Annotated in this window: 103 protein-coding genes, 2 pseudogenes and 1 riboswitch (1 of these 106 running past the window's edge); of the genes and pseudogenes, 63 read left to right on the plus strand and 42 right to left on the minus strand. The window is 66.7% G+C overall.

Translation table 11 applies throughout. From position 1 onward, the window contains the following. A pseudogene (locus G154_RS26740) lies at positions 1-303 on the plus strand (HNH endonuclease); the annotation flags it as partial. A 16-nt stretch (positions 304-319) separates the two neighbouring features. Here G154_RS26740 and G154_RS07495 read toward each other — a convergent pair. Further along, on the minus strand, positions 320-1078 hold the full coding sequence (locus G154_RS07495) for a DeoR/GlpR family DNA-binding transcription regulator (protein WP_023985370.1): 759 nt from the start codon (positions 1076-1078) through the stop codon (positions 320-322). A 22-nt stretch (positions 1079-1100) separates the two neighbouring features. Further along, complete coding sequence (locus G154_RS07500; protein ID WP_031601360.1) at positions 1101-3080, minus strand: PTS mannitol transporter subunit IICBA; 1980 nt, start codon at positions 3078-3080, stop codon at positions 1101-1103. A gap of 205 nt (positions 3081-3285) precedes the next feature. Between G154_RS07500 and G154_RS07505 the strand changes: the two genes are divergently transcribed. After that, complete coding sequence (locus G154_RS07505; RefSeq protein WP_019510222.1) at positions 3286-4347, plus strand: zinc-dependent dehydrogenase; 1062 nt, start codon at positions 3286-3288, stop codon at positions 4345-4347. 13 nt (positions 4348-4360) lie between these two features. Here G154_RS07505 and G154_RS07510 read toward each other — a convergent pair whose 3' ends face one another. Further along, positions 4361-4723, minus strand: a complete 363-nt coding sequence (locus tag G154_RS07510; protein WP_023985372.1) for a hypothetical protein — start codon at positions 4721-4723, stop codon at positions 4361-4363. Between the two features lie 86 nt (positions 4724-4809). Between G154_RS07510 and G154_RS07515 the strand changes: the two genes are divergently transcribed. From G154_RS07515 to G154_RS07555, 9 genes are all read left to right on the plus strand, one after another. Beyond that, positions 4810-6228 carry an NAD(P)H-hydrate dehydratase gene (locus tag G154_RS07515; RefSeq protein ID WP_019510220.1) on the plus strand — a complete coding sequence of 473 codons (1419 nt, stop codon included), beginning with the start codon at positions 4810-4812 and terminating at the stop codon, positions 6226-6228. A 10-nt stretch (positions 6229-6238) separates the two neighbouring features. Further along, entirely contained in the window at positions 6239-7642 is a 1404-nt protein-coding gene (locus G154_RS07520; RefSeq protein WP_019510219.1) for a glutamate decarboxylase, read from the plus strand. Positions 7643-7667: 25 nt separating this feature from the next. After that, positions 7668-8816, plus strand: a complete 1149-nt coding sequence (gene alr, locus G154_RS07525) for an alanine racemase (protein ID WP_019510218.1) — start codon at positions 7668-7670, stop codon at positions 8814-8816. Next, positions 8813-9898: an alpha/beta fold hydrolase gene (locus G154_RS07530; protein ID WP_019510217.1), complete on the plus strand. Its 1086-nt coding sequence runs from the start codon at positions 8813-8815 to the stop codon at positions 9896-9898. The genes alr and G154_RS07530 overlap by 4 nt, the downstream gene beginning before the upstream one ends. Then, entirely contained in the window at positions 9891-10355 is a 465-nt protein-coding gene (gene tsaE, locus G154_RS07535; protein WP_019510216.1) for a tRNA (adenosine(37)-N6)-threonylcarbamoyltransferase complex ATPase subunit type 1 TsaE, read from the plus strand. The genes G154_RS07530 and tsaE overlap by 8 nt, the downstream gene beginning before the upstream one ends. Further along, positions 10352-11017: a tRNA (adenosine(37)-N6)-threonylcarbamoyltransferase complex dimerization subunit type 1 TsaB gene (gene tsaB / locus G154_RS26745; protein ID WP_045546446.1), complete on the plus strand. Its 666-nt coding sequence runs from the start codon at positions 10352-10354 to the stop codon at positions 11015-11017. Before tsaE ends, tsaB begins: the two co-directional genes overlap by 4 nt. Then, positions 11014-11478, plus strand: a complete 465-nt coding sequence (gene rimI / locus G154_RS26750) for a ribosomal protein S18-alanine N-acetyltransferase (RefSeq protein ID WP_019510214.1) — start codon at positions 11014-11016, stop codon at positions 11476-11478. Before tsaB ends, rimI begins: the two co-directional genes overlap by 4 nt. Beyond that, on the plus strand, positions 11475-12494 hold the full coding sequence (gene tsaD, locus G154_RS07550; protein ID WP_019510213.1) for a tRNA (adenosine(37)-N6)-threonylcarbamoyltransferase complex transferase subunit TsaD: 1020 nt from the start codon (positions 11475-11477) through the stop codon (positions 12492-12494). Before rimI ends, tsaD begins: the two co-directional genes overlap by 4 nt. 85 nt (positions 12495-12579) lie before the next feature. Beyond that, complete coding sequence (locus G154_RS07555; RefSeq protein ID WP_019510212.1) at positions 12580-13008, plus strand: nuclear transport factor 2 family protein; 429 nt, start codon at positions 12580-12582, stop codon at positions 13006-13008. Here the strand turns inward: G154_RS07555 and G154_RS07560 are convergent. Further along, a complete protein-coding gene (locus G154_RS07560) occupies positions 12997-14043 on the minus strand; it encodes a PucR family transcriptional regulator ligand-binding domain-containing protein (protein WP_019510211.1) in 1047 nt (348 codons plus the stop codon). The genes G154_RS07555 and G154_RS07560 overlap by 12 nt on opposite strands. Before the next feature lie 94 nt (positions 14044-14137). Beyond that, positions 14138-15571, minus strand: a complete 1434-nt coding sequence (locus tag G154_RS07565; protein ID WP_019510210.1) for an APC family permease — start codon at positions 15569-15571, stop codon at positions 14138-14140. Between the two features lie 246 nt (positions 15572-15817). On the opposite strand from G154_RS07565, the gene G154_RS07570 reads away from it, so the two are divergent. The 5 genes from G154_RS07570 to groL all read left to right on the plus strand — a co-directional run bounded on the left by G154_RS07570 (position 15818) and on the right by groL (position 22219). After that, positions 15818-18094, plus strand: a complete 2277-nt coding sequence (locus G154_RS07570) for a propanediol/glycerol family dehydratase large subunit (protein ID WP_019510209.1) — start codon at positions 15818-15820, stop codon at positions 18092-18094. Next, positions 18091-18450, plus strand: a complete 360-nt coding sequence (locus G154_RS07575; RefSeq protein WP_019510208.1) for a diol dehydratase small subunit — start codon at positions 18091-18093, stop codon at positions 18448-18450. The genes G154_RS07570 and G154_RS07575 overlap by 4 nt, the downstream gene beginning before the upstream one ends. Beyond that, positions 18447-20030: a diol dehydratase reactivase ATPase-like domain-containing protein gene (locus G154_RS07580; RefSeq protein WP_019510207.1), complete on the plus strand. Its 1584-nt coding sequence runs from the start codon at positions 18447-18449 to the stop codon at positions 20028-20030. Before G154_RS07575 ends, G154_RS07580 begins: the two co-directional genes overlap by 4 nt. 178 nt (positions 20031-20208) lie before the next feature. Beyond that, complete coding sequence (gene groES / locus G154_RS07585) at positions 20209-20511, plus strand: co-chaperone GroES (protein WP_023985374.1); 303 nt, start codon at positions 20209-20211, stop codon at positions 20509-20511. A gap of 85 nt (positions 20512-20596) precedes the next feature. Further along, entirely contained in the window at positions 20597-22219 is a 1623-nt protein-coding gene (gene groL, locus G154_RS07590; RefSeq protein ID WP_019510205.1) for a chaperonin GroEL, read from the plus strand. Positions 22220-22374: 155 nt separating this feature from the next. On the opposite strand, the gene G154_RS07595 is transcribed toward groL, so the two are convergent. Beyond that, positions 22375-22869 carry a hypothetical protein gene (locus G154_RS07595; protein ID WP_019510204.1) on the minus strand — a complete coding sequence of 165 codons (495 nt, stop codon included), beginning with the start codon at positions 22867-22869 and terminating at the stop codon, positions 22375-22377. A 34-nt stretch (positions 22870-22903) separates the two neighbouring features. After that, a complete protein-coding gene (locus G154_RS07600; protein WP_019510203.1) occupies positions 22904-23380 on the minus strand; it encodes a nuclear transport factor 2 family protein in 477 nt (158 codons plus the stop codon). Positions 23381-23494: 114 nt separating this feature from the next. Between G154_RS07600 and G154_RS07605 the strand changes: the two genes are divergently transcribed. Further along, complete coding sequence (locus G154_RS07605; protein ID WP_019510202.1) at positions 23495-23893, plus strand: VOC family protein; 399 nt, start codon at positions 23495-23497, stop codon at positions 23891-23893. Between the two features lie 6 nt (positions 23894-23899). Here the strand turns inward: G154_RS07605 and G154_RS07610 are convergent, their stop codons facing one another. Next, positions 23900-24190: a WhiB family transcriptional regulator gene (locus G154_RS07610; RefSeq protein WP_019510201.1), complete on the minus strand. Its 291-nt coding sequence runs from the start codon at positions 24188-24190 to the stop codon at positions 23900-23902. Between the two features lie 388 nt (positions 24191-24578). Here G154_RS07610 and G154_RS07615 point away from each other — a divergent pair, with 388 nt between their 5' ends. The 3 genes from G154_RS07615 to G154_RS26925 all read left to right on the plus strand — a co-directional run bounded on the left by G154_RS07615 (position 24579) and on the right by G154_RS26925 (position 27241). Further along, a complete protein-coding gene (locus G154_RS07615; protein WP_019510200.1) occupies positions 24579-25373 on the plus strand; it encodes a hypothetical protein in 795 nt (264 codons plus the stop codon). A gap of 88 nt (positions 25374-25461) precedes the next feature. Beyond that, positions 25462-26040, plus strand: coding sequence for a sigma-70 family RNA polymerase sigma factor (locus tag G154_RS07620; RefSeq protein WP_023985375.1), 579 nt, complete (start codon positions 25462-25464; stop codon positions 26038-26040). After that, positions 26033-27241: an anti-sigma-D factor RsdA gene (locus G154_RS26925; protein ID WP_019510198.1), complete on the plus strand. Its 1209-nt coding sequence runs from the start codon at positions 26033-26035 to the stop codon at positions 27239-27241. Before G154_RS07620 ends, G154_RS26925 begins: the two co-directional genes overlap by 8 nt. Positions 27242-27248: 7 nt before the next feature. On the opposite strand, the gene G154_RS07630 is transcribed toward G154_RS26925, so the two are convergent. Then, positions 27249-27653 carry a DUF5319 domain-containing protein gene (locus G154_RS07630; protein ID WP_023985376.1) on the minus strand — a complete coding sequence of 135 codons (405 nt, stop codon included), beginning with the start codon at positions 27651-27653 and terminating at the stop codon, positions 27249-27251. A 134-nt stretch (positions 27654-27787) separates the two neighbouring features. On the opposite strand from G154_RS07630, the gene guaB reads away from it, so the two are divergent. The 3 genes from guaB to G154_RS07645 all read left to right on the plus strand — a co-directional run bounded on the left by guaB (position 27788) and on the right by G154_RS07645 (position 32359). Next, complete coding sequence (gene guaB, locus G154_RS07635; protein ID WP_019510195.1) at positions 27788-29329, plus strand: IMP dehydrogenase; 1542 nt, start codon at positions 27788-27790, stop codon at positions 29327-29329. Positions 29330-29371: 42 nt separating this feature from the next. After that, complete coding sequence (locus tag G154_RS07640) at positions 29372-30511, plus strand: GuaB3 family IMP dehydrogenase-related protein (RefSeq protein WP_192817330.1); 1140 nt, start codon at positions 29372-29374, stop codon at positions 30509-30511. A gap of 102 nt (positions 30512-30613) precedes the next feature. Then, complete coding sequence (locus G154_RS07645; RefSeq protein WP_019510193.1) at positions 30614-32359, plus strand: FAD-dependent oxidoreductase; 1746 nt, start codon at positions 30614-30616, stop codon at positions 32357-32359. Between the two features lie 80 nt (positions 32360-32439). Here the strand turns inward: G154_RS07645 and G154_RS07650 are convergent, their stop codons facing one another. Further along, on the minus strand, positions 32440-33885 hold the full coding sequence (locus G154_RS07650; RefSeq protein WP_023985377.1) for a catalase: 1446 nt from the start codon (positions 33883-33885) through the stop codon (positions 32440-32442). A 203-nt stretch (positions 33886-34088) separates the two neighbouring features. Here G154_RS07650 and G154_RS07655 point away from each other — a divergent pair, with 203 nt between their 5' ends. The 5 genes from G154_RS07655 to G154_RS07675 are packed head-to-tail and all read left to right on the plus strand — an operon-like array spanning position 34089 to position 39623. After that, positions 34089-35339, plus strand: a complete 1251-nt coding sequence (locus tag G154_RS07655; RefSeq protein ID WP_031601362.1) for a GTP cyclohydrolase II — start codon at positions 34089-34091, stop codon at positions 35337-35339. Then, the gene (locus G154_RS07660) at positions 35336-36532 is read left to right on the plus strand and encodes a URC4/urg3 family protein (RefSeq protein ID WP_019510190.1); all 1197 of its coding nucleotides are present in this window, start codon (positions 35336-35338) and stop codon (positions 36530-36532) included. The genes G154_RS07655 and G154_RS07660 overlap by 4 nt, the downstream gene beginning before the upstream one ends. Positions 36533-36550: 18 nt before the next feature. Then, the gene (upp, locus tag G154_RS07665; RefSeq protein ID WP_019510189.1) at positions 36551-37186 is read left to right on the plus strand and encodes a uracil phosphoribosyltransferase; all 636 of its coding nucleotides are present in this window, start codon (positions 36551-36553) and stop codon (positions 37184-37186) included. 16 nt (positions 37187-37202) lie between these two features. Beyond that, entirely contained in the window at positions 37203-38762 is a 1560-nt protein-coding gene (gene guaA, locus G154_RS07670; RefSeq protein ID WP_023985380.1) for a glutamine-hydrolyzing GMP synthase, read from the plus strand. A 57-nt stretch (positions 38763-38819) separates the two neighbouring features. Continuing rightward, positions 38820-39623 carry a hypothetical protein gene (locus tag G154_RS07675; RefSeq protein ID WP_131701297.1) on the plus strand — a complete coding sequence of 268 codons (804 nt, stop codon included), beginning with the start codon at positions 38820-38822 and terminating at the stop codon, positions 39621-39623. A 1-nt stretch (position 39624) separates the two neighbouring features. Here the strand turns inward: G154_RS07675 and G154_RS07680 are convergent, their stop codons facing one another. The 5 genes from G154_RS07680 to G154_RS07700 all read right to left on the minus strand — a co-directional run bounded on the left by G154_RS07680 (position 39625) and on the right by G154_RS07700 (position 45568). Then, on the minus strand, positions 39625-40557 hold the full coding sequence (locus G154_RS07680) for a MerR family transcriptional regulator (RefSeq protein ID WP_019510187.1): 933 nt from the start codon (positions 40555-40557) through the stop codon (positions 39625-39627). 54 nt (positions 40558-40611) lie between these two features. Further along, a complete protein-coding gene (locus tag G154_RS07685) occupies positions 40612-41595 on the minus strand; it encodes an alpha/beta hydrolase (protein WP_023985382.1) in 984 nt (327 codons plus the stop codon). An 82-nt stretch (positions 41596-41677) separates the two neighbouring features. Then, positions 41678-43609 (minus strand): hypothetical protein, encoded by a 1932-nt coding sequence (locus G154_RS07690; protein WP_023985383.1) that lies wholly within the window; start codon positions 43607-43609, stop codon positions 41678-41680. Then, positions 43609-45234, minus strand: coding sequence for a S53 family peptidase (locus G154_RS07695; RefSeq protein WP_019510184.1), 1626 nt, complete (start codon positions 45232-45234; stop codon positions 43609-43611). Before G154_RS07695 ends, G154_RS07690 begins: the two co-directional genes overlap by 1 nt. Before the next feature lie 85 nt (positions 45235-45319). Next, entirely contained in the window at positions 45320-45568 is a 249-nt protein-coding gene (locus tag G154_RS07700) for a hypothetical protein (protein WP_023985384.1), read from the minus strand. A 302-nt stretch (positions 45569-45870) separates the two neighbouring features. On the opposite strand from G154_RS07700, the gene G154_RS07705 reads away from it, so the two are divergent. Beyond that, on the plus strand, positions 45871-46572 hold the full coding sequence (locus G154_RS07705; protein WP_031601363.1) for a hypothetical protein: 702 nt from the start codon (positions 45871-45873) through the stop codon (positions 46570-46572). Then, positions 46565-48133, plus strand: a complete 1569-nt coding sequence (locus G154_RS07710) for a DNA polymerase Y family protein (RefSeq protein ID WP_031601364.1) — start codon at positions 46565-46567, stop codon at positions 48131-48133. Before G154_RS07705 ends, G154_RS07710 begins: the two co-directional genes overlap by 8 nt. Here the strand turns inward: G154_RS07710 and G154_RS07715 are convergent. Together G154_RS07715 and G154_RS07720 are read right to left on the minus strand one after the other, a co-directional pair. Next, complete coding sequence (locus G154_RS07715; protein WP_023985386.1) at positions 48124-49176, minus strand: nucleoside hydrolase; 1053 nt, start codon at positions 49174-49176, stop codon at positions 48124-48126. The genes G154_RS07710 and G154_RS07715 overlap by 10 nt on opposite strands. 23 nt (positions 49177-49199) lie before the next feature. Next, positions 49200-51194: an SDR family oxidoreductase gene (locus G154_RS07720; protein WP_023985387.1), complete on the minus strand. Its 1995-nt coding sequence runs from the start codon at positions 51192-51194 to the stop codon at positions 49200-49202. A 227-nt stretch (positions 51195-51421) separates the two neighbouring features. On the opposite strand from G154_RS07720, the gene G154_RS07725 reads away from it, so the two are divergent. The 3 genes from G154_RS07725 (at position 51422) to G154_RS07730 (ending at position 53978) form a co-directional block, all read left to right on the plus strand. Further along, positions 51422-52036, plus strand: coding sequence for a LysE family translocator (locus G154_RS07725; protein WP_019510177.1), 615 nt, complete (start codon positions 51422-51424; stop codon positions 52034-52036). 435 nt (positions 52037-52471) lie between these two features. Beyond that, complete coding sequence (locus tag G154_RS25885) at positions 52472-52948, plus strand: putative immunity protein (RefSeq protein WP_081649950.1); 477 nt, start codon at positions 52472-52474, stop codon at positions 52946-52948. 274 nt (positions 52949-53222) lie between these two features. Further along, positions 53223-53978: an alpha/beta fold hydrolase gene (locus tag G154_RS07730; RefSeq protein WP_019510175.1), complete on the plus strand. Its 756-nt coding sequence runs from the start codon at positions 53223-53225 to the stop codon at positions 53976-53978. A 203-nt stretch (positions 53979-54181) separates the two neighbouring features. Here G154_RS07730 and G154_RS07735 read toward each other — a convergent pair whose 3' ends face one another. Together G154_RS07735 and G154_RS07740 are read right to left on the minus strand one after the other, a co-directional pair. Beyond that, positions 54182-54886, minus strand: a complete 705-nt coding sequence (locus tag G154_RS07735; RefSeq protein ID WP_019510174.1) for a class I SAM-dependent methyltransferase — start codon at positions 54884-54886, stop codon at positions 54182-54184. Positions 54887-55369: 483 nt separating this feature from the next. Then, positions 55370-56131 (minus strand): MerR family transcriptional regulator, encoded by a 762-nt coding sequence (locus G154_RS07740; protein ID WP_023985390.1) that lies wholly within the window; start codon positions 56129-56131, stop codon positions 55370-55372. Between the two features lie 179 nt (positions 56132-56310). Between G154_RS07740 and G154_RS07745 the strand changes: the two genes are divergently transcribed. The 4 genes from G154_RS07745 to G154_RS07760 all read left to right on the plus strand — a co-directional run bounded on the left by G154_RS07745 (position 56311) and on the right by G154_RS07760 (position 60441). Beyond that, positions 56311-57357, plus strand: a complete 1047-nt coding sequence (locus G154_RS07745) for an ABC transporter substrate-binding protein (RefSeq protein WP_019510172.1) — start codon at positions 56311-56313, stop codon at positions 57355-57357. 77 nt (positions 57358-57434) lie between these two features. Next, complete coding sequence (locus G154_RS07750; protein WP_234713057.1) at positions 57435-58412, plus strand: iron ABC transporter permease; 978 nt, start codon at positions 57435-57437, stop codon at positions 58410-58412. Beyond that, on the plus strand, positions 58409-59185 hold the full coding sequence (locus G154_RS07755; RefSeq protein WP_019510170.1) for an ABC transporter ATP-binding protein: 777 nt from the start codon (positions 58409-58411) through the stop codon (positions 59183-59185). The genes G154_RS07750 and G154_RS07755 overlap by 4 nt, the downstream gene beginning before the upstream one ends. Then, complete coding sequence (locus G154_RS07760; protein WP_019510169.1) at positions 59182-60441, plus strand: MFS transporter; 1260 nt, start codon at positions 59182-59184, stop codon at positions 60439-60441. Before G154_RS07755 ends, G154_RS07760 begins: the two co-directional genes overlap by 4 nt. A 107-nt stretch (positions 60442-60548) precedes the next feature. Here G154_RS07760 and G154_RS07765 read toward each other — a convergent pair whose 3' ends face one another. Then, positions 60549-61019, minus strand: a complete 471-nt coding sequence (locus G154_RS07765) for a nuclear transport factor 2 family protein (RefSeq protein WP_023985392.1) — start codon at positions 61017-61019, stop codon at positions 60549-60551. A gap of 126 nt (positions 61020-61145) precedes the next feature. Between G154_RS07765 and G154_RS07770 the strand changes: the two genes are divergently transcribed. The 3 genes from G154_RS07770 (at position 61146) to G154_RS07780 (ending at position 63584) form a co-directional block, all read left to right on the plus strand. Next, a complete protein-coding gene (locus G154_RS07770) occupies positions 61146-61736 on the plus strand; it encodes a TetR/AcrR family transcriptional regulator (protein WP_019510167.1) in 591 nt (196 codons plus the stop codon). A gap of 232 nt (positions 61737-61968) precedes the next feature. Beyond that, the gene (locus G154_RS07775; RefSeq protein WP_019510166.1) at positions 61969-63063 is read left to right on the plus strand and encodes a catalase family peroxidase; all 1095 of its coding nucleotides are present in this window, start codon (positions 61969-61971) and stop codon (positions 63061-63063) included. 8 nt (positions 63064-63071) lie between these two features. Continuing rightward, positions 63072-63584 (plus strand): cytochrome b, encoded by a 513-nt coding sequence (locus G154_RS07780; protein WP_031601366.1) that lies wholly within the window; start codon positions 63072-63074, stop codon positions 63582-63584. 25 nt (positions 63585-63609) lie between these two features. On the opposite strand, the gene G154_RS07785 is transcribed toward G154_RS07780, so the two are convergent. Beyond that, a complete protein-coding gene (locus tag G154_RS07785) occupies positions 63610-64227 on the minus strand; it encodes a TetR/AcrR family transcriptional regulator (protein ID WP_019510164.1) in 618 nt (205 codons plus the stop codon). 80 nt (positions 64228-64307) lie between these two features. Here G154_RS07785 and G154_RS07790 point away from each other — a divergent pair, with 80 nt between their 5' ends. The 5 genes from G154_RS07790 to G154_RS07810 are packed head-to-tail and all read left to right on the plus strand — an operon-like array spanning position 64308 to position 72390. Continuing rightward, positions 64308-66464, plus strand: coding sequence for a molybdopterin-dependent oxidoreductase (locus tag G154_RS07790; RefSeq protein WP_023985396.1), 2157 nt, complete (start codon positions 64308-64310; stop codon positions 66462-66464). Further along, positions 66464-68131, plus strand: coding sequence for a 4Fe-4S binding protein (locus tag G154_RS07795; protein WP_019510162.1), 1668 nt, complete (start codon positions 66464-66466; stop codon positions 68129-68131). The genes G154_RS07790 and G154_RS07795 overlap by 1 nt, the downstream gene beginning before the upstream one ends. Beyond that, positions 68128-68892, plus strand: a complete 765-nt coding sequence (locus tag G154_RS07800; RefSeq protein ID WP_019510161.1) for an acetoacetate decarboxylase family protein — start codon at positions 68128-68130, stop codon at positions 68890-68892. The genes G154_RS07795 and G154_RS07800 overlap by 4 nt, the downstream gene beginning before the upstream one ends. Further along, complete coding sequence (locus G154_RS07805) at positions 68892-70655, plus strand: acyl-CoA dehydrogenase (protein ID WP_019510160.1); 1764 nt, start codon at positions 68892-68894, stop codon at positions 70653-70655. Before G154_RS07800 ends, G154_RS07805 begins: the two co-directional genes overlap by 1 nt. A gap of 16 nt (positions 70656-70671) precedes the next feature. Next, entirely contained in the window at positions 70672-72390 is a 1719-nt protein-coding gene (locus G154_RS07810) for a thiamine pyrophosphate-binding protein (protein ID WP_019510159.1), read from the plus strand. 60 nt (positions 72391-72450) lie between these two features. Here the strand turns inward: G154_RS07810 and G154_RS07815 are convergent, their stop codons facing one another. The 8 genes from G154_RS07815 to G154_RS07850 all read right to left on the minus strand — a co-directional run bounded on the left by G154_RS07815 (position 72451) and on the right by G154_RS07850 (position 81334). After that, entirely contained in the window at positions 72451-74253 is a 1803-nt protein-coding gene (locus tag G154_RS07815; RefSeq protein WP_019510158.1) for an FAD-dependent monooxygenase, read from the minus strand. A 3-nt stretch (positions 74254-74256) separates the two neighbouring features. Beyond that, positions 74257-74946 carry a VOC family protein gene (locus G154_RS07820; RefSeq protein WP_031601367.1) on the minus strand — a complete coding sequence of 230 codons (690 nt, stop codon included), beginning with the start codon at positions 74944-74946 and terminating at the stop codon, positions 74257-74259. Between the two features lie 14 nt (positions 74947-74960). After that, the gene (locus G154_RS07825) at positions 74961-75920 is read right to left on the minus strand and encodes a fumarylacetoacetate hydrolase family protein (RefSeq protein WP_023985400.1); all 960 of its coding nucleotides are present in this window, start codon (positions 75918-75920) and stop codon (positions 74961-74963) included. 119 nt (positions 75921-76039) lie between these two features. Continuing rightward, positions 76040-77353, minus strand: a complete 1314-nt coding sequence (locus G154_RS07830) for a CdaR family transcriptional regulator (RefSeq protein WP_019510155.1) — start codon at positions 77351-77353, stop codon at positions 76040-76042. 86 nt (positions 77354-77439) lie between these two features. Beyond that, a complete protein-coding gene (locus G154_RS07835) occupies positions 77440-78222 on the minus strand; it encodes a sulfite exporter TauE/SafE family protein (protein ID WP_019510154.1) in 783 nt (260 codons plus the stop codon). 66 nt (positions 78223-78288) lie between these two features. Beyond that, on the minus strand, positions 78289-79482 hold the full coding sequence (locus tag G154_RS07840) for an FAD/NAD(P)-binding oxidoreductase (RefSeq protein ID WP_019510153.1): 1194 nt from the start codon (positions 79480-79482) through the stop codon (positions 78289-78291). Between the two features lie 21 nt (positions 79483-79503). Beyond that, positions 79504-80883 carry an MBL fold metallo-hydrolase gene (locus G154_RS07845; protein ID WP_019510152.1) on the minus strand — a complete coding sequence of 460 codons (1380 nt, stop codon included), beginning with the start codon at positions 80881-80883 and terminating at the stop codon, positions 79504-79506. A 112-nt stretch (positions 80884-80995) separates the two neighbouring features. Then, complete coding sequence (locus G154_RS07850; protein WP_019510151.1) at positions 80996-81334, minus strand: rhodanese-like domain-containing protein; 339 nt, start codon at positions 81332-81334, stop codon at positions 80996-80998. A 372-nt stretch (positions 81335-81706) separates the two neighbouring features. Here G154_RS07850 and G154_RS07855 point away from each other — a divergent pair, with 372 nt between their 5' ends. Next, positions 81707-82930, plus strand: coding sequence for a YeeE/YedE thiosulfate transporter family protein (locus G154_RS07855; protein WP_019510150.1), 1224 nt, complete (start codon positions 81707-81709; stop codon positions 82928-82930). Positions 82931-82936: 6 nt separating this feature from the next. Here G154_RS07855 and G154_RS07860 read toward each other — a convergent pair whose 3' ends face one another. The 3 genes from G154_RS07860 to G154_RS07870 are packed head-to-tail and all read right to left on the minus strand — an operon-like array spanning position 82937 to position 86483. Further along, positions 82937-83206, minus strand: a complete 270-nt coding sequence (locus G154_RS07860) for a metal-sensitive transcriptional regulator (protein WP_019510149.1) — start codon at positions 83204-83206, stop codon at positions 82937-82939. A 17-nt stretch (positions 83207-83223) separates the two neighbouring features. Continuing rightward, positions 83224-86031, minus strand: coding sequence for an RND family transporter (locus tag G154_RS07865; RefSeq protein WP_162181540.1), 2808 nt, complete (start codon positions 86029-86031; stop codon positions 83224-83226). Positions 86032-86060: 29 nt separating this feature from the next. Then, complete coding sequence (locus G154_RS07870) at positions 86061-86483, minus strand: MmpS family transport accessory protein (RefSeq protein ID WP_031601368.1); 423 nt, start codon at positions 86481-86483, stop codon at positions 86061-86063. A gap of 252 nt (positions 86484-86735) precedes the next feature. Between G154_RS07870 and G154_RS07875 the strand changes: the two genes are divergently transcribed. From G154_RS07875 to G154_RS07885, 3 genes are read left to right on the plus strand one after another with little or no spacing between them, the layout of a single operon-like run. Further along, complete coding sequence (locus G154_RS07875; protein WP_019510146.1) at positions 86736-87605, plus strand: MaoC/PaaZ C-terminal domain-containing protein; 870 nt, start codon at positions 86736-86738, stop codon at positions 87603-87605. Between the two features lie 54 nt (positions 87606-87659). Continuing rightward, a complete protein-coding gene (locus G154_RS07880; RefSeq protein ID WP_023985402.1) occupies positions 87660-88541 on the plus strand; it encodes a universal stress protein in 882 nt (293 codons plus the stop codon). Next, the gene (locus G154_RS07885; RefSeq protein ID WP_019510144.1) at positions 88538-90061 is read left to right on the plus strand and encodes an APC family permease; all 1524 of its coding nucleotides are present in this window, start codon (positions 88538-88540) and stop codon (positions 90059-90061) included. Before G154_RS07880 ends, G154_RS07885 begins: the two co-directional genes overlap by 4 nt. Positions 90062-90155: 94 nt before the next feature. Here G154_RS07885 and G154_RS07890 read toward each other — a convergent pair whose 3' ends face one another. Next, complete coding sequence (locus G154_RS07890; RefSeq protein ID WP_019510143.1) at positions 90156-90539, minus strand: hypothetical protein; 384 nt, start codon at positions 90537-90539, stop codon at positions 90156-90158. A 182-nt stretch (positions 90540-90721) separates the two neighbouring features. Between G154_RS07890 and G154_RS07895 the strand changes: the two genes are divergently transcribed. Then, entirely contained in the window at positions 90722-94018 is a 3297-nt protein-coding gene (locus G154_RS07895; RefSeq protein ID WP_019510142.1) for an error-prone DNA polymerase, read from the plus strand. A gap of 3 nt (positions 94019-94021) precedes the next feature. On the opposite strand, the gene G154_RS07900 is transcribed toward G154_RS07895, so the two are convergent. After that, on the minus strand, positions 94022-94432 hold the full coding sequence (locus G154_RS07900) for a TIGR03667 family PPOX class F420-dependent oxidoreductase (RefSeq protein WP_019510141.1): 411 nt from the start codon (positions 94430-94432) through the stop codon (positions 94022-94024). A 23-nt stretch (positions 94433-94455) separates the two neighbouring features. Here G154_RS07900 and G154_RS07905 point away from each other — a divergent pair, with 23 nt between their 5' ends. Next, a complete protein-coding gene (locus tag G154_RS07905) occupies positions 94456-95097 on the plus strand; it encodes a nitroreductase family protein (RefSeq protein ID WP_019510140.1) in 642 nt (213 codons plus the stop codon). Here G154_RS07905 and G154_RS07910 read toward each other — a convergent pair whose 3' ends face one another. Beyond that, positions 95098-95562 carry a tRNA (cytidine(34)-2'-O)-methyltransferase gene (locus G154_RS07910; protein ID WP_023985403.1) on the minus strand — a complete coding sequence of 155 codons (465 nt, stop codon included), beginning with the start codon at positions 95560-95562 and terminating at the stop codon, positions 95098-95100. It abuts the gene before it with no gap. A 31-nt stretch (positions 95563-95593) separates the two neighbouring features. Here G154_RS07910 and G154_RS07915 point away from each other — a divergent pair, with 31 nt between their 5' ends. The 6 genes and pseudogenes from G154_RS07915 (at position 95594) to G154_RS07940 (ending at position 99887) form a co-directional block, all read left to right on the plus strand. Further along, complete coding sequence (locus tag G154_RS07915; protein WP_019510138.1) at positions 95594-96199, plus strand: bifunctional 2-polyprenyl-6-hydroxyphenol methylase/3-demethylubiquinol 3-O-methyltransferase UbiG; 606 nt, start codon at positions 95594-95596, stop codon at positions 96197-96199. A gap of 381 nt (positions 96200-96580) precedes the next feature. Beyond that, a pseudogene (locus G154_RS07920) lies at positions 96581-98038 on the plus strand (ATP-binding protein); the annotation flags it as partial. Beyond that, positions 98035-98433 (plus strand): roadblock/LC7 domain-containing protein, encoded by a 399-nt coding sequence (locus G154_RS07925; protein ID WP_019510136.1) that lies wholly within the window; start codon positions 98035-98037, stop codon positions 98431-98433. The pseudogene G154_RS07920 and the gene G154_RS07925, both read left to right, overlap by 4 nt. Next, positions 98430-98783, plus strand: a complete 354-nt coding sequence (locus G154_RS07930) for a DUF742 domain-containing protein (protein WP_019510135.1) — start codon at positions 98430-98432, stop codon at positions 98781-98783. Before G154_RS07925 ends, G154_RS07930 begins: the two co-directional genes overlap by 4 nt. Continuing rightward, positions 98764-99330, plus strand: coding sequence for an ATP/GTP-binding protein (locus G154_RS07935; protein ID WP_019510134.1), 567 nt, complete (start codon positions 98764-98766; stop codon positions 99328-99330). Before G154_RS07930 ends, G154_RS07935 begins: the two co-directional genes overlap by 20 nt. A gap of 11 nt (positions 99331-99341) precedes the next feature. Then, complete coding sequence (locus G154_RS07940; protein ID WP_234713058.1) at positions 99342-99887, plus strand: pentapeptide repeat-containing protein; 546 nt, start codon at positions 99342-99344, stop codon at positions 99885-99887. A gap of 63 nt (positions 99888-99950) precedes the next feature. Here G154_RS07940 and G154_RS07945 read toward each other — a convergent pair whose 3' ends face one another. Then, entirely contained in the window at positions 99951-102587 is a 2637-nt protein-coding gene (locus tag G154_RS07945; protein ID WP_019510132.1) for an FHA domain-containing protein, read from the minus strand. Positions 102588-102717: 130 nt separating this feature from the next. Beyond that, on the minus strand, positions 102718-103932 hold the full coding sequence (locus G154_RS07950) for an NADH:flavin oxidoreductase (RefSeq protein WP_019510131.1): 1215 nt from the start codon (positions 103930-103932) through the stop codon (positions 102718-102720). 38 nt (positions 103933-103970) lie between these two features. On the opposite strand from G154_RS07950, the gene G154_RS07955 reads away from it, so the two are divergent. Together G154_RS07955 and G154_RS07960 are read left to right on the plus strand one after the other, a co-directional pair. Next, positions 103971-104813, plus strand: coding sequence for a bifunctional methylenetetrahydrofolate dehydrogenase/methenyltetrahydrofolate cyclohydrolase (locus G154_RS07955; protein ID WP_023985407.1), 843 nt, complete (start codon positions 103971-103973; stop codon positions 104811-104813). A 31-nt stretch (positions 104814-104844) separates the two neighbouring features. Then, a complete protein-coding gene (locus tag G154_RS07960; protein ID WP_023985408.1) occupies positions 104845-105138 on the plus strand; it encodes a DUF3017 domain-containing protein in 294 nt (97 codons plus the stop codon). On the opposite strand, the gene G154_RS07965 is transcribed toward G154_RS07960, so the two are convergent. Genes G154_RS07965 through G154_RS07975 form a run of 3 tightly spaced genes read right to left on the minus strand, consistent with a single transcriptional unit; the run spans position 105135 to position 108322 of the window. Then, positions 105135-105863 (minus strand): class I SAM-dependent methyltransferase, encoded by a 729-nt coding sequence (locus tag G154_RS07965; RefSeq protein ID WP_019510128.1) that lies wholly within the window; start codon positions 105861-105863, stop codon positions 105135-105137. The genes G154_RS07960 and G154_RS07965 overlap by 4 nt on opposite strands. After that, positions 105860-106990, minus strand: coding sequence for a homoserine O-acetyltransferase (locus G154_RS07970; protein ID WP_019510127.1), 1131 nt, complete (start codon positions 106988-106990; stop codon positions 105860-105862). Before G154_RS07970 ends, G154_RS07965 begins: the two co-directional genes overlap by 4 nt. Before the next feature lie 6 nt (positions 106991-106996). Next, the gene (locus G154_RS07975; RefSeq protein WP_019510126.1) at positions 106997-108322 is read right to left on the minus strand and encodes a bifunctional o-acetylhomoserine/o-acetylserine sulfhydrylase; all 1326 of its coding nucleotides are present in this window, start codon (positions 108320-108322) and stop codon (positions 106997-106999) included. A gap of 42 nt (positions 108323-108364) precedes the next feature. Then, positions 108365-108501: riboswitch (SAM riboswitch) on the minus strand. 256 nt (positions 108502-108757) lie between these two features. Here G154_RS07975 and G154_RS07980 point away from each other — a divergent pair. Then, complete coding sequence (locus G154_RS07980) at positions 108758-110995, plus strand: NADP-dependent isocitrate dehydrogenase (protein WP_019510125.1); 2238 nt, start codon at positions 108758-108760, stop codon at positions 110993-110995. 106 nt (positions 110996-111101) lie between these two features. Here G154_RS07980 and G154_RS07985 read toward each other — a convergent pair whose 3' ends face one another. Beyond that, positions 111102-111941: an alpha/beta fold hydrolase gene (locus G154_RS07985; RefSeq protein WP_023985409.1), complete on the minus strand. Its 840-nt coding sequence runs from the start codon at positions 111939-111941 to the stop codon at positions 111102-111104. Between the two features lie 101 nt (positions 111942-112042). Between G154_RS07985 and G154_RS07990 the strand changes: the two genes are divergently transcribed. Then, positions 112043-112855 carry an exodeoxyribonuclease III gene (locus G154_RS07990; protein ID WP_019510123.1) on the plus strand — a complete coding sequence of 271 codons (813 nt, stop codon included), beginning with the start codon at positions 112043-112045 and terminating at the stop codon, positions 112853-112855. Here the strand turns inward: G154_RS07990 and G154_RS07995 are convergent. Further along, positions 112848-113855: a triacylglycerol lipase gene (locus G154_RS07995; protein WP_234713039.1), complete on the minus strand. Its 1008-nt coding sequence runs from the start codon at positions 113853-113855 to the stop codon at positions 112848-112850. The two genes, G154_RS07990 and G154_RS07995, sit on opposite strands and share 8 nt — an antisense overlap. Before the next feature lie 124 nt (positions 113856-113979). On the opposite strand from G154_RS07995, the gene trpS reads away from it, so the two are divergent. Continuing rightward, positions 113980-115005 (plus strand): tryptophan--tRNA ligase, encoded by a 1026-nt coding sequence (gene trpS, locus G154_RS08000; protein ID WP_031601369.1) that lies wholly within the window; start codon positions 113980-113982, stop codon positions 115003-115005. 76 nt (positions 115006-115081) lie between these two features. Further along, a protein-coding gene (gene yhjD / locus G154_RS08005) for an inner membrane protein YhjD (protein WP_234713040.1) crosses the window boundary here: on the plus strand, positions 115082-115343 show its 5' portion. Its footprint extends 731 nt past the window's final position; only the first 262 of its 993 coding nucleotides appear in the window; the start codon lies at positions 115082-115084; the stop codon falls past the right edge of the window.

Genomic DNA, 115343 nt, shown 5'->3' on the forward strand with positions numbered 1-115343 from the left:
ATCAAGACATTTCACTGCGGGCCCGGCGGCTGGACCGACCAGCAGCATCTCGATGGCACCCTCACACTCACCGCCCCCAACGGCCGGACATACACCACGAAACCCGACGGAGCGGTGTTCTTTCCTCGGCTAGCGGTGCCCACGGCAGAACTGGGTCCGATCACCGTGCCACCGCCGGCACCAGGCCGAGAACGGGCCGCCCCCAAACGATCCCGCACCCGCACCCAGAACCGGGCCTACCGAATAGCCCACGAACGCGCACACAACCGCGCGGCCATCGAGGCCGATCCGCCGCCCTTCTGACCGGCAGCGCGGGGAGTCACACCCGGATGACGTTGGGGCCCAATAACTCGTAGCGATGCGCTTCGTGTGCCGGCAGTTCGGTGCCGGTGATGATCGTCTGGAAATCGGCGATATCGGCGAATCGGCAGAAGTGCGATTCACCGAACTTCGAGTGCGCCGCCACCAACACGCGTCGGCTCGACACCTGGACGGCCGTCTTCTTCACCGCTGCCACCGCCGGATCCGGCGTGGTGATGCCGTGTTCGGTCGAGATTCCGTTGGTGCCCATATAGGCCACATCGATGACCAGACTGCGTAACCGCTCCAATGCCCACTCGTCGACACACGCCAGCGTTCGCCCGCGCATCCGCCCACCCAGCAGCAGCACCGTGACCGTCTCGCTGTGTGCCAGGGCCTCCGCCGCCAGCAACGACGCCGTCACCACCGTGAGTTGTCGGTCGGCGAGCAGCTGTGCGATCAACCGCGGGGTGAACCCCTCATCGACATAGACGGTTTCGGCGCCGTGCAATTGTTCGGCCGCCGCTCCCGCGATCCGATGCTTCTGCGCCAGATCGACCTGGCTGCGGAACTCGACACCGGATTCGAACGCCGCCGTCTCCAACGGCACGGCACCGCCGTGCACCCGTTTGAGCAGTCGCCGACCCGCGAGCACCTTCAGGTCGCGACGGATGGTCTCCGTCGCGACCTGAAGTTCTGCAGCCAAGGCCGGCACCTCGACCCGCCCGCGGCTACGGGCGAACTCGACGATCTGACGCTGGCGAGTGTCCGAATCCACGGTGGACATTCTCCACCGACAACTAGTCGCCGGCCGTCAGCACGGCACGGATCTCCTCGGCGCTGGTCGCGGCGCGTAGCCGGGCAACCTGGTCCTTGTCCAGGAACACGTGCGCGATCTTGGTCAGCAACGCCATGTGGTCGTTACCCGCCCCCGCGATACCGACCACGAACTCCGCGGGCTTGCCGTTCCAATCGATCGGTTCGGCGTAGCGCACAAAGGAGATCCCGGTCTTGCGGATCGCGGTCTTCGCGTCGTTGGTCCCGTGCGGGATGGCCAGGCCGTTGCCCATATAGGTCGACACCGACTTCTCCCGCTCGTGCATGGCGGTGACGTAGCCGGGCTCGACCGCGCCGGCGGTCACCAGCAGCCCGCCGGCCTCGTCGATGGCCGCCGACGCCGTGCTGCCGGTACCGCCCAGCACGATCGAGGACAGTGGCAGCACATCGTCACCGGGCGAGTCCGATGCGGGCGCGGCAGCCTCCTCGACCGGAGCCGCCCCGGCGTCGCCGTTGGTCTTGCGCAGCAGCTCGACGATCTCGTCGTAGGCGGGGGTACTCATGAAGTCCTCCACCGAGACATGCACCGCCGAACCGGTTCTCTGCTTGGCCCGGTCGGTCAGGTCGCGGTGGGTGACGACCAGTCCGTAGCTGTCGGTGAGGTTGGCGATGGATTGATTGGTCACCTTCACATCACCGAACCCGGCGGCGTTGACCTTCTTGCGCAACACCGAGGCACCCATCGCCGAGGAGCCCATCCCCGCATCGCAGGCGAAGACGATGTTCTGGATGCGCCCGCCACCGGTCAGCATGCCGGACACGCTGGACTTCTTGCCCTTCATCGACTCCATGGACGCGGTGGCCGCGGTGAGATCGCCGTCGTCGGTGGCCTTGCCGGTCTTCAGCAGGAAGGCCGCCACGACGAAGGAGACCGCGGCAGCGCCGAGCACCGACAGGGTGACACCGAGGAAGCTCCCGCTGGCGGTCTGGGCGTAGATCGCGATGATCGACCCGGGTGCGGCCGGGGCGCGCAGGCCGGAGCCGAACAGCACGTTGATGAACACACCGGTCATGCCGCCGAGGATGGTGGCGATGATCAGCTTGGGCTTCATCAGCACGTACGGGAAGTAGATCTCGTGAATGCCGCCGAAGAATTGGATGATCGCCGCACCGGGGGCCGATGCGCGGGCAGCGCCCTTGCCGAAGAACATGAACGCCAACAGCAATCCCAGCCCGGGGCCCGGATTGGCCTCGAGCAGGAACAGGATGGATTTTCCGGTCTCCAGTGCCTGAGTGGTGCCCAGTGGCGTCAGCACGCCGTGGTTGATGGCGTTGTTGAGGAACAGCACCTTGGCCGGTTCGATGAGAATCGAGGTCAGCGGCAGCAGGTTGTTGCTGACCAGGAAGTCCACGGCGCTGCCGGCGCCGCGGGTGAAACCGGAGACGATCGGTCCGATCCCGAAGAACCCGAAGATGGCCAGCAGCATGCCGAGGATGCCCGCGGAGAAATTGTCCACCAGCATCTCGAAGCCGGGCCGGATCTTGCCTTCCCACAGCGCATCCAGCTTCTTCATGCACCAGCCGCCCAGCGGGCCCATGATCATCGCACCCATGAACATCGGCACGTCCGCTCCGGCGACGACGCCCATGGTCGCGATGGCGCCGACCACCGCGCCGCGGTTGCCGTGCACCATCCGGCCGCCGGTGAATCCGATCAGCAACGGCAGCAGGTATGTGATCATCGGGCCGACGATCCCCGCGCCGTCATAGCTGCCCCAGCCGCCGATCTTGGCGACCCAGCCGTCGGGATCCTGCAGGCTGGTGAAGAGAGCCTGCAGCCAGCCCTGCTCGATGAACAGCGCCGTGATCAGGCCCCAGGCGATGAACGCGCCGATATTGGGCATGACCATGTTGGACAGGGCGGTGCCGAGTTTCTGCACGCGTACCCGAGCTCCGGTCCGCGGGGCGGGGGACCCATCCACTGGTGCGTTGGCGAGGGACATTCGATGACCTCCGGTTCACTGCAGTTCCGAACCGGACGCTTCGGTGACGCCGGTCACATGCATATCTAGTAATACGCATACCTGGGCAGCAATGCAAGAGATTCGGGCAAAAACGGGCGAACAATTCTGTGGTTTTATGACCGAATTGGAGTTAGGCTCCCAGTCAACACATCGCTGCGAAGGTCGACAACCGAAAGGACCGCGCATGTTAGCCCTGCGTTTCTATGCCCCCGAGGACGTTCGCCTGGAAGACGTGCCCGAGCCGGAATGCGGTCCCGGCGAGGTGAAGCTGCGGGTGCGCAACTGCTCCACCTGCGGCACCGACGTCAAGATCTTCCACAACGGGCACCAGAACCTCACCCCGCCGCGCACCATCGGCCACGAGATCGCGGGCGAGATCGTCGAGGTCGGCGCCGACGTCAATGCGACCTACGCCAGCGACTGGGCGGTCGGCGATCGCGTCCAGGTGATCGCCGCGGTGCCGTGCGGGGAATGCCACGAGTGTCGCAAGGGCTGGATGGCCGTGTGCCAGAACCAGACGTCGATGGGCTACCAGTACGACGGTGGTTTCGCCGAATACATGATCGTGCCCCGGCAGGTTCTCAAAGTCGATGGGCTGAACAAGATTCCGGACAATGTCGGATTCGACGAGGCCTCGGCGGCCGAACCCTTCGCCTGCGCCATCAACGCCCAGGAACTGCTCGGCATCGAAGAGGGCGACACCGTCGTGGTGTTCGGTGCGGGGCCGATCGGATGCATGCACATCCGTATCGCGCGTGGCGTGCACAAGTGCGGGCCGATCTACCTCGTCGACGTCAACGACGCCCGACTCAAGATGTCCGCCGACGCGGTCAACCCGGACGGTGTCATCAACGCCGCCGAGGTCGACGTCGTCGAGAAGGTCATGGAGCTCACCGGCGGTCGCGGCGCCGATGTCGTGATCACGGCGACGGCCGCCAACATCGCCCAGGAGCAGGCCATCTCGATGGCCGCCCGCAACGGCCGGATCTCCTTCTTCGGCGGACTGCCCAAGACCGATCCGACCATCACGTGCGACTCCAATATCGTGCATTACCGCCAGTTGCACATCCACGGCGCCAACGGTTCGGCCCCCGAGCACAACAAGCGCGCCCTGCAGTACATCTCCACCGGACAGGTTCCGGTCAAGGATCTGATCACCCGGCACATCCCGCTGGAGAACGTGCTGGATGCCTTCGACATCGTCAAGAACGGCGAGGCCATCAAGGTCACGGTCGAACCGTCCTGACCGGTCGGCCGGGTCAGCCGCCCACCGCGATGATGTAGCCGGCGATCCCCGCCACGCAGGCACCGCAGCACAGGACCAGGGTGCCTATCGCGAACGGCCAGGCCCTGCTCCGTCGCACCAATCTGACGATGGTGAACACGGTGCCCGCAACCCACAACACACCGGCGGTGATGAACCCCGCGAACATCGCGCTGACTCCGGCGTCGATATGGCAGGTGGCAGGCGGGCAGTAGTCGGTGAACGCCATGAAGAAGATGCCGAAAAACGCTGCCACCGCGCCGCCGGCGACGGCCAGCAACAGGGCCGTGATCGAGATCGCGATATCGATGCCCGACACTGGAGGTTTCGGCGGCGGGTACCCGTACGGGTAGGTCATGACGCCCGATCGTATGGCCTGACCACGTGTGGTGACGTTGAACGCGTAACGTGTTGGCGCGCGGGCACGAGAGGGGACGGCTGCCGATGCGGAACTACTACAGCGCGGATGCGATCCGCGCCGCCGAGGCGCCCCTGCTCGCATTGCAGCCCGAGGGGACCCTGATGCGTCGGGCCGCGTACGGTCTGGCGGGCGTCGTCGCCGCAGAATTGCGCCGCCGCACCGGCGGCATCGCCGGACGCACGATCTGTGCCGTGGTCGGTTCCGGTGACAACGGCGGTGACGCGCTCTGGGCGGCGACTTTTCTGCGGCGTCGCGGTGTCCATGCTTCGGCAGTGCTGCTCGCGCCCGATCGCACCCACCGCCGGGCGCTCGCCGCGTTCCGCAAGGCCGGTGGTCGCATTGGCGAGACCATCCCGGCGACAACAGATCTGGTCATCGACGGGGTGGTCGGGATATCCGGCCGCGGCGCGCTGCGTCCCCATGCCGCCGCGGTCTTCGCCGCCGCCGGTGCACCCGTCGTCGCCGTGGATCTGCCCAGCGGTATCGACGTGCACACCGGCGCGGCCGAGGGTGCGCACGTGACGGCCGCGGTCACCGTCACCTTCGGCGGCCTCAAACCCGTTCACGCACTCGCCGATTGCGGCCGGGTCGAACTCGTCGACATCGGGCTGGACCTACCGACCTCGGACATCATCGGACTCGACGCCGCCGATATCGCGGACTGCTGGCCGGTTCCGGGCCCGCACGATGACAAGTACAGCCAGGGCGTGACCGGGGTGATGGCCGGCTCGGCGACCTATCCGGGCGCGGCGATCTTGTGCACGGGAGCGGCTGTCGCGGCCACCTCCGGAATGGTGCGTTACGCGGGAACCGCGGCCGCAGAAGTGGTTTCGCATTGGCCCGAGGTCATTGCGACGTCCGATCGCGAGTCCGCGGGCCGGGTGCAGGCCTGGGTGGTGGGTCCGGGCCTGGGCACCGACGAATCGGCTGCCGAGGCGCTGCGCTGGGCGCTGCAGACCGATCTTCCGGTGCTTGTCGACGCCGACGCGCTCACCCTGCTGGCCGCCGCGCCCGAGCTGGTGGCAGACCGCCACGCGCCCACGGTGCTCACCCCGCACGCCGGTGAATTCGCCCGGCTGGCCGGTGCGCCGCCCGGCACCGACCGGGTGGCGGACACCCGCGGCCTCGCCGACCGTCTCGGTGTCACCGTCCTGCTCAAGGGCAATGTCACGGTGATCGCCGACTCCGGCTCGAACACGGTCTACCTCAACCCCGCGGGGCAATCCTGGGCTGCCACGGCGGGTTCCGGTGACGTGCTGTCCGGTGTGATCGGCGCACTGCTGGCCGCGGGCGTGCCTGCCGGCCTCGCCGCGGCGGCCGGCGCGTTCGTGCATGCCCGCGCGGCCCACGCCGCCGCCGAAGATCCCGGCCCGGCCCCCGCGCCGACATCGGCCGCGCCGATTCTGGCCCATCTGCGTGCCGCGTTGGGCTCCGTCCTCTAGAAAGGAACACATGCCCAACGTCTCCCGTCATTCCTCGCTGAGCCCCGCCTACACCGGACGGCTGTCGACCAGCCCGATCCCGGCCTTGCGGTTGCCGGACGAGTCGATGGAGCCCGAGCAGACCTATCGCTTCATCCACGACGAGCTCATGCTCGACGGTAGTTCGCGGCTGAACCTCGCGACGTTCGTCACCACCTGGATGGATCCCGAGGCCGACCGGCTGATGTCGGAGACGTTCGACAAGAACATGATCGACAAGGACGAGTATCCGGTCACCGCGGCCATCGAGCAGCGCTGTGTGTGCATGGTTGCCGACCTGTTCCACGCCGAAGATCTGCGCGACGACGATCCGTCGACGGCGGTCGGGGTGTCGACCGTCGGCTCGAGCGAGGCGGTCATGCTGGCCGGTCTGGCGATGAAATGGCGCTGGCGCGCCAAGATCGGTGGCGCCAAGGGCGACGGGTGGAAGGGCCGCACCCCGAACCTGGTGATGGGCTCCAACGTCCAGGTGGTCTGGGAGAAGTTCTGCCGCTACTTCGACGTCGAGGCCCGGTACCTGCCGATGGCCGACGGACGCTACGTCATCACCCCCGAGCAGGTGCTCGACGCCGTGGACGAGGACACCATCGGCGTGGTCGGCATCCTGGGCACCACCTACACCGGCGAGTTGGAGCCCATCGGTGAGATCTGCGCCGCCCTCGACCGCCTGGCCAAGGACAAGGGACTCGACATCCCGGTCCACGTCGACGCGGCCAGCGGCGGTTTCGTCGTCCCGTTCCTGCATCCGGACGTGGTGTGGGATTTCCGGTTGCCGCGCGTGGTTTCGATCAACGTCAGCGGCCACAAGTACGGGCTGACCTACCCGGGCATCGGCTTCGTGGTGTGGCGCAACAAGGAGTACCTGCCCGAGGAACTGGTCTTCCGGGTCAACTACCTCGGCGGCGACATGCCGACATTCACGCTGAACTTCTCCCGCCCGGGCAACCAGGTGGTCGGCCAGTACTACAACTTCCTGCGCCTGGGCAGGGAGGGCTATCTGCAGGTGATGCGCTGCCTGTCGGAGACCGCGCAATGGCTGGCCAGGGAACTCGCCGCGATGACGGTCGACCACAAGCAGTTGTTCGAGGTCATCACCGACGGATCGGCCATCCCGGTGGTCGCGTTCAAGCTGGCCACCGACACCCCCTACACGGTGTTCGACATCTCGGCGATGTTGCGAAGCTACGGCTGGCAGCTGCCGGCCTACACCATGCCCGACGATGCCACCGACGTCGCGGTCCTGCGGATCGTCGTGCGTGAGGGTTTCTCGGCGAACCTGGCCCGCGCACTGCGCGACGATCTGGTCGAGGTGCTGGGCAAACTGTCCAAGGTCGGCATCGGCGGCTTCGCCGACGAGGAGCATTTCGCCCACTGATCCGAGGTTTGGGACAATCGGAGCAGTGATCACCACCGAGAACGTCCCGCGTGCGATCGTCGACCTCGACGCCATCGCCCATAACGTCACCGAACTGCGCGAACATGCCGGTTCGGCCGCCGTGATGGCCGTGGTCAAGGCGGACGGATACGGCCATGGCGCGGTCCGCGTCGCGCAGGCGGCGTTGGCCGCAGGTGCCGCCGAGCTGGGCGTGGCGACCGTCGCCGAAGCCGCCGCGCTGCAGTCGGGCGGCGTGACCGCGCCGCTGCTGGCCTGGCTGCACGCGCCGGACACCGATTTCGCTCCCGCCGTGCGGACCGGGGTGCAGCTGGCGGTGTCCTCGGCCGCCGAGCTCTCAGGCGTGCTCGACGCGGTGCGGCGTACCGGCGACACCGCCACGGTCACCGTGAAGGCCGACACCGGGCTCAGCCGCAACGGTGTGTCGCCCGCCGAGTTCGACGAGGTACTGGCGGCGCTGGCCACCGCCCAGGCCGACGGTTCGGTACGGGTGCGTGGCCTGATGTCGCACCTGGCACACGGGGACACCCCAGATCATCCGTTCAACGGCATCCAGGGCGACCGGCTGCGTGAGTTCGCGGCCCGGGCCCGGCGCCACGGTATCCACTTCGAGCTGCTGCACCTGGCCAATTCGCCGGCCGCGCTGACCCGACCCGATCTGGCGTTCGACATGGTGCGCCCAGGAATAGCGGTGTATGGACAGACCCCGATCCCCGAGCGCGGCGCGATGGGGCTGCGACCGGCGATGACGGTGGCCTGCCCGGTGGCCAAGATCCGGGCACTGCGGGCAGGCGACGGCGTTTCCTACGGTCACACCTGGGTTGCCGACCGCGACACCACGGTGGCGTTGATCCCGGCCGGCTACGCCGACGGCGTTTTCCGCTCGCTGAGCAACCGGCTGGAGGTGGCCATCAACGGCCGTCGGTATCCCGCCGTGGGCCGGGTCTGCATGGATCAGTTCGTGGTGGATCTGGGTCCCGACGGGGCCGGGGTGAACGTGGGGGACGCGGCGATCCTGTTCGGGCCGGGCGACCGTGGCGAACCGACCGCGCAGGACTGGGCCGATCTGTTGGGCACCATCAACTACGAGGTGGTGACCAGTCCGCGCGGGCGCATCGTGCGCAGTTACACCGGTGGTCCGGAGGGCACCCCGTGAGCGGGTTGGCGCGCTGGCTGGCCGGAGCGGCCGGGCTGACCGCGGTCGGATCGCTGGCCGGCGTGACCGTCGCGCGGTCGCTGACGCGCCGGGTCAGCGACGACGATCCCTATGCCGGTGAGGATTTCACCCTGCTGTACGCCGATCGCAGCGTCGTGGTGACCACCACCGACGGGGTTCCGCTGGCGGTGCGCGAATGTGGACCGCCCGACGCACCGCTGACCGTGGTGTTCGCGCACGGCTTCTGTCTTCGCATGGGCGCCTTCCACTTCCAGCGCGACCGGCTGGCGCGGCAGTGGGGTGACCAGGTCCGGATGGTGTTCTACGACCAGCGCGGCCACGGTCTGTCCGGGGACGCCTCACCGGACACCTTCACCGTGCCGCAGCTGGGGCAGGACCTGGAATCGGTGCTGGCCGTGTTGGCGCCCAAGGGGCCGGTGGTGCTGGTCGGCCACTCGATGGGTGGCATGACGGTGCTCTCGCACGCCCGCCAGTTCCCGGAGCGTTACCGCACGCGCATTGTCGGCGCCGCCCTCATCTCCTCTGCTGCAGAGGGTGTTTCGCGATCACCCTTGGGTGAGATCCTGCGCAATCCAGCCCTGGAGGCGGCCCGGTTCAGCGTGCGTTACGCGCCGGGGCTGTTGCATCGGGGGCGCGGGGTGGTGCGCTCGGTGATCGGACCTGTCCTGCGTGCGGCGTCCTATGGGCGCGAGGACATCAGCCCGTCGGTGGTGGCCTTCAGCGAGTCCATGATGCACGACACCCCGGTGCACACGCTGGTGGGTTTCCTGCACGCTCTCGAGGTACACGACGAAACCGAGGCCCTGCCGGTGCTGGCGAAGATTCCCACCCTGATCGCCTGTGGCGACCGGGATCTGCTGACACCGCTGGAGTATTCGCAGGAGATGGCGGCGCAGTTGCCGAAGTCCGAGCTCGTCGTGGTCGAGGGCGCCGGACATCTCGTGCAGCTGGAACAGCCCGACATCATCGACGATGCGCTGGTGCGACTGGTCGAGCGGGCCACCCCGTCGAAACTCGTGGCGCTGACCCGCCGGCTGCGGGACCGGGCGCGTCATGGCTGAGCGCACCGGCGGAACCGCGATACTTCCCACCGCGGAGGACACCGTGGCGCTGGGGGCAGCGCTCGGTGCGGACCTGCGGGCCGGTGACGTGGTGGTGCTGTCCGGGCCGCTCGGTGCCGGAAAGACGATGCTGACCAAGGGAATTGCCCGCGGCATGGACGTCGAAGGCCCGGTGACCTCACCCACCTACGTGTTGGCCCGGGTGCACCCGCCACGACGTGCCGGGGCGCCCGCCCTGGTCCACGTCGACATCTACCGGCTGCTCGACCACGGCGGGGACCTGCTCGCCGAACTCGACTCGCTGGACCTGGACACCGATCTCGACGATGCCGTGGTCGTCGTCGAGTGGGGTGAGGGTCTGGCCGAACGACTCTCCGCCCATCATCTCGACATCCGTCTCGACCGCGATGCCGACTCCGAGGAACGCACGGTGACCTGGCAGTGGAGCACATCATGAGTCCCCGTCACTTCGTCGGCCCGAAGGACGCGACCCTCGTGCTGGCCATCGACACCGCGACCCCCGCGGTCACCGCGGGCATCGTGCGGGTCGCCGACGACATCACCACGCTGGCCGAGCGCACCATCGTCGACCACCGTGCACATGCCGAGCGGCTGACCCCGAATGTGGTTGCCGCGCTGACCGACTGCGGTGCGTCGATGGCCGATCTGGACGCGGTGGTGGTCGGATGCGGACCCGGACCCTTCACCGGGCTGCGGGTCGGGATGGCGACTGCGGCGGCCTATGGGCAGGCGTTGGGCATCCCGGTGTTCGGGGTGTGCACGCTGGACGCCATCGGCGGCGCGACCGACGGCGAGGTCCTCGTCGTCACCGATGCGCGCCGCCGCGAGGTGTACTGGGCGCGCTACCGCGACGGGGTGCGCACCGGCGGACCGGAGGTCGGTCCTGCCGCGGACGTGGACACCGCCGGCGTACAGAGCGTGGCCGGATCACCCTCGCATGCCGGGCTGTTCGGTCTGCCGGTGATCGGCCCGGAGATTCCGTCGGCCGCCGGACTGGCCGCCGCCGTTGCCGATTGGACCGTCGAGCCCGAACCGCTGATCCCGCTGTACCTGCGTCGACCGGACGCCAAGACGCTGGCCGAACGAGGACTGGCGTGACCGAACCGAGCACGGTGAGAATCGACGCGCTGACCAAGGCGGACGCGGTGCGGTGTGCGGAACTGGAGGCCCAGCTGTTCGCCGGTGACGATCCGTGGCCACCGGCGGCCTTCGTGCACGGTATCGCCGGGAAACACAACCACTACATCGCCGCGCGCGACGACGGCAGACTGGTCGGCTACGCCGGGATCTCCCGGCTGGGCCGCATCCCACCCTACGAATACGAGGTGCACACCATCGGCGTCGACCCGGCCTGGCAGGGCCGCGGTATCGGCCGCGCACTACTGGATGATCTGCTCGCCTTCGCCAAGAAGGGCGAGGTGTTCCTGGAGGTCCGCACCGACAACGAGCCGGCAATCGCGCTCTACACCAGTGCGGGTTTCGTGACGGTCGGGGTGCGTAAGCGGTACTACAAGGTCAGCGGCGCCGATGCCTACACCATGAAACGGGACGCGACATGATCATCCTGGCCATCGAGAGCTCCTGCGACGAGACCGGAGTCGGGATCGCCCGGTTGCAGGACGGCACCGTCACGCTGTTGGCCGATGAGGTCGCCTCGAGCGTCGACGAGCACTCCCGTTACGGCGGGGTGGTCCCCGAGATCGCCTCCCGGGCGCATCTGGAGGCGTTGGGGCCCACCATGAAACGCGCACTGGACGCCGCGGGCGTGCAGCGTCCGGATGTGGTGGCCGCGACCATCGGCCCCGGCCTGGCCGGCGCCCTGCTGGTGGGGGTGGCCGCGGCCAAGGCGTATGCCGCGGCGTGGGAGGTGCCGTTCTACGCTGTCAACCACTTGGGCGGGCACCTGGCCGCCGACGTCTACGACCACGGGCCGCTGCCAGAGTGCGTCGGGTTGCTGGTGTCCGGCGGGCACACCGAATTGCTGCATGTGCGCTCGCTCGGCGAACCGATCGTCGAACTCGGCAGCACCGTGGATGATGCGGCGGGGGAGGCGTATGACAAGGTCGCACGCCTGCTGGGGCTCGGTTATCCCGGCGGGAAGCCGCTCGACGACCTGGCCCGCACGGGTGACCGGCGCGCCATCGTGTTCCCACGCGGCATGACCGGCCCGCGCGATGTCCCCTACGCGTTCAGCTTCTCGGGTCTGAAGACCGCCGTGGCCCGCCATCTCGAGAAGAACCCGGATGCCGCGCCCGCCGATGTGGCCGCCGGCTTCCAGGAGGCGGTCGCCGATGTGCTGACCGCCAAGGCGGTGCGCGCCGCGACCGACCTCGGCGTCTCGACACTGCTGATCGCCGGCGGGGTGGCGGCCAACTCCCGGGTGCGCGAGCTTGCCGAGGAGCGTTGTGCCGCAGCCGGCCTCACACTTCGGGTGCCCCGACTCCGGTTGTGTACCGACAACGGCGCGATGATCGCCTCGTTCGCCGCGCACCTTATCGACGCCGGTGCACCGCCGTCGGGATTGGGCGCCGCGAGCAATCCGGGGTTGCCGGTGATCCAGGGGCAGGTGGTATGAGCGCCCAACACGCCGAGAGTGCATCCAGATCGAGAAAACGGCCGGTGGGTCGATCTGAGCGCACCGTCGACGGAATCAGGCGGCGATGAGTAGGGACCAGATCACCGAATTGCTCTACCGATACGCCGAACTCATCGACGCCGGTGACTTCGACGGCGTCGGCGCCTTGCTCGGCCGAGGCAACTTCATGGGTGTCGCCGGCACCGAGGCCATCGCCAAGCTGTTCGCGGCCACGACGCGCCGGTTCCCCGAACATGGCAACCGCCCCCGCACCCGGCATCTGGTGCTCAACCCGATCGTCGACATCGATGGTGATTCGGCAAGGGCGCGTTCGACCTTCGTCGTCGTGCAGCAGACCGACACCGTCGCACTGCAACCCATCGTCGTCGGCCGTTACGCCGACACCTTCACCAGGGACGCCCAGGGCTGGTACTTCACCAGTCGCCACGTCGATATCGAGATGCTCGGTGATGTCTCCGATCACCTGATGATCGATCCACGGTCATTCGGGTAGCCGGGAACCGACGCGCGCCTCGTTGATCTGGTGCACGCGCACACTGACTTCCAACTGGAAACGGTCGGCCGGGTTCTTCAGTGACAATCCGGTGAGATCCTCGATCAGCTTGATCCGGTACAGCAGCGAATGTCGATTCAAGAACAATGCCCGCGCCGCGGCGCTGGTGTTGATGGCCTCGTTGAGCAGGATCTCCAGTGTGTGGACGAGCTGGCCGCGGCGGGTCGTGTCGTAATCGATCAGCGGCTGCAGGGTTTTCAGGATGGTGGCCATGCTGCGCGGGTGTTGGCGCAGCACCTCGGCGAACTGCAGCGGTCCGATCGGCGCGTCGGGCACCGAGGCCGTGGCGACGGTCACCGAGTGACCGTGCCCAGGCGGCAGCAACACCCAGCTGATCAAGCCGTCCGGCAGACCACTTGCCTGCCAAGCGGTTTCGACCAATGCCGAACCGGTCGAGGCCGGCAACACTGCCGAGAAGTGACTCATCACCAGATCGTCGGTCACCGACGTCTTGGACGTGACCCCGGCGGCGCGCGCCGATCGGGCCAGTGTGTCGGCGAACGTATGCGCGTGCTCGGGCCAGCGCGGGTCGTCGTCCTCGCGCCTGCCGATGACCATCTGGATGGGCCGGTCGTCCGGGGCGGGTGTGACCAGGGGGAGGAGCTGGCGCTGGATGTCGGCGAAGGGCACCTCCCACGGCAGCATCACCAGCGGGAACTCGTGCTTGTCGGCCAGCGGTACCAGCGTGGCCAGCAGCTCCCGGGTATCGATGTCCGGTGGCCCGCCGAGCGCCACCCCGGCGGCCGGCGAGGACATCAGGAAGGTGAGGAAATCGCGGACCCCGGGCTGGCGGATGTCGGTACCGGTCGTCAGGACGAAGTCGCCGGGCCGGACGAAGTCTTCGGCGGGCGCGTGCATGATGTCGACCCAGAGCACCTCGCGGATCAGACCGCGGTGCCCGCCGAGCACCGAGCCCTGATCCAGCGGCGGGATAGTCAACGCCGCTGCCACGGTCAGTGGCGCACCCGCAGACATGTCGCCCGTTTCCTCTCGAACTCGGCGGGCCGCTGATACCGCCGGATTTCGACGGTATCAGCGACCCGCGACGCGCTGAGGGGACTCCCTGCGATCAGGACTTCGGAATCGACAGGTCGTCGGGTGCCCGTCCGCTCAGCGCGGCGCCGATGCCGAGGAACACCACCGGTGCGATACCGAAGATGATCGCCAGCGTCGTCGACCCGCCGACCACCAGGGTCAGGTTGGCGACGATCAGAGCCACCGCGGCGGCGAGTGCGATCGTCCCGACGACCGCCAGCACGATGATGTTCACGGGACCGCCGCGGCGCTTGAAGAACAGGCCCACCGAGATCGTCGTCAGCAACCAGAGGATGGACAGGCCCCAGATGCCCAGGCCGCCGAGCGGTCCGAAGATCTGCAGCACCGGGTCGAGGCCGAGCAGGACGAACACGCCCATGATCACCATGGACACCACGGTCACCAGGACCGAGGCATTGGCCGGTGATCCCAGCTTCGGGTGCACTTCACCGAGCTTGCGGGGCAGCACGTTGTCGCGGCCGAGCACGAAGGTGTACCGCGAGCAGATGTTGTGGAAGGCCAGCGCGCAGGCGAACACGCTGACAAACCAGAACAGTGTGGTCAAGTCCTTGCCGAGCATGCCGAGGTACTTCTCGGCGGTGTTGACCATGAAGTTGTCCGGGTCGTCCTTGGCCACCTGGATGGCGTCGTTACCACCGTTGCCCTCGACCAATGCCCAGCTGGAGAACGCGTAGAAGCTGGCGACGATGCCGACGGCCCAGTAGGTGGCACGCGGCACCGTGCGGTCGGGGTCGCGTGCCTCGTCGCGGAACACGGCCGTGGCCTCGACTCCGACGAAGCCCCACAGTGCGTAGAGCAGCGCGATGCCGAACGCGCCGGAGATGCCCGACGGGGTGAACGAGTCACCGGTGATGCCCTTCTCGCCGCCCTGGATGACGATGACGAAGTCCAGCACCACCAGGATCGCGACCTCGGACACTAGGAAGATGCCGAGCACCTTGGCGCTGAGTTCGATATCGCGGTAGCCGAGGAAGGCGATGATCAGCAGCACCAGGCCCGTCAGCACCCACCACGGCACCGCCGGTGCACCGATGATCTCCAGCAGGCCGGCCAGGATGACGCCGTCGTAGGCAGCCACTGCCAGCAGGGTCGCCATGTACGCGGGCAGCGCGAGTACCGCCGCTCCGGTACCGGCTGCCTTGCCGAGGCCCTTCTGGATATAGGCGTAGAAGGCGCCGGTATCGGTGACGTACTTCGACATCGCCACGAAGCTCGCGGCGAACAGCAAAAAGATCACACCCGCGACAAGAAACGCCACCGGGATGCCGGTCGAGTCACCGAGCACCATCGCGATCGGGACGTTGCCGCCCACCGTCGACAACGGGGCCGCCGCCGCCACCACCATGAGCACGATGGCGGGCACACCCAGGTTGCCGCGCAGCCGACCGCGGCTGTCCGGTGGCGTTGCGCCGCCGGGTTTGTCGCCCGTATTGAGCACTTCGGACATGTAAGGAACCTCCTCTGCGCACGGAGCAGGCGTTCGTCGGCTCCGAGTCCGGGGAAAGTGTGCGACCCGCACGGGGTGTCTGCCAGAGGTCTGCATCACTTTCCAACATCTTGTTGTAATCCAGTCACAGCTGCCGCGCCGGTGGTGTGTTCTTCTCACACAGGTTGTTGGAAGCTCTCCGCGTCCCGTTGTACGTCCCGCACCGCTGGCCGATGCTGTATCCACCCCGCGACGAGAGAGGTCATCGTGAACAGCCCCGAACCGGAGCCGGACCACCGGCTCGGACGCATCCGTCTGCTCGATGAGCAGCGCGTCAACCTCGACGGCTTTGCCGAACCCGATCCCGCGCTCGGCATGATCTCGCATCTGTCGCCCAACGACCCGGAACCGTCTTGGATTGTCGCCGACGACGGCACCGTGCTGGAGATGGACTCCACCCCCGCCGCCGATTTCGACGCCATCGACGAGTTCGTCGTGCGCTATGCCATCGACCACACCCAGGCGCCGGTGTCGATGGCGATGTCGGAGGTCGAACTCGCCCGCCTCATCGTCGATTCCAGCGTGCCGCGCGCCGACGTGCTCACGGTGTGCTCGGGGCTGACGCCGGCCAAGATGGCCCGGGTGGTGGCCGGGTTGCATCCGGTCGAGATCCAGATGGCCATGATGAAGATGCGCGCCCGACGCACCCCGGCCAACCAGGCGCATGTCACCAATCGGCTCGATGATCCGCTGCTGATCGCCGCCGACGCGGCGACCGCGGTGGTGTACGGCTTCCGCGAGCTGGAGGCCACCGTCCCCGTCCTCGACGACGCGCCCGCGGTGGCCGTCGGGTTGCTGATCGGCTCGCAGGTGCCCGCCCCCGGTGCGTTGACCCAGTGCTCGGTCGAAGAGGCCCGCGAGCTGGAACTCGGTGTGCGCGGGCTCGTTTCGTATGCCGAAACCGTCTCGGTCTACGGCACCGAGCAGGTGTTCACCGATGGTGACGACACCCCGTGGTCCAAGGCGTTCCTGACGTCGTCCTACGCCTCGCGCGGTATCAAGATGCGGTTGTCCAGCGGCGCGGGCTCGGAGGTGCTGATGGGGGCGGCCGAGGGCAAGTCGATGAACTATCTGGAGTCCCGCTGTGTCGCGTTGGCCAAGGGGATCGGCGCCCAGGGTGTCCAGAACGGTGGCGTGGACGGCGCGGCGATCACCGCATCGGTGCCCGGTGGGGTCAAGGAGTTGCACGCCGAGAACCTGATGGTCATGTTGCGCGGGCTGGAATCGTGCAGCGGTAACGACTCGCTGATGAGCGAGTCGACCATGCGCCGGACCAGTCGCACGCTGCCGACCCTGTTGTCCGGATCGGATTTCATCTTCTCCGGGTTCGGCTCGATCGTGTCCTACGACAACATGTTCGGCCCATCCAACTTCAACGCCGACGACCTCGACGACTACCTGGTGATGCAACGCGACTGGGGCGTGGACGGCGGCCTGCGATCGTGCGACCCGACGACGCTGGAGGCCATGCGCCGCCAGGCCGCCGAGGCCACCCGCGCGGTGTTCGAGTATCTGGGACTTGCCGATTTCGACGATGATCACGTCGAAGCCGTTGTCGCCGCGGCAGGTTCGAAGAACCTCCCGCAGACCGACGGGGTGCAGGTGCTCAGTGCCGCCCGGATGATCGACCAGTCGGGTCTGACGGTGCTCGACATCGTCACCGCGCTCGCCGAGACCGGATTCACCGAGTTGGCCGACCGGGTGCTGGGCATGGCAAAGGCCCGGGTCAACGGTGACTATCTGCAGACCGCCGCGATCTTCGACGAGCAGATGAATGTGCTTTCCGCACTGGAAGATCCGAACGATTACCGCGGCCCCGGCACGGGCTACCGGCCGACCCCGGAACGACAGGCGCAGATCGACGCGGTGCGTCAGGCCCGGTCGGTGACCGACCTGGTGCGTGAGCAGGCGACCTTCGCCGAGCCCGACCGGCTGCGGATCCTCGGACCGGCGGACTTCGGCACCGATCCGCGCGAGGTGGTGGTCGGTGTGTCACCGGCGTTCGGCACAAAGCTGTTCTGCACGCTGTCCGGGATGACGATCTATGAGGCCCTCGAACAGATCCTGGCCGGGCTGGAAGAGGAGAAGTGCGTGCCGCGGGTGGTGCGCATCGCCGACAGCATCGACCTCGGGATGATCGGCAAGTCGGCGGCCGGCCTGTCCGGATCGGGTATCGGGGTGGGGTTACAGGCCAAGGGCACCACGCTGATCCACCGTCGCGACCTGCCGCCGCTGGCCAATCTGGAACTGCTCAGCGTGGCCCCGCTGATCTCACCGGAGATGTACCGGATCATCGGTATCAACGCGGGCAGACATGCCAAGGGCGCGACACCGTCACCGATGCGCAACGCCTACACCGACGAGGCCATCACCGCGCGCTACCACACCAAGGTGGTGTCGATGGTCGCCATCGAGCGGGCCGAGAGCCTGGCCCTCGACGGCGGCGAACGTCGCCGCAACATCGACATGGAGTTCACCCGATGACCGCACTTTCGCACTCCGGGCGCAGCATCGACGATGTCACCGTCGAGGCCGCCTGCAACGGTGAACTCGTCCTCGACGACATCCGGATCAGCCGGGACACCCTGTTGCGCCAGGCCGAGAACGCCGAACACAGCGGATCGCTGCAACTCGGGCTCAACCTGCGTCGGGCCGCGGAGATGACCGCGCTCACCGCCGAGGACATGCTGGCCTCCTATGAGGCGCTGCGCCCGGGGCGGTCGTCGTTCGAGGAACTCGAGGAGCTGGCGGCCCGGTTGGCCGCCCAGGATGCCCCGACGTGCGCCGCGCTGGTGCGCGAGGCTGCCGTCGTCTACCGGCGGCGCGGCCTGTTGCGATGACGGTGTGGGCCGGTGTCGACATCGGCAACGCCACCACCGAGGTGGTGCTGTGTCGTGATCGCGACGTGGTGGCCAGTGGGCGGACGCCGACCCGCGGCGGGAAGGGTTCTCCGCGGGCGATTCAGGGTGCGGCGCAACTGATCCGGCGACTGGCCGACAAGCACGGGCTGACCGTCGAACGGGCCGCGTTCGCGCCGACACCGCCGGTGCATTCGACCGTGGAACGGGTTCGACTGCAGGCCCGGCGCACGGGCCGGCTGGCCATCGTGTTGCGGTCGGCGGCCACCACCGCCGGTGACGCCGCGGGCGTGGGTGTGCCGGTCCCGGTCGATCGGCTGGCCTCGGTGGATTCGGGTGAATCTGTCATTGCCTGTGCCGCAGCAGAATTCGGGTATGCCGAGGTGGCTGCCCTGGTGAATGACGCAGTGGCTGCGGGCTGCGATATCGCCGCGGTGCTGACGGCCAACGACGAGGCCGTGCTGATCTCCAACCGGCTGAACAAGGCACTTCCGGTGGTCGATGACGTCGACGTGCAGCAGGTGCTCGCATCGACGCTGGTCGCGGTCGAGGTGCGGGAGGGCATGTCCCCGCTGCAGCGCCTCACCGACCCGTTCTGGCTGGCCGATGCCTTCGCCCTCGGCGATGACGAGCGCGCCGATGCCCGCACCGTGGCCGACCAGCTGTTCGACAGCGTATGCGCGGTGGTCACGCTGGATGCCCAGGCCGATGCCGACGAGCCCCTCTCCGAGCCGGAGCTGCCCGACGGGCTGGTGCACATCGTGCAACTGGCCGATATCGCCGCAGCGGCCAATGTCCGCCGCGGCGCGGTCGCCGTCGACAGCCTGGTGATGGCGACGATGGGCGGCGACGATGTCTCGCCTGCCGATGCCGACGCGCTGGCCGCCGCGCTGGGGGTGCCGGTCACCCGGATCGACTCCGAGGCCGCCGCCGCGCGGGCGGGTGCGCTGACCACGCCGGGACTGCCTGCCGATGTGGTGGTCGTCGACGTCGGTGGCGGCACCGTCGATGTGGTGGCCGCCGGTGACCGGGTGGTGCTGCCGGGGGCCGGGCAATTGTTGACCGCGGCGACCGCCGCCGCGCTGGACATCTCGACGAGCGCGGCCGAGTACGCCAAGCGCGCCGAGGCGGTGACCGCGGTGACGGTGCAGCTCGTCGAGGACGAGCACGGACGCCGCCGGTTCCTGGACACCCCGATCGACGGACGCTCCACCGGATGGCTGTTGACGGCGGCACCCAGCGGGTTGCTGCCCTTCACCGCGGCGATGGCGGCCGCGGAGTGGCGCAGCTGGCGGTTGGCGGCCAAGCGGCTGGTCATCGGGGGAAATGTCACGCGCGGCGTACAGGACGTCGGGGCAGACGCGACAGCGGTGCTGCTGGTCGGCGGCGGAGCCGGTGATGACGAGCTGGTCCGGGCGCTGGCCGAACGGCTCGGCCACGATGTCTCGGTGGGCCGCGGGAACGTCGCGGGTGAGCTGGGGCACCGATTCGCGGTGGCGTACGGGCTCGTCGTCCTCGCGATGGCCGGGACCGCGCAAGCTGGAGAGGCCGCTGCGGGGTAGCGCCTGCACATCCCACCCTTGAGTGCTAGCACTCGCGTGTATAGAGTGCTAGGTGGCACGCGGCCACACCCGGCGCCGGCACCCGCGACGACGGTGCGAGGGCTCGGACGCATGCCGAACACCTAAAAATCATGGACCCGGAACATTCCCGGTCTCCGATACCTAGTGGAGGGCTCCAATCGTGGCAGTCAACATCAAGCCACTCGAGGACAAGATCCTCGTTCAGGCCAACGAGGCCGAGACCACGACCGCTTCCGGTCTGGTCATCCCGGACACCGCCAAGGAAAAGCCGCAGGAAGGCACCGTCGTCGCAGTTGGCCCCGGCCGCTGGGATGAGGACGGCGAGAAGCGGATCCCCCTGGACGTTTCCGAGGGTGACACCGTCATCTACAGCAAGTACGGCGGCACCGAGATCAAGTACGGCGGCGAGGAGTACCTGATCCTCTCCGCGCGTGACGTCCTGGCTGTCGTCAACAAGTAAGCAGCTGTGTACCGCCCCGGAAGTCCCCGTCGATGGGTGACGTCCGGGGCGGTCGGCTTTGCCCCCGGCACATCAAAGGACATTTATGAGCAAGCAGATTGAATTCAACGAAACTGCGCGCCGCGCCCTGGAGGCCGGCGTGGACAAGCTCGCCGATGCCGTCCGCGTCACCCTCGGCCCGCGCGGCCGGCACGTGGTGCTGGCCAAGGCGTTCGGCGGACCGGTCGTGACCAACGACGGTGTCACCATCGCCCGCGAGATCGACCTGGAGGACCCGTTCGAGAACCTGGGTGCCCAGCTGGTCAAGTCGGTGGCCACCAAGACCAACGACGTCGCCGGTGACGGCACCACCACCGCGACCGTGCTCGCCCAGGCCATCGTCAAGGCCGGCCTGCGCAACGTCGCCGCCGGTGCCAACCCCATCGCGCTCGGCGCCGGGATCGGTAAGGCCGCCGACGCGGTGTCCGAGGCTCTGCTGGCCGCGGCGACGCCGGTCAGCGACAAGACCGCGATCGCCCAGGTCGCCACCGTGTCCTCGCGCGACGAGCTGGTCGGTGACCTGGTCGGCGAGGCCATGACGACCGTCGGTGCCGATGGTGTGGTCACCGTCGAGGAGTCCTCCACCCTGGAGACGCTGCTCGAGGTCACCGAGGGTGTCGGGTTCGACAAGGGCTTCATCTCGGCCTACTTCATCACCGACTTCGACGCACAGGAAGCGGTGCTCGAGGACGCGCTGGTGCTGCTGCACCGCGACAAGATCAGCTCGCTGCCCGATCTGCTGCCGCTGCTGGAGAAGGTGGCCGAGGCCGGCAAGCCGCTGCTGATCATCGCCGAGGATGTCGAGGGGGAGGCGCTGTCGACGCTGGTCGTCAACTCCATCCGCAAGACGCTCAAGGCCGTCGCCGTGAAGGCGCCGTTCTTCGGTGATCGCCGCAAGGCGTTCCTGGAGGATCTGGCCGTCGTCACCTCCGCGCAGGTGGTCAACCCCGATGTGGGTCTGACGCTGCGCGAGGCCGGCCTGGACGTGCTGGGTTCGGCCCGTCGCGTCGTGGTGACCAAGGACAGCACCGTGATCGTCGACGGTGCAGGCACCCAGGACGCCATCGAGGGCCGCAAGGCCCAGCTGCGCAGCGAGATCGAGGCCACCGATTCGGACTGGGATCGCGAGAAGCTCGAAGAGCGCCTCGCCAAGCTGTCCGGCGGCGTCGCGGTCATCAAGGTCGGTGCGGCCACCGAGACCGACCTGAAGAAGCGCAAGGAAGCCGTCGAGGACGCAGTGTCGGCGGCCAAGGCCGCCGTCGAAGAGGGCATTGTCACCGGTGGTGGCAGCGCGTTGGTGCAGGCACGTAAGGCACTGGACGGCCTGCGCGGCTCGCTGACCGGTGACGAGTTGCTCGGCCTGGAGGTCTTCTCCTCCGCGTTGTCGGCCCCGCTGTACTGGATCGCCACCAACGCCGGGCTCGACGGCTCGGTCGTGGTGAACAAGGTCAGCGAACTGCCCGTCGGGCAGGGCTTCAACGCCGCGTCGCTGACCTACGGTGATCTGCTCGCCGAGGGCATCGTCGACCCGGTCAAGGTGACCCGCTCCGCGGTGCTCAACGCGGCGTCGGTCGGCCGGATGGTGCTGACCACCGAGACCGCGGTCGTCGAGAAGCCGGCCGAGGAAGAGGATCACGCCGGACACGGACATCACGGCCACTCGCACTAGGTTCTCCCGAGCAGTCCAAAACTGCCCCAAATCTTCGGATTTGGGGCAGTTTTGCTGGGGGCACCTCCCGCTTGCGGGGGACGGTTCAGCGAAGGCCACGTCGACTCTGCGTCCACGGCGCGTTCGTGCGAGTAGTCGGCGCCCAGATCGCAGAGTCAACGATCGAAATGCGGATCGCCTACCCGCAGCGTCGGCTGGATAGACACCAGCTGATAGGGCGCGTCACCGTCGCCGGAGGTGAAGGACACCACGAGGGTGTCGGGTGGGAACCCGGTGGCCAGGTCGTTGAGCGTGCGGGGCAGGAACACCTTGGCCTTGGCATTGCCGTACCAGTTGGGGTCCGACGGCGAGACGTCGAGCGGACGCACCTGATCGATGGTGCTGTCCCAGGTGCGCACGGCCGAGGGCGCGTCGACGAATCCGGTGGACTTCAGGTAGACCTCGCCCGGACCGGTGAGGGTGATCGCGGGACCGCCCCCGACGGGTGCGCCAGTGATGGTGCCGTCCACGGCGTCGGCGGTCACCGACGCCAGGCGGACGGTGCAGACGTGGTCGGACGCAGGAACGCAGAACTCCGGCAGCGGGAGCGCGTGCGCCGGGGCGGCGCCGGCCAGGGCCAGGGCGGCGAGGACGGGCAGGCTGCGAAGCATCACGAATCGTTTATCGGTGCGTCCGGCGACGGAGTTACACCGCCACCCGTCGGATCAGGTCGTCGAGCGCCACCAGGTCCAGATAGGCCACCACCCGGGCGATCTCTCCGCCACGCATCGTCATCGACCAGGCGTACTCGTTGACATAGGGCTTTCCGTCCACCGCGGTGGCGGTACCGCGCCACAACGCCACCACGCGATCGCCGTCGGTCACCAGATCGTGCACGGACGCCTGGATGGGACCGGTGAGCCGGTCCAGAACGGGTCGGGCGCCGCGGTCGAGGAACTCCTGCCGCGAGGTGTAGACCGACGGGTTCTGCGCCCTGGCAACGGTCCAGTGCACATCCTCGGCCAGCAGCGCGTAGAAACTCTCCGGCCCGCCGACACCGCGCGCGAACGCGTCGCGGATCCGCTGTTCGGCATCCGGTGGTTCGGCATGTGCCGAACCCGTGCTCGCCAACATGGAGAACAGGATCGCCACCAGCACAGTCGTTTTGGCGAGAACGTTCATGATGTCAACGTATGCACGCTGAACGACGGGTGACAGGGTGTGTTGCACCCACCGAGATCTGACCGGAGTCGGAGCGGTTGACCTCAAGTATTGTTGGGGTTGCACACTGTGGGCATGTCCGTGCCCATCGCTCAGATTCGATTCGCCCGTCCCACCGACCGACTCGCCGAGGTCGAGCAGTTCTATGCCGAACATCTCGGTCTGCCCGTGCTGTATCGGTTCGAGAATCACACCGGCTACGACGGCGTCATGGTGGGTCTACCGGGAACCGATCAGCATCTCGAGTTCACCGCGCATGTCGATGGAAGCCCTTGTCCGGCACCGACAACGGACAACCTGCTGGTGCTGTACTTCCATTCCGAGGTGGAGATGTACGACATCGTGGAACGGTTGGGCGTCAACGGTCATGAAACCGTGGAGCCGGAGAACCCGTATTGGACAGGTGTGGGGGCACTGACCTTCGCCGACCCGGACGGGTGGCGGGTGGTCCTGGTGCCGCGGCCGGTCTTCTGAGCCGGCTCAGGCCGACCGGCGCATCCCGCGCTTGAGCAGAAGCTCCCGCTCGGACTCGGACAGACCGCCCCAGATGCCATAGGGCTCGCCGACGGCCAGTGCGTGGGTGCGGCACTGTGTGATCACCGGGCATGTCCGGCACAGTTCCTTGGCCCGCATCTCACGCTGCGCGCGGGCTCGGCCGCGTTCGCCGTCGGGATGGAAGAACATCGAGGAATCGACGCCTCGGCAGTGGCCCTTCATCTGCCAATCCCAGATGTCGGCGTTGGGTCCGGGCAGTTGCTGCGGCTGTGGCATGTCAAAACCTCTCTCTTCGAACCCATTTCGCGAGACCACGCGAGTGCGTGATCCGCGGAACTGAACCGAGTCCGTGTCGCCGATGACTGCTCGTGAACACAAGGTAGAAGCGCGGGAGAAAAATCGTCAATAGGCGACCTCACCGCGCAAACGCATAACTGCAGGGTGCGAATTTACGTCACGTTCATCATGTTCACTTGCGAGAAATCCGAAGAGTGCTTTGCGTCCGGTTGTCTCGCGCCCACCGCCACGGTTTTCCCTGCTCGCGTCAATTCGGCCGGTTTGCCACCTCGCGCCCGGTTGATCTGTTCGTAACGTGGCGACCATCAAGTGTTAACCAAGGTCGAATTGGTCACGTTTTTGCCCGCATTGATAGCGTCCGAAGGCGATGGCGACCCCGACGATCACCCCTTCCGCCCTGCTGACGGACGCAGCCTTCGGTGCCCAACCGCAGCTCTGGCCGCTTCCGCAAGCGCACGATCCACAGCAGCGATGGCTGCGCGCGGTCGCCGCCGGCGGCCAGGGTCACTATGGGACCGCATTCGCCGAACTCGACGAGATCATCCGGCAGCGCTGCGACGGGCCGACCACCGCATTGGCCTACAGCACGAGGGCGTCCTTCCTGCGACAGCTCGGGGGGCATCGCACGGCGCGCCGGTGGGACGGTCACGCGCTGGTGTCGGCCGGAACCGACCCGCAGGCGCGCGCCGACGCGCTCGTCGGGCTGGCGGCCGATGCGCTCGGAATCGGCAGGTTGGCCGCCGCTGCCCGGCTGCTGCAGCGCGCCCCCGGCGACTCCGGCGAACCCCGGCAATCCGTGCGCAGGCACTGGGTATCCGCCGAGTTGGCGATGGCGTGCGCCGACGGGCCGGCGGCGATCGGTCATGCCGAACAGGCGGTGCAGGAGGCCGACACGCTCGGGTCGGTGCGACACCGCGCCAAATCGCAGGTGGTGCTGGCCGCCGCCCTGTGCTGCACCGGCGACCTGAACGCGGCGCGTCGCGTCGCGGACGCCGCCTACACACTCACTGCCGAGTTCGGGCTGGTCCCGCTGCATTGGGCGGTCAGTTGCCTGCTCGCCGATATCGACAGCGCTGTCGGATCGGCAGCCGCCATCGCGGCCGCGCGGGACCTGGCCGCCGAGACCATCCGAAACCGCGGCGGCGTGTGGGCGGGCCACTGAACCGTTCCACCCGGTTGCGATCGTTAATGTTTGTGTGGCGCACCCGCCCGGTTGCGTCCCGTCCGTAACGCTGGAGAGATCACCCACGATGACCATTTCGGGAGAACGTCTCGATGAAGTCGTCGCTGATGCTGTGGCGGGGGACAGGGACGCTCTCAGGGTGGTCTTGGAGACCATCCGCCCGATCATCGTCCGGTACTGCCGGGCCCGGATCGGGTCCGCTGAACGAAGTGGTCTGTCCGCAGACGACATTGCGCAGGAGGTGTGCTTGGCCGCCATCACGGCGTTGCCGCGTTACAGAGATCAGGGACGACCGTTCCTGGCCTTTGTGTACGGCATTGCTGCGCACAAGCTCGCCGACGCGCACCGGGCGTCGGCACGCAATCGCGCCGAGCCGACCGACAACGTGCCGGAGCGACTCTCCGGTGAGGCCGGGCCCGAACAGCTCGCACTCGATGCCGACGCATCGGCTCGGATGGAGAAGCTGTTGGCCATCCTGCCCGAGAAACAGCGCGAGATCCTGATCCTGCGTGTGGTGGTCGGGATGAGCGCGGAGGAGACTGCCGAGGCGGTCGGGTCCACACCCGGTGCGGTGCGGGTCGCCCAGCACCGCGCACTGGCCAAACTCAAGACACAGATTGCGGGAGGAGGGGAAGAATATGCCTGATTTCGGTCGCTGGACCGCCAACGGCGGTGACCCCTCACTCAACGACATCAACCGCGCCGATCGGTTCCTGGACGCGCTCGCGGGCGAACAACCCGTGTACTCCACCGACCGCGGCGACGCCGAACTGGCCGCCCTGCTGTCCGGCTGGCGCGACGAGGTCCGGCACGTCCCGATGGACCATGTCGTCTCGCCCTCGCAGGCCACTGCCGCACTGGTCGACGCCACCAACCGCCCGACGACCCGAAACCGCTTCGGGCTGGCCGTCGTCGGATCCGCGGCCGCCGCCGTGCTCTGTCTCGGCGGGTTCGGCACCGCGGTGTTCGCCGCAGGCCCCGGCGACGGGCTGTACGGCATCCGCACCATGATCTTCGGCGAAGAGCGCGCCACCCGCGACGATGCCGTGGTGCTGGCCGCCCAGACCGAGCTGGCGCAAGTGCAGCAGCTCGTCGACAACGGCCAGTGGGACCAGGCCCAGGAGAAGCTCGCCGCGCTGTCGTCGACGGTGCAGAGTGTGGGCCCGGTCGAACAGAAGCAGGATCTGATCCAGCAGTGGAATGCGTTGACCTACAAGGTCGTCGAGCAGAATCCGGCCGCGACGCTGCCGCCCCCCGGTGAGCCGATGCCGGTCCTGCCACCGTCCCCGCTGACCCTGCTTCCGGTGCCGGTGATCGAGGAGAGCCGCACCGCTACCACCACGCCGGGTCCCGAGGTGCCAGCCACGACGACAACCACTGAGACCACCGGGCCGACCACCGGGCCGACCACCGAGACCAGCCCGTCCGGCACCAGCTCCACCGAGACGAGCCCGGCCACCACGAGTCCGTCCGAGGGGAGCACGTCCGAGCCCGCGACCAGCGCGCCGGACGCCGCCACCACGTCGCCGGCACCGTCGAGTGCGCCGACCACCACCGCGCCGGCCACGTCCTCGACGACGTCCGCGCCTGCTGCGACGACGACCACTGCACCGTCGGCGGCTACCACGACGACCACGGTGGCACCGACCACAAGCACCAGGACGACGGTCACCACCACCAGCACCACGGTGGCACCGCCGGCGACGAGCGCCGCACCGGAGCCACAGCAGGAAGCGCCCGCTCAGGCGCCGGCGACCACGGAACCGGCGGTTACCACGGAACTCGAGCAGTCAACCTCGACGGTCGTGACGACCACCACAACTGTGCCGGTCGGCGAGGGCGGATAACCGCCTTTCAGCGGAAGCCGTCGTGCTCCGTCGTCGCCTCGTTCAGCGAAGCGTCGGCGTAGCCGCGGCAGTAATCCCAGGTGACGTAGGCGTCGGGCTCGGGATCATAGGCAGGCTCGTGCGGGCGGACGGTGCCGTCGACCAGCAGCTGCAGCAGGTTGGCCCGCAGCATGTCCCAGTCGTGATAGTGATCCTGCTGGCAATCGTCGCAGCAGACGACCAGACCGCGAATGCCCTTGTGCGCCAACAGCGCTTCATATACCGCAAGATCGGCCAGATCGGCTTCTACGGCGCTGCGCTCCTGCGGGTCGAGTGGGAGACCGGGCTCGATCGCATCAAGAGCCGCCGAAGGATCGGACGGGTCATCGGCGAACGGGTCAGGTGGCAGGCCCGGCGGGAGGTCATCACGCACGGATCTAGCCTACGCAGCCGCGCTGGCTTCGCGCCACCGGTTGCGCGGCGTGCCGCGCCCGGGCCGAGTCTCCAGGTCATTGCCGATAGGATGGCCTCTTAGATTCACGACTGTTGCTAGTGGAGGCTCCACCCATGTCGATCGCTGAAAGCAGCGTCCCGCTCGCCTTACCGGTCCCTACCGGCGGTGACGATCCGACCAAGATCGCCATGCTGGGCCTCACCTTCGATGACGTGCTGCTGTTACCGGCCGCGTCCGATGTCGTGCCCGCCAATGTCGACACGTCCAGTCAGCTCACCAAGCGCATCCGGTTGCGGGTGCCGCTGGTCAGCTCGGCAATGGACACCGTCACCGAGTCGCGGATGGCCATCGCGATGGCGCGCGCCGGCGGTATGGGCGTGTTGCATCGCAATCTGTCGATCGCCGAGCAGGCCGGACAGGTCGAGACCGTCAAACGGTCCGAGGCAGGCATGGTCACCGACCCGGTGACCTGCTCGCCGGACAACACCCTCGCCGAGGTCGACGCCATGTGCGCGCGCTTCCGCATCTCCGGTCTGCCCGTGGTCGATTCGGCGGGCGCACTGGTCGGGATCATCACCAACCGGGACATGCGCTTCGAGGTGGACCAGTCCAAGCCCGTCTCGGAGGTGATGACCAAGGCGCCGCTGATCACCGCCCACGCCGGGGTCTCGGCCGAGGCCGCGCTGGGGCTGCTGCGCAGGCACAAGATCGAGAAGCTGCCGATCGTCGACGGCAACGGCAAGCTGACCGGACTGATCACGGTCAAGGATTTCGTCAAGACCGAGCAGTTCCCGCTCTCGACCAAGGACAGCGACGGGCGGCTGCTCGTCGGCGCCGCCGTCGGTATCGGCGACGACGCCTGGACACGCGCCATGACTCTGGCCGACGCCGGTGTCGATGTGCTGATCGTCGACACCGCGCACGCACACAACAGGCTGGTGCTCGACATGGTGAGCCGGCTCAAGGCTGCCGTCGGTGAGCGGGTCGATGTGGTCGGCGGCAACGTCGCGACACGCGCCGCCGCGGCCGCGTTGTGCGATGCGGGCGCCGACGCGGTCAAGGTCGGCGTCGGCCCCGGCTCGATCTGCACCACGCGCGTCGTCGCCGGCGTCGGGGCGCCCCAGATCACCGCCATCCTGGAAGCCGTCGCCGCCTGCTCGCGCAAGGGTGTGCCCGTCATCGCCGACGGTGGCCTGCAGTACTCCGGCGATATCGCCAAGGCGCTGGCCGCCGGCGCCTCCACCGCCATGCTCGGATCCCTGCTCGCCGGCACGGCGGAATCCCCGGGCGATCTGATCTTCGTCAACGGCAAACAGTTCAAGAGCTACCGCGGGATGGGCTCGCTGGGTGCCATGCAGACCCGCGGACCGCAGAAGAGCTTCTCCAAGGACCGCTACTTCCAGGACGATGTGCTCTCCGAGGACAAGCTGGTGCCCGAGGGCATCGAGGGCCGGGTGCCGTTCCGCGGACCGCTGTCCACGGTGATCCATCAGCTGACCGGCGGGTTGCGCGCCGCGATGGGCTACACGGGTTCGGACACCATCGAGCATCTCCAGCAGGCGCAGTTCGTGCAGATCACCGCGGCCGGGCTCAAGGAGAGCCACCCGCATGACATCACGATGACTGTCGAAGCTCCGAACTACTACGCCCGATAAGGCTCCCGATCAGGCCCGAAAGGGGCTTTCCACATGCGTGACATGGTCGAAATCGGCATGGGCAGAACCGCCCGCCGCACCTACGAACTCGACGACATCAACATCGTCCCGTCCCGGCGCACCAGGTCGTCCAAGGACGTCTCGACGGGCTGGCAACTCGATGCCTACCGTTTCGAGATCCCGGTCGTCGCGCACCCCACCGACGCGCTGGTGTCGGTCGAATTCGCCATCGAGATGGGCAAGCAGGGCGGTCTCGGCGTGCTCAACGGTGAGGGCCTGATCGGTCGGCACGCCGACGTCGAGGCCAAGATCGCCCAGGTCACCGATGTTGCGGCTGGGGCGTCCGATGAATCCGCCGCGATCCGCCTGCTGCAGGAACTGCACGCCGCACCGTTGAACCCCGAACTGTTGGGGGCCGCGGTCGCGCGTATTCGGGAGTCCGGAGTGACCACCGCAGTACGGGTCAGTCCGCAGAACGCCGCCGCGCTGACGCCGTCGCTGGTGGCGGCCGGTCTGGACCTGCTCGTCATCCAGGGCACCATCATCTCGGCCGAGCGCGTCGCCAAGGATCACGACGGCGCCGGCGAGCCGCTCAACCTCAAGACCTTCATCTCCGAGCTCGACGTGCCGGTGGTGGCCGGTGGCGTACTCGATCACCGCACCGCACTGCACCTGATGCGCACCGGAGCCGCCGGCGTCATCGTCGGGTACGGGTCCACCTCGGGGGTCACCACCTCCGACGAGGTGCTGGGCATCAGCGTGCCGATGGCCACCGCGATCGCGGATGCCGCGGCAGCCCGGCGCGAGTATCTCGACGAGACCGGCGGGCGCTATGTGCACGTGCTGGCCGACGGCGATATCCACACCTCCGGCGACCTGGCCAAGGCGATCGCCTGCGGCGCCGACGCGGTGGTGCTGGGCACGCCGTTGGCGGTGGCCGAGGAGGCCCAGGGCGGTGGCTGGTTCTGGCCTTCGGCCGCGGCGCATCCGTCCTTGCCGCGCGGCGCACTCCTGCAGGTCGGGCTGGGGGAGCGCCCGCCGTTGTCGAAGGTGCTCAACGGTCCCTCGGATGATCCGTTCGGTTCGCTGAACCTCGTCGGCGGGCTCCGCCGCTCGATGGCCAAGGCGGGCTACTGCGATCTCAAGGAATTCCAGAAGGTTGGTCTGACCGTCGACGCGTAGTCGATCGGGCGGCCGGCGGACGGGATCGCGCAACCACGAGGTCTTTACAAGTTAGGCCTCCCTGTCTAGCTAGTTACCCGTCGGTAGTCCCATAATGGTCGGATGAAGCCTGACTATGACGTCTTGATCATCGGTTCGGGATTCGGCGGCAGCGTCAGCGCGCTGCGCCTCACCGAAAAGGGCTATCGGGTCGGCGTACTCGAAGCCGGCCGGCGATTCGCCGATGAGGACTTCGCGAAGACCTCGTGGAACCTGCGCAAATTCCTGTGGGCGCCGCAGTTCGGTATGTACGGCATCCAACGCATCCACCTGCTGCGCAACGTCATGATCCTGGCGGGTGCGGGTGTCGGCGGCGGATCGCTGAACTACGCCAACACTCTCTATGTCCCGCCTGCACCGTTCTTCAACGATCCGCAGTGGAAGGACATCACCGACTGGCAGGCCGAGTTGATGCCGCACTACGACCAGGCCAAGCGGATGCTCGGCGTGGTCACCAACCCGACCTTCACCGACGCCGACCGGATCATGAAGGAGGTCGCCGAGGACATGGGCGTCGGGCACACCTTCGTGCCCACCCCAGTCGGGGTGTTCTTCGGTCCGGACGGTGAGAAGACGCCCGGCAAGACCGTCCCCGACCCGTACTTCGGTGGGGTCGGCCCGGCCCGCACCGGCTGCATCGAGTGCGGCGAGTGCATGACGGGCTGTCGGCACGGCGCCAAGAACACCCTGCTCAAGAACTATCTCGGACTGGCCGAGCGAGCCGGCGCGCAGGTGCACCCCCTCACCTCGGTCCGGGAGTTCTCCCAGCGGCCCGACGGCGTCTGGGAGGTGCACACCGTGCGCACCGGCGGCAAGCTGCGCCGACGGAAGAAGACCTTCACCGCCAACCACCTGATCCTCGCGGCAGGCACCTACGGCACCCAGAAGCTGCTGTTCCGGATGAAGGACCGGGGCAAGCTGCCCCGCTTGTCCGATCGGCTCGGCGTGCTCACCCGCACCAACTCCGAATCCATCGTCGGCGCCGGGCGACTCACCGTCGGTGACGACCTGAACCTCACCCACGGGGTGGCGATCACCTCGTCGATCCACCCGACGGCCGACACGCACGTCGAACCCTGCCGATACGGCAAGGGCTCGAACGCGATGGGTCTGCTGCAGACGCTGATGACCGATGGCACCGGGCCGGAGGGCACCGACGTGCCGCGCTGGAAGCAACTGCTGGAAACCGCGCGCAACGACCGTCGCGGCACCCTGCGCCTGCTCAACCCGCGCAGGTGGAGCGAACGCACCATGATCGCGCTGGTCATGCAGCACCTGGACAACTCCATCACCACGTTCAGCCGCAAGACCTGGTTCGGCTACCGCATGCTCGACAGCAAGCAGGGCCATGGTCTACCCAATCCGACCTGGATCCCGGCAGGTAACGAGGTGACCCGACGGATCGCCGAGAAGATCGACGGGGTCGCAGGCGGCACCTGGGGCGAGCTGTTCAACATTCCGCTGACCGCCCACTTCCTCGGTGGTGCAGCCATCGGCGACAGCCCGGAGCACGGCGTCATCGACCCCTACCAACGGGTCTACAACTATCCGACGCTCTACGTCGCCGACGGCGCGGCCATCTCGGCGAACCTCGGGGTCAACCCGTCACTGTCGATCACCGCGCAGGCGGAGCGGGCCGCCGCGTTGTGGCCCAACAAGGGTGAGGCCGACCTGCGGCCCGCCCAGGGCGAGCCCTACCGGCGGCTGGACCCCATCGAGCCGGTCAAGCCCGTCGTCCCGGTGGAGGCGCCCGCCGGACTGCGCCGGCTGCCCATCGAACCGGTGTCCAAGCTGTCGCCCTCGGCGTAAGCGGTGCGCCACGGTGCGCTCAGATCGACATCCTTGCGGGTTTCTCGACCTGAGCGCACCGTCGCGGCTGTGTGCGGTGGCTACTTGACGGCCGCCTCGACGCGGTCGCCGAGGTCCCTGTCGACATTGCGCCAGTATTCGAATGCGCGCTGCAGCACCGGCTCGGACACGCCGTCGGACAGATGCCCGGCGATGTTGGACACCAGACGATTCCGGGCCGCGTCATCGAGCACATCGCGCACGAGCGTCCCGGCCTGGCCCCAGTCGTCGTCCTCGGCGTGCAGGCTGTACGCCGCCCGCACCATATCGCCGTCGGCATGCCAGAGCGCTTCGGCCGTGCGGGCCGGATCGGCCGCCGGACCACCGTAGGAGTTCGGTGCGTACACCGGGTCGGTGATGTTGGTGACCCGCATCGCGCCGTCCTTGGAGTAGCTGTGCACCGCGGTCTTCGGCGAGTTGACCGGGATCTGCTTGTAGTTCACCCCGAGCCGATGCCGGTGGGCATCGGCATAGGCGAAGTCCCGCGCGAGCAGCATCTTGTCCGGGCTCAGTCCGGTGCCCGGCACCGCATTGTTGGGCTCGAAGGCCGCCTGCTCGATCTCCGTGTGATAGTCGGTGACGTTACGGTTGAGCGAGAGCTTTCCGACGTCGATCAAGGGATAGTCGGCGTGCGGCCACACCTTGGTCAGGTCGAACGGGTTGAACCGATAGTCCTTGGCATCCTCGAACGGCATGATTTGCACCTTGAGAGTCCAACTGGGGAACTCGCCGCGCTCGATCGCGTCGAAGAGGTCGCGTTGGTGGACATCGCCGTCCTTGCCCGCCATCTCGTCGCCCTCGTCCTGGGTGTAGAACTCGATGCCCTGATCGGACTTGAAGTGGTACTTGACCCAGGAGATCTCGCCGTCGGCGTTGATCCAGCTATACGTGTGGCTGGAGTACCCGTTCATGTGTCGCCAGGTGCGCGGAATACCCCGATCGCCCATCAGCCAGGTCACCTGATGCGCGGATTCCGGTGACAGGGTCCAGAAATCCCACTGCATGTCGTGATCGCGCAGATTGTTGGCGGCGCGACGCTTCTGCGACCGGATGAAGTGCTGGAACTTGAGCGGGTCGCGGATGAAGAACACCGGGGTGTTGTTCCCGACCATGTCGAAGTTGCCGTCTTGGGTGTAGAACTTCACGGCGAACCCGCGCGGGTCGCGCCAGGTGTCCGGGCTGCCGCGCTCGCCCGCGACGGTCGAGAACCGGGCCAGCGTCTCGGTCTTCACACCGGGTTGCAGGAACGCGGCCTTGGTGTAGGCGCTGACATCGTTGGTGACCTCGAAATGGCCGAACGCGCCGCCGCCCTTGGCATGGGGCTGGCGCTCCGGGATGCGTTCGCGGTTGAAGTTGGCCATCTGCTCGATCAGGTAGTGGTCCTGGAGCAGGATCGGTCCATCTCTGCCGATGGTCAGCGAATGCTCGTCGCTGGGTACGGGAATTCCGGCATCGGTGGTCGTGGGCTTGGGCTGGGTGTTGGTCACCGGGCTGTTCCTTTCGCGCATGGCTGCAGGCGTCAGGGTCGGGTACCCCACCCCGACGGAATTGACACCGGCGTTCGTGGTTCGTCGAATACCGTTCTCGGACTGAGATATTCGCGTACCCTGTGCGTCTTCCATCGCGCTGATACGATGCGAGGGACAAAGCAGTCTCTGGTTGCGCGATGGTGTTCTGCGAAGGAGTCGACGTGGGAACGGATCGCACCGACGCGCGCCACATCCGGTTGACATCGCACAGCGGTGGACCGCTGGCGCCACCCATCAGGTGGGGGGCGCCCACGGCTGCCGAACGCGGACCGATCGTCGGCACCACCGGTAACCGCGCACATCGCAACGTGATCGGCACCCACAGTGGCTCCTACGGCGTCTACCGTGCGCTTGCGGTGGCCGCCGGGGCGCTGTCACCGCAACACCGCGCCGACCTCACCAACACCATGCCGACCGATGTCATCGGTCCCCACCCGCAGTGGCAGAACCCGGAGGCGATCGTCAGCCTCGATCCCTGGGGTGCGGCGGTGGCCGACGTGTTCGCCGACCAACTGGCCGCCGATCACGACATCCGGCCGACGATCGCTGTCACCAAGGCCCACGTGATGCTGCCCGAGGTCGCCGAGGCGATGCAGAAGGGCAGGCTCGTCCCGGACGGGACGGTGCTGCTCGACGGGGGTGCCGCGGTGGTGACGAAGGTGGCCGTCGAACCGGTCTGGTATCTGCCGGGGGTTGCCGCCCGGTTCGGGTGCACCGAGGCCGCGCTGCGGCGGGCGTTGTTCGAGGAGACCGGCGGGATGTATCCCGAACTGGTCACCCGTGGCGACCTGGAGGTGTTCCTTCCCCCGATCGGCGGTCAGACGGTCTACATCTTCGGCGACCCGCGACACCTCGCCGATCCGGCGGTCGAGCTGACCGCCCGGGTACACGACGAATGCAACGGTTCCGACGTGTTCGGCTCGGATATCTGCACATGTCGGCCCTACCTCACCCACGCCATCGAGGAGTGCATCGCGGGAACGCAGCGCGGCGGCGTCGGGTTGGTCGCCTACTCGCGCAAGGAAGGCCGCGCCCTCGGTGAGGTCACCAAGTTCCTGGTCTACAACGCTCGCAAACGTCAGGAAGGCGGCGACACCGCAGACCAGTACTTTGCGCGCACCGAATGCGTTGCGGGCGTGCAGGATATGCGCTTCCAGGAGCTGATGCCCGATGTCCTGCACTGGCTGGGCGTCACGCGCATCCACCGCCTGGTCTCGATGAGCAACATGAAGTACGACGCGATCACCGGATCGGGGATCAGTGTGGGGGAGCGGGTCAACATCCCCGACGAGCTGATCCCGGCCGACGCCCGCGTCGAGATCGACGCCAAGATGGCCGCCGGCTACTTCACCCCCGGCCCGGTGCCCGATGCCGACGACCTGAAGAGGACGATCGGTCGGGGGTTGGTGTGAATCCGGCGCAGACCCTGCGCAGCACCACCGAGATCCGCGCCAGGGCCCACCATCTGCTGGCCCGCGCCCGCGCCGGTGACTCCGCGTGGTTCACCGTGCACGACGAGGCGCTGCCCGGCGCGGCCGCCGAAGTCGCCGATCTGACCCTGCGCCGCTTTCCCGACCTGGACATCCCGTTCCACAGCCGGTGGCGGCACTTCGAGGCCGGCGGAGTGCGGCGCACCCTGGATCTCGACGGCCTCGACGCGGCCGGACGCGCCCGCGCGATGATCGATCTGGCGGTGGTCAGCGTCCTGCTCGACGCCGGGGCAGGCCCCGACTGGCGTTATCGGGAGGACGGCCGGGAGTTCAGCCGGTCCGAGGGGCTGGGCGTCGCCAGCTGGCACGCCTTCACCGCCGGGGTGTTCTCCTCGGACGCGCACCGGCCGCTACAGGCCGACGCGGCAGGTCTGCTCGGCCTGGACACCGTGGAACTGGCCACCGCCATGCAGGTGGGCCTGACCAATCCGCTGGTCGGCTTCGACGGCAGGGTCGACGTGCTGCGCCGCCTCGGTGCGGCCCTGGCCGAGAGGCCCGACGCGTTCGGCGAACCCGGTCGCCCCGGCGGACTGTACGACCTGTTGATCACCGATCCGACGGCACCGACGATCGCCGCGCACGACATCCTGACCGTACTGCTGACCACGCTGTCGCGAATCTGGCCGGCCGACAACACCATCGAGGGTGAGCCGCTCGGGGACTGTTGGCGCCACAGGGCGGTCCCCGGCCTCGGGGCGACCGCCGGCTGGATGCCGTTCCACAAGCTCTCCCAATGGCTGACCTACTCGCTGCTGGAACCGTTCACCTGGGCGGGTGTGCAGGTGACCGGCATCGACGCGCTGACCGGGCTGCCGGAGTACCGCAACGGCGGCCTGCTGCTCGACACCGGTGTGTTGACGCTGCGCGATGCGGACTGGGCATCGCAGACCTGGGCACCGGCCGACGAGTTGGTGGTCGAATGGCGGGCCCTGACCGTCGCGCTGCTCGACGAGGTGGCCGACCTGGTGCGCGCCCGGCTGGGACTCGGGGCGGACCGGCTACCGCTGGCGTGCGTACTGGAGGGCGGAACCTGGGCCGCCGGACGCGAGCTGGCGCAACGGTTGCGCGGCGGACTGCCTCCGTTGACCGTCAGCAGTGACGGCACCGTCTTCTGAAAACGCGAAGGAGCGTCGATGACCCTGCCCTCCCAGGTGCATGTGATCGACCACCCGCTGGTCACCCACAAACTGAACACCCTGCGCCAGAAGGACGTTTCCACCAACAGTTTCCGACGGTTGGTCAGCGAGGTCTCGGCGCTGATGGCTTACGAGGTGTTGCGCGACATCCCGCTGCACACCGAGCAGATCGAGACGCCGCTGGAGACCATGACCGCGAGCGTGATCGACGGCAAGAAGCTGGTGTTCGTCTCCATCCTGCGTGCCGGCGGCGGAATCCTCGACGGCATGCTGAGCCTGGTGCCGAGTGCCCGGGTCGGCCATATCGGCCTCTACCGCGATCCGAAGACCCACGTCGCCGTCGAGTATTACTTCAAGGTCCCCGACGACCTGCGCGAACGCGATGTCGTGGTGGTCGATCCGATGCTGGCCACCGGGCACACCGCGATCGCCGCGATCGACCGGCTCAAGGAGCACAGCCCGCGTTCGGTCAAGTTCGTGTGCCTGCTCACCTGCCCGGAAGGGCTGGCCGCCCTGCACGGAGCGCACCCCGACATCCCCGTCTACACCGCGGCCATCGACCGGCAGCTCGACGAACACGGCTATATCGTTCCGGGCCTCGGCGATGCCGGGGACCGGCTGTTCGGCACCTGAGCACTAGACTGTCCGGGTGGAATCAGCTTCAGTACGTCCGGTGCTCGTCATCGACTTCGGTGCGCAGTACGCCCAGCTGATCGCGCGACGCGTCCGCGAGGCGCGGGTGTTCTCCGAGGTGATCCCGCATACCGCGACCGTCGAGGAGATCAAGGCGCGCAACCCGCAGGCGATCGTGCTCTCCGGCGGGCCTGCCAGCGTCTATGCCGAGGGCGCGCCGCGGCTGGACCCCGCGCTGTTCGATCTCGACCTGCCGGTCTTCGGCATCTGCTACGGCTTCCAGGCCATGGCCCAGGCGCTCGGCGGCACGGTGGCCCACACCGGCACCAGCGAGTACGGCCGCACGGAGCTCAAAGTCACTGGCGGGGAACTGCATTCCGAACTCCCCGGGATCCAGCCGGTCTGGATGAGCCACGGTGACGCCGTCACCGAGGCGCCAGAGGGATTCGACGTGGTGGCGGCCAGCTCGGGAGCACCGGTCGCGGCCTTCGAGAACCGGGCACGGCGACTGGCCGGCGTCCAGTACCACCCCGAGGTGCTGCATTCGCCGCACGGACAGCAGGTCCTGAGCCGGTTCCTGCACGAGTTCGCCGGTATCGGGGCCAGCTGGACCCCGGCCAATATCGCCGATCAGCTCGTGGCGCAGGTGCGCGAGCAGGTCGGCGAGGGCCGCGCCATCTGTGGTCTGTCCGGCGGGGTGGACTCCGCCGTCGCCGCCGCGCTGGTGCAGCGGGCCATCGGTGACCGCTTGACCTGTGTGTTCGTCGATCACGGATTGCTGCGTTCCGGGGAGCGGGCACAGGTGCAGCGTGATTTCGTGGCGGCCACCGGCGCCAAGCTGGTCACCGTCGACGTCGCCGACCGGTTCCTGGAGGCTTTGAGCGGGGTGACCAACCCCGAGGGCAAGCGCAAGATCATCGGCCGCGAATTCATCAGGGCGTTCGAGGGTGCGGTCCGCGATGCGGTCGACGTATCCGGCGGCGAGGTCGACTTCCTGGTGCAGGGCACGCTGTATCCCGATGTCGTCGAGTCCGGCGGCGGTTCGGGCACCGCGAACATCAAGAGCCACCACAATGTCGGCGGCCTGCCCGACGACCTGAAGTTCACCCTCGTCGAGCCACTGCGGCTGCTGTTCAAGGATGAGGTGCGCGCGGTCGGTCGTGAGCTGGGTCTGCCCGAGGATATCGTTGCGCGGCAACCGTTCCCGGGGCCGGGACTCGGAATCCGCATCGTCGGTGAGGTGACCGCCGAGCGGCTGGACACTTTGCGACGGGCCGATGCCATCGCCCGCGAGGAGCTGACCTCGGCCGGACTGGATCACCAGATCTGGCAGTGCCCGGTGGTGCTGCTCGCCGACGTCCGATCGGTCGGGGTGCAGGGTGACGGACGCACCTACGGTCACCCGATCGTGCTGCGTCCGGTCTCCAGCGAGGACGCCATGACCGCCGATTGGACGCGGGTGCCCTACGAAGTGCTGGAACGCATTTCGACGCGGATCACCAACGAGGTGCCCGAGGTCAACCGGGTGGTGCTCGACGTCACGAGCAAGCCACCGGGCACCATCGAGTGGGAGTGATCGCGCTGCGCTCCTGAAACGTCCCGGCCGACGAACGGCATCTGCTAATTTGCCGTCATGGTCAATAAGTCGGTTCGTCGAGGTGTGCTCGCCCTTGCCGTGTTGGCACTGCTCGGGGCCGGTTGCTCGAAGAAGGCCGATGAGCCGACGGCTGCGCCTGCTGGTTCTGTTGCGGCGGAATCACATTCGGGCTGCAGTACGCGCGCCACGCGTCCGGTGCAGGTGCGTGTCAAGCAACAGGAGCAGGCGCCGGAACCGGAGGTCAAACCCGAACCGCCGGACGGTGTCTACGGAGACCCGGAGGCCGCGAGCCGCTACTGGGTCCAACAGTCCCAGGGCGATTGTGGGCTGATGGCCACCCGGATGGTGATCGGCGAGGTCAACGGCAACCCACCCTCGGAGCGGGAGATGATCGACCTCGCGGCGGCCACGCCCAGTGAGTGCAGTCCCGGCGAGCCCGTCTACGACGAGAGTTTCGATCCGAGCGACGGCGGCATCGGGCACGGCACCTGCACGACCGACCTGCTGCTTCTGCTCGATCACTTCGGGATCGAGGCCGACTACACCAACGATTCGGTTGCTTCCGAGGGCGGACTGGACACCGGGATGGACGCGCTGCTGGATTATCTGAACGACGACCGGCAGGCGATCGTGTGCGTGAACTCGAAGATCATCTGGGACACCGAGGGGGATCGGACCGGTTGTGGTCACCTGATCACCGTTGCGGCAGTGGATGTTCCGAACGATATCGTCTATCTGGGCGACAGTGGCGGTGATGACACGCGTGGCGAGCAGGTCAGCACTGACGTGTTCGAACAGGCGTGGAGCGCAGGCGACCACGAGCTGTTGGTCACCGGCTGAGCTAGTCGGATTGCTGCTCGGCCTCTTTGTCGATCAGGTCACCGAGGATCTGGCCGACCGCCGACTCGATCGTCGACTCGATGGAGAACGAGAGCGTCGAGGAGACCGCGGAGACGGCCTGGGTGCGAAACCGCACCAGCGTCGTCAGCAGTTCGGCGATCTCGGTGTCCGGCGGCAGCGCCGCACCGGGGTTGATGCGGTGCAGCACCTCCTCGATCCCCGCCTGAACCAGGATCGCGCTGATCTGGTCCACCAGCGGGGCGATCTGCTCGTGCAGACCGATGAGCTTCTCTGGTGCCACGCCGTACTGGCGCAGCTCGTTGAAAGTCTCGATCAGCTTGGGGCGCACGATGATCGCCGCTTCATCGTCCTGCCCGGGGTCGGCATCCTCGACCTTGATGATCCCGAGGTCGACCATGCGGGTGAACCCGGCATCGTCGTCGACGAGTTCACGCGCATCCGACAGGCTCATCCGTTCCGGCTTCTCGGCGGCCCAGCTGCCGGCGATCGCCGATTCCAGCCCGAGCAGGTCACCCACACCCTTGCCCTGTTCCCACGCGGAGAGCATCTCGTGCACATGGGCGATGTTGTAGCCGCGATCCAGCAGCGAGGTGATCAGTCGCAACCGGGTCAGATGGGTGTCGTTGAACAGGGCGATCCGGCCCACCCGCAGCGGCGGGTGGAGCAGCCCGCGGTCACGGTATACCCGGATGTTGCGGGTGGTGGTACCGGCCAGCTGAGCCAGCTCTTCGATGCGGTACTCGCCCGAGGCGGCAACGCCGTGCGGCTGTACGGCGGCATCGAAGAGTTGGGTCACCGCGTTCTCGACGACATCGCGTGAACTGCGTCGGATCTGTCGCGGTGCCCGGCGCAGTCCGAGCAGAATGGTCGAGATCGCGCCTGCGGACTGCCGCGGGGGTTTGGGTGCCGTCATGCGATCGCCGTCATGAATCGGACTCCCCGCATCAGTCGAAGATACCTCTCGGCCTCAGCCGACGGCGCGGACCGCGTTTTGTTGCAGCGCCTCGGTGAGGAAGGTCGTGATCGTGCGCATGGCAGGTACCGCCTCGGGGGAGAGCCTCGGCAGGGCCTGGAAGACGTGCACCTGGTCGGGCCATATCTGCAGTTCGCTGGTGCCGCCGGCAGCCCGGATATCGGCATGCAGGGTGCGGGCGTCGGATTGCAGCATCTCCGCGCCGCCGGCCTGGATCAGCGAGGGCGGCATCCGCCGGCCGCCCGCGACGTCGAGTGTCAGCCTGGCGTCGGCGATATCGGCGTCGGCGCAGTACAAGTTGATCAGCCGGGCGGCGTCGGCGGCACGGATCGCGGGGTCCTCGCGCAATACCTCCCGAGCGCGCGCCAATCCGAACGTCAGGTCGACCAGCGGCGAGAGCAGGGCCATGGCAGCCGGATGTGGCACATCCGCCTGCAGCAGCATGTCGACGCTCAGGTGGCCACCGGCGGAGTCCCCGGCGATCACCATCTGGGCCGGGTCGAATCCGCCCTCGGTGCACAGCCAGTCCCATCCTGCGCGCACGTCGTCGGCGGCGGTGGGGAAGCGGTACTTCGGCGCCAGCCGATAGTCGATGCAGAACACCGGCAGACCGGTCAGCCGGGCCAGCCAGCCGGTCAGTCGGCGGTGCGTGCGCGGGGAACACAGGGCATAGCCGCTTCCGTGCACGTAGTAGATGGCCTGGGTCGGGGTGCCCTCGGTGGCCCCGGTGCCGCGCACCCATTCACCGACCACACGGCGGCCGTCGGGTAGTCGGACGTCGACGGGTTCGACCTCGATTCCGTGCAGTGACGGTCCGAAGGTGTCCATGACGCTTGCGATGATCTGCCGGGACGCCCACAATCCCCACGCTCGTTCGGGTGGGAGAACCGCGCTGATCTGCCGCAGGGTGAGGCAGCTGATGGCCGCGGCACCGCGAGATCTCAGTGAGCCGCGGGCGGGAAGAGCGTGGTCGGGCATCCGGACCTCCGTGGTGGGAACGTCCGACGAGTACACCGCCAATTGGTGACATTTGTCAATGTCAATATCTCGTGCGTCATGCCTACCGGGGTGGGTCGCCGCGCCAGCTGAAGCTGTTGACGTACTTGCCCATGTCCAAGGCAAGCTGCAGGTTCGCCGCCGAGGGCTTGCCTGACCCGAAGTCCGGACCGAACGCGCGGTAGGGGCCGATGGCGCCCGCGACCAACGCGAGGTCGTTCTTGACCGCGACCATGACGATGATGCGCATCCTGGTCGAACTGCTCATCGCGCCCTGCGGCCAGTAGTCGGCGGCCATCCCATAGCCGAGCTGGTACCCCACCATCGTGTTCGGGATCTGGTAGGCGGTCTGGGTGTCCGGGAAGGTCTTGTTCACCAGGTCGACCGCGATGTCCTTGGGTCCGCGTCCGGCGGCCGGTTCGCTGAACAACTGCATGGTGCCGCCGTCGCCGGCCTGCAGTACCGCGGTGATCCCGTTGGGATTCTTGGTGATCCGGTAGGCCGCATTCTCGACCGGGTAGGACACCGAGAACGATCCGTCGGCAGCGGTGAACCTGGGGTTGATCTCCACCCCCCGGCCCATCGGTGGGGTGCCGCAATCGGGTGGACAGGCGTACCGGGCCACGGGGTCGGTGATCAGTCCGGACAACCCGACCAGGCCGGCGGCGACGACCACGATGACCGTGCCGAGGATCAGCGACACGTTGCGGAACGACGTCTTGGGTGGTTCGGTGACCGTGAACTCGCCTGTGTAGAGCGAATATCCGGGCATCAGTCCCACCACGATCTCGCCGTCGGCAGGCTTCTCCTCGAGCCGGATCGGCCGTTCCTCGCGGCGGGTCCGGCGCGAGCGACGCGAGGATGCGTGCATGGCCGCACCGCACCTGGCGCAGAACGGGGCGTCCGGCACGACGTGGTTGCATTCGGTGCACAGAATCGGCTCGTCGGGGCGGATTTCGTCCTGGGCCTCGTTGAGAAGCGCGAGCTGTAATCCGATCCGCAGTGCGAACAATGCCAGCGCGGACAGCGTGAGATGGCCGGCCAATTGCAGGAATTGCGGGACACGTGCGACGTCGACCAGCCCGAGGGACAGGTAGATGACGATGACGACGACCGCGAACAGGACGAGGATTCCGCGGACCACGCCGCGGTGCTTGGTGATCTTGCTCGGTGGCCGGGTGAACCACAGCGCGGTACCGATCAACCCGCCGACCGCGGCCGCGGTCAGGGGCATCGCGATACCGCGGATGCCCGCCTCGACCAGTAGCCCGTCCAAGGGACGGGAACGATTGATCATGCCGGTGCTGAACTGGGGCGTCAGCCGTGACAGGGTGGCCGCGGCGGTGAACGTGACCGCACCCAGCGCCCCGATGGCGTAGCCGTCCAAGGATTCCCGGTCACCACGCCAGGCCAGCCGGACAGCCACCGCCGGTGCCAACATGAGCAGCATGCTGCCCAGTGGGATACCCATGCCGTCGCGCAGGATCCGCGCACCGGCGACGCCGGCTCCCAGCGGCACCCCGTAGGCGCGGGCCACCGCGGCGCCGGTCAGCAGCACCCACCCCACGCCGAGTCCGATGCCCAGCACGACGGTGAGAATCAGCGATGACCGCGGGATATCGCGGGAGACCCCAGATTCGCGGATGTAGAGGCCGAACAGCAACGGCAGCCCGAGGGAGGCCACCGTGATCAGTGCGGCGGGCATCCGCAGCAGGGTGGCCGCGGTGAGTGCGACGGCCAGCAGCACCAGACCCATCAGGAACACCCTGCGTGCCCGCGGGGACAGGTGCGGGAACAACGAACTCGTCAGGGCGGGGGCCAACAGGGATTGTCCGGGAGCCGCGCTGAAGGTACGCGCGCGTAACCAGTGCGGGCCTTCACCGCTGCGGTGCTCGGCGAGCGGGACACCACACAGCCCGCAGTATTCGCCGTCCGGTACGTCGACCCGGCAGACCCGGCACTCCACCATCCCCGGCGCGGGTGCGGTAGCGGTCATCAGGCCTGAACTTTCTGTGCGAGTTGCAGATTGCGGACCAGATTGTCGACATCGGGACTGCCCAATCCGGTGACCAGGTCATACCCGGGGCCCGCGACGTCGACGGCGTTACCGCCGAGGGTGATGTCGCGGAATGCCGGTCGGGGCGCGCCCTGGGCGATGCGATAGAGCAGCGGGTTGATATCGCCGATCAGCTGGCCGTCGTGTTCGAGCAGCCACTGGTTCATCACCGCGGTCAGTCCGGCCCAGATGGGCGCCGACTGCGAGGTGCCACCGCCGGTGATGAACTGACCGTTGAGAACGATCCGGACACCGGTGAACGGATCGGCCACCGCGGCGACGTCGGGCGTCATCCGGCGGCCGATATCCCGTTCTGGCGCAACGACTCCGACGGCGCTGCGTTGCCAGGGCGGCAGATCGAAGAGGTTCGAGACGCCACCGCCGGTGCCCTGGGACAGCGGAACGTCGAACCAGGTCTGCTCTGAGATCCATTGGCCTTGGGCATCGGTGGACAGGGTGGTGCCGCCGACACTGGTCATCTCGGGAAGTGAGGCGATCGAGTCGAGGCCGATGTCCTGGGCGCTCGGGGGCGAGGACCAGTCCTGTCCGCCACGGCATTCCATACCGGCGAGATCACCGCTGGCATTGAAGGCGGTGGTGCCCCGCGATTGCGCCGCCCGCAGTGCCGAACGCACCGGGGCCACGTCCGCGGCGGTGATCAGCTTGTCGCAACCCCAGCCGATGGAGAAACTCCAGACCGCGCCGGGGAACCGGCGGTCGGTGTCTTCGAGCATCTGGCCGATCTTGCGGTAACCGCCGCCACCCTCGACGGTCGGATGGGCATTGACCACGACCTTGCGGGCGTCGGGAGCAATGGCGTGGGCGACTTGTAGGTCCATCGACAATTCGCCGCGCGTTTCACCGGGCATTCCGCCGACGATCTCCGGGGTGAATTGCGGCAATTTGAATGCAGAACTGAATTTGTCCAGATCGGATTGGTTGAATCCGTCGAAGGCGAAGATGACAATGGTGATTCCCTTGCCGGTGAAACCGTCTGCGACGAGATCGTCTGCGTTGTAGGTGTTCAGCAGTGCCGCGGGTGTCAGGCCTTGGGCAGGGACATCGAGCGGTATGTGGTCGGGGCGCGACATCTTGTGCGGTGTGTAGCTGAGGATCCGGCCGATCTCGGCGACCTCGTGGCGCAGGTGGTCGGGCACCAGCGGTTGCTGCGGGGAGGCATAGAACTGCTGGCCGCGGCGACCGCGGTAGTCACGCACGGAAACATCGAAGGCGCGCTCCACGTCGCCCGGCGCGCCCGTGACGATCGCCCAGTCGTCGCCGGGGCGCCACTGGACGTCGAGGTCACGGTCGGCGGCCCAGTCGATGAACGCGTCCGGTTCGGCATCGTCGGTGAGGCTGGCGGTGAACTCGATGTGCTGTTCACGGGCCGGCCCGAGATCGGTCGAGGCTTCCAACAGCGAAGCGTAGGGGCCTCCGATGGGGCCTTCGGTCCCGTTGTCGCCGGCATGCCGGCGGTCCAGGACCAGGATCGTGCCGAGGACGAGTGTGCCTGCCAAGGCCAACGCGGTCAGCGAGCGAACCGAAAAAGCAGCCCGAATGGTCATGATTGAAGTGTGCTCGCTAAAAGTGGGTTCGCAACGGAAAGCGGGCCCAGAAAAGCATCTGGACCCGCTTGCCGTCGTGGGTTTGTCAGTCGTGGAAGTTGGGATCGAACTGCGGAGCGGTCGGCGGCGGGGTGAAGACGGTGACGCCGGGGTTGACCGACTTCTCGGTGGGCGCCACGGTGGGCTCCGACGTGGTGGTCGTCGTCGTGGTGGTGGTTTCTTCGGCAGGCTTGTCGCTGTCGCTGCTGCACGCGGCGGTGAAGCCGATCATCGCGAAGATGGCGGCACCACCAATCGCAGCCGAAACCTTACGACTCAGAAGCGTTGATGCCATTTCTTTAGGTCCTTTTCCTTTTCCATCTGGGTGGATCCTCGGTCGGCGCGTGGTCCGCGAAAACCGTGTGCAGCAGTCCCATTCCGTCGGGATCTGGTGGCAGAAACTGTAACGCAATGGCGGTATCGGTGCATTCCCTTACCGACGGCTGCTCTTTTCGTGTTCGCCGCAATCCCGACCTCCTACAGGTGCGTCGGGTGGCTTGACGCTGCCGCGGGCTAGGTGTTTACTCGAGCGATCGAACAAGTGTTCGAAAAAAGTGGGTTGCTGATGATGCTGGAGGTGCTGCTGTGACGGTGGCGATGAACCTGGAGCAACATCGAAAACAGCGCGCTGAACAGGTAGAACAGCTTCGTCGCAGAATAGCCGAGGTCTCCGACAGGATGGGCGCCGGACCCACCGGCGCGAGGAGTGCGCAGCCCTCGTCACGCGTTGCAAATAGTTTGCCAGCGCCGGACGAAACGCCGCTCGGACCCGGCGCGGACATGTTGCCGGTACCGGTACTGGCGAGGGGCTCGGTGGCGGTGCTGTCCGGGGCCCGGTCGCTCGGACTGCAGTTGGTGGCCGCGGCCACCGCGGCGGGCGAGCACGTGGCCATCGTCGGGCAACCCGATATCGGTCTGCTGGCGGCGGTCGAGATGGGTGCCGACCTCGGCCGGATCGCGGTGATACCCGATCCGGGGCCGGACCCGGTGGAGGTGGCCGCGATCCTGCTCGACGGTCTGGATCTGGTGATGCTGGCATTGCACGGCCGGTCGGTACCGATCAGCCGGGCGAGGGCGGTGACCGCACGGGCCCGACAAAAGGAGTGCACGCTCCTGATCACCGACGGCGACTGGCAGGGGGCATCGGTCCGGTTGGATGCCAGGGTGCACGGCTATGACATGGCCGCCGCAGGCCCCGACGGCCCGGTGCCGGGCCGGGGACGGATAGCCGGGGTCCGGTTGGCCACCCGAACCAGGGGGCGGATGCCCGGCCGGCCCCGCCTCGCCGCGGGTGGCTGACGTGTCCAGGGTGCTGGCGCTCTGGTGCATGGATTGGCCCGCGGTCGCCGCGACCACCGCGGCCGGATTGGGTGCCACCGACCCGGTGGCGGTGACCCTGGCCAACCGTGTCATCGCGTGCTCGGCGGCGGCCAGGGCCGCCGGGGTGCGCCGCGGCCTGCGTCGCCGGGAGGCCCAGGCGCGCTGCCCGCAGCTGCATGTCGCCACCGCGGATCCCGCCGGGGACGCCAGGCACTTCGAGGCGGTGACCGCCGCGGTCGATGATGTGGTGCCGCGAGCCGAGGTGCTACGGCCGGGACTTCTGGTGGTCTCCATCCGCGGTGCCGCCCGCTATTTCGGTTCCGAACAGGCCGCCGCGGAGCGGTTGGTCGATGCAGTGGCCGCGGTGGGTGCGGAATGTCAGACCGGTGTCGCCGACCAGTTGGGCACCGCGGTCTTCGCGGCCAGGGCGGGCCGGATCGTCGAACCCGGGCAGGACGCGGTGTTTCTGTCCGCGCTGTCCATCCGACAGTTGGCCGCCGAACCGAGTCTCGCGGGCCAGGGTCGGGAGGAGTTGACAGATCTGCTGTGGCGGATGGGGATTCGCACCATTGGTCAGTTCGCCGAGCTGTCCCGGACCGATGTGACCTCCCGGTTCGGTGCCGATGCCCTGCACGCACACCGGTTCGCCCGCGGGGAGGCCGACCGCGGCCCGTCGGGACGCGAACTGCCCGCAGATCTGGACGTTGTCATGAATTGTGACCCGCCGATCGACCGGGTGGATGCCGCGGCCTTCGCCGGCCGTTCACTGGCCGGTGAACTGCACCGCAGCCTGGAATCTGCCGGTGTCGGCTGCACCCGGTTGGCCATCCAGGCCGTCACCGCCAATGGTGAAGAGCTGAACCGGGTCTGGCGATGCGCCGAGCCGCTGACCGAGGATGCCACCGCCGACCGGGTGCGCTGGCAGCTGGACGGCTGGCTTGCCCGACGGCATGGCGGGCAGGGGCCCACCGCGCCGATCACGGTGCTGCGCCTGCATCCGGTCGAAGTGGTCTCGGCGGGGGCGCTGCAACTTCCGCTGTGGGGCTCCTCCGGTGATGACGACCGGTTGCGGGCCCGCCGAGCCTTGGTACGGGTGCAAGGCCTGCTGGGGTTGGAGGCGGTACGGGTGCCGGTGCTCAGCGGTGGCCGGGGCCCCGCCGAGCGCATCACCTTGACCGCACTCGGAGACGAACCGGTGCCCAGGTTCGATCCCGAGCAGCCCTGGCCCGGTCAACTGCCCGAACCGTCACCGGCGGTGCTGCTCGATGATCCGGTGGAAGTAGTGGACGCCCAGGGCGAACCGGTCCGGGTGACCCGGCGCGGGATGTTCTCCTCGTATCCGGCGCGGCTGGAATCGGCTTGCCACGGAGGGGATCTCACGTGGTGGGCCGGTCCGTGGCCGGTCGACGAACGCTGGTGGGATCCGGCGAGTGCGAAATCCGGTCACACCGCCCGAGCCCAGGTGCTGACCGCGCCAGGGCGGGCGATGCTGCTGTGCTACCGCCAACGCCGGTGGTACGTGGAGGGCATCTACGAGTAGCGTGCGGCGAACGGCCCGACCCGTCCGACATAGCGGTCGAAGAATTCGGCCGGATCGACCTCGACGCCGATGCGGGCGTTGGGTTCCCGTCCCCAGTGGCCGCGCCAGTCGACCACGGTCATCGCCCTGGTGAGGGTACCGGTCAGCTCGACATCGACGGTCGCCTCGCGGCAGCGGACCAGATCCGGATCCAGCGCGACCGCGGCCGCCAGCGGATCGTGCAGATGTGCCAGATACCCCTCGCCCTGGTCGAAGTGGAACTCGAAGTAGAACCGCATGGCGTCTTCGAGAACCCGGATCACCGGATTGGCCGCCGTCGACCGCGTGCCCCGGTCGTCCAGGACGCTCAACGGTGCCGAAGGCGAACCGGCCGCGGCGGACAGTCGGGCCAGGACGGACGGTGTCATCGCGATGTGCTCGGTGATGTTGAGGCCCAACACGATCGGTAGATGCGTCGGGGTGCTCAATCCCCAGGCGGCACTCCACACCGCGAACACCTCGGCGGCGGCCTCCGGGTCGACATGGGTGTTCCACTCGGCCACCGGGGTGGTGTTACCGCGGTAGTCGAAGGCGCCACCCATGATCACCAGCCGCCGCAGCAACCGGGGGAGTGCGGGCTCCACCCGCATGGCCAGCGCCAGATTGGTCAACGGTCCGGTGGCCAGGCCGATGAGCTCACCGGGATGTGCGCGGGCGGCCTTCACCCAGGCGTTCGCGGCGTCATGTTCGGTGAGCACCCGGTCACCGGCAGGCAACGTGGCGTATCCGAGACCTTCGGGTCCATGGGTGTCCTCACAGGTGCGCAACGGGATGCTCAGTGGCCCCGCGGCGCCCGTGGACACCGGGATGTCTGCCGCATCGAACAGATCCAGCAGTCGCAGGTTGTTGATGCTGACCTGCTCGACCGGGACATTGCCCGCCGTCGAGGCGATACCGACCAGCTCGGCGTCGGGGCTGGCCAACAGATAGGCCAGCGCCATCGCATCGTCTACGCCGGTATCGACATCGGCGAACACCGGCTGGCGCGTCTGGGGCCCTGTCACGTCACCACGATAGGTGTGGCCTGCTACCAGTGCACACCCGGAATCGCTCGGACCGCGCGCTTGACCGGTCGCGGCATCCGCACAGCGCGCACAGCGCGCGCCGGGCGCCGGGGCTGGCGCGCTGGCACGGCCACCTCTTCCTCGGGTGCCTGGCCGCGGGCCGCCGCGGAATCCGGGTAACCCAGATAGAGCTGATGCAGCACGCGCCGGGACAGTCGTGGCGTGAAGTAGGTGCCCAGATCGGCCAGCGTGCCCAGTGGGGTGTCGATGCGCGACGGCTTCTCGATCAGCCCGCGCACCACCATCGCCGCGGCGTGCTCGGCGGTGATGGGTGGAACCGGATTGAGCCGGCGCGATGGCGCGATCATCGGGGTGCGCACCAACGGCATGTGGATGTTGGTGAAAGTGATGTGATCGGACAGTGTTTCGGTGCCGACCACTTCGGAGAACGCGTCGAGGGCCGCCTTGGTCGGCAGGTAGGCGCTGTACTTGGGGCTGTTGGCCTGCACGCCGGCGCTGGACACGTTGACCACGTGTCCGAACCGCCGTTCCTGCCAGTGCGGCAGCAGCGCAAGCACCATCCGCACGGCGCCGAAATAGTTGACCGCCATCACCCGTTCGTAATCGTGCAGCCGGTCGGTCGAGGCCGACACCGACCGCCGGATCGACCGACCGGCATTGTTCACCAGGTAGTCGACGTGGCCGAACCGCCCGAGAATGTCCTTGACCGTGTGCTCCACCGAGCCGGAATCGGTGACGTCACAGGTGAAAGCGTGGGCGTCCCCTCCCTCGGCGCGGATCTCGGCGATCAGTTCGTCGAGTGCATCGGCGTTGCGGGCCAACGCGAAGACCGTGGCGCCGCGGCGGGCCACGGCGACGGCCGAGGCCCGTCCGATACCGCTGGACGCCCCGGTGATCACGACATGCCTGCCCACCAGCGGGCCCTTCGGATCATCGCGACGAGCGCGGTCCGGGTCCAGGTTCTGCGCCCAGAATCTCCACAACTTCGGTGCGTACGAGGCGAATTCGGGCACCTCGATACCCGTTCCCGCGAGTGCGTTCGTGGTGCGATCGGCGACGAACGTCGGTGCGAGGTCGACGACATCGAGGATCTCGGCGGGCACCCCGAGTTGGGTGGCCGCCATGTTGCGCACGATCTTGGCGCGGCCGGTTGCCTTGAGGACGGGGGATACGGCGGCCCCGGGGAGCGAACCGACCAGCGGCGGCAACCCGGCGGCCTTGGCCACACCACGGTAGATGCCGCGCAGCCCAATGGTTTTCGGAGCCGTGAGATGGAACGTGCGGCCATCGCCGTCGGCGATGTGCATCAGGTGGACCATGGCGTCGACCACGAAGTCGACCGGGACGATGTTCGTCCGGCCGGTATCGGGCAGCACCATCGGGGTGAACCCCGGCAGCACAGCGAGCTTGGCCAGGATGGGAAAGAAGTAGTACGGCCCGTCGGCCTTGTCCATCTCGCCGGTGCGGGAATCGCCGACCACGACGGCCGGACGGTAGATCCGCGTGCGCAGTCCGGGTTCGGCGCGCACCAATGCCTCGGCCTCGAACTTGGTCTGGTGATACGGGGTGGGCAGATACTGGCCGACGTCGAAATCGTCCTCGGTGTACTCACCGACGAAATCGCCGGCCACCGCGATCGAGGACACGTGGTGCAGGGTCGCTCCCCATTTGCGGGCTGCCGCGATGACCGCGCGGGTGCCCTCGACATTGGCGGCGCGCTGGATGCCCTCGGGTGCGGTCATGTCATAGATCGCGCCGCAGTGCACCACATGATCGACGGGGTCGACCTCGGCGCCGTCCAGACCCAGGTCCGGTGCGGTGAGGTCACCTACCAGCGCATTCACCCGCGGACCCCAACCCGCGGCGAGCTTTTCGAAGCGGTGCAGCGATCCGCGTCGCACGAGCACCGAGACCCGTGCCTCGGGATCTCGTGCCAGGAGGCGGGCGATGACCCGGCTGCCGATAAACCCGGTACCGCCGGTAACGACATAATGCATGCGGGCCATGGTCGTCTGTGTGGCGGCGTACGTCAACAGTGGGGTTTCGGGACTCGCGTCACATTCTCGCGACGAGCGTCACCTCGATTGCATGTATGACACGACCATGAGGCAACTTCCCGCGGATCCTGCCGGCGCAAAGAGTTTGCTGCACTGACAGACGCTCTGCTTGTGGGGCTACGATCGGCGAGCGGACGAAGTCAACGAAGGCGAATGGGGCCCTGCCGATGAGCATCGCGTTTCTCGTCACCACTCTTGTTGTCGTGGCCACCCCTGGAACCGGGGCCGTCTACTCGATAGCGACCGGGCTCGCCCGCGGAGCCAAGGCCGGCATGGTTGCGGCTTTCGGGTGCACACTCGGCGTCTTACCTCACATGATTGCCGCGATCACCGGGCTGGCTGCACTGCTCAACTCCTCGGCAGTCGCGTTTCAGACGGTCAAGTGGGTTGGTGTTGCGTACCTGCTCTACCTGGCTTGGCAGACCTTGCGCGATAAGTCTGTTCTCGACGTCGGCGACATCGCGCAACCACCCGCCTCAGCGTTGCGGATCATCGCCACCGCCATTCTGATCAACCTCCTCAACCCCAAGCTGACCATATTTTTCTTCGCGTTCCTGCCCCAGTTCGTTACCGTAGGGACGCCCAATGGCACCTGGCTGATGGTCGGACTCAGTGCGGTGTTCATGGCGCTCACCTTCGTGGTGTTTGCGCTCTACGGCGTCTTCGCCGCCACCATGCGCGCACAAGTCATCACTCGACCCAAAGTCGTTGCGTGGCTGCGCCGCACGTTTGCCGCCACCTACCTGTTGATGGCAGGCCGGCTCGCGTTCGAGAGCCGTTAGCGCCGACCCAAGATCTGGTCGACCGTGACCGCCGCTACCAGTAGGCAGGCCAGTCACTAACCCCACTGCAACTGATGGCCTACCGAGGAAATCTCTGCTGCTGATCGAATCCCGTTTTCGTCGAGCATGGTCTGCGTGTCGAGACCATCGGACACGGTGGCGAAGACTTTCCGAGGGCTCGGAACACGCGATTTCGTGATGGTCAGCCCTGGGGCGGCCTCAGCGCAATCGCCCGCGGCTGGTTTCATGCTGCTCACCTCCGCGCCGCCGGCTGTTGGCGCAACGGGCAGCCGTACCAGCTACGCAACACCGACGCCTCGTCGCCGCGCACCACTTCGTCGATCGGCAGACCAGGATCAACGCCGCCCGTCATCAACACGGTAGAACCATCGCGGCCCAACAACGCCGCAGGGACGTGGGTGGGAGCATGACACGGTGACCGACCCTGCAAAGAAGGGGACGAACCCCGATCCACTTACGCACAAGGCGCTCGCGCGGTGGGCCGCCGAATGCGCAGAGCGCGCGCTCCCGATCTTCGAGACCACTCATCCCGGCGATGCTCGACCGCGCACGGCCATCGGCACACTGCGAGCCTGGATCGAAGACAAAGTCCCCATGACCGCATGCCGCAGTGCAGCGTTCGCAGCTCACGCCGCTGCACGCGATGCCGAACAAGTCGGTGATTCCGCAGCTGTAGCAGCCGCGCGAGCAGCGGGTCAAGCAGCAGCGGTCGCACACATGGCCAACCACGCTCAGCACGCCGCAACCTACGCGGCCAAAGCCGCCGGCCTGCACGCCTCCGACAGCCAGAGCAACCAAGCCGAACGCGACTGGCAATGGACCAACATCGACCCAGAGTTTCGCCCGCTGGTATTCCCGAAGAGCATTCACCAGCCGCGTGACTCGGGCTAGGAACTTTTCATCTCGCCCGACTCGACCGTACCCACCAAAACCGCACTGGGGCTTCCTCAGTCTGGGGCCGCTACCGGGGCCAATTCTTGTCGGGAACCCACGTTCGCATGCAGTGAGGCCATAGTCTCCCCATACGATCTAGGCAATGAAGACGCCTCATTTACCGTCTCGTCATATCGGACAAACCGGCTTGGTGTTGTTCACGACGAGTTTCTGGGTCGAAGGCAGTCAACCTTGGTGACAAGCAACAGGCTGCCGATGAAGGAGGACCTGCATGGTGACGATCGCACTGCACCACGAACGCTATGGTGCCGCTGAGGGAGCGATACCTCTGGTGCTCGTCCATGGCGGCGCAGGCAGCATCCAGACCGACTGGGAATTCGCTATACCAAGGTTTTCTCGCGGCAGAGTGGTATTTGGCGTCGATTTACAGGGCCACGGCCACACCCCGCACGTCGACCGGGCCTACACATTCGAGAACTCCGCCGACGACATCGCCCACTTGGTGCGAGAGCTGGGATTCGCCTGTATCGACATCATGGGCTTCAGCAATGGAGGTCCTACCGCTCTGCGGTTTGCACAGCGCCACCCGGAGTTGGCTCACCGAGTCGTTGTCGCGTCGGGAATGACTCGACGAGACGGAATGGTCGACGGCTTCTGGTCCAACTTCGAGGACCCGCAAGTCGAAGACATACCAAGCGATCTCGCCAATGCCTATCGCCGAATCAATCCTGACCCCGACGATCTGCGGCGCATGTTCGAACTCGACATTGCCCTCATGCGCGGGTTCGTGGACTGGAAAGATGAAGAAATGGCCGCAATCAAGTCACCCGTTCTCTTCATCGGGGGAGATCGTGATGTGGTCACTCCGCAGCATGTGGTTGCGATGGCTGCGGCGGTGCCAGACGGACGGCCATTGGTGATGCCGGCGGGCCATGGCGACTACCTGGGCATGTCCCATCTGAATGAGCTCGACTCCGATCTTGCTGACGCCTGCCTCACAATCGTTCGACGGTTTCTATCCGAGTAGTCCGAAGCCGAAAGAGGTCCTCACGGCATGGGCTCCACCTGTGTCGTGGTTTCTGAGGATTCGAGCTCGTTCAGTTCCCGGCTCACCCGGAAGTACGGCCCTCCTTGGGAATGCAAGTCGGCAGCGACGTGGAAAACGACTCCCCATCGACGAGCTCGTTCGAAGAGTCTGCGACCGATGAGATCCCGCCACTCCCTGCGGGACTAAGTGGTCCGTGCGAGCCAGATGGTGCGCTGCCCGCACCTCGGGTCTTCGACGGCGTGGGCGATGACTGCGAAGCCGTTGTCGGCGAGCAGAGCACGGTATTCAGCCGGGTCGAGGCTGGCGTGGTAGAGCGGTTCGCCTCGGTAGTTGCCGATCTGTTCGCCGGCTGATGGGCCGGTGTTGAACATGAGCGCGGCACCAGATGCCGCGTGTCGCGCAATGATCGGGAACATGCTCCGTTGATGTTGTGGTGAAAGATGAAACAGGCTGTCCCATGCGATGATCCCACCGTATCGGCCATCGAGCGCCAGCGAGCGCATGTCGGCGACATCCCATCGATGGTCCGGGAAGCGCGTCCTGGTCATCGTGATCATTTCACCGGAAGAGTCGACCCCGTGAAGCCGGCATCCCTGGTTGATCAGGTACTGGCCGATCGGTACTGCGGTCCCGCAGCCCAGGTCCAGGACGGTGCGACACTGATCGGGTAAGCACGCCACGAATCGGTCCAGCCACGCGCGTTCGATCAGCCGGTCACCCCGGTCACGCGCCCACGCCTTGGCGTGACGGTCGTACAACGTGATCACCTGATCGGCGTCGGGATGCTCGTCAACCACACTGCCCAGTATGGCCAGGTCGAAACGTGGAGCTCCGGCTGATCGGCTGGCGAAAACCGCCAGATGGCGGATCGCGGATGTGGCACCCACGAGGCGACGATCAGGTGGTGACAACACGGTTCGACAAACCATCCATTACCGCGCGCACGATGCGTCATGCGTCCAGAGGCGGCCACTTCACCAGCATCGACACGGCGCGGGTTCGTACACGGGGCAGTCGACTGCTGGCCGCCGTCGCCGTTGCGTGCGGGTTGTTGGCGTCGACTGCCGGAGTGGCCCATGCAGACGATATAAAGCCTGATGCGGCCACTCCTGTCGCGGGTCCGGTGGCCAAGGACGGTGTCCGCACCGCGAAGCCCGGAATCATCAACGGGGGGACGTCAGAGATTCGCGTGGCTGGATCGGGAAAGCCTGTGGTCCCGGTTGGCGGGGTGGTGCGGGAATCGCAGCGCGCAGTTCCGGCTATCAAGGGCGGCTCGGGGGCCTTCCGGCCTGGGCCGTTCCGAAGGAGCCCAGCGCTCGGGAAATGGTAGAGCAGCCAAACTGGTTTTCCGATCGTGCGCGCAGATGTGCTCAGTCCCCGGCACGGTCTGCGTTCGTGTGGATGGCGTCGCGACAATACGCTGCCAGGCCCGGTAAACCGAAAGTATCGTCGTATGTTGCAACATAATTCGGGTCACTGACGTACTGATCGCCGAGATTGCGGTGGAAGGCCGGCGGGCAGTCGTAGAACCAACGATTCACGTGGAGCCGGTGCTGCTCGGCGGCATCCATCGCTTCGTTCGAGTCGGCGGCCAGGCCGGCGCGGAAGGCATCGGCCAGTGCTTTCTCGACGGCGGTTCCTTCTGCCTTGATCTGAATCCATTCGGCCTTGCCGTAGGTCTTGGCGCGGCGCTGCGATTCCTGCCACTGCGGGGTCTGTCCCCACTTCTGCTCGGCCTCGGCCTGGTAGTCGTCGAAGCCATCGCCGAACAATTCACGCATGTCCTCGTCGGTCATGGGGGTATTCGTCATCGCTTTCTCCAATGCGTGATCGATTGCCGTGATGAGGTCCCGCATCTCGTCGAGTCGGGACATGACGCGCTCGCGCTGCCGTTTCAGGTGGCTGACCTCGTTGCCCTCGGCCAACAGTCGAGCGATCTCGTCCAAGGACAGTCCGAGCCGGCGGTAGACGATGACCTGGGACAAGCGGGTCAGGTCACCCGGCGCATAGACCCGGTATCCCGAGGCCGTGCGCCGGGCCGGGGTCAACAATCCGATCCGGTCATAGTGGTGAAGCGTGCGGACCGTGATACCGAACCGCTGCGCGACCTCACCAACGGTGAGTTCGTCCATCTGCACCTCCTGCGTCACGCCCACGAGCTTGGCGCCTCACGTCGCGTCAGGGTCAAGTCTTCCGGTCCACCTGTGCCGCGCAACGCACGGCGCGGAGCAATCGGGCGGACCGGTAAGGTAAGCCTTCGTTCAGGAGGGCCGGCGGGGCGGTCCGAGTCGAGTCGAGACAGGGGATATCCGTGTCGTTGTACACCCGCGCCCTCAGCTTCTTCGCGGTCGCGCTGCTGACCGCAGGCGCGGCCACCGCGTGTGGCGCCTCGGAGACGGTGGAGAAGACGTCCGTCGACGCATCCGGTGAGGGACGTACCACCTACCCGCTGACCATCGAGAACTGCGGGACGGCGCAAACGTTCGACGCCGTGCCGTCCCGGGTGGTGTCGCTCGACCAGGGGTCGACGGAACTGCTCCTTTCGCTCGGGTTGGCCGATCACCTCGTGGGCACGGCCTCCTGGACCGACCCGGTGCTCGAGGACCTCGCGGAGGCGAATGCCGGAGTCACCCGGCTGGCCGACAACGCCCCCACCTATGAGGCCGTCATGGGCACCAATCCGGATTTCGTCACCGCATCGTTCGGGCGCCACCTCAAGGAGCAGGGCGGTGTCGCAACCCGTGACCGGTTCGCCGAGACCAGCATCAATACCTACCTCTCGCCTACCGATTGTGAAGGGGGAGTGTCCATCAACGGCGGAGGCAAGCGCTCGACGCCCCTGACGATGGACTCGCTCTACCAGGAGATCACCGAGCTGGCTGCCGTCTTCGACGTGCCGAGTCGCGGTGAGCGGTTGGTCGACGAGCTCAAACAGCGGGTTGCCGATGCCACCGCCAAAGCGGCTGACTCGGACCGGACGGTCGCGTTCTGGTTCGCCGACACCAAGACCCCCTATATCGGCGGCGGCATGGGGGCGACGAACCTGATCGCGCAGACGGTCGGCGCGCAGAATCCGTTCCGGGACATCAAGGATGACTGGAGCCCACTGACATGGACATCGTTGGTGGAGCGCAACCCCCAGGTACTCGTTCTCGGCGACCTTGCCCGCAATCGCTTCCCCGGTGACCGCTTGGAGGACAAGAAACAGTTCCTCGCCACGGATCCGGTCACTGCCGTGCTGCCGGCCGTCGCCGGTGAGCAGTACGTCGCGTTGCACGGCGCCGAGATGAATCCGTCGATCCGCATCGTCGACGGCATCGAGAAGCTCGCCGACTGGCTCGCGGCGAACCCGCAGTAGCCCTCCACACCATGAACTTTCGTACCGTTGTCGATCATCGACCCGGCCTGGCGACCGCCGCGCTGCTCGTCCTCGGCATGGGAGTGCTGCTGTTCTCCATGCTGGCCGCCGTCTCTCTTGGCGGGGAGGGGATCAGCCTTGTCAATATTCGGGACATCCTGGGCAACCACCTTCGGTTCACCGATATCGACGTCATGGCCTACAAGGACGTGATCGTCTGGCAAGACCGGGTGCCTCGCACGGTGGTCGCCGCCGCCGTCGGCGCCGGGCTGGCCATCTGCGGCGTGATCCTGCAGTCGTTACTGCGTAATCCGCTCGCCGACCCCTTCCTGCTCGGTATCTCGTCGGGAGCGTCCACCGGCGCCGTCGTGATCGGGATCCTCGGCCTCGGCGGTTCGGTGCTCGGACTCTCGGGTGGCGCTTTCGTCGGGGCACTGGTGTCATTCGGTACCGTGCTGCTGCTGGCCCAACTCGCCGGCGGCAGTACCGACCGGGTCATCCTGGCCGGCATCGCGATGACGCAATTGTTCTCTGCGCTCACGTCATTCGTGATCTTCGCCTTTGCCGACTCCGACGAGACCCGGGGAGTGCTCTTCTGGCTGCTCGGATCCCTCGAGGGTGTCCGCTGGGACGATGCCTGGTTGACCGCAGCGGTCACCGTGGTGGGCCTCGCCTGCTGCTGGGCCGCGGCCAGAGCGCTGGACGCGTTCAGCTTCGGTGACGAGGTCGCCGCATCGCTGGGGATCTCGGTGACACAGGTGCGCGGTGGTCTTCTGGTGCTGACGGCGGTGGTCACCGCCGCATTGGTCAGCGTCGCCGGTGCGGTCGGATTCGTCGGACTGGTCCTTCCGCACGCGGCCCGGTTTCTGGTCGGCCCGGGACACACACGTCTGGTCCCGGTCAGCGCATTGCTGGGTGCGATCTTCCTGGTATGGGTGGATGCCCTGTCACGGTTGGCGTTCCACCCCACACCGCTTCCGTTGGGCGTCGGTACGGCACTGATCGGTGTTCCCGCCTTCGTGGCGATCATGTTCTCCCGAAAGGGCAGAGCATGACGCTGCACGCAGATCGGGTGAGCTGGGACCGCGGCGGCACCCTCGTCGTGGACGGGGTCAGTGTGCGCCCGGAGCAGGGGCACACGGTGGGATTACTCGGGCCCAACGGTTCTGGCAAGTCGTCGCTGCTGCGGCTGCTCTCCGGATATGTCACGCCGACCTCCGGCGTTGTCGAACTCGACGGACAGGACATCGCGGGCCTGCGTCGCCGCACGGTCGCCCGCCGGGTTGCGGTGGTGGCACAGCAGGTCGACACCGATGTCGACCTGACGATCGGTGCGATCGTCCGGTTGGGCAGGCTGCCGCATCGGGGGACCTTCGGTGCCGACCGGGCGGTCGATGATGCGGCCGTCGCCGCCGCATTGGCGCAGACGGGTCTTGTCGAGATGGCGGATCGGCTGTGGCACAAGCTTTCCGGCGGTGAGAAGCAACGTGTGCAGATCGCCCGGGCTTTGGCCCAGGAACCCCGCGAACTGCTCCTCGACGAACCGACCAACCATCTGGACATCCACCACCAACTCGAGTTGATGTCCCTGATCGCCCGGTTGCCGGTCACCTCCATCGTCGCGATCCACGACCTCAACCTCGCGGCGATGTTCTGCGACCACGTCATGGTGCTGCAGAACGGTCGTGTCGTCGCCGCGGGCACCCCGCGAGAAGTGTTGACCGCCGAGCTCATCGGCGAGGTGTATCGAGTCCGTGCCCACGTGATCCAGACCCCGACGGGATTGAACATCCAGTTCCTGCCGAATGACCGCGGCGTATCGGAATGACCGGCGCCGCCGCACGGCGAACAGGTTTGATCCGGGAGTTCGTCCGAGCGAGCCCGGCGGTCCGGTTGCTCGTTCTCACCCAACTCGCCTTCAACGTCGGATTCTTCATGGTGTTGCCCTACCTGTCGGTGCACCTCAGTTCCGATCTCGGACAGGCCACCGCCGTGGTGGGGGTGGTGCTCGGATTGCGGACCGCTTCCCAGCAGGGCATGTTCTTCATCGGTGGCGCGATCGCCGATCGCATCGGCACCAAACCGGCCACGCTGACTGGTTGCGCGATCCGGGTGGCAGGCCTGCTCACGCTGGGTCTGAGTACATCACTGGCTGGTGCCGCGATCGGTGCGGTGCTCACCGGTTTTGCCGCCGCGCTCTTCTCGCCGGCGGTGGAGGCGGCGCTGGCTCGGGCCTCGGCATCACCCGAAGATCCCGACCGCGTGTCGACGTCCCGGCTGGACGCGTTCGCGCTGTTCAACGCGTTCGGGCAGATCGGTGCGTTCACCGGTCCGCTCATCGGAGCACTGCTGCTCGACGTGAATTTCGCGACGGTCTCGGTCACGGGTGCGCTGGTGTTCGTCGTGATCGGCCTTGCGCACCTGCGGTGGCTGCCCGACGAGCGCCCGTCACGGATCGACCGAGCCGTCCTGCATGGTTTCACCAGCATCATGGGCAACCGCGCGTTCCTCTGGTTCGCGACGGTGTTGTCCGTACAACTGGTCGCCTACAACCAGCTCTACCTGCTCCTGCCACTCGAGCTCGACCGCGGGTGGGGTGATCAACAGCCCCTGGGTGTTCTGCTGGCGTTGTCCTCGGTCGTCGTGGTCGTGGCGCAGCTGCGGGTCGCCGCCTGGACGAGCCGCCGGCCGGTCGGTCGCGCGCTGCGGACCGGCTTGCTCCTGACTGCGGTCGGGGCCCTGTCGGCGGGCGCCGCGGCAGCCGCCGGTGGACGTCCCGCCGTCCTGGCCGGCACCGCGGCCTTCGTGCTGTTGATGGCGCTGGGCCAGATGATCATCTCTCCCGCCGCTCGTGCCGCGATCCCCGGCTTGGCAAGGGAACAGCATCTGGGTTCCTACTACGGGATGTACGCATCCATCGGCGGAATCCTGGTGCTGCCTGCCTCGGCCGCGCTCGGCGCCGTGGTGGACGCGGTACCCGATACCGGGGCGGGCCGCGCAGCGCCGTGGCTGGCAACGGCGCTGGTACTTTTGGTAGCCGCCGGTCTGGTGGGGCGGATCGTGGTTCGGCCATCGGCGCCCTAGCTGGGTAGGTCTGGCACCCGGCTCGGCGATCAGCCCTTTGTCGATGGCAGGACCTCGCGTCAGCGGTTGCGCGCCTCCCGGGCCAGGGAATTGGCTCAAGGTAAGGGTCACAGGCCCAGTTCGGATAGGCTCGGATGATCCTGTGGCCGTGGCACATTCGTGTCCCAAAAGAACTTGCGCTGGCTTTGCTCGATCCTCAGGTCGTTGATGCTGGCGTGGCGGTGTGTCATCAGGCCGTGTTCGTTGTACAGCCAGTTCTCGTTACCGTAGGCGCGAAACCATTGCCCCGAGTCGTCGTGGTATTCGTATGCGAAGCGGACGGCGATGCGGTTGTCGCTGTGCGCCCATAGTTCCTTGATCAGACGGTACTCGTGTTCGCGGTCCCACTTGTTGCTGAGGAATTCGACGATGTGTGCGCGGCCCGTGACGAACACCGACCTGTTGCGCCAGACGCTGTCGACTGAATAGCCCTCCGCGACGCGCTGCGGATCACGGCTGTTCCAGGCGTCCTCCGCCAGCCGTACCTTCAATGCAGCCGATTCGTCGGTGAACGGGGGAACCGGCGGTTTGACGCCGATTGGTGGGGTCATGGTCATTTCGGTGCCTCTCTCGGAAATCAGGTCGCGTTGTCGGCTGTGTAGACAGGGTTGTCTACATGACACGGAAGGCTAGCGCGTGTAGACAGATCTGTCTACAGTGGGGATGTGAGCATCGCCCAGACTTTGGATCCGCAGATCGACGTGCCGTCCCTTCCGGCGCGGGAGCGGATATTGGCTACCGCCTACCGACTCTTCTACCGAGAGGGGATCCGGGCGACCGGGGTCGACAAGGTGATAGCCGAGGCGGGCGTCACCAAAGTGACGTTCTACCGACACTTCCCGAGCAAGGACGCCCTGATCTTGGCATTCTTGGATTTGCGACACCGCCGTTGGATGGACTGGTTCGTCGACGCGCTCGATCGCCACGCTCATGGCCATCGCCGCCCCGCGGTGGTCTCCGCGATCGCGGAATGGTTGACCGCGGACTCATTTCGCGGCTGCGCGTTCATCAACAGCGTCAACGAGATCGGCGCGGACCTACCCGAGGTTCACGCCATCACCGCACGGCACAAGGCCGAGATGGTTGCGGCGATCAAGGAGACACTCCCGCCGGGACCGAGTCGAGCCCGGACTGCACAAGCGCTCGGAGTGGCAATTGATGGCGCCATCGTCCACGCCCAGTATCAGCGCGACGCCACACCGGCGGTCAAAGCACTCGCCACGATCGCGTCAACCCTGCTGCCGCCGGAACGTTAGCCCGCGCCAGGCTGCGTGAGAGTGACGCTTTTGCGGTCAACGGGCCGGTGAGAGCGCAGAAACGTCAATCTCGAACGGGGAAGATCGGCAGCATAACCCGCAGTGCTGTACGGCATCGTCGGCCACGATGGGGCGATCGGCTCTTTGGGCGGGAGCAGGTAGTGCTAGCCGGAAGGCTGACGTGACAGCCAGCGGCAATGACACGGGTCGATCGAGTTGCGAGAATTCCGTGATGGGGAGCAGCGCGGAAGACCCGCTCTTTCGTTGGCGTGGCAGTCCGATCACCCGACGATCGCTGTTGGCCGGGCTTGGCGCCGTCGGCGTCTTCTTCGCGGTCGATGTCGGCAGCATCGGCGTGGCGAAGGGTTGGATCGGGCGGGGCGCCTCGCTCACCCGGCAGTCGTTCATCGAAGGTTTCGCCACGGTGTATGGCAGGCACCCCGGATTCCGCCGCAACCATGCCAAGGGCCTCGCGCTGACCGGCTATTTCGACAGCAACGGTCGCGGTGCGGAACTGACGACGGCGACAGTGTTCACGGTCGGGCGCACCCCGGTCGTCGGCAGATTTTCGCTCGCGGGCGGTAATCCCTTCGGTGCCGATACCCCCGGTGCCGCCCGCGGTCTCGGCCTTGCCTTCGGGTTTCCCGGGGGTGAGCAGTGGCGAACCGCGATGCTGAACACCGCCGTCTTCCCCGACAATTCGCCGCAGGGCTTCTATGACCGGCTGCTCGCGTCGAAACCTCAGCCCGACACCGGTCAACCCGACCCGGAGGCCATGAAACGTTTCTACGCAGCACATCCCGAGACGGTGACGGCTACCGCGGTCAACAAGCAGCACCCACCGACGACGGGATTCGCCGACAGCATCTTCTCCAGCCTCAACGCCTTCATGTTCGTCGATGCAGCGGGGCAGCGCACACCGGTGCGTTGGTCACTACATCCCGACCAGTCCGCGTTGCCGCCCGGGCGTGGGGACAACGGACTGTTCGATGCGGCCGCGCGACAGCTTCGATCGGGGCCCCTGAGTTGGCGGCTGCTGCTGACGGTTGGCGAGCCCGGCGATCCGACCGAGGATGCCACGTTGCCCTGGCCTGCCGAGCGCCGCACCATCGAGACGGGCACGGTCACACTCGTCGCCGCGCAGACCGAGGCGCCGGGCAACGCCCGCGACGTGAACTTCGATCCGCTGGTGCTGCCCGACGGTATCGAACCTTCCGGCGATCCGCTGCTGAGTGCACGGTCGGCGGTGTACGCCGCGTCCTACCGTGATCGCTCCGGTGAGGCGTATTCGACCCCGGCCGTTGTCATCCCGGCGGATCGACCGTGAGCGCGCCCGTGCGACACCGGTTGCGCACCCGGGTTCTGCATTGGTTGACAGCGTTTCTCGTTTTCGCCACCCTGTTGATCGGTTTCACGATGACCGTCCTGCTCGGCTCCTACGCGGTGTTGCTGGCCGTGCACATGACATTGGGCGCCGTGATCCTGGTGATCGTCGTGGTGCGCATCGCGAACCGGTTCACCCACCGGGCGCCGCCGCTGCCGAACACAGTGGGTCCGCTGGAACGGGTGCTGGTGTTCGGTTCGGAGGCCGCGATGTACCTGGTGCTCGTGTGTCAACCGCTCGTCGGCTGGGCGATGGTGTCGGCATCCGGTCGTCCGGTCGTGTTGTTCGGCGGGTGGCGTCTGCCGAGGATCGCGCCATTCGATGCCGATCTGTATTCGATTCTGCGACAGACCCATTCTGTGCTCGCTTATGTGTTGATCGTGCTGATCGCCGCGCACGTGAGCGCCGTACTGTTGCACACGCTGACGCTGCGCGACGGGACGTTGAAGCGGATGACGTTCTAGGTGGCACGCGCCGCCGGCTCGGTATCTACCCGGGGCGGACGGCAAGCCAGAGCAGGTGACCCAGCGTGGTGGAGAACGCCTCGTCGCCCGCGGGGTCGCCGTGGGCCAGCTGATCCAGGATGGATGCGCGGGTGGTGACCAACATGATGCGCCCCAGCTGTGTGGGATCGAGCGCACCGGAGATGTTGCCCGCCCGCTGTTCGCGGGCGATCCGTGTGGCCATCTGGGAGACGTATTCGCGCACAAGACTCTCCATTCCGGCTCCGGCTTCGGGATCCCGATCGGCGACGTCGAACACCGCCAGCCAGGCGAGGCGGTGTTCGCGGCCCTGCGCCAGCAACGTGCGCACGATGTCCACCATGTCCTCGGGGCCACCCCAGGCGGGTTCGCCCCACCACCGGTCGGCAGCGGCGCGGGCCGCGGTCATCGCGGGGGCGGCCAGCCGGAAAGCGAGCTCGGTCTTGCTCGAAAAGTATTGGTAGAACGTCGATCGCGATACACCGGCTGCGTCGATGATGTCGTTCACCGCGATATCGGGCAGGCGCTGGCCGGCTCGCAGCAGGGCGGACGTGGCATCGAGGATCTGCTGTTCGCTGGTGGTGCGCCGCTGCCGCGGAGCAGCCGCTCGTCGGGTCGGCGCCATGGTTGAAAACTCTAAGCCACGATTCCTTGCGCGCTTAATCGAACATAGTGTACGAATAAGGAATGGCAACGACGTCGCATGTGAGGCAGGAGAAGACGTTCTGCGGCATCTGTGAGGCGTCGTGCGGATTGGTCGCAACGGTGGCAGACGGTCGGCTCGTCGAACTGCGGCCGGACCCCGAACACCCCGCATCGCGGGGTTTCGCCTGCTCGAAGGGAGTGCAGTTCGGCAAGGTGGTCGACGACCCGGACCGGGTGACCGTGCCGTTACGCCGCACCTCCGCCGGCGAGTTCGAGGCCGCCAGTTGGGACGAGGCCCTCGACGATATCGGCGCGCGGCTGCGCGCGATCCGCGACCAGCACGGCACCGAGTCGATCGGTGTCGCGTGGGGTAACCCGATCGCCTGGAACTACTCGGCCACCGTCGTCATGAACGGCTTGGCCGCGGCGTTGAAGACCAAGCATCACTACACGTCGGCATCGATCGACGTGAACAACTACTGGGCCGCCGCCGACATGATGTACGGCAACTCGACGGTCAACCCGCTGCCCGACTTCGCGGCCAGCGATTTCGCACTGATCGTCGGTGCCAACCCCGTCATATCCCATGGCAGCCTGGTCACCACGGGCCGCATCCGCGAGGTGCTGCGCGATATTCCACGGCGAGGTGGTCGCGTCGTGGTGGTGGATCCGCGCCGCACCGAGACGGCCCGACTCTTCGAACACGTGGCGATCAAACCCGGTGCGGACGCGTGGCTGCTGTTGGCGATGCTGCGGGTGATTTTCGACGAGGCGCGGCACGACGTGGCGATACTGGCCCGGCAGGCAACCGGTGTCGAGGGTCTGCGTCGCCTCGCCGGCAAGATCGACCTGCGCCGGGCCGCGGCGGAGACCGGTATCAATGTCGACACGATCACCGAACTGGCGCGGGCACTGGCCGCCGCGCCGGCCGCGAGCGTGTACGGCCGCTGCGGCGCGTCATTAGGGCCGTATTCCACTCTCGTCAAGTACCTGCTCGACGCGTTGGCCATCGTCACCGGGAACTTCGACCGACGCGGTGGCATGGTCCTGGGCGATCCGATGGTGGATTTCGAAACCCTCGGCGCGCGGTTCGGGATCGCGGGGAGGGGGCGTTGGAAGACGCGTGTGGACGGCGTGCCCGAGGTGATGGGAACCGCGCCGTTGGCCTGTCTGCCGCGCGAGATCACCACGCCGGGGCGTGGCCGGCTGCGGGCACTTGTCGCGATGTCGAGCAACATGGTGACCAGCGCGCCTGAGAGTTCGACCACCGCGGATGCACTGGCGCAACTGGATCTGATGGTGTCGCTGGACCCCTATGTCACCGAGACCTCGCGGCTGGCGCATTGGATCCTGCCGCCGACCCTGTGGCTGGAACGTGAGCAACTCCCGGTGTTCACCCAGGCACAGTCCACCGTCCCCAACGCCCAGTGGGTGAAGCCGATTCTGCCGCCACGCGGGCAGGCCCGCGACGATTGGTGGATCCTCGACCAGATCGCACGGCGTATCGGCATCGTTCCGTCGGTGGCTCCGGCCGCGAGAGCGCTGGGGCGGTTGGGGTTTCGACCTACACCGTCGACCATCACCGACTTGGTCTTGCGTACCGGTCGCCACGGCGACCTGTTCGGCCTACGCCGCGCCGGACTCAACAAGGCCAAACTGCTCGCCCACCAGGGTGCGGTCAAACTCGCCGATGCCTGCCCGGTCGGGGTGTTGGAGCGCAAGTTGCACACCCACGATCGCCGTATCCATCTGGATGTTCCGGAGCTGGCCGCCGAGGTCGATCGGATGGTCGCCGACACCGGCCAGGTATCGGGATTTCCGCTGCGGCTGTTCAGTATCCGCGAACTCCGGTCTCACAACTCATGGCTGCACAATGTGCCCGAGTTGATGGTCGGCAGGCGCCGGTGCCACGCGGTCATCCATCCTGAGGACGCGCACGCCGCCGGTGTGCACGACCACGACGACATCGTGGTGACCTCGCCATGGGGCCAGGTGCGGGTGCCGGTGCGGGTCAGTGACGATGTCGCTGTCGGTGCGGTCGGGATGACACACGGTTGGGGACACGACGGGCTGTGGCAGACCGCCACCGCGGCCGGTGGCAGCAGCTACAACCTGCTGACACCCAACAGCGCCGACCATATCGACCGTCCATCGGGCAACGCCTTCTTCAACGGCGTCCCGGTCTCTGTCGCCGCGGCCGAGCAGACGGTGAGCTGATGGCCTACGTGATCACCCGGTCCTGCTGCAGCGACGCGCTGTGCGCGGCCGTCTGTCCGGTCAACTGCATCCACCCCACGCCCACCGACCCCGATTTCGGGCATACCGAGATGCTCTACATCGATCCGCAACGATGCATCGATTGCGGTGCGTGCGCCGACGTGTGCCCTGTCGACGCGATCTTCGCCGACGACGAACTCGCGCCCACCGAGGCCGCCTACGCCGCCATCAACGCCGAGTATTTCGGCACGGCCGAGCATTCGGCCGCACCGACCACACCGCCGGCACCCGCGCCAACCAGCGAAGCGCTTGCCGTGGCAGTGGTGGGTGCCGGTCCGAGCGGCTTCTACGCCGCTGCAGAACTGCTCGATGCGGGCCCGCAGGTCACCGTGACGCTGATCGACAGGTTGCCGACACCCTATGGCCTGGCACGAGCAGGGGTTGCGCCCGACCACCAGGACACCAAACAGATCACGGCGACGTTCGCCGCCACCGCCGCGCATCCTCGCCTTGATACCCACTACAACGTCGAGGTGGGAACCGATGTCAGCCCCGACGATCTCCTCACCCATCATCACGCGGTCGTCTACGCCACGGGAGCTCCCGTCGGCAGGCAACTGGGTGTGCCCGGCGAGGATCTGCCCGGCAACTTCACCGCGGCCGAGATTGTCGGTTGGTACAACGGAAATCCCGATCACGCCGAGTTGTCGGTCGCCGTCGATCGCCCGACGGCTGTGCTCGTCGGCAACGGCAATGTCGCGCTCGATGTCGCACGTGTACTCCTGCTCGGCGGCGAGATGGGGCACACAGATATCGCCGACCATGCTCGGGATCGTCTGGTTGGCAGTGCAGTTCGCGAGGTCGTCATCCTGGGCCGCCGCGGCCCAGAACACGCCGCCTTCAGCTTCAGTCAACTGCTGGCACTGACCCATCTCGACGGAGTCGATATCGTCGTCGACCCCGCCGACCTCGTAGACGTCGTCACTCCGCCCGATCGGCCGCACCCGGCTGCCTTCGCCGGCGAGCAGAAACTCGCCCTGCTGCGCGAGCTTGCTGCCCGTCCACCCCGGCACGACAGGCGCATCCATCTCCGGTTCTCGGCGTCACTGCGCGCCCTGTCGGGATCCGACCGGCTCGAGACCGCCACCATCATGTCCGCTGCACGGGGTGAATCAGCGGTTGCCGCCGGCACCGTGGTGTCCTGTATCGGTTTCGATGTCCGGCCGATCGATGGGCTGGCCTTCGATGCCGGCGCCAAGCGCGTGCCCAACCAGGGCGGCCGCGTCCTCGACTCCACGGGTCAGGTTCTGGTAGGTCACTACGTGACGGGCTGGGTCAAACGGGGTCCGAGCGGTGTCATCGGCACCAACAAACTCTGCGCCGCCGAGACCGTCGGCGCATTACTCGACGATCATCGGCGGGGCCTGCTGCGGCCTCCGCGGGACCTGCGGTCGACCTTTGCCGAGACGCTCGACGGTCGCTCGATCGCCCATGTCGATCGGGGTGGTTGGCAACGCATCGATGAACACGAGCGCCGCGCGGGACGCGCATCCGGGCGTCCACGGCGCAAGTCGGTTCGCCGCGATGAGATGGTCGAAATCGCTTATTCGAACCAAGAAATCAGAACTGGCACAACGCTGGTCGATACACCTAGGAGAAACTCATGACACGTCGAGGCCTGCTCACCAAGGGCCGCTTCGCCCCCGTCGTACCCGTGCACGCACCGGCCTACCAGATCGCACCCACCGTCGACTTCGGTGACGTGGACATGCTGACCATCACCTACCTGACCGACGCGGACAGTGCCGCATCGATCGTCCCCGATGCATTGGAACTCGATGACCAACCGGTGGTCACCTTGTCGTTCCTGAACTACGGGATCAGTGGCGCAGGCTCCTACCGTGAGGTCGTGCAGAGCATCGCCTGCAAGCATGGCGATCAGTCCGTGGGCTACGTCCCGCACATCTATGTCACCAACGAGCCGGCGATGATCGCCGGACGTGAATGGCTGGGCTGGCCGAAGATGCTGGCCGATATCACCTTCTCAACCCAGACCACCACGCTGGACGGTTTGATCACCGCTCGGCTGGAGCGCCCCGCCGGCCTCGACCTTGCCGTCGCCCAGTTCGTTCCCACCCAACGCCTGGACAGCCAGATCCTCACCGCCGCGGGCGATAACGTGACGGTGAACCTTCGTGTCATCCCGTCACCGATCCCGGGCCAGGCGCCGTCGATCACCGAACTCGTGCCGACCCGGATGACGGCGCTCTCCGGTGAGGTGTGGGCCGGCCAGGGCAGCGTGCACTTCAGCGGCGCCTCCGAATTCACCCCGCTGCACCGATTCCCGGTCGTTCAGTCACTCGGTGCCATGCTCATTCGCCGTGCCGATATGCGGCTGACCGCACCCACCGAGACCTATCCGCTCTGATGCGGCGGGACCTCGAGTTCCTGCTCTACGACTGGCTCGACGTCGAGCAGCTGGCGGCCCGGCCGCGGTTCGCCGAGCATTCGCGCGACACCTTCGATGCGGTACTCGATCTCAGTGAGGCGCTGGCGGCCACCTATTTCGCACCCCACAACAAGAAGGGGGACCGAGAGCCGCCGGTGCTGCACCCCGACGGCACCGTCACGGTGATCGACGAGGCGAAGACCGCGGTGAAGGCCTACGCGAGTTCGGGATTGATCGCCGCACCATTTGCACCCGAACTCGGTGGCATGCACCTGCCCTCCTGTCTGGGCCGTTCGGCGATGGCGCTGATCCAGGCCGCGAACCCGTCGACATCGTCATATCTGTTGCTGACTGCCGCCAACGCCGCGCTGCTGGCCGAGTACGCCTCGGCCGAGCAGATCGAGACTTGGCTTGCTCCCATAGTGGAGGGCCGATACCTGGGGACCATGTGCCTGTCCGAGCCGCAGGCGGGTTCCTCGTTGGCCGATATCACCACCCGCGCCGAACCGTGCCCCGACGGAACGTACCGACTGATCGGGACCAAGATGTGGATTTCGGCGGGTGACCATGACATCACCGAGAACATCGTGCACCTCGTCCTGGCCCGCATCACCGGTGCGCCCGCAGGCACCCGCGGATTGTCGTTGTTCATCGTGCCGAAGGTGTTGCCCGACGGTACCCGCAATGACGTCATGGTTACCGGCCTGAATCACAAGATGGGCAACCGGGGCACCAGTAACACCGTGCTGAACTTCGGCGAGGGCGGCGACGACCAGTTCGAACCTCGGGGTGCGGTGGGCTATCTGGTCGGTGAACCGAATCAGGGTCTGGCCCAGATGTTCCACATGATGAACGATGCACGGATCGGTGTCGGATTCCTAGCCACTGCGATCGGCGCCGCCGGATACCAGTCGGCGCTGCGATATGCACGCGAGCGGACCCAGGGACGTCCGATCGGCGTCAAGGACGTCACGGCCGCTCCCGTGGCGCTGATCGACCATGCCGATGTCCGGCGGATGCTGCTGGCGCAGAAGAGCTATGTCGAGGGTGCCCTGGCGCTGTGCCTGTACTGCGCGAAGTTGTCCGACGATGTGCACAGTTCCGAGGGAGAGTATCGCGAACACGCATCGCAGTTACTGGATGTCTTGACGCCGATCGCGAAAAGCTGGCCGGCACAATGGTGTCTGGAGGCCAACAACCTTGCCATCCAGGTGCACGGCGGATACGGCTACACGACCGACTTCGACGTCGAGCAGTGCTACCGCGACAACAGGCTCAACGCCATTCACGAGGGTACCCATGGGATACAGGCTCAGGATCTGTTGGGCCGCAAGATGGTAATGGGCGGCGGAATCGGTGCGCGGCGGTTGTTCGACACCATCCAGCAGACGATCGATTCGGGCCGTCGGCACGGGGGAGAGCTCGCACGGCATGCCGGCAACCTTGACCGAGCGGTGGCCCGGATGCGCTCGGTGACCGAGGTTCTGACCGCAACCGATGACGTCACCGTGCGAATGGCCAACGCCTCGTTGTATCTCGAAGCTGTCGGCCATGTCGTGGTGAGCTGGATGTGGCTGGAGCAGGTGATCGCGGCAGCGGCGGTCACAGGAGTATTCGCCGATGGTAAGCGGGCCGCGGCACGTTACTTCTTCGCCTATGAGTTGCCCAAGACTGCCAGCCAATTCGACGTGCTCGCGACGTTGGACCGCACGCTGATCGATCTCGATCCTGCGCAGCTGTAGAGAGAAGGGTGGCACCATGACAATGCTCAACGGAGGAGAACTGCTGGCGAACGCGCTGCGCCGAGCCGGAGTGGTCGATGTGTTCGCTCTGCACGGCGGTCACCTCGATTCCTTCTGGGCCGCCGCACGCGACAACGACATCCGCCTGATCGATACCCGCCACGAAGCAGCGGCCGGGCATGCCGCTGACGGCTACGCCCGCAGTACCGGTCGTATCGGTGTCGCCGTCGTGACCTCCGGCCCGGGCTTCGCCAACGGTTTTGCCGCGCTGCCCAATGCGCTCGGCGACGGTGTGCCGTTGCTGATGATCGCCAGCGCACCACCGCTGGGTGAAGTGGAAACCAACGAGATGCAGGGCGGTGTGGACCAGGTGGCCGCCGCCACCCCGGTGACGAAGTGGGCCCACCGCGTGGTGAGCACGCAACGGATACCCGATCTGGTCGCGCTCGCCGTGCGCAAGGCGCTCAGTGGTCGCCCGGGCCCGGTCTTTCTTGAGATCCCGATCGACGTGCTCGTTCAGCCCGTCAACGACAGCGGGATCCCTGAACCGGGTGCCCCGGTCGTGCCCGATCGCCCTGCCCCGTCGCCTCCGGCGCTGGAGGCGGCTCTGGAGCTACTGAGCACCGCGCAGCGACCGGCGATCATCGTCGGCGGTGGCGCACTGTGGTCAGGATGTGAAGACGAACTGGCCGTGTTCGCCGAGCAGGCTCAGTTACCGGTCTTTGCCAACAACCGTGCCATCGGCGTGTTGCCCGCCGAGCACCCATGTAATGGCTGGGCCTTGGACAACCTTCCACTGCTGCCGATCGCTGGTGCTCAGGGGCCCGATGTCGTTTTGCTGCTCGGCGCACGTATGGGGTTGCTGACCGGCGGCCGAGCCGGATCGGTTATCCCGGCTGATGCCAGGGTGATTCAGGTGGATGTCGATGCCGCAGAGATCGGCCGACTGAGGCCGGTCGACGTGCCGATCATCGCCGATTGCCGAGAAGCGCTGCATGCCATGATTGCTGTAGGCCGACAGTGGCCTCGTCGAGATGAGTGGCTGCGACAGGCCACCGGAGCTCATGCGCTCGTCGATCAGCTGTTGGGCGACACGCCCGCGGTGGTGAGCGGCCGACTTCATCCGTATCACGCTGCGCGCGAGGCGCTTCGGGGCGCGGGTTCTGATGCCATGGTCGTGCTCGACGGTGGGGAGGCGCCGCTCTGGGCGCAGATGAGCGTTGACGTCGCAGCTCCTCACCGCGTACTGAACCTGGGTTACATGGGTTTTCTCGGCATCGGGCAGGGTTTCGCGATCGGAGCGCAGATCGCCGAACCGGGTCGGCGGGTACTCCAGATAACCGGCGATGGGGCGTACGGATTCCACATCCAAGAACTCGACACCATGGTCCGGCACGGATTGCCGGTGGTCACCGTGGTACTGAACAACGCGTGCTGGGGGATGTCGATCCACGGGCAGGAAGCTGTCTACGGAGCAGGAAAGGACGTCATCACCCGGCTGGCGGACACCGACTATCACGAGATTGCCCGGGCGTTCGGCGGCCACGGGGAACGCGTCACCGAACTCAGCGAGGTCCGACCGGCCGTCGAACGCGCCTTCGCGTCCGGGCTGGCCGCGTGCGTCAACGTTGCGGTGGCGGGGCAGGTGGTGCATCCCATGACGACATCCATGCTCGGGGATCTGACCGCCGAGGACGAGATCGTCATTCCGTACTACCAGAACATCCCTCGCTGAAGCGGGCCTGCCAGATAGGCGAGGCCGTGATGCCGACGATTGAGCCCGGCCGCGGTCCTGCTATCGGGCGCAGCGTTGCTCATCGTCGGCTCTCGCGTTCGGATACACCTCAGCCCAGGCGTGCTCGATGAAACTGTGGAGGCGGTCTGCCGCCGTCGGGCCGCTGCGGGTGCGCCACACCACATGGCCGTCCGGTCGCACCACGACAGCGCCACGATCGCCGATCTCGAACGTGACTGTCAGCGCCGTGACCGTGTCTCCCGGCGTGGGAGCCAGGGCCACCACGCTGAATGGCACTGTGGTCGGCATGTGTGCGAGGGCCTCGGTCCAGCCCACTGGATCGGCAGTGAACAGCGTCAGGCCCCGCGGCGCAATGGCGGCGTGGGTCGAGGACTCCGTACCATCTGCGCGCAGGATGCGCCTATGCGGCAGACGCGCGCCAGGATGTGTCGTGGGGTGATACAGCCCGACATCACCGTCCGGGCAACGGCCCTCGGCGTTGTCGATGAGTGAACTGGCGTAGGAGTAGCCGAATTCCAATCCGCTGGCGACGAAATGTTCCTCCTGTCCTGGAATCGCATCGGCCATCTGCTGGCGCAGGCGTCTGCCGCCGGCGCCGTGCTGGAGCAACCGCCGGGTCCTGGAAGTCTGCGCCGTGGTGAGGGCGTCCGCGGTCCAGGCGACGGCTGCGGCGGGCACGCGGTCCAGGCGGAGCTTGCCGATCAGTTCGGTTGCCCGGTGCAACGAGCGATTGGTGATGCCCAGCCCGGAGGTGACCTCGTCGAGCTGGAAGTGGTTGTGGGTGCTCTGCTCGGCGAACCGGGTGACGACGGGACGTCGTTCGATCTCGTACGTGTCCAGCAGTGCCTCGGGCGCTCCGTGGTCGAGGATCGCGGCGAGTTTCCAGGCGAGGTTGTGGGCGTCCTGCACACCGCTGTTGAGCCCGAAGCCACCGGTGTGCGGGAATCGATGGGCGGCATCACCGATGAGTAGCAGCGGCCCGCGCCGGAAACTGTCGGCGATCTGTTTGGTCATCGTCCACGTTCCGGTCGACCGGATCTGATAGTGGGTGGACCCGATGACCTCGGGCAGGATGCGGTTCCAGTAGCGCCGACTGTCGCTCGCGATCTGCTGCGCAGCGTGCAGATACGGTGTCATCAGCACGTAGTCGTCATCGGCATGGGCGATCATCACCCCGCTGAAACGTGGATGGTAGATCCAGCTCAGCAGCGGTCGGCTGGAGCCCTGCGGGTAGAGCCGCGGCGCGTGAAAGAAGACGCTACCCATGTTGGCCAGCACCGGCCCGGTCATCGCGATACCGGCGGCGTCCCGCAGCGTGCTGTTGGCGCCGTCCGCGGCGATCACGAATCTGGGGGCGAGGGTGAACGTCTCGCTGTCCGAGGATCGCAAGGTCAGTTTCTCACCGCGTAGATCGGCATGCACGCCGCGCCGGAAGTCGACGAGTGGCTCGCGTTCGAGTGCTTTCCAGAGCACCGGCATCAGGAGGTGCTGACCGATGTGGGAGATGAGATAGGTGCTGTGCGAGCGGACTTCGTCGAGGCGATCCGGTCGCGACAACAGGTCGATCTCACCGATCGGTTCCGAACGGACGTCGGTGCACCACCGGATGATGTTCACGGTGTCGATCGGTGGGGTGATCGCTTCCAGCGCGATGCCGAGCTCGGGAGAAGCCTGATTCCAGATCTCCAACGTCCGGGCATTGATGACGTGTGCAGCAGGATGCAACCGAGTGTCCCGACGTTCCTCGACAACGGTGCTGGGAATGCCGTAGCGAGCCAGCAATAACGCGAGCGTGGCTCCCGCCGCGCCCGCACCGACGATGACGACGGTGTCAGATTTCATCGCTCACAACGTCTTCCACGTGAGCGCTCGCTTGTTGGACCGGGGTTTGGTGCCTGGACGCGTGCCGGCACCGGGTTCGAGCAGACGTCGGTGATCCGTGCCGGCCCGCAACTGCTCGAGCAGGTAATCGGGGTCGATATCGGTGCCGATCGGATTCTGGTCGAAATCGGCGCTGTTGAAAAACTCGGCGGTCTCTTGGGCAGTGGGGAAGTTCTCGGTCTGGAACTCCAACCGGATCCCTTCGGGGTCTTCGTAATAGAGGCTGGTCGTGGGCCCGTGGTTGATCGACCAGACCGGGGTGACCCCGACGTTCTTGAGTCGTTCGTAGGTGAGTAACAGCTTCGCTATCGAGGTGAATGTGAAGGCGAGATGGTCGATGCCGTAGGTCTTTCGGCGCCAGCGCGACAGGGGAAAGACGTGGCGCACCGGCGGCGGTAGCTTGACCAACGCCAGTCGGTGGCTCTCGTGATCCCAGGTCAGAAAGGCAATTTGGTTGTCCTCGTGCACGACTCGGGCGCCGAAGACATGGCCGTACCAGTCGATCATCTCGGCGCTGCGCGCGGTCTTCACCACCCAGTGGGCGATGAAGTCGGGAACGAGGCGATCTGGAAGTGCGTCCAGGTCAGGCGCGGAGGTGGTCGCCGGGACGTCGTCGGAGTCGGACGGTTGCAGGGGGCTCGGGGTGGCGCTCATGGTGGCATCTCCTTTCAGACGCATGCGTCGACGATGGTGGTCTGCTGCGTACCCAGGTCGAGCGTCCCGGCGGCGTTGCGTATCGATGCGGTGATGACGTCACCGGGCCGCAGATAGGGCTTGCGCTGATTGAGTCTGACGAAGGCGGCCCACAGCTTGTCCTCCGGGAGCAATGCGGTGGCAAGCCGACGGATCACCGCCGGCGGTGATCCCGCTGTGATGCCGTGCGGTGTGCCGGTCAGCAGGACGTCACCGGGATTCCAGTTACAGAACTCGCTGAGTTCGGTCAGCGTCTCCGCGGGCCGGTAGAGCATGTTCGCGGTGTTGTCCCGCTGCCGCAAGGAGCCATTGACCTCCAGCCGTAACTCGAGGTCGTCCAGCAGGCCGAGGTCACCGGGTTCGAGCACGGCGAGCACGGGACCGAGCGGGCAGAACCCGCGGTAGCTCTTGCCTTTCAGGAACTGTCCCTGGGGTAACTGGACATCTCGGGCGGACAGATCGTTGCCGATCGTCACGCCGAAGACGTACTCATGAAGATTCTCGGCGGTGACCGTGGTGGGCTCCGCCACGGTGCCGTTGAGGACCAACGTCAGTTCGATCTCGTAGTCGAGCAGGGTGACGTGGGCAGGGCGAATGACCGGGTCGTGGGGACCGGTCACGGACGCGTCGGTCTTGTCGAAGAAGAGGTTGAACAGCCGTTTGTCCGGGTCCATCCCGGATTCGATCGCATGTTGGCGGTAGTTGGCACCCTGGCACATCACCCGGCACGGGGTGGTCACCGGTGAGAGCAGCTCCACGTCGGCCAGCGGGAGGTCTGCGGTTCGACTCGCGGCCGCGGCCCAATCGGCCCTGCCCCGGTCGATGAGGTCGGCGGTCCGGGGGTACTGGCCGGTCAGCGGTGAGATGAGGTCACCCGTCAGCACACCCCACGAAGGCCGCTCATCGCGCTCGTATCGGACGAGATGGACGACCATCGACAACTCCACGTCTGCCGGGCGTTCGACCGGCTCGAGGTTCAGTCAACCGTCCGGCGGCATCCCGTCGCCTGGATCATGATCCAAAAATGACCGCTCTTGACTGGATGCTGGTCCAATCAATCCGGAGTGGGCCGCAAGACCGCCTCGCCGAGTTCTTCGGCGAGGGTCAGCGCGGCGTGCAGCTGTAACCGGCGAAACGCGATCGGATGACCGCGCAGTTGTTCGGCACGCTGCACGCGGTAGGCCACCGTGTTGCGGGCCACCTGGAGATCGGCTGCGGTCCCAGCCAAACTTCGGTCACGGTCGAGGTAACGCTTGAGGGTCTGTCGGACCACCATCACAGGTTCGGCGGTGCCGGCCAGCTCACCGAGTTCGCGGGTGACGAAGTCGCGGGCGTCGGACATGTCGGCACTCAGCATCGCGACGATGTCGAGGTCGGCATAGGCGAACCACCGGACATCTCTGGCCGACTGCGCGCCGACGCGAACTGCCTCGGCCGCGCGCTGATGGCTACGCCGGAACCCGTCCACCCCAGCGCCTGGGGTCCCGACCGCGAGGTGGACACCAGGGGCCAACGGCCTTTCGGGCTCGTGTGCCTCGAGCGGCTCAGACGTCCGCGAGCCCCAGGCCCAGACTCGTTGTGCACCAAGGGGTAGTATCAGCAGCGCGGTACACCCCGCAGCGGAGAGTGCCTCCGTGGCAGCCGAATTCAGGTGGTGTGGTTCGGCCGGTGCGGTCGGTCCGGTCCAGGCGATCACCGCGAGGTGCCAGCGGTTGAGGTCATAACCCAGGACCCGAGCGGCCCGGTTCGTCGACACCGGCTTCCCCTGCAACAGGTCCTCGACGACCTCCATCCGCAGCGCAACCGAACTGGTCAGCCACGCCTCATGCGCGCGGGCATACTCGTCGGCCATCTGTTTGGTCAGGATCTCCACGACACCGAACAGCGCCTGGTTGATCCGCCGCATCTCGGTGAAGCGCCGATCCTCGGGTATGACCGCTTCGGCGGCATCGAGCAACACCGAAACAGCGGTGGAGTGCGCGAGGTGGATGCTGCGCAACATGTGCTCGATACCGATACCCCGTACGACCACTTCCATCGGCCCGGCGAGAACTTCCGGCATCTGTGCCGAGGACACGTCATCGTCGACGGCGAGCGCGTACAGCACACCCAGGGCCACGGCCTCACAGCCCTTGGCGATCTCGTGGGCAACCGCGTCGACGGCGAGTTCAGGGATCGCGTCGGTGATGGTGGTCGTCATCGTCGCGCCGAGTTCGACCGCCCAGGAAGCCGGTTCGGGTCCGAGCAAATCGGCGAGCAACCGCGCGCGATCGGGGAGCAGGGATTCGCGGGGGATATCGCGGGGTGCCCGCGGTGCGAGGTCGGCGAACCACGCTCGCTCCATGTCCGGTCCGGACGCTGCGTTCATCGCGCCGGCACTCCTTTCTGGCGGACTGGCCAGCAACGATACGCCGCGGATGTGCAGCGTTTTCGTACTCCCACGGTCGAGACCGGTCACCCTGGGAGAGCGTTGAGGCACGTGTCGAGGATGAGATAGGCGGCTACGACGAAAACGAGGTAGGCGAACCAGCGGTTGAGGCGACGCGTATCCAGTCGGACGCCCCAGTGCCCGGCGAGAAGGGACCCGAGGATGGCCGGGGCGGCGAATGCGGCGGCGATGGACCAATCGATCGGTGTCCCGAGATGGGACACGACTCCGGCAGCCGAGTTTGCGGTGATGATGAGCAGCGATGTGCCTATGGCGGTGGGCATCTCGACACCGAGTAGCAGGACCAGGGCCGGGATGATGAGGAAGCCACCTCCGACCCCGAACACGCCGGTGAGCAATCCGACGAGGATGCCGACGGGGATGGAGCGTCCGGCGCAGCGCCGCCAGTCGATGCGGCCGTCGGTGAGCTGGCACGCTGTTCCGGTGCTGTCTGCACCTCGCAGCATGCGCACGCCGGCAATCACCATGATGAGGGCGAATCCGACGGTCAATACGTTCTGGGGGAGGTGCTTGCCGATCGTGGTTCCCACAACCGTCGCCGGCATACCGGTCAGGGTGAAGATTGCCACCAATCTCCATTGCACCTGACGGTGCCGGATCTTCGGCAGCGCGCCGACCGCCGATGCCAACCCGACGACGATGAGGGACAGTGGGATCGCCTGCGCGAAGCTGAGTCCCAGCACATAGACCAACGCCGGCACGGCCAGGATCGAACCACCGCCGCCGAGCAGGCCGAGCAGCACGCCGATGACCGCACCCAGCGCCAGCGCCGGCACGACGGTACTCACGGCGTCGGGACCAGAGGTCGCGTGAGAGGAATGATCATCGTGAATCCTTCGGGCGGACGCCGGCTTCTACGCCAGCCCTCTCAACATCAAGTTCCAATACATCAGTGGTAACCCGTGCTTCTTGACGTACCAGTAGGGTCGGTGTGGCACGGTCGGATCGAGCAGCGGAAAGCTCGGTCGGAGCGTGAGGTCGTAGTCGAATTCCGCCAGCAGCATGGACTTTGACGACGTGACGATGGGGCATGACGAATACCCGTCGTAGTGGGCCGTCGCGGCCCGCCCGTTCAAGACCGCGTCGATGTTGTGTACGACCACGGGTGCCTGCTTTCGGATTGCGGCGCCCGTCTTGGAGTTCGGCGTCGACGCCACGTCACCGAGTGCGAACACGTTCGGGTAGCGCACATGCTGCATGGTGTGTTTGTCGACGGCGACGTATCCGTTGGCGTCCTTGACAGACAGCGGGCTCGCCTTGACGAAATCCGGCGCCGACTGCTGGGGGACAGCGTGCAGGAAGTCATAAGACATTGTGGTGGTGCCACTTTCACCGGCGATCTGCACGGTACGAGCCGACGGATCGACAGCTGTCATCTCGGAGTTCACATGAAGCGAGATCCCGTAATCGTCGATGACCTTGTCCAGGCTGTCGGCGATGGACGTGATCCCGAACGGTCGCGGTGTGGGCATGATCAGGTGGACGTCGATGTCATCGAGAACCCCCTGCTTGCGCCAATAGTCGCTGGCCAGGTAGGCGATCTTCTGAGGGGCACCGGCACATTTGATGGGCCCGCTCGGCACCGTGAACACCGCGGTGCCGGATCGGAGTCCGCGAATCATCTGCCAGGTGCGGGGAGCCAGATCGTAGCGGTAGTTGGAGGAAACCCCATCGTGTCCGATGGCACGGGACAGACCGTCGGTTTTGCTCCAATCCAGCTGGATACCGGGGCAGACGACGAGCGCGTCGTATCCGTGGCCGGACCCGTCGGCGCATGTCACGGAGTTGTTGTCGGGATCGAAAGTGCTCACGCTCTGTTTTATCCACGTGGTGGATGGTGGAACGACCGAGTGCATCGGTCTTTGCGTGCTCGCGGCACGCGCTTGTCCGCCACCGACCAGGGTCCACAAGGGTTGGTAGTAGTGGGTGTCGGACGGTTCGATCAGTGCGACATCGCGATACCCCCGGCGGTGTAACCGCGCCGCGACCGTGATGCCTGCCGTTCCCCCTCCGATGATGAGGACACGATGCGTGGTGACATTCGACATGGATGTGAACCCCCTCGGTGATCAGGCGTGCTGATGCGACTCGGCCCAGGCGCCATAGCCGCCGAGGATGTCGCTGACGTCGGTGAAGCCCTCCCTGCGCAGCAGGCTGGCCGCGGCTGACGAGCGATAGCCGCCGGCGCAGTACACGACGGTCGGTCGTTGCGGATCCAGCTCGTCGAGCCTTCCCGGCAGATCGCCGACGGGAATGTTGAGCGCCTGGGCGACTGCTCCATCCGCCACTTCGGTCGGTTTGCGGACATCGACCACTTGCAGGTCCGGGATCGACGTGATGCGCTCGTCGAAGGCCGCAGCGGTCAATCGGGATGCTGTCCGAACCTCCTCGGCATGGGTGAACATGGCCTCTTCGGGATCAGCGAGATATCCGATCACGCGGTCGAACCCGATACGCGCCAACCGGTTCTTGCCTTCGCGCTCCTGGCCGGGGTCGGTCATCAGAACGATATCGGCGTCGTGGGGCAACACCGATCCGCCATACTCGGCATAGCGGCCGGCGAGCCCGATGTTGATCGCGCCGCGCAGATGCCCCAGCGCGAAATCTTCCGCACTACGAGCATCGACGAGGACCGCCCCGGCAGCCAGCGCCGACTGCACCTGGTCAAAGGACAACGCTGCGGGCATCTCGTCCTCGTCGAGCAGGGCCCGGTTCTTCCGGTTGAGTATCGCGTCATAGGCGAAGTAGCCCGGCGCGGGCGCCTGGCCCTCGGTGACCAGTGCCATGAAGATGGCTTTGTCCGGTGCCCGGAGTGCGTAGTTCGTCGCTTTCTGCTCACCGATCGTCGATGACAACTCGGTGGAGAGGTTCTTACCGCATGCCGAGCCGGCGCCATGCGCGGGGAACACTCGCGTCTGGTCCGGCAATGTCATGAGCTTGTCGTGCAGGGAGTCATAGAGCGCGCTGGCGAGTTCTTCGCGGGTGTGTCCGATCGAAGCCAGCAGATCCGGCCGGCCGACATCACCGATGAACAGCGTGTCGCCGGTGAGCACACCGAATGGCTCTGGCTCCGCGGCATTCTCGAAGACGACGATGCTCATCGATTCCGGTGTGTGGCCCGGGGTGTGGCGGAACTCCAGAATCACCTCGCCGAGTGCCAGCCGCTCTTTGTCGGCCACGCCCACCGACTCGAACTCGGTTTGTGCGACGGATGAGTAGACGATCTGCGCGCCTGTGGCCTCGGCGAGCTCCAGATGCCCGGAGAGGAAGTCTGCGTGGAAGTGCGTCTCGATCACCATCTCGATCGTCAGACCGAGGCGGTTGGCGTCTTCGACATAGGCCGAGACATCGCGCTGCGGATCGACCACGACCGCCCGGCCGGTGGTCTGGTCGCCGATGAGATACGAGGCGTGCGAAAGGCATTCGAGATAGTACTGCTCGAAGATCATGATCTGGCTCCTTCTGTAGCCGGGTGTGAGCGCCCTGTGCGCGATCTCTTTGATACCCCTATGGGTATAAGAACGGCGCGTCTGGGTGTCTGCATTCCGGTGGCGGTGTGCGCTATGCGAAGGTTCCGGCGGACCCGTCGTCGCGGACGACGGCACGTCCGGTCGCCTGCCAGGCGGAGATGCCTCCGGTCAGGTTCACGGCAGTGATTCCTGCTGCACACAGTGCGTCGGCGGCCTTCTGTGATCGGCCTCCGGATCGGCACATGACCACGACGGTCGATCCGCGGTAGCGCTCGGGAGTGAGTTCTGCCAGTGCGCAATGGGTGGCTGCGGGTGCATGACCGGCGACCCATTCGACGTCGTCGCGGACGTCGAGTAAGAGTGCCCGCCCCTGGTTCACCAGCGCTTCGGCATCGGCGACGTCGATCTGGGGTGCGACGGAACCTGTCATCCTGGTCCTCTCTCTCATGCGCGGTTGCGGCGGAATGGATTCCACCTGTTCCGGGATGGGGGTGGCGAGGTGTGGCCCTCGCACCAGTCGTCGGGCCGCACGGTGCGGCGCACGGCGTCGACATGCGCTCCGCGGCCGGCCCAGGTGGTCTTGCCGCAGTTGCGGCATTTGACAGCGCGACACACAGTAGATCCTTTCGGTGGTGGGAAACGAGCATCGACCGGCGGCACGGCCCGGTGGATCGGTGAACTCGAACTGCCGATTGTCCGCTCGCTTTTTACTATACCCCCTACGGTATATTTAGGCCAGAAGATCGGCCGTGAGCGAGGGGGTACCAGCGATGAGGTGCGATGACGAAGCGCAGGCGAGGTCATGAACGCGATCACTGCCCCGATGTGGGTCGGTCTCCCGCTGGGGGTCGGGTTCGGCGCCATCGCCTCGCTGTGGGGCATCGGCAATCCCGAGACGATCATCAGGGCTGCACGACTGATCGACCGGCTCCTGCCGGCCTGCTTCCTGCTGGTCACCGCGCTGGGTTCGGTTCTGCTGTACGGCCTGCACGCATCCGGAGTTGCCATGCACTTCTCACCCAAGCCGAGCTACATCTACGGTGTGGTGCTGGGTGGGATCTTGTTCGGAGTCGGTCTGGCGCTCAGCGGCTACCTGCCGGTCACTGCGCTGATGGCGATCGGAGAAGGTCGCCGAGATGCCCTACTCGCGATTCCCGGCGGGCTGTTGGGCGCCTCGGCGTGGACCGCCCTGGCGGATACCGGCTTCGGCCGATGGATCGTCTCCGAGGCGAACTTCGGAGACCTGGTGGCCGGCGGGAACATACATGACGTGCCACCGGCCCGCATGGTGGCCATCGCGCTGGTCTACGCCGCGGCGGCGCTGGGTGCGTTGTACTTTCTTCCGCGGTATCGCGCGAGCCGACATTGCTGCCTCCGGAGTATCCGGGGAGCTGAGCCCGATGCCTATGACCGGCAGATGGCGCTGGATACCACCCGCTACCTGAACGAAGGCGCGCGTGAGCCGGCCGGGCGCAGAATCCGACTCGCGCAGTTGTCCGAACAGTACGCCACCGACCCGGGCTTTTTCGTTCGCGCAACGCTTGTCGCCGGATCTGGGGTCGCCATCCTGGGTGTGCTGGCCCTGTTCCTACGCCAGCAGTTCGGCCAGTCCACCACCTACTCATGGGTGGTCGGTGTGCTGTTCATGCGAGACTCCGCCTACTCGCAGAATGTGTTCGCCACGATCGGCTGGGAACCGCTGACCGATCTCGGGGTGCTGATCGGCGCGTTCTTGTCTGCGTATCTGTTCACCGGGCGTTTCACGGCGTTCGCGAAGGTGACTCCGCCGTCGTGGCGCAATCGTTTCGGCGACAACCCTCGCCTGCGCCAGGCCGCGGTCTTCGGTGGTTCGTTTCTCACACTGCTCGGAGCGCGGATGGCCGGCGGATGCACCAGCGGACATACCCTCAGCGGAGGGATTCAGTTGTCCGTCAGTGCTTGGCTTTTCACCGCATCGTTGGCGGTTGCGGCGGTGCTCACGGCGCGCTTGGTCTATCGCGACGCAAGTTGGCGGGTCGACGGCTGAGACTGCTCAGGCCAGCGCCAGGAACAGCTTCTCCAGTTCGGCTTCCGACATGGGCGCGGTGCCGCCCTCCTTGTCTGCGACGATGCATTCGCGCATACCGGTGGCCACGATCTTGAAACCCGCTCTGTCCAGCGCCCGCGATACCGCGGCGAGCTGTGTGACAACGGCTTTGCAGTCTCGGCCCTGTTCGATCATGTTGATGACACCGCCGAGCTGCCCTTGTGCGCGTTTCAGCCGTGCGAGGATCGCCTCGATGCTCTGCTGATCGTCGATCATGCTCAACGCCTTCCCGCCTATCCTGTGGTGGTTGTCACTATACCCGTGTGGGTATATGTCGCTCGGTTGTGGACCCTCATCGGCCACCAGAACCATCGTCCGAGCAGTGCCGCGATGGACGGTGTCATGAGCGAACGCACGATGAGTGTGTCGAAGAGCAGTCCGATGCCGATCGTGCTGCCCGCCTGACCGATCGAACTGAGATCGCTGGCCACCATGGACATCATGGTGAAGGCGAACACCAACCCCGCGGCGGTGACCACGCTGCCCGTCTCACCCATCGACCGGATGATTCCGGTGCGCAGCCCGGCGCCGATTTCTTCCTGGAACCGTGACACGAGCAACAGGTTGTAATCCGACCCGACGGCCAACAGGATGATCAGACCGAACACCGGGGCGATCCAGTTGAGTTCGAGGCCGAACCCGTACTGCCATATCAGCACCGTCAGCCCGAAGGCGGCGCCCAGGGACAGCAACACCGTGCCGACGATCACCAGCGAGGCGACCAATGCCCGGGTGATCAGCAACATCACGATGAAGATCAATGTCAGTGCTGCGACGCCGACGATCAACAGGTCGTAATGCGCCCCGGACTGGATGTCGCGGTAGATGGCCGCGGTGCCGGTCAGGGAGAACGTCGCTTCGGTGAGACTTGTGCCCTTGACGGCCTCGTGGGCGGCCTCGAGTTCGGGCGTCACGGCTGCAATGCCGACGGGGGTCGCCGGATCCTTTTCGTGGGTGATGATGAATCGCGCGGCCCTACCGTCCGGTGAGAGGAACAACTCAAGTCCGCGTTGGAAGTCCGGGTTCTGGAACGCCTCCGGGGGAAGATAGAAGTAGTCGCCACCTTTGGCGGCATCGAAGGCCTGGCCCATGGCGCCGGCCGTGTCGGTCATCTGCGACATCTGAGTGACCAGACCGGAGAAACTGCTGTGCATGGTCAACAAGGTGCTGCGCATCGATTCGGCGATCGTGATCATCGGCCGGAACTGGGCGAGCATGTCGGGAACAACGGCACTGACATCACGTGTGTCGTCCACCAGGGCGCGCATATCGTCGCTGAACTTGTCCACCCCGTCGATGGCGTCGAAGATCGATCGGACCCCCGAGCATGCCGGAATGTCAAAGCAATGCGGCTCCCAGTAGAAGTAGTTGCGCAACGGGCGGACCACGTCGTCGAAATTGGCCAGATGATCGCGTACCTCGTCGAGTGTGGCCTTGGCTGTGGTCATATCGCCGACCATCCGATCGGTGGCTCCACCCATCCGAGAGAGTGCGGCCTCCAATTTTTTCATCGACGCGATCATGGCGCCGAGGTCATCGCTCATGGTGAGCATATCGGCGGTGCGGTCCTTCATGAACTGCAGGTTCTGTTGGATCGGAATCGACTGGGCGCTGATCTGGAACGGTATCGAACTATGATCCATCGGCCCACCCAAAGGACGGGTGATGCTCTGCACCATCGCAATCCCGGGCGTTCGGAAGACTTCCTTGGCGATCTTGTCCAGTACGAGCATGTCGGCGCTGTTGCGCATGTCGTGGTCGGTCTCGACCATCAAGATGTCCGGATTCATCGTGGCCGCGCTGAAATGACGCTCGGCGGCCGCGTAACCCATGTTGGACGGGAGGTCTTTGGATATGTAGAAACGGTCGTTGTAGTTGACCTCCATCGTCGGCACGAACGCTATGCCGAGAAGCGCGATGGCGAGCGTCGCGGCGAACACGGCGCCAGGCCAACGCACGGTGACGGTGCCGATGCGCCGCCACCGTCGGACGTTCGGCTCGCGCGTGGGGTCCAAAAGTCCGAAGCGACTGGCGACGACCACGACCGCCGGCGCGGCTGTCAGTGCTCCGGCGACCACCACCACCAGCCCGATCGCCGAGGGTATGCCCAGTGCCTTGAAATACGACAGACGCGCGAAGTGCAGGCACAGGGTTGCGCCGGCGATGGTGAGTCCCGAACCCACGATGATGTGCGCCGTGCCGCGGAACATGGTGTAGTAGGCCGACTCTCGGTCCTCGCCGGACCGGCGTGCCTCCTGGTAGCGGCCGATCAGGAAGATCGCGTAATCGGTACCGGCCGCGATCGCAAGAGAAGACAGCATCGCGACCACGAACGTCGAGAAGCCGAGTACGCCCATATCACCCAGCAGTGCGACGACCCCTCTTGCCGTGCCCATTTCGAACCCGACCATGACCAGCACGAGCAGCATCGTGACGACCGACCGGTAGGTGATGAGCAGCATGATCATGATGACCACGCCGGTGACGCCCATCATGAGCAGCATGCTTTGGTCGGCTGCCTCGTTCATATCCGCGGTCAGCGCCGCTGAGCCGGTCAGATAGACCTTGAGTCCCGCCGGTGGCGGCGAGTGCTCAAGAATGGTGCGTACCGCCTCGACCGACCGGATACCTTCCGTACTACCTTGGTCGCCGGCCAGGTTGACCTGTACGTACGCGGCTTTACCGTCTCTGCTCTGCACGCCGGCCGCCGTCAGCGGGTCTCCCCAGACGTCCTGTACGTGTTGAACGTGTGCACTGTCGGCGCGTAGGGCGCGCACGAGGTCCTGGTAGTACGTGCGCGCCTCGTCGCCCAGCTCTGTGTCACCTTCCAGCACAACCATTGCCATGCTGTCGGAGTCGAACTCGTCGAAGGTCGCGCCGATGTGGCGAGTGGCGATCATCGCGGGTGCGTCGTGCGGCGACATGGTGACGGCGTGCTCGCGGGCCACGGTCTCGATCTGCGGGACCAGAACATTGATTCCCAAGGTCAACAGGAACCAGCCGATGAGTATCGGGACAGCGAACCGGCGGATGAACCGCATGGCGGCCGGCCGGGTCTGCGTGTCGTGGGTCATGCGGCTTTCGCCAGACACGAGATCTGTGCGTCGTGCCCGGCGGCCGACTGTTCGGCCTTCACCACACCGTTGACGGTTATCCGGCAGCCGATGTTCGAACCGTCGCCCTGGGCAACCACGCTTGCCAGTACTGCGGGTGTGGTCGTTGTGATCGTCAATGTCCATGGCAGAGAGGTGAAATCGACCTGGTGCGCCGTGGCGCCCATATCGAGGTAGTTCACGCTCCCCGCCGTCCCGGCGGGGCCGTAGACGTCGTAGGTCACATGCTTGACGAAGGTGGGATCCAGCGGCTGGGCACCCCGTCCGGTGGCGGTGAAGATCGGCTCGGACCCGAACGCATCGCGCAGGTGTACCACGGCCACACCGCCGATGGCGACGGCGATGGACACCGTGACCGGCACCCACGCCTTCACGAGCATGTTCACAGCGATGTTCCCTTCGTTGGTCGGCTGGCGGGGAGTGGCGGACCGTGGGGGAATCCACCCGATATCAGGATTTATACCATACCCCCTAGGGTACTAGGCCGGTCGCGGGCGACAGCCGCGTCGGCCGTTACTCCCCGCCTGCGGCGCGTCCCGTGCCGGCCAAGACGTGAAAACCCAAGGCCGGTACGGCTCCATCGACTATCGTCGGCCCACACCCCTGACATGTCGCCGCTAAGGAATCCGTGTATGCCCATCGACCCGAATGCCGTCGGCGCGAAATCCGACCCTCAGACCTTCACCTGGACCGATCGCGAGACGCTGCTCTATGCGCTCGGTGTCGGAGCGGGGGTCGACGATCTGGCGTTCACCACCGAGAACAGCCACGGCATCGAGCAGCAGGTGTTGCCGACGTTCGCCGTGATCGCGTGCTCGCCCTTCGGCGCCGCGATGCTGATCGGATCGTTCAACCTCAGCCTGCTGTTGCACGGGTCGCAGGCGATCCGGGTGTTTGCGCCGCTGCCGCCGGCAGGCAGTCTGCGTGTGCATTCCGAGGTCGCCGACATCCAGGACAAGGGAGCAGGCAAGAACGCGGTGGTGATGCTCAAGGGCATCGGAGCCGACCCTGACAGTGGTGCAGTCCTGGTCGAAACCCTGACCACCGTGGTGATCCGGGGTGAGGGCGGGTTCGGAGGCCAACCCGGGCAGCGGCCGCCCGCACCTGAGTTCCCCGACCGAGCCCCCGACGCGCAGGTCGTACTGACCACGCGCGATGACCAGGCGCTGTTGTACCGACTCTCCGGCGACCGCAACCCGCTGCACAGTGATCCGTGGTTCGCTCAGACCTTGGCGGGGTTTCCCCGCCCGATCCTGCACGGACTGTGCACCTATGGCGTCGCGGGCCGGGCCCTGGTCGCCGAGCTCGGCGGCGGCGATGCCACCAAGGTCACCGCGATCGCCTCGCGATTCAGCTCACCGGTTTTCCCCGGTGAGACCCTCTCGACATCGATCTGGCGGACCGAAGGCCACCGCGCGGTGTTCCGCACCGAGGCGGCCCAACCCGACGGATCCGGTGCCCGGGTGGTGCTCGACGACGGCACGGCGGAGTACAACGACTGATTTCGTAGGCTCAAATGCCTGTGCGGGTGGCCCCTGCGTTGACAGGATGTCCTGATGAGATTGGCTGTGGGATACCTCGCCACCCCCGGCGGAGCGGATGCGGTCGCGCTGGGCGTCCGATTGGCCAGGAGCCTGGCCGCCGAACTGGACATCTGCATGGTGCTGCCCCCCGACCGGGGGGTACCTGCGATGGTGACCACCGGTGGGTACGACGAACTGCTGGCCCAGCAGGCGCATGAGTGGTTGGCCGATGCGCTGGCGACAGTGCCCGATGACGTCGTCGCACATGCGCATGTGAGTTTCAGCGACTCGGCAGCCGACGGTCTGCTCAGCGAGGTGCGGCGCCTCGGCGCGCAGGCGGTGATCGTCGGCGGCGCGGGTGGCGGACTGGTCGGCAGTTTCACACTCGGCTCGGTGGTCAACGATCTGCTGCATTCTTCCCATGTGCCGGTGGCGGTGGCGCCCAGAGGAACTCGGTCGTCCTCCGCCGCGCGGGTTCGGGAGGTGACATGCGCCATCGGTGAACGCGCCGGTGCCGGTGTGCTGCTGGACGTGGCGGTACGGGCGTGCGAGCGGGCGCATGTCCCGTTGCGACTGGTGTCGTTGGTCGCCCTCGACCCGATGTTCGGATCACTGCGTGGGGATGCCGAGGCGTCGCGCGAGCGCGCGCTCGCCCACGCTCACCGGACCTTGAATGAAGCCAAGGAATCACTGCCCGAGGGCTTTTCGGTCACGGCCACGGTGGCCGACGGCAGCTCGGTGGAGGATGCCGTGAGCCGACTGCCCTGGCATGACGGGGACGTGATCATGGTCGGCTCCAGCAGATTGGCCGCACCCCGGCGGTTGTTCCTCGGATCGACGGCGGCCAAGATGCTGCGCGTGCTGGAGGTTCCGATGATCGTCGTACCCAGCACCGCCGACCAGGAGGTCTCGTGACCACGAGCAGTTCGGAAGCGGGCACCGGATCGGTCTCCAAGGGTCTCGCCGAGGGGAAGGTCGGCACCCTGTCCGGTGCCATGCTCGGGATCTCCTGCGTGGCACCGGGCTATACCCTGACCGCGAGCATCGGGGTGATCGTCGCCGCGGTGGGTCTGAAGATGCCGGCGATCTTCATCGCCGGGTTCATCCCGATGTTCCTTACCGCCTACGCCTACCGCGAATTGAACTCCCGCACACCGGACTGCGGGGCATCGTTCACCTGGTCCACCAAGGCCTTCGGACCCTACGTGGGATGGATGTGCGGGTGGGGCATGGTGGTCGCCTCGATCATCGTGTTGTCCAACCTGGCGGCGATCGCCGTCGAATTCTTCTACCTGTTGATCGCGCGCGTGTTCAATCAGCCCGGCATCGCCGATCTGGCGGGCAATGTCGCGGTCAACATCATCACCACCCTGGTGTTCATCGCACTGGCGACACTGATCGCCAGTCGTGGCATCACGACCAGCGAGCGCGTCCAGTTCGTGCTGGTGGGTTTTCAGTTGGTCGTGCTGGTGGCGTTCGCGGTCACCGCATTCGTGCACGTGAGCCGTGGCGACGCTCCGGCCGGCCTGAGCTTCGACCTGGACTGGTTCAACCCCTTTACCGGGCTGACGCTGGCCGTGTTCGCCGTCGGCCTCACCGGCTCGATCTTCGCGTTCTGGGGGTGGGACACCTGCCTGACCCTCGGTGAGGAATCCAAGGATCCGACCAAGGTGCCGGGACGCGCGGGGCTGTTGTGTGTGACGTCGATCCTGATCACTTATCTGCTGATCGCGGTCGCCGTGATGATGTACGCCGGCGTCGGCGAGGAGGGGCTCGGCCTGGGCAACCCGGAGAACTCGGAGAATGTCTTCGGTGCGCTGGCCGACCCGGTGCTGGGTCCGTGGTTCGGTCCGCTGCTCTATCTGGCGGTGTTCGCCTCCTCGGTGGCCAGCCTGCAGACCACCTTCCTGCCCGCGGCCCGCGCCATGCTCGCGATGGGCGCCTACCGGGCGTTCCCGGCCCGCTTCGCCGAGGTGAGCCCGCGCTTCCTGACCCCGGTGTACTCGACGGTGGTCGCCGGTGTGGTCACCGCCGGCTTCTACACCGTGGTCAAGCTGTTGTCCGACAATGCGCTCTGGGACACCATCGCCGCGTTGGGCATCATGATCTGCTGGTACTACGGCATCACCGCATTCGCCTGCGTCTGGTTCTTCCGGCGTGAGTTGTTCGCCAACGCCCACAACATCATCTTCAAATTCCTGTTCCCGCTGTTGGGTGGGCTGATGCTGGCGGTCGTGTTCGTCATCGCGATCGGCGAGAGCATGAATCCGGAGAACGGCAGCGGTGCGGAGATCGGTGGCATCGGGCTGGTGTTCTTCATCGGATTCGGCATCCTGGCACTCGGGGCGGTGCTGATGCTCGTGATGCGGGCGCGACGACCGGAGTTCTTCCTCGGCCAGACCCTGAGGCGGGACACCCCGGCGCTCAAGGAGTAACCAGGCGCTGGTTGTGTTCGGCGTAAGGGGTTGTGAGATATCCCGATTCTCGGCGAGTCCGCCGATATTTTCGCCGATGACCGCGGCATCAGCTTTACGGTCGCTGCGGAAGGGTGGGCATCATGCTCGGTGCCTGCCGTTGCGGCGGCATGCCGCCGGGCCCCATCATCGGGCCGGGTCCCATCGTCATGCCGGGTCCCATCATCGGGCAACCCCCGCTCGGCCCGTTCTGCCCCATCTGAGCGCTGTGATAGCCGCGGGTCCATCCGTGGTAGCCACCGGTCGCCGCACCGGCGAAGAACCCGGCACCGAAGATCACCATGACGACGAACAAGACGCCGGTGACGATGCCGACCCAGGCCAAGCTCTGGTAGAGGCGGTTGGGCCGACGCTCCGCGTGGTCGAGCCGATTCGTCGTGGCGGTCACTGCGGGCGCGGCGGTGGTGGACGCGTTCGAGGGCTCCGGTGTGTCGGTCATGGTCGGTGTACCTCCGTATGCGGACTCGGCTGTGGACTTCCCGCAGTCAGCTCAACTGTGCTGCCGGAGCGATGGCGCGTTCTAGGGTCAATGGACCTCAATTCGGCGCCCGTGGGCACCCGGCCGATCCGACGCCGATCCGCCGCCCATTGTATCGAACAAATGTTCGATACAATGGGCGGGTGGGTTGGCACAACGGGCCGCCGAGTTGGCCGGAGATGGAGCGGGTCCTCAGCAGTAGGCCCCGGGAAAAGTCGCGCCGCTCCGGGTTACCGCTGGAGCCGCCCGGCGATGGTGGTGACGGTCCGGCCTGGTCGCGCAAACGCGGGGCCTACCTGGCCGACGGGGTGCAGCGCTCCCGATCCTCGGTGCGGTACGCCGAACTGCACGCCCATTCGGCCTACAGCTTCCTCGACGGGGCCAGCACCCCGGAGGAGATGGTGGAGGAAGCGGCGCGGCTGGGCCTGCGGGCCATAGCGCTGACCGATCATGACGGTCTCTACGGAGTCGTGCGGTTCGCCGAGGCCGCCCGCGAACTCGATGTGGACACCGTGTTCGGTGCGGAGTTGTCGCTGGGAAACGTGCCCCGCACCGAACAACCCGACCCGCCGGGGCCGCACCTGCTGGTGCTCGCCCGTGGGCCGGAAGGTTATCGACGGTTGTCCCGTGAGATTTCGTCGGCCCATCTGGCCGGCGGCGAAAAAGGAAAACCGCGTTACGATTTCGATGCACTCACCGAAGCCGCCGGTGGTCACTGGCACATCCTCACCGGTTGCCGCAAAGGCCATGTCCGGCAGGCGCTGACTCGTGGCGGACCCGAAGCCGCCGAGGCGGCGCTGACCGACCTGGTGGACCGGTTCGGGGCCGATCGCGTCAGCGTCGAGCTGACCCATCACGGTCACCCGCTCGACGATGAGCGCAATACCGTCCTTGCCGGATTGGCATCGCGATTCGGCCTGGGGCTGATAGCCACCACCGGCGCGCATTTCGCCGTACCCGAGCGGGGTCGACTGGCCATGGCGATGGCGGCGATCAGGGCCCGCAACTCGATGGACGACGCGGCCGGGTGGCTGGCGCCACTGGGTGGGGCGCATCTGCGCTCGGGGGAGGAGATGGCCCGCATCTTCGGAACCGAGATCGTCACCGCCGCTGCCGATCTCGGTGAACAATGCGCCTTCGGCCTAGCGTTGATCGCCCCGCAGCTGCCGCCGTTCGATGTTCCTCCCGGGCACACCGAGGCCAGCTGGCTGCGCCTGCTGGTGCGCGAGGGGGCGCTGGATCGCTACGGCACGCCCGAGCGCGCACCGAAGGCGTACCGCCAGATCGAGCACGAGCTGGCCATCATCGAAAAGCTCAACTTCCCAGGCTATTTCCTGGTGGTCCACGACATCACCCGATTCTGCCGAGAACGTGACATCCTCTGTCAGGGAAGGGGATCGGCGGCCAACTCCGCGGTCTGCTACGCCCTCAAGGTCACCAATGTCGACCCGATCGCCAACGAGTTGTTGTTCGAACGCTTCCTGTCGCCGGCGCGCGATGGCCCACCCGATATCGATATCGACATCGAATCGGACCTGCGCGAGGAGGTCATCCAGTACGTCTACGAGAAATACGGCCGTGATCACGCCGCCCAGGTGGCCAACGTCATCACCTACCGGGGTCGCAGTTCGGTCCGGGACATGGCCCGTGCGCTGGGTTTTTCGCAGGGGCAACAGGACGCGTGGAGCAAGCAGATCAGCCGTTGGAACGGGCTTGCCGATTCCCCCGACGTGGAGGACATCCCCGAGCAGGTGGTCGACCTGGCCACCCAGATCTCCAACCTGCCCCGGCACATGGGCATCCACTCCGGCGGCATGGTGATCTGCGATCGCCCGATCGCCGACGTGTGCCCGGTGGAGTGGGCGCGAATGGAGAATCGCAGCGTTCTGCAATGGGACAAGGATGACTGTGCGGCAATCGGTTTGGTCAAGTTTGATCTGCTGGGTCTTGGCATGCTGTCGGCCCTGCACTATGCCATCGACCTGGCCCGCGAGCACAAGGGTATCGAGGTGGACCTGTCCCGGCTGGACCTGTCGGAGCAGGCCGTCTATGAGATGTTGCAACGCGCCGATTCGGTCGGGGTGTTCCAGGTCGAGTCCCGCGCGCAGATGGCCACCCTGCCGCGGCTGAAACCGCGGATGTTCTACGACCTGGTGGTCGAGGTGGCCCTCATCCGTCCCGGCCCCATCCAGGGCGGATCGGTGCATCCGTACATCAAGCGGCGCAACGGCGAGGAAGAGGTGACCTACGACCACCCGTCGATGAAACCGGCGCTGGAGAAGACCCTCGGCATACCCCTGTTCCAGGAGCAACTGATGCAACTGGCGGTGGACTGCGCAGGCTTCACCGGGGCCGAGGCCGATCAGCTACGCAGGGCGATGGGCTCCAAACGGTCCACCGAGAAGATGCGCCGGTTACGCGGCCGGTTCTTCGACGGAATGCGCGAGCGGCATGGTATCACCGGTGCGGTGGCCGAGAAGATCTACGACAAACTAGAGGCATTCGCCAATTTTGGTTTCCCGGAAAGTCATTCGCTGAGCTTCGCCTCGCTGGTGTTCTATTCGTCGTGGTTCAAGCTGCACCATCCCGCCGTGTTCTGCGCCGCGTTGCTGCGTGCCCAGCCGATGGGGTTCTATTCGCCGCAGTCGTTGGTCGCCGACGCCCGTCGACATGGCGTGATCGTGCACGGGCCGGATGTCAACGCCAGTCTGGCCCACGCCACCTGTGAGAACCGGGGACTGGATGTGCGGATGGGCCTGGGCGGCATCCGTCACATCGGTGACGAGCTGGCGAAGAAGATCGTCGACGACCGGATCGCCGGTGGGGCATTCACCGATCTGCTGAATCTGACCGCACGAATCCAACTTTCGGTCCCACAAACCGAGGCGTTGGCCACCGCAGGGGCACTCGGCTGCTTCGGGATCACCCGACGAGAAGGATTGTGGGCGGCCGGGGCGGCCGCCGCCGAACGCCCCGACAGGCTCCCCGGGGTGGGGTCATCCACACACATCCCGGCACTGCCAGGGATGAGCGCTCTGGAACTGGCCGCCGCCGATGTCTGGGCCACCGGAGTCTCACCGGACAGCTATCCCACCCAGTTCCTGCGCGAGCACCTGGCCGCGATGGGGGTCGTCCCGGCCGCCGAACTGCTGTCGGTGCCCGATGGGAGCCGCATCCTCGTCGCCGGGGCGGTGACGCATCGACAACGCCCGGCCACCGCCCAGGGCGTCACATTCGTCAACCTCGAAGACGAGACCGGCATGGTCAACGTGCTGTGTGCCCCGGGAGTCTGGGCGCGCTACCGCAAGCTGGCGCAGAGCGCGCCGGCGCTGATCATCCGCGGCATCGTGCAGAACGCGACCGGGGCGGTGACGGTGCTTGCCGACCGGATGGGCCCGGTGGACCTGAAGGTGCGATCCCGATCGAGGGACTTCCAGTGACCGTCACTCCGTCGGCGTCGTCCACACCTTCTCGATGCCGATCCTCAGCCGGGTGCCGTAGTTGCCCATCGAGGGAGTCAACCCGATCTGATCGGACATCGCCTGGTACTTCGCCCAGTACGGTGCGTCCTCGCGGGGATCGGTGTCCTCGGCATCGATCCGCGCCGGCCCCCCGACCACGATGATCCCGCCACCGTTGCCGTCAGAGTCCAGATTCAGGCTCACCTGGGGGTGGTTTCCGATATGTCGCACCTTGGCCGCGCCGGGCTCGGTGTACACCAGGATGTCGGTCCCGTCGAAGAAGAACCACACCAGTTTGGGGACCGGTTGGCCGGACTTGGCGACGGTGGTCAACCACGCGAAATCATCGGATTTCAGGCGGTCGAGGATTTCCGGTGTCAGGTCTGCAGTCATGGAAGCGAATGTAGTCTCGCGGTATGACACTCAACCTGACCGCGGATGAAGTTCTGACCACGACGCGTTCGGTGCGTAAACGGCTCGATTTCGACAAGCCGGTGCCGCGCGAGGTGTTGATGGAGTGTCTCGATATCGCCCTGCAGGCCCCGACCGGATCGAATTCTCAGGGCTGGCAATGGGTTTTCGTCGAGGACGAAGAGAAGAAGAAGGCGATCGCCGATATCTACCGGGTGGCCGCCACGCCGTACCTGGATGCCCCCAAGCCGGAGTTCGGGGACAGCCGCGACGAGCGCGCACCGAAGGTCGTCGACTCCGCCAAATACCTCAACGACCACCTGCACGAGGTGCCGGTCATGCTGATCCCGTGTCTGGAGGGCCGCCCGGACGGGGCGCCGGCGGGCATGAGCGCCGGATTCTGGGGATCGCTGATGCCGGCGGTCTGGAGCTTCATGCTGGCGTTGCGCAGTCGCGGCCTCGGTTCGGCCTGGACCTCGCTGCACCTGATGGGTGACGGTGAGAAGCAGACCGCCGAACTGCTCGGCATCCCGTTCGACAAGTACGCACAAGGCGGTCTGTTCCCGATCGCCTACACCAAGGGCACCGACTTCAAGAAGGCCAAGCGGCTGCCCGCCGAGGAACTCACGCACTGGAACACCTGGTGATCACACCGCGCCGGTGAACCCCTGCTGGCGCCACGCCTCGTAGGCGGCCACCGCGGCGGCGTTCGACAGGTTCAGCGATCGCCTGCCCGACAGCATCGGGATGCGTACCCGCGCGGTGATGTGCGGGTCGGCCAGCGTCTGCTCGTCCAAACCGGTCGGCTCCGGTCCGAACATCAGCACGTCCCCGGGCTCATAGGACACCTGCGCGAAGGACATCTCGGCGTGCGCGGTGAAGGCGAACACCCGGGCCGGACCGATGGCGGCCCACGCCGCATCCAGATCCGGGTGCACCGTCACCGAGGCCAGATCGTGGTAGTCCAATCCCGCCCGGCGCAGCTTCGGTTCGGACAGGTCGAAACCGAGCGGTTCGACCAGGTGCAGCTCGCAGCCGGTCGCCGCCGCCATCCGGATCGCGTTACCGGTGTTGGGCGCGATACGCGGTGAGTAGAACAGGACGTGAAACATCGGGCCATTGTCCACTGCGCATAATGGCGGCATGGTCGAGCAGAGCCTCTGGATGCAAAAGGTCGCCGCCAACCCCGGCCACTCGCAGTGGTACATCGACCGCTTCCGCGCACTGGCGCAGGCCGGGAACGACCTCGACGGCGAGGCCCGTTTCATCGACGCCATGGCAGCGCGCGGTGCCCGCATCCTCGATGCCGGCTGCGGCCCGGGCCGGGTCGGCGGCTATCTGGCCGCAGCCGGACACGATGTCACCGGCGTCGATGTCGACCCCGCACTGATCGCCGCCGCCGAAGCCGACCACCCCGGTGCACGCTGGCTCGTCGGCGACCTAGCCGAACTCGACCTGCCCGCTCGCGGCGTCGCCGAGCCGTTCGACATCATCGTCTCGGCGGGCAATGTGATGACCTTCCTGGCACCGAGCACCCGCGGCCAGGTCCTGGCGCGATTGCGTGCCCACCTGCGCACCGACGGTCGTCTGGTCATCGGATTCGGTGCGGGCCGCGACTATCCCTTCGACCGGTTCCTCGACGACGCGCGCGCGGCCGGCCTGACCCAGGACCTGTTGCTGTCCACCTGGGATGTACGCCCATTCGACGACAACGCCGAGTTCTTGGTCGCGATCCTGCGCCGCGGCTGAGCCGGGAGGGAAAGGTTGCGCATCGTAACGGTCACGAACTGTCCTCACGGCGTCTGAGAGCCTGGAATCGGCTGTGCCCGAATGCCATACTCGACCAATTGCCGGGTGACACGACGCCGGCCCCGACGTGGGCATAAGCAGCAGGAAGCACATGAACGCGCCACAACCGACATGACCGTCTTTCCCGCGTCCAGCGCGCATGGCGAGATAGCCGGCGCCGCAACGACACATGCGAAGCGCCCGGCGCGCTGGTCGCTGAGCAACTGGCCCGCTGCGGGGAAAATCGTTGCCATCGTCGCGGTTCCGATGTTGCTGGCCGCGTCGTTGGGCGGGTTGCACGTCTACAAGAGCTTCACCGACAGCGCGATACCCGACGCCACCGCCACCCGCGATGCCGTCATCGTGGCTGTCCTGCTGCTGGTGGCGCTGCTGATCGTCGCACTGGTCGCGCGTTCCCTGGTCGGGCCGCTGCGTAGGCTGCGAGACAGTGCGTTGCAGGTGGCCCACACGGATCTGGCTCGCGAACTCGACCAGGTGCGCGCCGGCGGTGACCCGGGCCCGCTGGCCCCGATCCCGGTGCACACCACCGAGGAGCTCGGACAGCTCGCCCACGCGGTCGACGAACTCCACGCACAGGCCCTGCAGCTCGCAGGCGAACAGGCCCGGCTGCAGGTGCAGGTCAGCGATATGTTCGAGACGGTGTCCCGGCGCAGCCGATCGCTGGTGGACCAGCAGCTGACGCTGATCGACCAGCTGGAGCGCGACGAACAGGATCCCGACCGCCTGGAGGGCCTGTTCCGGCTCGACCACCTGGCCGCCCGGATGCGCCGCAACGGCGCCAATCTCCTGGTGCTGGCCGGCACCGACACCGCTCGTGGTCACAGTGATCCGGCACCGCTGTCGGCCGTGGTCAACGCCGCGTCCTCCGAGGTCGAGGACTACGCCCGCCTGCAGGCGGGCGCGCTTCCCGATTGTGCCGTTGTCGGCGCCGTGGCCGCAGACCTGGTGCACGTGCTCGCCGAGTTGATGGACAACGGGTTGCGGTATTCGCCGCCTGCCACGACCGTGCGCATCTCGGGGTTGCGCACCGAGGACGGCGCGCTGGTGCTCGAGATCGGCGACGACGGCCTCGGGATGGCAGAACCGGACCTGCGCGTCACCAACACCCGGTTGCAGTCCGACGGCGAGGTCACCCCGTACACCGCACGGCACATGGGGTTGTTCGTCGTCGCCCGGCTGGCCGCCCGGCACGGACTGGTGGTGCGATTGCGGCCCACCGCTGGCGGGGACCCGAACTCGGGCACCACCGCGGGCATCTACGTTCCCGCGGGACTGGTCGTCGCTGAACCAGGCCGGCCTCGGATAGCCGATGTCGAGCCGGTGCCTACCGAAGTGTCGGTGGCACCACCGGCGGTTGTCGAGTCGCCCGAACCCGTGTTACCCCGGCGCGACCCTGCGTTCGCGGCTGCGACCACGAACGCGGGCTCCGACGACGCGATCTACCAGAAGATGCTCTCGGAATGGCTGGTCGACCCCACCGACCTCGGCGTCGACACCAATCTGGACTGGAAATCGGTGTGGGACAACGGTTGGTCGGCGGCCCAAGCGGCAGAGACCACGCCGGCCACCGAGCACACCGCCGAGGGCCTGCCGGTCCGCCGACCCGGTGCGCGGCTGGTACCCGGTGCGGGCGAGGCCGAACCCGCGGCGGCCGAGCCCACCGACCCGGTGACCGCGCCGCTGCCGGATCCGGCGGCCATCCGGGCCAGCCTCAGCAGTCACTTCGCGGGCGTGCACGCAGCCCGGTCCCGTCCCCAGGACGCCGGGGGAGATCGGTGACCACCCGGGAGTCCCTCGACTGGCTGGTGGCCAAGTTCGCCCGCGAGGTCGACGGGGTATCGCACACGGTGCTGGTCTCCGCCGACGGTCTGCTGATGGCCGCCAGCGAGCACATGCCCACCGAACGCGCGGACCAACTGGCCGCGGTCACCTCCGGGCTGGCCAGCCTCGCCGGCGGCGCCGCGCAGCTCTTCCAGGGCGGTCACGTCATGCAATCGATCGTCGAGATGGAGCACGGCTATCTGCTCGTGATGCGCGCCGGCGACGGATCGAACATCGCGGCGCTGGCCACGCGATCCTGCGATATCGGCCAGGTCGGATACGAGATGGCGATGCTCGTCGAGCGCGTCGGCAACGTCGTGCAGGCGGCCCGCCGTCAGCGCCGCACACCGTGAGCGACGATGTCACCGCCCTGGTGCGGCCGTACACCCTGACCGGTGGGCGCACCACCGCCCGGCTGGACCTCCCCTTGGAAGCGCCTATCCAGACGGTGCAGCCGGGGCCCGTGTCGCGCTGGCCGGCGGCCGACGTGCGTTCTCGCATACTGACCGAGGGGCGGGCGGGACCGTCGGTCGCCGAGATCGCGGCGCGGTTGGAGTTGCCGTTGGGTGTGGCGCGTGTGCTCATCGGCGACCTGGCGTGGGAAGGGTATGTTCGGGTGCGCGCGACGCTGGGGGAGACATCCTCTGCCGACGAGCGTCGTGACCTGATCGGAAGGACGCTGCGTGGACTACGCGCGCTCTGAACGGCCGACATCGACCAAGATCGTCATCTCGGGGGGTTTCGGGTCGGGCAAGACCACCTTCGTGGGCGCGGTGTCGGAGATCATGCCGCTGCGCACCGAGGCGCTGGTCACCACGGCGTCGGCGGGTTACGACGAACTCGAGGCCACCCCCGGTAAGACCACCACCACGGTCGCGATGGACTTCGGCCGCATCACCCTCGCCGAGGATCTGGTGCTCTACCTGTTCGGTACGCCCGGTCAGCGTCGGTTCTGGTTCATGTGGGACGACCTGATCCGCGGCGCCATCGGCGCGGTGATCCTCGTCGACGTCAGGCGACTGCAGGACAGCTTCGCCGCCATCGACTTCTTCGAGGCGCGCGGGCTGCCGTTCATCATCGCGGTCAACGAGTTCGACGGCGCGCCCCAGCACCCGAAGGCGGCCCTGCGGCAGGCGCTGGCACTGCGCGCGGACATCCCGATCGTCACCGTCGATGCCAGGGACCGGAACTCGGTGCGGGCCGCCCTGATCACGGTGGCCGAGTACGCGTTGGCGGCGGTCCCGACGTGACCGACGACCAGGTGTGGGTGGACCGCGAGTTCACCAACCACGACTTCCGCGACGAGGACCTGTCCCGGCTGCGCACCGAGCGGGTGGTCTTCGACGAGTGCGATTTCAGCGGTGTCGACCTGACCGAGTCCGAGCATCTGGGTTCGGCATTCCGCAATTGCACCTTCCGGCGGGCCGCGCTGCTGCACAGCACGTTCCGGCAGTGCAGCCTGCTCGGTTCGGTGTTCACCGAGACCCGGCTGCGGCCGGTGCAGTTCGTCGAGGTCGACCTGTCGTTGAGCGTGCTCGGCGGCTGTGACCTGCGGACGCTGGACCTGTCGGACTGCCGGTTACGCGAGGCCAACCTGGTGGGCACGGACCTGCGCAAGGCCGTATTACAGCGCGCCGACCTCAGCGGTGCGCGGGTGCAGGACGCCAAGTTCGACGAGGCCGACCTGCGTGGAGCGCGGGTCGACCCGACGTTCTGGACGACGGCCAAGCTGCGTGGCGCGCGGGTGAACATCGAGCAGGGGTTGGCCTACGCCGCCGCCCACGGATTGGACGTGCACGGCGAGTAACCCAGCGATTTGTGGAGTTTCAGCCGCCATGATGGCGGCTGAAACTCCACAAATCGCAAGGACCTAGCCCGCCTTGAGCCGGATCTTGAAGCGCACGAAGGTCAGGTAGGCCACGCTCAACAGCGCCAGCATGCCCATGTCGAACCACCAGACCGACGAGGTGTGCTCCCAATGGGCATCCTTGGGCGTCAGTGGGCCGGGCACCAGATGGATCAGGTCCACCGTGGAGGCCGACGCGGCGAAGCCCCAGCGCGCCGGGGTGAACCAGGACAGCTGGTCGAGCACCAGACGGTCGGTCACCGGGATCATGCCGCCGGAGAAGACCAGCTGGCTCATCACGGCGACCACCAGCAGCGGCATGATCTGCTCGTTGGACTTGGCCAGCGCCGAGAGCGCCAGACCGACCATGGCCGCGGTCACGGTCGTCGCCGCCATCACCAGGAACAGCTCGGCCGTCGGGGGCAGGAACGACAACGAGCCCTGTGTCGGGCCGCCCTTGCCCAGCACCGCGATCGCCGTGACGATCGAGGACTGGATGATGGCGAACACCGCGTAGATGCAGACCTTGGCCATCAGATACGCCGTTGTCGACAACCCGACCGCCTGCTCGCGGCGGAAGATGGGCCGCTCGCCGATCAGGTCACGCACGGTCAACGCGGTACCCATGAAGATGGCGCCGACGTTGAGCAGCACCAGGATCTGACCGGGCTCGTTGGGGGCGTCGCCCATGGGGTTGGGCACCCCGAAGCCGACGGTGCCGGGCACCGACAGTGACAGCACACCCATGATGAACGGCAGCACCGCCAGGAACGCGAAGTAGCCGCGGTCGGAGATGATGAGCCGCATCTGGCGCCGGGCAATGGTCGAGAACTGCCTGCGCACACTCGTTTTCGCCGGCTTGCCCAGGTCGGCGGGCTGTTTGGAGGCCTCGGCGTGCGGCAGCGGGCCGCTGCGGGCCAGGTAGTTCTGGTGCGAGGTGTCCGGGTCACCGGCGACCGAGGAGAAGATATCGGCCCAGTTGGTCGTGCCCAGCTCGGGACCGATCTGGCTGGGGGGGCCGTAGAACGCGGTCTTGCCGCCCGGCGCCAGTAGCAACACCTGATCGCAGACGTCGAGATAGGTCAGCGAGTGCGTCACCACCAGCACCACGCGGCCCGCGTCGGCGAGCTGGCGCAGCATCGTCATGACCTGGCGATCCAGCGCCGGATCCAGACCCGAGGTGGGCTCGTCGAGGATCAGCAACGAGGGCCCGGTCAGCAGCTCGAGGGCCACCGAGGCGCGCTTGCGCTGGCCGCCGGAGAGTTTGTCCACCCGGGTTTCCAGGTGTTTGGTCATCTCGAGTTCCTCGAGGACCTGCAGGACCACGCGTTCGCGGTCCTCCTTGGTGGTATCCGGCGGCAGGCGCAGCTCGGCTGCGTACATCAGCGCCTGCTTGACGGTCAGCTGGCCGTGCACCACGTCGTCCTGGGGGACCATGCCGATCCGGGAGCGCAGCGAGGCGTACTCGGCGTGGATGTCGTGGCCCTCGAAGGACACCGTGCCCGACGTCGGGTGGGTCAGCCCGGCCACCTGTTTGGCGAAGGTCGACTTGCCGGCACCCGACGGTCCGATCACGGCCGTGAGCGTGCCCGGCCTGGCGTCGATCGAGATGTTGTTGAGCAGCGTCTTGTTGCCCTCGATGGTCCACGTCAGCCCGCGGACCTCCAGACCGCCGGTGCGGGTGGCCGCCTGGGTTTCCGAGCCGCGGACCAGCGTGCCGCCGGTGAACACCAGGTCGACGTTGCCGATGGTGACCACGTCGCCCTCGCGCAGCAGCGCGTCGTCGACGCGTTGACCGTTGACGAAGGTGCCGTTGATGCTGCGGTTGTCGAGGATCTCGGTGCCGCCGGGGCCGGAGACCAGGGTGGCGTGGTGGCGAGAGGCCAGGACGTCGGGGATGACGATGTCGTTGTCGGTCGCGCGACCGATCTTGATCCCGCCCGGTGGCACCTCCGGTGCCTTTCCGGGGCGAAGGATCTTGAGCATGCTCGTCGCGAGGTTGTTCTCCGACGGGCGCGGCACCGCGGTCGGTCCCATCGCCGTCTGCGACGGATCGGCGGGTGGGATGTAGGTCGGCTGCGAGCGCGACACGGTCGGCTGCGGTGGCGGCGGATAGCTCTGTTGCGGCGGCGCGCCCTGATAGGGCTGCTGGCCGGTTGGCTGATAGTGCTGCGGACCGGACGGATAACGCGGCTGCTGCTGGGACGGGGTGGCCCCGGTCGGCCAGGCCGGTGGTGCCTGGGGCGGCGGGGGCGGCTGCATCGGTGCCTGCGTCGGCCAGGACGCGCTGGGGCGCGGACCGGTCGGTGTCGGGACGGCCTGCGTTGGGGGCGGGCTGCCCACCGCGCCCTGGTGGCGGCCGACCTCGAAGGCCAGTTGCGGGCCGTCGGGATTGCCGATGTTGAGCTGCTGGCCGTCGGTGATGTCCAGCGTGGGCACCCGCTGACCGTTGACGTACATGCCGTTGAGGCTGCCGTTGTCGATGGCGATCCAGCGGCCCTGATCGAAGCGCAACACCAGGTGTGCGCGCGAAATCAACGGGTGGGCGATACGTACGTCGGCGCGCAGGTCGCGACCGACGACGACGTCATTGCCTGCTGAGAAGGTCCGAGTCGATCCTTCGTATCGAACGGTCAGCGCGGGCGTTCCGGGGCGGCTCATCGGGACCAACTGTATCCGGTACGCCAACGCAATTCCCGCTCCGAGGTCACCGTTCGGCTTGCCGAGAGCAACGATATGGTCGCTACCGCCGGTTCGGGCGCGACCATACCGTCGCTCCGGGCGAACGGCCTCAGACCGTGAGGGTGTCCGGCGCCCCGGTGACCACGCAGTGGGTGTGGCTGTAGATCGTGGGCATGCAGCGGTTGCAGTGCGTGCACGCCGAGCGGACCGAGGAATCGGCCTTGATGCGGTTGACCAGATCCGGCTCGGCGAGCAGCGCCCGACCCATCGCGACGAAGTCGAAACCCTCGGCCATCGCCTTGTCCATCGTGTCGCGGTTGGTGATACCGCCGAGCAGGATCAGCGGCATGCTCAGCTCGGCGCGGAAGGCCCGGGCATGCCTTAACAAGTACGCCTCGCGGTAGGGGTACTCGCGCAGGAACTTCTTGCCGGTCATCCGCATGCCCCAGCTGATCGGCGGCCTGAAGGCGCCCGCGAATTCCTTGAGCGGGGCATCACCGTGGAACAGGTACATGGGGTTGACCAGGGAGCTGCCCGCGGTCAGCTCGATGGCGTCCAGCCCACCGTCTTCTTCCAGCCACTTCGCGGTCTGCAACGCCTCGTCGAGCGGGATACCGCCGCGCACCCCGTCGGTCATGGTCAACTTGGCGGTGACGGCGATCTTGGCGGCACCGTGATCGTCGACGGCGTCGCGCACGGCTCGCACCACGCCCCTGGACACCTTCGCGCGGTTCTGCAATGAGCCCCCGAACTCGTCGGTGCGCCGGTTGAGCAGCGGCGACAGAAACGAGCTGGCCAGGTAGTTGTGCCCGAGATGTACCTCGACGGCGTCGAAGCCGGCATCGATGGCCAGCCGGGCGGCGTCGGCGTGCGCCGCGATGACGTCGCGGATGTCGTCCTTGGTGGCCTTGCGGGCGAATCGCATCGACAACGGGTTGAAGAACCGGATGGGTGCCAGCGCGGGCGCCTTGTTGGTCCGCGCGTTGGCCACCGGGCCGGCGTGGCCGATCTGTGCGCTGATCGCCGCACCCTCGGCATGCACCGCGTCGGTGAGCCTGCGCAGGCCCGGGACGGCCTCGGGCCGCATCCAGATCTGCCAGCCGTCGGTGCGCCCGCCCGGAGCCACCGCGCAATAGGCGACCGTCGTCATACCCACGCCGCCGGCGGCAGGCAACTGGTGATACCTGATCAGATCATCGGTGACCAGCGCATTCGGGCTCGCCGCCTCGAAGGTGGCGGCCTTGATGATGCGGTTGCGCAACGTCACCGGCCCGAGCTTGGCCGCACCGAATACGTCGGTGAACACTTTCGGCTGGGTGTTCATCGTCGTAGCCTGCCACGCCGGCTGACACAATGACAGGCGTGGCAGCCACGACATTGGACGGTAAGGCGACTCGCGACGAGATCCTCGACGATCTCAAGGAGCGGGTCGCGAAGCTGACGGCCGCGGGCCGGACCCCCGGACTGGGCACCATCCTGGTCGGCGACGACCCGGGGTCGCAGGCCTATGTGCGGGGCAAGCACGCCGACTGCGCCAAGGTCGGGATCAACTCCATCCGTCGCGATCTGCCCGCCGATATCAGCCAGGCCGAGTTGGACGCCGTCATCGACGAGCTCAACGCCAACCCCGAGTGCACCGGATACATCGTCCAGCTCCCGCTGCCCAAGCACCTGGACGAGAACGCGGCCCTGGAGCGCATCGACCCGGACAAAGATGCCGACGGTCTGCACCCGACCAACCTGGGTCGGCTGGTGCTCGGGAAAGAGGCTCCGCTGCCGTGCACCCCGCGTGGCATCGTGCACCTGCTGCGGCGCTTCGATGTTCCGATCGCCGGTGCGCACGTCGTGGTGATCGGTCGCGGTGTCACGGTCGGAAGGCCACTGGGCCTGCTGCTCACCCGCCGTTCGGAGAACGCGACGGTCACCCTGTGCCACACCGGAACTCGTGACCTCGCCGAGTTGACCCGGCAGGCCGACATCATCGTCGCCGCGGTCGGCGTGCCGTACATGGTGACCGCCGACATGGTGAAACCCGGTGCGGCCGTCGTCGACGTCGGCGTGAGCCGGGTCGAGGGCAAGCTGACCGGTGATGTGGCCCCCGATGTCTGGGACGTCGCCGGATACGTATCGCCGAACCCGGGCGGGGTGGGTCCGCTGACCAGGGCCTTCCTGCTGACCAATGTCGTGGAGCGCGCGGAGCGGTGATGAGCGCCTGCGCGAAGAACAGTCAGATCCGTTGACCGCCCAGGAGTTCGCCCGCAAGGTGCTGGCCGGCCAGTGGCCGATCCTGCTGGTCGCGCTGATCTTCGCTGCCTCGTTCGTGCTGGTGATCGCCGGGTACTGGCGCCGCGGCGCCCTGGTGATGGGCATCGCGGTCGGGGTGGCCGCTGCGCTGCGGCTGGCGCTCTCCGACGACCGGGCCGGACTGCTCGTGGTGCGAACGCGCGCAATCGATTTCGCGACGACCGCCTCGGTCAGCGCGGTGATGCTCTATATCGCCTGGACCATCGACCCGTTGGGCACCAGCTAGGTCAGATCGGCCCGGATTCCCACGGTGACATACGGCAGCGCCAACCCGCTGCTGTTGGCCAGGGCCGGATGGGTGGCCAACAGTTCGCGCACCCGGTCCAGGGTGCGGGTACGTACTTCGGCGGGGGAAGTGATGCAGTAGCTGCGCGAGGCCACCAGGTCGATGAGCGCCTGCGGGGTCAGGTAACTGGTCCACTCGACCTGCGTGCGCTCGATCGGCCCGAACGGCTCGGTGAGCGTCACCCGGTCGTTGAGCGGGTCGTGTTCGTGGCCGATGATCGCGCCCAGATCCTTGACCCAGCCCATCCTCTCGTCGCGGGTGTTCCACACCAATCCCAGCCGGCCGCCCGGGCGCAACACCCTGGCGATCTCGTCGGCGGCGCGCTGCGGATCGAACCAGTGCCAGGCCTGCGCGACCAGCACACAGTCCACACTGTCATCGGGCAGCGGGATGTCCTCGGCGGTCCCCAGCAGGGCGGGCGTGCCGGGCAGCGACGACGACAGTACGTCCAGCATCTCCGGGATCGGGTCCACCGCAACGACATCGAGGCCGCGCTCGACCAGCCGAACGGTCAGTTTGCCCGTTCCGGCGCCGAGGTCGAGGACGGTGCGCGCGCCGTGGGGCAACAGCCAGTCGATGGCTTCCGGGGGATAGGACGGGCGGCCGCGCTCGTAGGCCGCGGCCTCCTCGCCGAATGACAATGAGCGCGGAACCTGCTTGCTCACCGCTGTGCCATCTCCAGCGTCTGTCGGATCAGCGGTGCGACCGCGTCGGTCTCGACCAGGAAGCCGTCGTGACCGTAGATGGAGTCGACCACCGAGAGGCCGGGGCAGCCGGGCAGCAGCTCGGCCAGCTCCTGCTGCTGGCGCAACGGATAGAGCCGGTCGGAGGTGATGCCGGCCACCAACACCGGAACCGGGCAGCCAGCCAGCGCGGCCGCCACCCCGCCGCGTCCACGCCCGACGTCATGACTGCTCAACGCATCGGTGAGGGCCACGTAGGTGCCTGCGTCGAACCGCGACACCAGCTTGCCGCCCTGGTGTTCCAGATAGCTCTGCACGGCGTAGCGCCCGCCGGTGGTCGGGTCCTCGTCACCCTGGACGTCGTTGGCGAACCGCGAATCCAGTTCGGCTTCACCGCGATAGGTCAGGTGTGCGACACGACGCGCGATCTCCAGGCCGGCGGACGGGCTGCGACCGGTGCCGTGATAGTCGCCGCCCTGCCAGTCCGGGTCGGCCTTGATGGCGGCGACCTGGGTGCTCTGGGTGCCGATCTGGTCGGCCGTGGCCCGGGCCCCGACCGCGAGGACCAGTCCGGCACGCACGGTGTCGGGATGGCCCACGATCCACTCCAGCGCGCGCGCTCCACCCATCGAACCACCGATCACCGCGGCGACCCTGGTGATGCCCAGCGCGGCAAGCGCGGCCAGGTCGGCATTGACCTGATCACGGATGGTGATCGCCGGAAATCTTGAGCCCCACGGCTTTCCGTCGGGCGCAAGTGAACTTGGGCCGGTCGAGCCGCGGCAGCCGCCCAGTGCGTTGGTGGCGATGGCGCACCAGCGGGTGGTGTCGATGGCGGCACCGGGACCGGCAACACCGTCCCACCATCCCGGTGTCGGGTGGTCGGGGCCCACCGGGCCGGTGATGTGCGAGTCGCCGGTCAGCGCGTGCAACACCACGACCACGTTGTCGCCGGCTGCGGACAGCTCGCCCCAGCGCTGCACCGCGATCGAGACGGCGGGCAGGACGACGCCGCTCTCCAGGGTCAGGTCGCCGATCTCGACGACGCCGATCTCACCCTCAGTGGGCAGCGTCGACACCGCGTCGCTCTGTATGTCGAAGATGGTCATATCGCCTCACACCGATGCGACGCTCTGCTCGGAACCCGCGAAGGCGCGGGCGGCCGCGAATCCGCGGTCGAGATCGGCCAGGATGTCGTCGATTCCCTCGATGCCGACGGCCAGCCGCACCAGACCGGGCGTCACGCCGGTGCTGAGCTGCTCCTCGGGGCTGAGCTGCTGGTGGGTGGTGGAGGCGGGATGGATCACCAGCGACCGCACGTCACCGATGTTCGCGACGTGGCTGTGCAACGTCAATGCGTTGACGAACGCCTCACCGGCAGCGATGCCGCCGGCCAGTTCGAATGCCAACACCGCGCCGGTGCCCTTGGGCGCGAGCTTGCGTCCCACCTCGTACCAGGGTGAGCTCTTCAGTCCGGCGTAGTTCACCGAGATGACCTCGTCGCGGCCCTCCAGGTATTCGGCGACGCGCTGCGCATTGGCCACGTGTCGCTCGATGCGCAGGCTCAGCGTTTCCAGACCCTGGGCGATGAGGAACGCGTTGAACGGGGCGACCGCAGACCCGAGGTCACGCAGCAGCTGGACGCGCGCCTTGAGTGCGTAGGCGGGCGGGCCGAGTTCGGCGAACACCACGCCGTGATAGCTCGGATCCGGGGTGGTGAACCCGGGATGGCGACCCTGGGTCCAGTCGAACTTCCCGCTGTCGACGATGACACCGGCGATGGCCGAGCCGTGACCGCCGAGGTACTTGGTCGCCGAGTGCACGACGATATCGGCTCCGTGCGCGATCGGCTGGATCAGATACGGCGTGGCGATGGTGTTGTCGACGATCAGCGGGATGCCGTCGGCGTGGGCGACCTCGGCGACGGACGGGATGTCGAGCACGTCGATCTGCGGGTTGGAGATCGTCTCGGCGAAGAACGCCTTGGTGTTCGGCCGGATGGCCGCGCGCCAGGACTCCGGATCGTCGGGGTTGTCCACGAAGGTCGTCTCGATACCCAGCTTGGGCAGCGTGTAGTGCAGCAGGTTGTAGGTGCCGCCGTAGAGCCGTGGGCTGGACACGATGTGATCGCCGGCCTGGGCCAGGTTGAGGATCGCGAACGTCTCGGCGGCCTGACCTGAGGACAGGAACAGCGCCGCGACACCACCTTCGAGGGCGGCCAGGCGCTGCTCGACGACATCGGTCGTCGGATTCATGATGCGGGTGTAGATGTTGCCGGGTTCGGCCAGACCGAACAGCGCCGCGGCATGCGCGGTGTCACGGAACGTGTACGAGGTGGTCTGGTAGATCGGCAGGGCCCGGGCGTTGGTCGCCGTGTCGGGCGTCTGACCGGCGTGGATCTGCTTGGTCTCGAAGGACCAGTCTTGTTCTGGCGTGCTCATGAAGAACGAACCTCCATCTGTGTCTGGGGGTCCGTCGATACGGACCCGCGCTTGCCGTGTGGTCGCCTGTCTTCGAAAAAGACGTGCGACTACTCAACCTGGTCTTCACCCGGAGCACCCCACCGCGGTTGGAGGGTTGCCGGCCAGCAAGCCGGGGCTTAGTGCTGGCACTCATGACCGAAACAAAGACTAGCTCACCGCGTCGATGCCGTGCCACCTGGTTCCGCCGTCGCTGTCAGGACAAACCTACTGACCAGTAGTGAAAGCTGACCCATCGTGGATTCATCGGCCCTTGTAGTGTTGCCGGTGAGGACAGTCCCCGACCGTCGAACATGCGGCCGCGGGCGGTCCGCCGTGCGACTGCGACGCTGCTGAATCACATACGGCAGCGCCGACTTTCGCTACACCTGTCCGACAGTGACGCCGGGAGTACACATGAGCGCCGAGCAGCCGACCATCATCTACACGTTGACCGACGAGGCGCCGTTGCTGGCGACCTACGCCTTCCTTCCGGTGATCCAGACCTTCGCGGGTGCGGCCGGCATCGACGTGACGACCAGCGATATCTCCGTGGCCGCGCGCATCCTCGCCGAGTTCAGCGACTACCTCAGCGATGAGCAGAAGGTGCCCGACAACCTGGCCGCGCTCGGCGAGCTGACCCAGGACCCGAGCGCCAACATCATCAAGCTGCCCAACATCAGCGCCTCGGTGCCGCAGCTGCTGGCCGCCATCAAGGAACTCAAGAGCAAGGGTTACGACCTGCCGGACTTCCCGGGTGACCCGAAGACCGACGAGGAAAAAGAGATCCGCCAGCGCTACGGCAAGATCCTGGGCAGCGCGGTGAACCCGGTGCTGCGCGAGGGCAACTCGGATCGCCGTGCACCCAATGCGGTCAAGGAGTATGCCCGCAAGCACCCGCACAGCATGGGTGAGTGGTCGCAGGCGTCGCGCACCCACGTCGCGACCATGAAGACCGGCGACTTCTACCACGGTGAGAAGTCGATGACGCTGGACAAGGCCCGCAACGTACGCATGGAGTTGGTCACCGCCGCCGGCCCGACCGTAGTGCTCAAGCCCGAGGTCAAGCTCGACGAGGGCGACGTCATCGACTCGATGTACATGTCCAAGAAGGCCCTCATCGCGTTCTACGAGGAGCAGATCGAGGACGCCTACAAGACCGGCGTGATGTTCTCGCTGCACGTCAAGGCCACCATGATGAAGGTCAGCCACCCCATCGTGTTCGGCCATGCGGTGAAGGTGTTCTACAAGGACGCCTTCGCCAAGCACGGCAAGCTCTTCGACGAGCTGGGCGTCAACGTCAACAACGGGCTGTCCGATCTCTACGACAAGATCGAAACGCTGCCGGCCAGCCAGCGGGAAGAGATCATCGAAGACCTGCACAAGTGCCACGAGCACCGGCCGGAGCTGGCCATGGTCGACTCGGCCAAGGGCATCTCGAACTTCCACTCGCCCTCCGACGTCATCGTCGACGCCTCAATGCCGGCGATGATCAGGCTCGGCGGCAAGATGTACGGCGCCGACGGGCGTACCAAGGACACCAAGGCCGTGAATCCGGAGTCGACCTTCTCCCGGATGTACCAAGAGGTCATCAACTTCTGTAAGACGCACGGCCAGTTCGACCCGACCACGATGGGCACCGTCCCCAACGTCGGCCTGATGGCGCAGAAGGCCGAGGAGTACGGCAGCCACGACAAGACCTTCGAAATCCCCGAACCCGGCTACGCGCGGATCGTCGACAACGACTCGGGCGAGGTGTTGCTGAGCCAGGCGGTCGAGGAGGGCGACATCTGGCGGATGCCCATCGTCAAGGACGCCCCGATCCGGGACTGGGTCAAGCTGGCCGTCACCCGGGCCCGGCTGTCCGGAATGCCGGTGGTGTTCTGGCTCGACGACGAGCGCCCGCACGAAAACGAGCTGCGCAAGAAGGTCAAGACCTACCTGGGCGAGCATGACACCGAGGGCCTGGAGATCACCATCCTGCCGCAGGTGTGGGCCATGCGGTACACGCTCGAGCGGCTGATCCGTGGGCAGGACACCATCTCGGCCACCGGCAATATCCTGCGCGACTACCTCACCGACCTGTTCCCGATCCTGGAGCTGGGCACCAGCGCCAAGATGCTCTCGGTGGTACCCCTGATGGCCGGTGGTGGGCTGTATGAGACCGGTGCCGGTGGGTCGGCGCCCAAGCATGTCAGCCAACTGATCGAGGAGAACCACCTGCGCTGGGATTCGCTCGGCGAGTTCCTTGCCATCGGCGCGAGTCTGGATGATCTGGGCAACAAGACCGACAATGCGAAGGCCAAGGTGCTGGCCGACACGCTGGACAGCGCCGTCGGAAAGCTGTTGGACGAGAACAAGTCTCCCTCACGCAAGACCGGCGAGCTGGACAACCGCGGCAGCCAGTTCTATCTGTCGCTGTACTGGGCGCAGGCACTGGCCGAGCAGACCGAGGACAAGGAGCTGGCCGAGCACTTCGCGCCGCTGGCCAAGTCGCTGGCCGAGAACGAGGGCGCCATCGTCAAGGAGCTCAACGAGGTGCAGGGCGGCCACGTCGACATCGGCGGGTACTACTACCCGGATCCGGAGAAGACCGCCGCGGTGATGCGTCCCTCCAAGACCTTCAACTCGGTGCTGGAGTCGGCCCGCAGCTGAGATCGGGCCGCCAGTATTGGTACTGCCGGTGGTACTGCTCGCGTAGTGGTACTACCGGCAGTACTACGTCTCAGGTCGCTTTGCTCGACCCGTGCGGGCGTCGCGCCTAGCCCGCCGGCGGCGCCGCACGCGTCGGTTCGGTGTGCTGGTCGACGAAATCGGCGATCAGCCCGCTGACCTGTCCGGGCGCCTCGAGCATCGGGATGTGCCCGACGCCGGGCAACCGGGTCACCTTGGCATCGGTGGGCAGATTCTCGATGAAGTACTTCGTCCCGCGCGGGCTGGGAAACACCCGGTCCTTGTCACATAGCACCAGATGTGTCGGTACACCGACCTGGGCCAATTCCAGCAGTCCCGGCAGCCGCAGCGTCTTGATCAGCAACTGGACATAGGCGGTGCAGTGGGTCGCATCCTGCACCAGGGCCTCCAGATCGGCCCGGCTCGGGCCGTCGGCCGGTCCGCTGACCGGCAGGGTGGCGATCCGGGTCCCGAAGGGCGCGTCGAGGATGCGCGGGCCGATCAGTCGCGCCGCGATCAGGGCCGGGCCACCGAGCAGGAACTTCAGCACGGTCTCGTACTTGGTGGGGGAGTGCTGGCGCCAGCCGCCGGCCGGGGCGATGGCGGTCAGCGTGCGTGCCCGGCCGCGGCGCTCCAGCTCGAAGGCGACCCAGCCCCCGAGCGAGTTACCGACGATATGCGCTGTCTCCCAGCCGATCTGGTCCATCCGATGCTCGATGTCGTCGACCAGCGCCGCGGTGTCCAGGAACCAGGTGCCGGAGCGGGCGCCGCCGTGGTGGCCGACCATGGTCGGTGCCAGGACCTCGAATCGGCCCGTGCCGGCGAGCTGACCGGCGACGGTGGACCAGACGTTCTGTGAGCACAGGAACGGATGCAGCATCAGGACTGGTTCACCCGATCCGAGGTGGATGGGTGCGCGCTGGGTCATAGCGCTCGACAGTATGGCGGTACCGCAGGTACCGCAAGGTCCGGCGGCGGTGACCAGGGGAATCAACGCGGTGTCGGTGCGCTCCACTAGGGTCGTCGTCCGTGATCGTCACCACCGTGAACGCCAACGGCATTCGTGCCGCGGTCAAGCAGCGCTCCGAGACCAACCTCGGCATGCTGCCCTGGTTGAAGGAGACCGAAGCCGACGTCATCTGCCTGCAGGAGACCCGCGCCGACGACGCGCAGCTGGCCGATGCGTTGGCCCCGGCGCTCGCCGACGGTTGGCACCTTGCCTCGGCCGAGCCACATGTGAAGGGCCGCAACGGTGTCGCGGTGCTCTCCCGTACGCCGTTCGACGCGGTTCGCATCGGCGCCGGCGCCGAGGAGTTCGCTGCCCACGGTCGCTATATCGAGGTCGACACCGCAGGGGTCACGGTGGCCAGCGTCTACCTGCCGACCGGTGAGGCGGAGACCGACCGCCAGTTGGAGAAGGAGCGGTTCATGGCCGCCACCCAGGAGCGGATGGCCGTGCTGCTCGATCGGGCGGTGCGCGGCGGAAACGACGCCGTGCTGTGCGGGGACTGGAACATCGCCCACACCGAGAACGACATCAAGGCCTGGAAGAACAACGTCAAGAAGTCCGGCTTCCTGCCGAGCGAACGGCAATGGCTCACCGACCTGTTGGCCACCGGCTGGGTCGACGTGGTGCGTGCGCTGCACCCCGACGTGCCCGGGCCGTACAGCTGGTGGTCGTGGCGCGGCAAGGCGTTCGACAACGACGCAGGCTGGCGCATCGACTACCACCTGGCCAGCCCGGCGCTGGCCGCGCGTGCGGTCTCAGCCCGGGTCGAACGCGCCGAGCTGTACGCGCTGCGCTGGTCCGACCACGCGCCGGTGACCGTCGAATTCAGCTGATCGGGCAGGGCTCGCCGGTCGGGGCCTGCGGTGCGCCGTCAGCGCCCTCGATGGCGGCACGGACCGCCTCCAGCACCCGCGGGTCCCAGGTCATTCCGGTCTCCCAGGCAAGTCCGGCCTGGTCGGAGACGAAGATGCTGTGGGTGTCGTCGAAGCTGAGGCAGCGGCGGTGCGGCAGCACCCGGTCGCTGATATCGGTGGCCAGCGCGCTGGAGAGCGCGACGAGGCCGTCATTGGGCCATACGGCCGGGTTCGGCGCCGCCGAGCCCGCCGGCGCTCTGAAGCGGTTGCCGCCGATCAGGGTGACCGGGATGCCGTCGAGCACGCCGGCCTGGAACTCGTTCCAGCCGCCCGGACCCATCAGGTAGGCCTGGTTGACCTCGCGTCCCGAGCCGGCCATCAGCCGCTGGACCTCGGACCTCATTTCGTCCATCGCCGTCGCGCAGAACGCGTCGCCGAGGCAATCCGCCTTGTCGATGATGCCGTTGGCATAGTCGGACAGATACGAGCCCTGCCACGGGGTGCCGATGGTGGTGAGCGACCGGATCCTGATCGGGGAGTCCAGGCTCTGCAGAACCCGGATCGCTGCCCGTGAGTACAGCCCGCCCATCGAGTGCCCGACGATGTCGATCTCGTCCACGCCGTAGCTGATGTGCAGGTACTCGAAGAAGCGGGCCAGGTGCTCACCGGCGGTATCGATGCTGCCGGTCGAGTTGACGGTCATGTGCTCCGGCAGCGTGATCGGGCAGTCGCCGAAGGCCCCGAAACCGTCGGTGTCGCGCACCGGGCCGCGGCCGGCCATCGCCGGCGAGGTGTAGACGGTGTGGCCGTGTTCGAGCAGGTGGCCGCGTAGGGCGGTGTCGGTGTTGCCCGCCGCCAATCCCGACGCGCAGGCCTGTGTGGGCGTGGTGAACGGACTGGTGGCATTTCCGCCCGACACGATCACCACCGCACGCGAGCCGGATTCTGGTGCGGCGTAGGCGTTTTGGAAACTGGTCACCACGCCGACGATAAAGATCAGCGACAGTACTGGCAAACGGTACACTGCGCCTCCGATTAATTGACAGATGCGTAAACGATAGCGGGTGCGCTGAAGAATGTTCGCATGAGAAAATCGAGTGATCATGAGTGACTCCAGCAGCGTCGGTCGCCAAGTCGTGTTCTCCGGCGCACAGCCCACCTCGGATTCCCTACACCTCGGTAACGCGCTCGGTGCGGTCAACCAGTGGGTGAGCATGCAGCGCGACCATGACGCCTACTTCTGCGTCGTCGACCTGCACGCCATCACCATCGCCCAGGATCCCGAGGTGCTGCGCAAGCGGACCCTCGTCACCGCCGCGCAATACCTGGCGCTCGGCGTCGACCCGGAGCAGGCGACGATCTTCGTGCAGAGCCACGTGCCCGCCCACACCCAGCTGGCCTGGGTGCTGGGTTGTTTCACCGGCTACGGGCAGGCCTCGCGGATGACGCAGTTCAAGGACAAGTCCCAGAAGCAGGGGGCCGAGGCGACCACCGTCGGGCTGTTCACCTACCCGGTGTTGATGGCCGCCGACATCCTGCTCTACGACACCGACCTGGTCCCCGTCGGCGAGGACCAGCGCCAGCACCTCGAGCTCGCCCGCGATCTCGCCGAGCGCATCAATGCCCGCTTCCCGGGCACCTTCGTCGTCCCCGAGGCGACCATCCCGAAGGCCACCGCCAAGATCTTCGACCTGCAGGACCCGACGGCGAAGATGAGCAAGTCCGCGACCACCGACGCGGGCCTGATCAGCCTCCTCGACGATCCGAAGAAGACCGCCAAGAAGATCCGCTCGGCGGTCACCGACAGCGAGCGGGAGATCCGCTTCGACCGCGACGCCAAGCCCGGTGTGTCCAATCTGCTGACCATCCAGTCCGCCGTCACCGGTACCGATATCGACACCCTGGTCGCGGGGTATGAGGGCCGCGGGTACGGCGATCTGAAAACCGAGACCGCCGACGCGGTGGTCGAGTTCGTCACGCCGATCAAGGCGCGCGTCGACGAGCTGGTCGCCGATCCCGCCGAACTGCAGGCGGTACTCGCCAGGGGTGCCGAGCGGGCCGCTGCGGTGGCTTCAGCCACCGTCGAGCGGGTATATGACCGGCTGGGTTTCCTGGCGCCGACGCACTGAGGGGTAGCACATGGCCGGCCGCGACGCGGTAGCGACAGCACAGTCTGGGCAGGACGGTCCCGGCTTCATGGACCGCATGCGGAGCCGATTCGCATGGTTGGACCGGGTGATGCTCGCTCAGGAGCGCTACAACGACTGCAAGGGCGATTTCTACGCCGCCGGTATCACCTACTTCACCATCTTCGCGCTGTTCCCGCTGCTGATGGTCGGCTTCTCGATCGGCGGCTTCGTGCTGGCCAACCAGCCCGATCTCATGCTCGAGGTGGAAGCCAAGATCCGGTCTGCGGTCTCGGGGGACCTGGGCGCACAGCTTGTCGAGCTGATGGACTCCGCCATCA

It is taken from the genome of Mycobacterium sp. VKM Ac-1816D (assembly GCF_000416385.1).
Classification (GTDB): Bacteria; Actinomycetota; Actinomycetes; order Mycobacteriales; family Mycobacteriaceae; genus Mycobacterium; species Mycobacterium neoaurum_A.

Excerpts from the sequence above, each read along its gene's own strand:
- G154_RS07500 (WP_031601360.1), bottom strand. The coding sequence starts at position 3,080 with ATGTCCCTCGCCAACGCACCAGTGGATGGGTCCCCCGCCCCGCGGACC.
- G154_RS07505 (WP_019510222.1), top strand. The coding sequence starts at position 3,286 with ATGTTAGCCCTGCGTTTCTATGCCCCCGAGGACGTTCGCCTGGAAGAC.
- G154_RS07510 (WP_023985372.1), bottom strand. The coding sequence starts at position 4,723 with ATGACCTACCCGTACGGGTACCCGCCGCCGAAACCTCCAGTGTCGGGC.
- G154_RS07515 (WP_019510220.1), top strand. The coding sequence starts at position 4,810 with ATGCGGAACTACTACAGCGCGGATGCGATCCGCGCCGCCGAGGCGCCC.
- G154_RS07520 (WP_019510219.1), top strand. The coding sequence starts at position 6,239 with ATGCCCAACGTCTCCCGTCATTCCTCGCTGAGCCCCGCCTACACCGGA.
- tsaE (WP_019510216.1), top strand. The coding sequence starts at position 9,891 with ATGGCTGAGCGCACCGGCGGAACCGCGATACTTCCCACCGCGGAGGAC.
- tsaB (WP_045546446.1), top strand. The coding sequence starts at position 10,352 with ATGAGTCCCCGTCACTTCGTCGGCCCGAAGGACGCGACCCTCGTGCTG.
- tsaD (WP_019510213.1), top strand. The coding sequence starts at position 11,475 with ATGATCATCCTGGCCATCGAGAGCTCCTGCGACGAGACCGGAGTCGGG.
- G154_RS07555 (WP_019510212.1), top strand. The coding sequence starts at position 12,580 with ATGAGTAGGGACCAGATCACCGAATTGCTCTACCGATACGCCGAACTC.
- G154_RS07560 (WP_019510211.1), bottom strand. The coding sequence starts at position 14,043 with ATGTCTGCGGGTGCGCCACTGACCGTGGCAGCGGCGTTGACTATCCCG.
- G154_RS07565 (WP_019510210.1), bottom strand. The coding sequence starts at position 15,571 with ATGTCCGAAGTGCTCAATACGGGCGACAAACCCGGCGGCGCAACGCCA.
- G154_RS07575 (WP_019510208.1), top strand. The coding sequence starts at position 18,091 with ATGACCGCACTTTCGCACTCCGGGCGCAGCATCGACGATGTCACCGTC.
- G154_RS07580 (WP_019510207.1), top strand. The coding sequence starts at position 18,447 with ATGACGGTGTGGGCCGGTGTCGACATCGGCAACGCCACCACCGAGGTG.
- groL (WP_019510205.1), top strand. The coding sequence starts at position 20,597 with ATGAGCAAGCAGATTGAATTCAACGAAACTGCGCGCCGCGCCCTGGAG.
- G154_RS07595 (WP_019510204.1), bottom strand. The coding sequence starts at position 22,869 with ATGCTTCGCAGCCTGCCCGTCCTCGCCGCCCTGGCCCTGGCCGGCGCC.
- G154_RS07600 (WP_019510203.1), bottom strand. The coding sequence starts at position 23,380 with ATGAACGTTCTCGCCAAAACGACTGTGCTGGTGGCGATCCTGTTCTCC.
- G154_RS07605 (WP_019510202.1), top strand. The coding sequence starts at position 23,495 with ATGTCCGTGCCCATCGCTCAGATTCGATTCGCCCGTCCCACCGACCGA.
- G154_RS07610 (WP_019510201.1), bottom strand. The coding sequence starts at position 24,190 with ATGCCACAGCCGCAGCAACTGCCCGGACCCAACGCCGACATCTGGGAT.
- G154_RS07615 (WP_019510200.1), top strand. The coding sequence starts at position 24,579 with ATGGCGACCCCGACGATCACCCCTTCCGCCCTGCTGACGGACGCAGCC.
- G154_RS07620 (WP_023985375.1), top strand. The coding sequence starts at position 25,462 with ATGACCATTTCGGGAGAACGTCTCGATGAAGTCGTCGCTGATGCTGTG.
- G154_RS26925 (WP_019510198.1), top strand. The coding sequence starts at position 26,033 with ATGCCTGATTTCGGTCGCTGGACCGCCAACGGCGGTGACCCCTCACTC.
- guaB (WP_019510195.1), top strand. The coding sequence starts at position 27,788 with ATGTCGATCGCTGAAAGCAGCGTCCCGCTCGCCTTACCGGTCCCTACC.
- G154_RS07640 (WP_192817330.1), top strand. The coding sequence starts at position 29,372 with ATGGTCGAAATCGGCATGGGCAGAACCGCCCGCCGCACCTACGAACTC.
- G154_RS07645 (WP_019510193.1), top strand. The coding sequence starts at position 30,614 with ATGAAGCCTGACTATGACGTCTTGATCATCGGTTCGGGATTCGGCGGC.
- upp (WP_019510189.1), top strand. The coding sequence starts at position 36,551 with ATGACCCTGCCCTCCCAGGTGCATGTGATCGACCACCCGCTGGTCACC.
- G154_RS07675 (WP_131701297.1), top strand. The coding sequence starts at position 38,820 with ATGGTCAATAAGTCGGTTCGTCGAGGTGTGCTCGCCCTTGCCGTGTTG.
- G154_RS07680 (WP_019510187.1), bottom strand. The coding sequence starts at position 40,557 with ATGACGGCACCCAAACCCCCGCGGCAGTCCGCAGGCGCGATCTCGACC.
- G154_RS07685 (WP_023985382.1), bottom strand. The coding sequence starts at position 41,595 with ATGCCCGACCACGCTCTTCCCGCCCGCGGCTCACTGAGATCTCGCGGT.
- G154_RS07690 (WP_023985383.1), bottom strand. The coding sequence starts at position 43,609 with ATGACCGCTACCGCACCCGCGCCGGGGATGGTGGAGTGCCGGGTCTGC.
- G154_RS07695 (WP_019510184.1), bottom strand. The coding sequence starts at position 45,234 with ATGACCATTCGGGCTGCTTTTTCGGTTCGCTCGCTGACCGCGTTGGCC.
- G154_RS07700 (WP_023985384.1), bottom strand. The coding sequence starts at position 45,568 with ATGGCATCAACGCTTCTGAGTCGTAAGGTTTCGGCTGCGATTGGTGGT.
- G154_RS07705 (WP_031601363.1), top strand. The coding sequence starts at position 45,871 with ATGAACCTGGAGCAACATCGAAAACAGCGCGCTGAACAGGTAGAACAG.
- G154_RS07720 (WP_023985387.1), bottom strand. The coding sequence starts at position 51,194 with ATGCATTATGTCGTTACCGGCGGTACCGGGTTTATCGGCAGCCGGGTC.
- G154_RS07725 (WP_019510177.1), top strand. The coding sequence starts at position 51,422 with ATGAGCATCGCGTTTCTCGTCACCACTCTTGTTGTCGTGGCCACCCCT.
- G154_RS07730 (WP_019510175.1), top strand. The coding sequence starts at position 53,223 with ATGGTGACGATCGCACTGCACCACGAACGCTATGGTGCCGCTGAGGGA.
- G154_RS07740 (WP_023985390.1), bottom strand. The coding sequence starts at position 56,131 with ATGGACGAACTCACCGTTGGTGAGGTCGCGCAGCGGTTCGGTATCACG.
- G154_RS07750 (WP_234713057.1), top strand. The coding sequence starts at position 57,435 with ATGGGAGTGCTGCTGTTCTCCATGCTGGCCGCCGTCTCTCTTGGCGGG.
- G154_RS07755 (WP_019510170.1), top strand. The coding sequence starts at position 58,409 with ATGACGCTGCACGCAGATCGGGTGAGCTGGGACCGCGGCGGCACCCTC.
- G154_RS07760 (WP_019510169.1), top strand. The coding sequence starts at position 59,182 with ATGACCGGCGCCGCCGCACGGCGAACAGGTTTGATCCGGGAGTTCGTC.
- G154_RS07775 (WP_019510166.1), top strand. The coding sequence starts at position 61,969 with ATGGGGAGCAGCGCGGAAGACCCGCTCTTTCGTTGGCGTGGCAGTCCG.
- G154_RS07785 (WP_019510164.1), bottom strand. The coding sequence starts at position 64,227 with ATGGCGCCGACCCGACGAGCGGCTGCTCCGCGGCAGCGGCGCACCACC.
- G154_RS07795 (WP_019510162.1), top strand. The coding sequence starts at position 66,464 with ATGGCCTACGTGATCACCCGGTCCTGCTGCAGCGACGCGCTGTGCGCG.
- G154_RS07800 (WP_019510161.1), top strand. The coding sequence starts at position 68,128 with ATGACACGTCGAGGCCTGCTCACCAAGGGCCGCTTCGCCCCCGTCGTA.
- G154_RS07805 (WP_019510160.1), top strand. The coding sequence starts at position 68,892 with ATGCGGCGGGACCTCGAGTTCCTGCTCTACGACTGGCTCGACGTCGAG.
- G154_RS07810 (WP_019510159.1), top strand. The coding sequence starts at position 70,672 with ATGACAATGCTCAACGGAGGAGAACTGCTGGCGAACGCGCTGCGCCGA.
- G154_RS07815 (WP_019510158.1), bottom strand. The coding sequence starts at position 74,253 with ATGAAATCTGACACCGTCGTCATCGTCGGTGCGGGCGCGGCGGGAGCC.
- G154_RS07820 (WP_031601367.1), bottom strand. The coding sequence starts at position 74,946 with ATGAGCGCCACCCCGAGCCCCCTGCAACCGTCCGACTCCGACGACGTC.
- G154_RS07825 (WP_023985400.1), bottom strand. The coding sequence starts at position 75,920 with ATGGTCGTCCATCTCGTCCGATACGAGCGCGATGAGCGGCCTTCGTGG.
- G154_RS07830 (WP_019510155.1), bottom strand. The coding sequence starts at position 77,353 with ATGAACGCAGCGTCCGGACCGGACATGGAGCGAGCGTGGTTCGCCGAC.
- G154_RS07840 (WP_019510153.1), bottom strand. The coding sequence starts at position 79,482 with ATGTCGAATGTCACCACGCATCGTGTCCTCATCATCGGAGGGGGAACG.
- G154_RS07845 (WP_019510152.1), bottom strand. The coding sequence starts at position 80,883 with ATGATCTTCGAGCAGTACTATCTCGAATGCCTTTCGCACGCCTCGTAT.
- G154_RS07850 (WP_019510151.1), bottom strand. The coding sequence starts at position 81,334 with ATGACAGGTTCCGTCGCACCCCAGATCGACGTCGCCGATGCCGAAGCG.
- G154_RS07855 (WP_019510150.1), top strand. The coding sequence starts at position 81,707 with ATGAACGCGATCACTGCCCCGATGTGGGTCGGTCTCCCGCTGGGGGTC.
- G154_RS07860 (WP_019510149.1), bottom strand. The coding sequence starts at position 83,206 with ATGATCGACGATCAGCAGAGCATCGAGGCGATCCTCGCACGGCTGAAA.
- G154_RS07865 (WP_162181540.1), bottom strand. The coding sequence starts at position 86,031 with ATGCGGTTCATCCGCCGGTTCGCTGTCCCGATACTCATCGGCTGGTTC.
- G154_RS07870 (WP_031601368.1), bottom strand. The coding sequence starts at position 86,483 with ATGCTCGTGAAGGCGTGGGTGCCGGTCACGGTGTCCATCGCCGTCGCC.
- G154_RS07875 (WP_019510146.1), top strand. The coding sequence starts at position 86,736 with ATGCCCATCGACCCGAATGCCGTCGGCGCGAAATCCGACCCTCAGACC.
- G154_RS07880 (WP_023985402.1), top strand. The coding sequence starts at position 87,660 with ATGAGATTGGCTGTGGGATACCTCGCCACCCCCGGCGGAGCGGATGCG.
- G154_RS07890 (WP_019510143.1), bottom strand. The coding sequence starts at position 90,539 with ATGACCGACACACCGGAGCCCTCGAACGCGTCCACCACCGCCGCGCCC.
- G154_RS07900 (WP_019510141.1), bottom strand. The coding sequence starts at position 94,432 with ATGACTGCAGACCTGACACCGGAAATCCTCGACCGCCTGAAATCCGAT.
- G154_RS07905 (WP_019510140.1), top strand. The coding sequence starts at position 94,456 with ATGACACTCAACCTGACCGCGGATGAAGTTCTGACCACGACGCGTTCG.
- G154_RS07910 (WP_023985403.1), bottom strand. The coding sequence starts at position 95,562 with ATGTTTCACGTCCTGTTCTACTCACCGCGTATCGCGCCCAACACCGGT.
- G154_RS07915 (WP_019510138.1), top strand. The coding sequence starts at position 95,594 with ATGGTCGAGCAGAGCCTCTGGATGCAAAAGGTCGCCGCCAACCCCGGC.
- G154_RS07945 (WP_019510132.1), bottom strand. The coding sequence starts at position 102,587 with ATGAGCCGCCCCGGAACGCCCGCGCTGACCGTTCGATACGAAGGATCG.
- G154_RS07950 (WP_019510131.1), bottom strand. The coding sequence starts at position 103,932 with ATGAACACCCAGCCGAAAGTGTTCACCGACGTATTCGGTGCGGCCAAG.
- G154_RS07970 (WP_019510127.1), bottom strand. The coding sequence starts at position 106,990 with ATGACCATCTTCGACATACAGAGCGACGCGGTGTCGACGCTGCCCACT.
- G154_RS07975 (WP_019510126.1), bottom strand. The coding sequence starts at position 108,322 with ATGAGCACGCCAGAACAAGACTGGTCCTTCGAGACCAAGCAGATCCAC.
- G154_RS07980 (WP_019510125.1), top strand. The coding sequence starts at position 108,758 with ATGAGCGCCGAGCAGCCGACCATCATCTACACGTTGACCGACGAGGCG.
- G154_RS07985 (WP_023985409.1), bottom strand. The coding sequence starts at position 111,941 with ATGACCCAGCGCGCACCCATCCACCTCGGATCGGGTGAACCAGTCCTG.
- trpS (WP_031601369.1), top strand. The coding sequence starts at position 113,980 with ATGAGTGACTCCAGCAGCGTCGGTCGCCAAGTCGTGTTCTCCGGCGCA.